Origin of the sequence: Agromyces sp. H17E-10 (assembly GCF_022919715.1) — a bacterium.
Taxonomy (GTDB): Bacteria; Actinomycetota; Actinomycetes; order Actinomycetales; family Microbacteriaceae; genus Agromyces.
The window spans coordinates 2443769-2556997 of sequence record NZ_CP095042.1 but is presented as its reverse complement, the minus strand read 5'-3'; the positions used below and the strand labels follow the sequence as shown (position 1 = coordinate 2556997).

The following is a 113229-nucleotide window of genomic DNA, read 5'->3' as shown; positions in this document are numbered from 1 at the left end:
CTACGCGTCGCTGCAGGTCGCGGTGCTCGCCATCTGGCCGTGGTGGAAGCCCATGAACTCGATCATCGCCGTGCAGCTGCACACCCGGTCGGATCTCGTGACGACGCTCACGGCCGAGGCGATCTCGGTCGTGCCCGGCACCGTCGTCGTCGACATCGACCGCGAGCGGGGACTGCTCTACCTGCACGCACTCGGCACCCGCACGCAGGCCGACATCGACAAGACGCGCCGTCAGGTACTCGGCACCGAGGAGCGGATCGTGCTCGCGATCGGCACCCACGAGCAGGCCGAGGTCGTGCGCGCCGAGCGACGCGCCCGGCGGACGGGCGTCGGCCACGAGGCATCCGGCTCTCATGATTCGAACGGAGGCACCCGATGACCTTCCTCACCCTCGTCTCGATCGCAGCCGGCGTGATGTTCGGCATCGGCGCGATCGCCGCCGTGGTGCGCATCATCAAGGGCCCGTCGATCCTCGACCGGGCGCTCGCGACCGACGTGCTGCTCGCGATCGCGATGTGCGCGCTCGGCGCGGAGATGGCGATCAACCGTCACACCGACACGCTCGTGGTGCTGCTGATCCTCGCGATGTTCGCGGTCGTCGGGTCGATCTCGATCGCCCGGTTCATGGCGAAGCAGGATGCCTCGTGAACGGCGTCGACCTGACCGTGGGGCTGCTCATCCTCGTGAGCGCCTTCCTCTCGATGGCGGCCGGCCTCGGCATCGTGCGGTTCCCCGACGTGCTCACCCGGCTGCACGCCGCGACCAAGCCGCAGGTGCTGGGCCTCGCGACCGTGCTGCTCGCGATCGCGCTGCGGGCGCCGACCTGGGGCGTCATCTCGACCGTCATCGTGATCATGACCTTCCAGCTGCTCACGCAACCGATGACCGCGCACATGCTCGGCCGCTCGGCCTACCGCACCGACCACGTGCGCCGCGACCTGCTCATCGAGGACGACCTCGGCCGCGACATCGCCGAGCACGAGGAGCACCCGGCGGGTTGAGACCGGACCGATAGCATCGGCGGATGACCGCGACGCCGACCGCACGAACGCAGCTCGACTTCGGCCCGCTCACGGAGCACGTCGATCAGGGCGCGGTGCGCGCGTACGAGTTCGACAACGGATTCCGGCCGACGAGCGGCCGGCCGCAGGCGCTCGGCGTCATCCTCGTGATCGTGCTCGGCGTGATCGCGGCGTTCATTCTCGCCCTGCCGCTCGCGCTCGTCGTGATGCTCGTGTCACCGCTGCTCGAGCAGGCCGGTGCCGACATGTCGTCCGACCGCGTGTTCCAGGTCGCGTTCTTCGGCGCCGCGGCGTTCGTGGCGTGCCTCGCCTGGTTCATCGCGCGTGCGCCGAACCGCGTCGGCGAGGCTCGCTACCGGGTGAGTCGATTCGCTGCAGCGAACGGGCTCGAGTTCGTCCCGCGGATCGTCGACCCCGCCTCGCCCGGCATGATCTTCGGGATCGGTACGGACCGCGTCGCGAGCGAAGTCGTCCGGCCCGCCGGCCCGCGGCCCGTCGAGGTCGGCAACTACCGCTACGTCGTGAAGTCCACGAAGACCCACGAGACGTTCTCGTGGTCGTACCTCGAGATCACGCTCGAACGCCCGTTGCCCCACATCGTGCTCGATGCGCAGCGCAACAACTCGAAGGTGCTCGGGTCGAACCTGCCGACCCCGCTCGCGACTGGGCAGCGACTGTCGCTCGAGGGCGACTTCGACCGGTACTTCGCCCTGTACTGCCCCGAGGGCTACGAGGCCGACGCGCTGTACCTGTTCACGCCCGACATCATGGCGCGGTTCATCGACACGATCGCCGAGTTCGACCTCGAGATCGTCGACGACCGGCTCTACCTGTACTCGAACGGCGCACGCCCGCTCTCGACCACGGACCAGGCGATGTGGGAGTGGGTCTTCGCGACCATCGACGTGCTGAACGCGAAGCTCGACCGCTGGGAGCGATGGCGCGACGAGCGGCTCGCCGAGCCGGGCGGAGCGGCCTCGGCTTCTGCCTCGACTGCCTCATCGGCCGCGGCGGTCGCGGTGCCGGCGATTCCCCGCGGCGTGGCGCCCCAGGGTCGACGCCTGAAGGGCCGCATCCCCGTGCTCGCCGTGCTGCCGATCGTCGTGATGGTCGGCATCTGGTTCGTCATCCCGCTGCTCGAGTCGCTCACGGGGCAGCGCTGACCACGTGGAGGAGCGCCGAGCTCAGCCGCGCCCGGTGAACACGGGCCTGCGCTTCTCCTGGAACGCGGCGAAGCCCTCGCGGTAGTCGGCCGTGTCGCAGAGCGCGGCCTGGGCACGGTTCTCCTCCGACATGGAGGCCCAGAGGCCGAGCCGGTCGTCGCGCAGCGACGCGACGAGCATCTTCGAGGCGACGAACGCCTGGGTCGCCCCGGTCGCGGCGGCTCGGGCCGCCGTGCGGGTGGCATCCAGCACCTCGTCAGCCGGGAAGGCGCGACTGAACAGCCCCGACGCGACCGCCTCGTCGCCGGTCATGAGCCGGCCCGTGACGATGAGGTCCATGGTCTTGTGGGCGCCGAGGCGTTCGACGAAGAGGGCGTGGCCGCCCGAGTCGAGGGTCGCGCCGAGGTTGGCGAACGGCGAGCCGATCTTCGCGGTGTCGGCGACGTAGACGATGTCGCTCGCGATGAGGAGGCCGAGCCCGACGCCGAGGCAGGCGCCGTGCGCGACGGCGAAGGTCGGCACGGGCAGCCCAGCCATCGTGTGCAGCAGCGGTTCGACGCGGCCGCCGAGGTAGCCGAGCACGTCGTCCTCACGCGGGTCGACGCCCGAGATGTCGCGGCCCGCGCAGAACGCGCGCCCCTCGCCGCGCAGCACGAGCGCGCGCAGGTCGCCGGCGTCGGCGAGCCGCTGCGCCTCGGCGTAGGCCGCGGCGAGCTCTCCGATGGCCCGCTCGTCGAGTGCGTTGAGCTTGTCGGGGGCGTTCAGCACGACTTCGCCGACCCGGGTCTCCTCGTCGACCGTGAACTCGATCACCTGGTTGCTCCTCTCGATGCACACCTGACCGCTCCATTGCGGGGGTGCTTTTCCGCAAGATTCCGCTCGCGATCGCGTGAGATGTTGCGGGAAAGCACCCCCGCAACGAGCTCACACGTCATAGTCGACCACGACGCGCTCGGACTTCGGGTGCGACTGGCACGTGAGGACGTATCCGCGCTCGAGCTCGTCGGGTTCGAGCGCGTAGTTCTCGGTCATGTTCACGCTGCCCTCGACCACCCGCGCACGGCACGTGCCGCACACGCCGCCCGCGCACGCGAACGGCACGTCGGGGCGCACGCGCAGCGCCGCGTTGAGGATCGACTCGTTCGCCGACACCGGGCTCTCGACCGTCGACGACTGGCCGTCGAGCGTGAACTCGATCGCGACCGTCTCCTCACCCTGCTGCACGACGACCGGTCGTCCGTGCCGCGGCTCGACCTGGTCGGCGTCGGTCGTGAACAGCTCGTAGCGCACGTGCCCGGTCGGCACGCCGCGCTCGGCGAGGGTGTCGCGGGCGAGCTGCACGAGTTCGAACGGCCCGCACAGGAACCACTCGTCGACCGTCTCGGGGCGGATCAGCACGTCGAGCATCGTGCCGAGCTTCTCGGCGTCGATGCGGCCTGACAGCAGGGGCGCGGTGCGCTGCTCGCGCGAGAGCACGTGGTGCAGCGCGAGGCGCGACGGATAGCGGTCCTTGAGCTCGGCCAGCTCCTCGAGGAACATCACGTCGAGCGTCGACCGGTTCGTGTAGACGAGTTCGAACTGGGATGTCGCGGAGCGGGCGAGCACGGCCTGCGCGAGCGCCATCAGCGGGGTGATGCCCGATCCCGCCGCGATGCCGACGACGTGCTTGCCGTCGAGCGCGTCGAGGGTCGAGGTGAACGTGCCCTGCGGGCTCATGACGTCGAGCGTGTCGCCCGCCCGCAGCTCGGAGTTCGCCCACGTCGAGAAGACGCCGCCGAGGTCGCGCTTGATCGCGACCGAGAGGCTGCCGCGCTCGGGCGGACGGCAGATGGAGTAGCTGCGCCGGCGCTCGTAGCCCTCGAGCTCCTTGCGGAGGGCGACGTACTGGCCGGGCAGGTACGTGTACTCGTCGGCGAGATCGTCGGGCACCGCGAACGTGACCTCGACCGAGTCGCTCGTGAGCGGACGCACTTCGGCGACCTCGAGCGAGTGGAAGCGGGCGCGACGGCGCTTGGGCACGTGCTCGCCGCCGACGGCCGACGCGAGGAACGCCTCGGCGACCTCGGCCGCAGCCGATTGAGGAGGCGCGCCAGCGCCGTCTCGAAATCCCGGCTGGTTTCGAGACGCTCGCTGCGCTCGCTCCTCAACCTGCTCAGAGGTGGAACCGAGGTTCTTCGCCGCCATCAGAGCACCTTGAAGTAGTCGAAGGGCTCGAGGCAGTCGCGGCACTCGTAGAGCGCCTTGCACGACGTCGAGCCGAAGCGGGCGAGTTCGCGGGTGTTGAGCGAGTCGCAGCGGGGGCATTTCACGGCGAGCTGCACGCGTACCGGCCCGGCATCGCGCGCCGCCGCCTTGCCGGTCGGCGCCTGGATGCCGTAGCGGCGCAGCTTCTCCTTGCCGGCGTCGCTCATCCAGTCGGTCGTCCACGCCGGCGCGAGCACGAGCTCGACGTCGACCCGGTCGTAGCCCGCGTGCGTGAGCGCGAGCAGCACGTCGTCGCGGATCGCGTCCATCGCGGGGCACCCGCTGTAGGTCGGGGTGATCTGCACGCGCACCGACCCGTCGTCGGCGACGTCGACCGCGCGCAGGACGCCGAGGTCTTCGATCGTGAGCACGGGGATCTCGGGGTCGGTCACCGTCGCGGCGACCGCCCAAGCGTGGTCTCGAGACGCGTCGCCGCTTCGCGTCGGCGCTCCTCGACCGGCAGTGGTCACCGCGGTCACCACGTCGCACCCCGATGCTGCCGGGCGAGCACCTGCATCTCGGCGAGCAGCGGCGCGAGCCGTTCGGTGTGCGAACCGCGGCGCCCGCCGCCCGAGGCGGTGTAGGCGGTGCGGCCCGTCGGCCGCTCGAGCTCCGCTTCGGTGAAGACGGCGTCGATCGCCGCCTCGAACGCGGGGCGCAGCGACGACGGCAGCACCGCGACGCCCTCGGCGGCGAGGCCCTCGATGAGCTCGTCGTCCTCGAACAGCTCGTCGACGTACGGCCAGGTCACGGTCACGCCGTCGATCATGCGCCGACGCGACTCCTCGGTGCCGCCGGCGAGACGCAGCGTCCACTGCACGGCGTGGTCGCGGTGGTAGTCGACCTCCTTCACGGCCTTCGCCGCGATCGCGGCGAGGGTCGGGTCGGTCGAGTCGGTGAGCGCGCCGTACAGTTCGAAGAGATAGAGGGATGCCACGAGCTGACGCGCGATCGTGCAGGCGAAGTCGCCGTTCGGCTGTTCGAAGAGCCACGCGTTGCGCCACTCTGGCTCGTCGCGCCAGTAGGCGAGGTCGTCTTCGCTGCGGCCCGTGGCGGTGCCGGCGTAGTGCAGCAGCGAGCGGGCGTGGCCGAGCAGGTCGAGGCCGATGTTGCCGAGTGCCACATCCTCTTCGAGCTCAGGCGCGCGGGTGATCCACATGCCGAGCTGCTGGGCGAGCACGAGGGCGTCGTCGCCGAGGCGCAGTGCATACTCGGCGACCTCGGGCGAGGCGACGCGGGCGGTGCCGTCGTCGGCCTGGCCGGCGAGCTCGTCGGCGAGCGCGAGCCGGTCGACGGTGACGTCGCCGTGTCCCTCCGGTGATCGAGTAGCCGACGCAGGAGGCGTATCGAGATCCGCACTCACAGGTGCTTCACCCCCTCGCTCTTCGTGTAGTAGACCGCGTGGCGGTAGTTCTTACCGGCGGGGCTCTCGAAGAAGGCACCCTTCGCGTCGGGGTCGCTCGTCGTGATCGCGACGGCCGGCACGACCCAGATCGACACGCCCTCGTTGCGGCGCGTGTAGAGGTCGCGCGCGTTGCGCACGGCCATGTCGGCGTCGGGTGCGTGCAGCGATCCGACGTGCACGTGGCTCAGGCCGCGGTTGGCGCGCACGAAGACCTCCCACAGGGGCCAGGCCTCGGCGCCGGTCTCACCGGGGGTCGACATCACGCCACTTCCTTCTGCTTCAGGGCCTGCTTGCGGGCGTACTCGGCGGCGGCCTCGCGCACCCAGGCGCCCTCCTCGTGGGCCTCGCGGCGCCGGCGGAGCCGCTCGGCGTTGGCGGGCCCGCGACCGGCGAGGACCTCGTTGAACTCGGTCCAGTCGATCTCGCTCATGTCGTACTCGCCCGTCTCCTCGTTGAAACGCAGGTTCGGGTCGGGCAGGGTGACGCCGAGCACCTCGGCCTGCGGCACGAGCATGCCGACGAAGCGCTGGCGCAGTTCGTCGTTCGAGAAGCGCTTGATGTTCCACGCCATCGACTGCGCCGAGTTCGGCGACTGATCGTCGGGCGGACCGAACATCTGCAGGCTCGGCCAGTACCAGCGGTCGACGGCGTCCTGCGCCATCTGCCGCTGCTCGGGCGTGCCCTGCATGAGCTCGAGCAGGATCTCGAACCCCTGCCGCTGGTGGAACGACTCCTCCTTGCAGATGCGCACCATCGCCCGGCCGTAGGGGCCGTACGAGGCGCGGCACAGCGGCACCTGGTTGCAGATCGCGGCGCCGTCGACGAGCCAGCCGATCGCGCCCATGTCGGCCCAGGTCGGGGTGGTGTAGTTGAAGATCGACGAGTACCGGGCACGCCCCTCGATGAGCTGCTGCATCATCTCCTCACGCCCGATGCCGAGCGTCTGCGCGGCCGAGTAGAGGTAGAGCCCGTGGCCTGCCTCGTCTTGCACCTTGGCCATCAGGATCGCCTTGCGCTTGAGGCTCGGCGCCCGCGTGATCCAGTTCGACTCGGGCTGCATGCCGATGATCTCGGAGTGCGCGTGCTGGCTGATCTGCCGGATGAGCGTCTTGCGGTACGCCTCGGGCATCCAGTCGCGGGGCTCGATGCGCGAGTCGGCGGCGATGATCGCGTCGAACGCGGCCTGGCCGTCGGCATCGGACGCCTCCCCCGTCACGGGGCGGAGGTCTGCTGGTGCGGTCATCGTCGACTCCTGGGTTGTGGCGGTCGGTGCCGGTCGCGACGCGTGCCGCGGCATCCCGATATTACCAACCGATCGTTCAGTTAGTATATATTCGAACTCGGCGCCCGACAATGACGCCCCACTCGATGAGGAGTACGAGATGACGGATGCCGCGACCGACGCCGACGGCCTCAATCGCGAGATGATGCGGCGCGACCGCGCCGCAGCGTGGCTCGGACTCGTGGTCGAACGCGACGATCCCGGCCACGCCGTCGTCAGCATGGTCGTTCGCGAGGAGATGACGAACGGCTTCGGCATCACCCACGGGGGCCTCGTCTTCGCCCTCGCCGACACCGCGTTCGCGATCTCGTGCAACGAAGACGACCGCGTCACCGTGGCGGCAGGCGCCGACATCACCTTCCTCAAGTCGACGCACGCGGGCCAGAAGCTCACGGCGACGGCCGTGCGACGTACCCGCTCGGGCCGGACCGGCCTCTACGACGTGTCGGTCGTCGACGAGCACGGCGAGCCGGTCGCCGAGTTCCGCGGCCGGTCGATCTCCACCAACCGCACCTTCTGACCTGCGGGCTCCGCAACCCTCCCCTGTGTCGAGACCCCAGCCCATCCCACTCCCAGGAGCCACCGTGTCGACGACGACCAACTCCCCCAGCACCCTCCCCTCCGTCTCGGGCCTGCGCCCGCCCGCGGCCGACGAGCTCGAGCCCGAGGAGCGGCTGAGCCGCGCCGAGATCGAGGCGCTCCAGCTCGAACGACTGCAGCAGACCGTCGCGCACGCCTACGAGCACGTCCCGCTCTACACGCGCAAGTTCGACGAGGCGGGCGTGCACCCCCGCGACATCCGTTCGCTCGCCGACGTCGCGAAGCTGCCGTTCACGACCAAGGCCGACCTGCGCGAGACTTACCCCTTCGGCATGTTCGCGGTGCCCATGTCGGAGGTCGCGCGCATCCACGCCTCGAGCGGCACGACCGGGCGTCCGACGGTCGTCGGCTACACGAAGGGCGACCTCGAGCGCTGGGGGTCGCTCGTCGCCCGGTCACTGCGGGCGAGCGGCATCCGCCCCGGAATGAAGGTGCACAACGCCTACGGCTACGGCCTGTTCACCGGCGGTCTCGGTGCCCACGCGGGCATCGAGGCGCTCGGCGCGACCGTCATCCCGATGTCTGGCGGGCAGACCGCCCGGCAGGTGCAGCTCATCATGGACTTCGAGCCCGACGCGATCCTCTGCACGCCGAGCTACCTCCTCACGATCGCCGACGCCATGGCCGAGCAGGGCATCGACCCGCGCTCGACGTCGCTCAAGGTCGCCGTGCTCGGCGCCGAGCCGTGGACGAACGAGATGCGCCGCGAGCTCGAGGAGCGGCTGGCGCTCGATGCGCTCGACATCTACGGCCTCAGCGAGGTCATGGGTCCCGGCGTCGGCAACGAGTGCCTCGAGACGAAGGACGGCCCGCACCTCTGGGAGGACCACTTCCTGCCCGAGATCATCGACGGCGACACGGGCGCGGTGCTGCCCGACGGCGAGATCGGCGAGCTCGTGTTCACGTCGCTCACGAAGGAGGCGTTCCCGGTCATCCGCTACCGCACGCGCGACCTCACCCGCCTGCTTCCCGGCACGGCACGGCCGGGGATGCGGCGCATGGAGAAGATCACGGGCCGCAACGACGACATGATCATCCTGCGCGGCGTGAACCTCTTCCCGACGCAGATCGAGGAGCTCGTGCTCGGCATCGAGCAGCTCACGCCGCACTTCATCCTCGAGCTCTCGAAGGAGGGGCGCATGGACGCGCTGAAGGTGCGCATCGAACGACACCCCGACCTCTCGGTCGAGACGTGCGAGGCCGCGGCCGCCGTGCTCGCGCAGCGCATCAAGGTGCACGTCGGCTCGACCGTGGTCGTGCAGCTCGAGGAGCCCGGAACGCTCCCGCGCAGCGAGGGCAAGTACAAGCGCGTGTACGACCTGCGCAACGGGTGAGGCTGACACCGGTGGTCGAGTAGGCGCGCCAGCGCCGTATCGAGACCCGACCTGAGAGACTTGGGGCGATGAGCGAGAACGGAAACCTGCGACGGGGCCGGCCCGGCTACGACCGGCAGGGCATCCTCGACGTCGCCGTCGCCGCGTTCAACGAGTTCGGCTACGACGCGACGTCGATGGGCGTGCTCGCCGAACGCCTCGGCCTGTCCAAGTCGGCGATCTACCACCACTTCGCGTCGAAGGACGAGATCCTCGACCAAGCCCTCGAAGCCGCGCTCGGCGGACTCGAGGGCGTCGTCGACGAGAGCGACGCCGAGGGCGGTCGCGCCGCCGACCGGCTCGACCGGGTGCTCCGCGGCGCCGTGCACGTGCTCGTCGACGAGCTGCCGTCGGTCACCCTGCTGCTGCGCGTGCGCGGCAACACCGAGGTGGAGCGCCGCGCGCTCGCCCGTCGTCGTGACTTCGACAAGCGCGTGACCGCGATCGTCGCCGAGGCCCAGTCCGAGGGCACCCTCCGCAGCGATATCGACGCGCGCGTCGTGTCGCGCCTCGCGTTCGGCATGATCAATTCGATCGTCGAGTGGTACCGCCCCGGCGGCCGCGAGAACGCCGACCGGCTCGCCGACGACGTCATCGCGATCGCGCTCGACGGTCTGCGCATGCCGACCGAGAATCGGGTCGAAGAGCTGCTGCGCTGACGAGCCGCCCAGCGGCTGGTTTGGCCTGGCTCCTGGTCAGGCCTGGCTCACGGCGCCGACGATCCAGATATCGCCGACGATGCAGTCCGCATTGGCCCACGAATGATCGGTCGCGCCGCCGCCCCCGCCGATCGCCAATTCTTCGCCCGACTTCGCGATGACGATCCCGTCGCCATCGACAACCTCATAAGACGTCAAGTCCCCGCGGACGGAGTATCCGTCCGGCCAAACCAGGCTTACTCTCCTGTCGCGGGTTTGCGCGAACACGCAACCCTCGTCGTCGGTCGCGAGGCTCCCGTTGAGGAGGGCCTCCATGCCGCTCGGCTCGGGGGTGTGATTGGTGACGATTCGAAGCTCCGCATCAGTCGATGTCGGGGTCGGCGTCGGATCCGGGCTGGAAGTGCAGGCGACGAGCGCCCCCGCACAGGCGATTGCGACACCCGTGCGACCCAGCTTCGTCGATTGCGCTGCCATCGCGGGTTGATTCTAGCGTCAAGCACGCGAGCCAGCCTGCGGTATGGGGGCTGTCACTGTCGCCCTACTGATCGCCTTGATCATCGGTGGATGCTCGGCATCGCGCCGGTTACCCGCCCGACTTGTCGGGGTCTTCGCGACCGCCTGGCATCGTCACGCGGTGACGCTGAGTGCCGAGTGCGCCGGCACCGCCGAGCGCTGGAACCACCCGCGACGGGCCCTGCGCCCGAGACGACGGGTCTGGTCGCCCGCCTCAGCCAGGCGCTCGGCGATCACGCGACGCCGCTCGAGCGTACGCGCGAGGCGCGCGTCGGCCTCGGCGGCGAGGTGCGGGAATGCGGTCTCCGAGACGTACATGGTGTCGACTCCTTCGGTCGACACTCAGCCTCCGCCCTGAGGTGGCGGCGCGGCATCCGGACATCGCCCTATTTCGGCTACGGGGCGGCCCTGAGGTGGCGCCCCGTACCCGCGGCTCAGTTCGCGACCGGCGCGGATGCCGCGGCGTCGGCCCGCTTCGAGGCCGTGATGCCCTTGCGCAGGGCGAGCATGAGCAGGATGAACCCAGCAGTGACGATGATGTGCCCGAGTCCGGCGATGCCGGCGATCGCGGCGTTCGACTCCTGACCGAGCACCGTGAGCGAGCCGTGCCAGACCATCATCGCGCTCGTGAGCAGCACGCCCGCGTTATACACCCAGAAGAACCAGCCGAACAGCGGGCTCGCGCTGAGGGTGAACACCTTCTCGAGCGCGAGCACGATGAGCATCACGAGCAGGCCGAGCGCGAGCAGGTGGGTGTGCGCGACGGACAACTGCGTGTACGTGCCCTCGACGAAGTCGTTGGCCTTCGTGAACTCGCGGTAGTACAGGCCGGCGCCGAGGCCGAGCACGAGGTACACGACGGCGGCGGTGAAGAGACGGTTCATGGATGTCGCTCCTTCGGTCGCGCCCAGGCAGGCGCGTTCGCATGCGCCCTGGTCGGCGCGTTCGCGCCCAGTCTGGCGCAGGTCGGCGTCGTGCCGCATCGTCCGAAGGTTCGAGCCCCTGCCCGGCGCACCACACCCGTTCGCGGGATCGCGCGGCGGGGCGAATCCGAGGATGCTGTGCACATGCGGCGACTTCGGCTCCCTCTCGCGAGTGCGATGGTCGTCGCGCTCGCGATCCCACTGCTGGCCGGGTGCACCCAGGGCCAGGCGACCTCGGGGGCTGCGGCGACGAACCCGCCTCCCGGTCAGACGTCGGACCCGGCTGCCGGCCGGGCTACCGGCACCGGGATCATGCCCGGCTACGAGGACGAGTCGGTGCTCGCGTTCACGCCGCTCGTCATCGACACGATCGGTCACGAGGTCGTGCCGGTCGAGGGATCGGACGGCCTCGACTGGATCGCGTACGAGCTCACCGTGCTCAACACCTCGCCGCGCGCCGCGACCCTGACGCAGCTCGAGACCCTCGAAGGCGACGAGCACGGCGCGGTCATCGAAAAGCGCGACCAGGCGCGGCTCGCTGCGAACACGATGATCGTCGGCGACTCGACGACGATCATGGGCGGCTCCTCGGTGATCCCGACCGGACGGACCGCCGTCATCGTGCTGCGCGACACGTACCCCTCGACCGACGAGGTGCCGAAGCGCATCGTCCATCGCCTCACCGCGACGTTCGCCCCCGCGACGCCCGAGGACGGCCGGCTCGCGCCGGTCTACCCCGACGAGGTCGCGCAGTTCGGCGGCGCCGTCGTCACGGGCGGCCGGCCGCCGCTCGTGATCGGTCCGCCGCTCGCCGGCGCGAACTGGGTCGCGACCAACGGGATCGAGACCGAGGCGCTGAACATGCACAGCAACGTCGTGATCCCCGTCGGCGGTCGGCTCAACGCCGCCGAGGAGTACGGCATCGACTTCCTCCGCATCGACCCCTCGATCCCGGCGACGCACGTCGGCGACCCGTCGGAGAATGCGAGCTACCTCGCGTTCGGCGAGCCGCTCCTCGCCGTCGCCGACGCGAAGGTCCTCAGCGTCGTGTCGGACCGACCCGACATCGCCCCGGGCGAGCTGCCGCAGCTGGATTCCGTCGACCAGGCCACCGGCAACGCGGTCGTCCTCGACCTGGGCGACGGTGTCTTCGCGCTCTACGCCCACATGGAGCAGGGCTCGGCGACGGTCGAGCCGGGCGACGACGTGCGGCGCGGCGACATCATCGGGCGGCTCGGCAACTCGGGCAACACGAGCCAGGCGCACCTGCACTTCCAGTTGCAGCGCGGCCCGCTGATGACGGCGGACAACGTGCCGTGGGTCGTCGACCGCTTCGTCGCCTCGGGCATGATCTCGCCCGACGGCGAGCGGATCGTCGACGCGCCCCGGCCCGGCGAGCGCGTCGACGAGTTCCCGATCGGGCGCAGCATCAGCGACTTCGCCGAGTTGGAGCGGTAGGCGCCGCGGCGCCGGCGACGGCGCGTGCCGCCTATGCCGGCTGCGACTCCTGCTTCGTCGCCCGCTCCTTCGCGACGAGCGTGAGCACGTCGTAGGTCGCCACGAGCTCGTCGTCCTGGTTCTTCAGCACCGCGTCCCAGCGCACCTCGCCGTACTCGTCGGTCTCGCGCGGCGAGATCTGCTTCGCCGTGAGCTCGACCCGGATCTCGTCGCCGGGCGACACGGGCGTGATGAAGCGCAAGTTCTCGAGGCCGTAGTTCGCGAGCACCGGGCCCGGCTCGGGGTCCACGAAGAGGCCCGCCGCCCACGACACGAGCAGGTAACCGTGCGCGACCCGACCGGGGAAGAACGGGTTCGCGGCCGCCGCCTCCTCGTCCATGTGCGCGTAGAACGTGTCGCCCGTGAAGTTCGCGAACGTCTCGATGTCGTCGAGGGTGACGACGCGCGGCGCCGACGCGACCTGGTCGCCGATGCGGAGCTCGGCGAGCGACTTGCGGAAGGGGTGCGGCTCGCCACTGGCCTGGTACGGCCGGGCGGAGGCGCCTTGGTGCCAGACGCCCGTGAGCGCGGTGAGCATCTCGGGCGAGCCCTGCACTGCGGTGCGCTGCATGTGGTGCAGCACGGCGCGGATGCCGCCGAGCTCCTCGCCGCCTCCGGCCCGACCCGGCCCGCCGTGCACGAGGTTGGGCAGCGGCGAGCCGTGCCCGGTCGAGGTCCGTGCGTCGTCGCGGTCGAGGAAGAGCACGCGCCCGTTGTACGCGGCGATGCCCGCCGCGAGCGCGACGGCGACCTCGGGGTCGTGGGTCGCGACGCTCGTGACGAGCGACCCGCCGCCCCTCGCGACGAGCGCGGCGGCCTCGTCGAGCGAGCCGTAGCCGACGATGGACGACACGGGGCCGAAGGCCTCGACCTCGTGCAGCGCTTCGGCCGAGGAATCAGCGAAGCGCAGCAGCACCGGTGAGACGAAGGCGCCGTCGGAGGCCTCGCCCTGCGAACCGTCGGCGAGGGTGACCGTCGGCGCGGCGGTCGAGCCGACGACGACCTCGCCGCCGGCGGCCTCGAGCCGGCCGACCTGGCGCAGCACCTCGTCGCGCTGCTCGAGCGAGGCGAGCGGGCCCATCGTGACGCCCTCGGCGCGCGGGTCGCCCACGACGACGCGCTCGGCGATGCGGGCGCGCACGGCGTCGATGACGGCGTCGACGGATGCCTCGGGCACGATCGCCCGGCGGATGGCGGTGCACTTCTGCCCGGCCTTCGTCGTCATCTCGACGACGAGCTGCTTCACGTACACGTCGAACTCGGGTGTGCCCGCGACGGCGTCGGTGCCGAGCACGCTCGCGTTGATCGAGTCGGTCTCGCTCGTGAACCGCACGCCGCCCGTCTGCACCGAGTCGTGCGCGCGCAGGCGCTCGGCCGTCGAGGCCGACCCGGTGAAGCCGACGAGGTCGCCGAGGCGCAGCTCGTCGAAGAGGGTCGGCACGCTGCCCGAGACGAGCTGCAGCGCCCCGTCGGGCAGGAGGCCCGACTCGACGAGGATGCGCACCATGTGCTCGGCGAGGTAGCCGGTGGGCGTGGCGGGCTTCACGACGGTCGGCATGCCGGCGAGGAACGCGGGCGCGAACTTCTCGAGGGACCCCCACACCGGGAAGTTGAAGGCGTTGATCTGCACGGCGACCCCGGGCAGGCGCGTGTAGATATGCCGCCCGAGGAATGAGCCGTCCTTCGAGAGCGGCTCGACCGCCCCGTCGACGTAGACCTTCGCGTTCGGCATCTCACGGCGGCCCTTGCCCGAGTAAGTGAAGAGCACGCCGATGCCGCCGTCGATGTCGACCCACGAGTCCTGCTTCGTCGCGCCCGTGCGGTTCGAGAGCTCGTACAGCTCGGCCTTGCGCTCGGTGAGCGCGAGGGCCATCTGCTTGAGCAGCACGGCCCGCTGGTGGAAGGTCAGCCCACCGAGGCTGGCCTGCCCGACGGTGCGCGCGTACTCGAGCGCGGCGCCGAGGTCGAGGCCCTCGGTCGACACCAGGGCGACGACCTCCCCGGTCGACGCGTCGCGCACCTCGGTCGCCCGCTCGGCGGCCTCAGGGGCGGGCGTCCACCACTCGCCGCGGACGTAGCTCGGCAGCATCTCGGTCGTCATCTGTCAGTCCCTCTCGGTGGTCGAGTAGCGAAGCGTGTCGAGACCCCTCACGAGGCATCCCATTCGTAGAAGCCCTGGCCCGTCTTGCGGCCGAGCTTGCCTTCGGCGACGAGGCGCCGCAGCAGGGCCGGCGGTTCGAATCGTTCGCCGAGCGTCTCGGCGAGGTACTCGGCGATGCCGAGCCGCACGTCGAGGCCGACGAGGTCGGTGAGCTTCAGCGGGCCAACGGGGTGCTTGTAGCCGAGCGTCATCGCGGCGTCGATGTCCGAGGCACTGGCGACGCCCGCCTCGAGCATGCGGATCGCCTCGAGCCCGAGCGCGACCCCGAGCCGCGACGACGCGAAGCCGGGCGCATCGGCGACGACGATCGGCGTCTTGCCGATCGCGCGCACCCAGTCGCGCGCGTCGTCGACGAGCGATGCCTCGGATGCCGCGCCCCGCACGATCTCGACGAGGGTCGATGCGGGCACGGGGTTGAAGAAGTGCATGCCGATGAAGCGGGCGGGCCGCGAGAGGAGGGCCGCGAGCTGGTCGATCGAGATCGACGACGTGTTCGAGGCGAGCGCAGCACCGGGGGCCAGCACGGCCTCGACCCTGGTGAGCGCATCGATCTTGAGCCCGAGGTCCTCGGGCACCGCCTCGACGACGAGTCCGCACTCCGCGAAGGCCTCGACCGACGTGCTCGTCGCGAAACGGCCGGCGTAGGCGGCGGCATCCTGGTCGGCGGTGCCGCGCGCGATCGAGGCGTCGACCGACTCGAGCACGCGCGACGAAGCGGCACCGGCGGCCTCGGCGTCGCGCTCGACGACCGTGACGCGCGAGCCCGCGAGCAGGAAGGCATGCGCGATGCCGGCGCCCATGCGTCCGCCGCCGAGCACGCCGACCGCAGACGGCGCTCCTGCACCCGTGGTCGAGGAGGCGCGCAGCGCCGAATCGAGACCAGCGTCGTTCACTTCGACCTCTTCTCCAGGAACTCGGTCATGCGCCGCATCTTCTCGGGGCTCTCGAACAGCACCGCCTGCTCGTCGAGGTCGACGGCGGGGTGCGCCGAACGCGGCGCACGGAACACGCGCTTGGTCGCCATCGTCGCGGCGCGGTCGTTGCGGGCGATGCGATCGGCGATCGCGTGCGCGGCGGGCAGCAGTTCGGCGGCGGGATGCACCGACGAGACGAGCCCGATCGACAGCGCCTCAGCGGCATCGATCGTGCGGCCGGTCAGCAGCAGCTCGGCCGCGCGGGCGTCGCCGACGATCTCCTTCAGTCGCCAGCTCGCGCCTGCCGCGGCGATGATGCCGAGCCCCGTCTCGGGATTGCCGATCTTCAGCGACGGCGTCGCGATGCGGATGTCGGCCGCGTACGCGAGCTCGGCGCCGCCGCCGAGGGCGTACCCGTCGAGTGCGGCGATGACGGGCATCGGCAGGTCGGCGATGCGGATGAAGGCGTTCGCGTTGATGCCGCGTTTCGCGTCGTGGGCGCGGCGGTCGCGCAGCTGCGCGATGTCGGCGCCCGAGGCGAAGACCCCGCCGGCGCCCGTGAGGATGAGGATGCGCGGGTCGGCCTCGAGCTCGGCGCAGAGCGCGTGCAGCGCGTCGATCGTCGCCTGGTCGATCGCGTTGCGCTTCTCGGGGCGGTCGAGCGTCGCGACGACGCGGTCGTCGAGCCGCTCGATGCGGAGCGTCTCACCGCCCGGGTTCGTCGTGTCGTCGCCCATCACACCCGCTCCACGATGAGGGCCGATCCCTGGCCGACGCCGACGCACATGGTCGCGAGGCCGTAGCGCGAGCCCTCGCGCTCCATGCGGCCGAGCAGGGTCACGACGAGTCGCGACCCGGAGGAGCCGAGCGGGTGCCCGAGGGCGATCGCGCCGCCGTCGGCATTGACGATCGCGTCGTCGAGGCCGAGCCGGCGGATGCACGCGATCGACTGCGTGGCGAACGCCTCGTTGAGCTCGATCGAGCCGATCTCGTCGAGGTCGATGCCCGCGCGCTCGAGCGCCTTCTCGGTCGCGGGCACGGGACCGAGCCCCATGATCTCGGGGGCGATGCCGGCGCTCGTGCCGACGACGATGCGCGCCCGCGGCGTGAGTCCGTAGCGCTCGACCGCGGCACCGCTCGCGACGACGATCGCTGAGGCGCCGTCGTTGAGCGAGCTCGAGTTGCCCGCCGTCACGACCTCACCGCCGGGTACGACCGGACGCAGCCGGGCGAGGGCCTCGAGGGTCGAGTCGGGGCGAGGCCCCTCGTCGACGAGCACGTCGCCGCGATGCGTCGGCACGCCGACGATCTCGGCCTCGAAGCGACCCGCGGCGATCGCCGCGGCTGCCCGCTGCTGCGAGCGCAGCGCGAACGCGTCGGCCTCGGCGCGCGTGATGCCGTCGACCCTGGCCACCTCTTCGGCGGTCTCGGGCATCGAGAACGTGGCCTTGTCGCGCGCGACGAGCTCGGGATTCGGGAAGCGCCAGCCGATCGACGTGTCGTACGCTGCGCCGGGCTTCGCCCACGCCGAGCTCGGCTTCTGCTGCACCCAGGGCGCGCGGGTCATCGACTCGACGCCGCCGGCGACGATGAGGTCGGCGTCGCCGGCCCGGATCGCCTGGGCCGCCATCGTGATGGCCGACATGCCCGACGCGCAGAGCCGGTTGACGGTGACGCCCGGCACCTCGTCGGGGAGCCCGGCGAGCAGCACGGCCATGCGGGCGACGTTGCGGTTGTCCTCCCCCGCCTGGTTCGCCGCGCCGAGGATGACCTCGTCGATCTCGCCCGCCTCGCCGGGCGCGAGGCCCGATCGGCGCACGGCCTCGCCGACGACGAGCGCCGCGAGGTCGTCGGGACGGACGGTCGCGAGGGCACCGCCGTAGCGGCCGACGGGCGTGCGCGCCCCTCCGACGAGATAGGCCTCGGCCATGCGCTCTCTCCTGACTGCGTCGTCCGATGGGGCACCGTGTGCACGGTATCGCCCGGCCGAATTCCTGACCGAGCGTTCGGGAAGTAATTATGGCATGTCGCGGGCCCCGCCGCGACTTCCGCATCATCGATCCGGCAGAGACGACGGATGCCCCGGGGTGACGCGCACCCCGGGGCATCCGTGCCGGTCGAACGATCAGTCGAGCAGGTCGACGTCCTTCGTCTCCTTCACGAGCGAGACGCCGATGAGCGAGATGACGGCGGCGATCGCGATGTAGACGCCGATCGTCCACGACTGGTGGAACTGGTTCATGAGCGCCTCGGCGATCATGGGGGCGAACGCACCGCCGAGGATCGCACCGAGCGCGTACCCGATCGAGACGCCCGAGTAGCGCACGTTGGCCGGGAACATCTCGGCGTAGAGCGCCGCCTGCGGCCCGTACGAGAGGCCGAGCCCGAACGTCATCACGAACAGCGCGACGAAATACCAGAGGATCTCACCGGTGTCGATGAGGAACCACATCGGCACGGCCCAGAGCGCGAGGAACACGTAGCCGACCTGGAAGGTGCGCACCCGGCCGAGCCGGTCGGAGATGCGGCCGCCCCAGAGCGTGAAGCCGAGCCAGCCGAAGGAGGCGAGCGTCGTCGCGAGCAGCACCGCGGGGCGGTCCATGCCGAGGGCCGTCACGGCGTAGGTCGCGAAGTAGGCGATGAGCAGATAGCCGGCCGCGTTGTTCGCGATGAAGATCACGGCGGTGAGCACGACCTGCTTCGTGTTCTTGCGGAACAGCTCGCGGAGCGGGGCCGAGGCCTCCTTGCGGCGGCGCAGCAGCTCCTCGAAGACGGGGCTCTCCTCGACGGCCTTGCGGATGACGTAGCCGACGATGATGAGCACGATCGAGAGCAGGAACGGGATGCGCCAACCCCACTCCATGAACGCCTCGGGCGACATCGAGCTCGTGAGCACCCAGAGCGTGAAGGTCGCGAGGATCATGCCGACCGGCACGCCGATCTGGGGGAACGCACCGAAGAACCCGCGCTTCGCGTTGGGCGCGTGCTCGACGGCCATGAGCGCCGCACCGCCCCACTCGCCGCCCGCCGAGAAGCCCTGCAGGATGCGGAGGAGGATGAGCAGGATCGGCGCCGCGATGCCGATCGCCGCGTACGTCGGCAGCACGCCGATGAGCGCGGTCGAGAGGCCCATCATGACGAGCGTGAAGACGAGCATCTTCTTGCGGCCGAGCTTGTCGCCGAGTCGGCCGGCGACGATCGCGCCGAGCGGGCGGAACAGGAACGAGATGCCGATCGTCGCGAACGAGAGCACCTGGGCGAGGCCCGGGTTCGACTCGGCGACGGGCGCGAGGAAGAGCGGCGCGAGCACGAGGCCGGCGGCCTGCGCGTAGATGAAGAAGTCGTACCACTCGATCGAGGTGCCGACGAGGGTGCCCGCGAGCACCTTCCGTTCTTCGGCGGTGATGCTGCGGGGCGGTGCGGGGTCGGTGACAGCAGTCGACATGCGAACTCCGTTGTTCTGTGGGGGCGGCCAGGTCGGCGGTCGGCACGGCCCGGGGAGGGACGGGGGCCGCGTCGTGCTCGATTTCCTGACCGATTGTTCGGTAGGGAATTGAGAGCGTATCGCATCGGGTCGGTCGCGCGGAAGAGCCCCACCGCATCGGCAGCTGTCGGCGGCATCAGGCAGGCTTGAGGGTATGACCGACCTGCGCCAGCCAGCCCTCGACGCCCTGCGCGACCTCGTCGGCCGCGACGACGCCGACTTCCACGACGGCCAGTTCGAGGCGATCGAGGCGCTCGTCGAGGGGCGGCGGCGCGCGCTCGTCGTGCAGCGCACCGGCTGGGGCAAGTCGGCCGTGTACTTCGTCTCGACGCTGCTGCAGCGGCGGGCCGGCGCCGGCCCGACCCTGCTCGTCTCCCCGCTGCTCGCCCTCATGCGCGACCAGATCGCCGCCGCCGAACGGGCCGGTGTGCGTGCCGTCGCGATCAATTCGACGAACGCGCACGAGTGGCGCGACGTCGAGCAGCAGCTCGCGGCCGACGAGGTCGACGTGCTGCTCGTCTCGCCCGAGCGGCTCAACAACCCGTCGTTCCGCGAGACGCAGCTGCCCGCCCTCGTCGACCGCATCGGCCTGCTCGTCGTCGACGAGGCGCACTGCATCAGCGACTGGGGGCACGACTTCCGGCCCGACTACCGGCGCCTGCGCGACCTCATCGCGCAGATGCCGGCCGACGTTCCCGTGCTCGCGACGACCGCGACCGCCAACAGCCGGGTCGTGGCCGACGTCGCCGAGCAGCTGGGCGCGACCACGGCGGCGCTCGGCGGCTCCGACGCGAGGGGCGGCGACGTCGATGACCGGGATGCCGCCGCAGACGTGCTCACGATCAGGGGGCCGCTCGCCCGGGCGTCGCTGCGCCTCGGCGTGCTGCGCCTGCCCGACTCGCCGAGCCGGCTCGCCTGGCTCCTGAACCACCTCGACGAGCTGCCGGGCTCGGGCATCATCTACACGCTCACGGTCGCCGCGGCGAACGACACCGCGCGCCTGCTGCGCGAGCACGGCCACGCCGTGCGCGCCTACACGGGCCAGACCGACCCCGACGAGCGTGCCGAGTCGGAGGGCATGCTGAAGCGCAACGAGGTCAAGGCGCTCATCGCGACGAGCGCGCTCGGCATGGGCTTCGACAAGCCCGACCTCGGCTTCGTGCTGCACCTCGGCGCCCCGTCGTCACCCGTCGCGTACTACCAGCAGGTCGGTCGAGCGGGCCGCGCGACCGAGTCGGCCGACGTGCTGCTCATGCCGGGCACCGAAGACCCCGACATCTGGCACTACTTCGCGACCGCGTCGATGCCCGACGAAGAACGGGCGAACCGGGTCATCTCGGCCCTCTCGCCCGAGCAGCCCACGTCGACGCCCGCGCTCGAGGCGATGGTCGACATCCGCCGAACGCCGCTCGAGCTGCTGCTCAAGGTGCTCGACGTCGACGGCGCGGTGCGCCGGGTGCAGGGCGGCTGGGTCGCGACCGGCGCGCCGTGGGTCTACGACGGCGACCGCTACCGTCGCATCGCGGCCGAGCGCAAGGCCGAGCAACAGCACATGATCGAGTACGAGACGACCGACGTCTGCCGCATGGAGTTCCTGCAGCGCTCGCTCGACGACGACACCGCGGCGCCGTGCGGCCGGTGCGACAACTGCGCGGGCGCCTGGTACCCGACGGCCGTCGGCGGCGAGGCATCCGCAGCGGCACGCGGTGCCCTCGACCGGGTCGGCGTGCCGATCGAGCCGCGCGCGCAGTGGCCGACCGGTGCCGATCGGCTCGGCGTGCCCGTGAAGGGCCGCATCGCGCCCGACGAGCGGGCCGCCGAGGGCCGGGCACTCGCCCGGCTCACCGACCTCGGCTGGGGCGGCACGCTGCGCGAGCTGTTCGCCGCGGGCGCGGCCGATGCACCGGTGCCTCCGCGCGTGCTCGACGGCTGCGTGCGCGTGCTCGCCGAGTGGGGCTGGGCCGAACGGCCGGTCGCCGTGATCGCGATGCCGTCGCGCTCGAAGCCGCAGCTCGTCGACTCGCTCGCCCGCGGCATCGCCGAGGTCGGGCGCCTCCCGTACCTCGGCGCGCTCGAACTCGTCGACGGCGGGCCGACCGGTCAGCCGGGCGGCAACAGCGCGTTCCGGCTCGCGGGCGTGTGGGGCCGCTTCTCGACCGCGGGGCTCGACGTGCCCGCCGGGCCCGTGCTGCTCGTCGACGACCAGGTCGACAGCCGCTGGAGCCTCACGGTCGCCGCCCGCGAACTCCGCAGGGCCGGGGCGACCGAGGTGCTGCCGTTCGCGCTCGCGGTGCGCGGGTAGCGGCGGTCAGCCGCCGACCGGCGCCTCAGTATCGGCCGGCGCCTCGCTGTCGGTCGGCTCGTCGCTCGGGGCGGGCGGCTCGGTCGGCGCGGGTGCCGGGGTCGACGGCGGTCCGAAGAGTCGCCATGATCCGGCCGCGCACTCGTAGAACTGCACGGTCGAGGTGTCGATGTAGACGTCGCCGTTCGCCGTGCAGGTGTCGTTCGCGGGAGCGCCGACACCGAGCAGCACCTGGGTACCCGGTGCGCCCGGCTCGCCCTGCGCGCCCGTGGCCCCGGTCGCTCCGGTCTCGCCCTGCGCGCCGGTCGCACCGGTTGCGCCGGTCGCTCCCTTCGCCCCGGTCAGGTTCTCGGCGGCCGACTCTCGGATGTTGCCGACGAGCGTCCACTCGCCGTCCTTGAAGAGGTAGACGTCGGAATCGGTGATGTCGATGTAGACGTCGCCCTCGTAGCCCTTGCCCGCTTCGGGTGCGCCGCTGCCGGCTCGCACCGCCGAGCCTGCGGGGAGGATCTCCTCGATCGCCTCCTCGTAGGCGGCCTCGTCGACCGTCGGGGTCGGCGTCGGGGCGGCCTCGGGCGTGCCGCCGCGGGCGACCCACGATCCGAGGAACGCGGCGACGAACGAGAGCACGACGATGATGACGCCGAACCAGATGAGCATCGTCCGGTTCACGGGCGGGGATGCCGCTGCCGCAGCTCCGGCAGGGGCATTGGTTCCGGCGGGCGACGGCGCAGCGGCCGGCTGACCGGACAGCGGAGCGGCCTGCGGGTTCTGCTCATCGGTCATGCGGGTGCGCCTCCCACCGCGCTCCCGCCCGAGCCCCGACGGCCGTGCCGGGGAGTCGCGTCGCGCTCATGCTAGCGGCGCGACCCCCTCGGCGTCAGGAAGCGGTCGTGTCGCCTGCCGTGTCGTCGAGGCGGCCGACGGCGACGAGCACCTCGTCGCCGAGTCGCACGTCCTCGAAGTCGACCTCGATCTCGGCGCGGCCGAGCATCTCGGCCATGCGGCGCTGGCGGTTGCGCGGGATGAGGGTGACTACGCGACCGACCTTGCCGGCGCGGCCGGTGCGGCCGGCGCGGTGCAGGTAGGTCTTGTACTCGTCGGGCGCGTCGGCCTGGATCACGAGGTCGATGTCGTCGACGTGGATGCCGCGGGCCGCGACGTCCGTCGCGACCAGCACATCGACCCGGCCGCTCGTGAGCTGCTGCAGGTTGCGCGTGCGCTTGGCCTGGTTGAGGTCGCCGTGGAGGGCGACGGCACGGATGCCGGCGTCCTCGAGGTGGTCGGTGAGATCCTCGGCGAAGGCGCGCGTGCGGCTGAAGACGAGGGTCTTGCCCTCGCGGTTCGCGAGCTCGGCGACGATGTCGCGCTTGTCGCGGTTGTCGATCACGAACACGCGGTGGTCGATCGTCGACGAGGCCTGGTCCTCACCGGCGACCTCGTGCACGGCCGGCTCGACGAGGAACTCGTCGACGAGCGCGGCCACGCCGGTGTCGAGGGTCGCCGAGAACAGCAGCTTCTGTCCGCCCGGCGCGGTGCGGCGGATGATGCGCTGCACGGGCTCGAGGAACCCGAGGTCGCACATGTGGTCGGCCTCGTCGAGCACGGTGATGACGACCTCGGAGAGGTCGAGGCGACCCTGCTCGATGAGGTCTTCGATACGACCGGGGGTGCCGATCACGATGTCGACGCCGCGCTGCAGCGCGCCGACCTGACGGCCCTGCGGGACGCCGCCGTAGATCTGCGTGGTGAAGAGGCCGACGCTCTGCGCGATCGGCTGCACGGTGCGGTCGATCTGCAGGGCGAGCTCACGGGTCGGCGCCAGGATCAGCGCTCGGGGCTTGCGGCCGAACTGGCGACGGCCTCCTGCCTTGCCCGATGCCGACCAGAGCTGCATGAGCCGCTCGACGGCGGGGGCGCCGAAGGCGATGGTCTTGCCCGAGCCGGTGCGGCCGCGACCGAGCACGTCGCGCCCTTCGAGCACGACGGGGATCGTCGCTGCCTGGATCGGGAACGGCGCGATGGCGCCGAGCTCCTCGAGGGTGCGCACGACGTTGCCGCCCAGGCCGAGGTCGGCGAAGGTCACGCCTTCGACGGCGTCGGCCGTGATGGCCTCGGCGGCGAGGCGCTCGAGCACGACGTCGTCGTTCGACGAGAAGCGAGGTGCGGAATCGCGGGCGGGGAAGAAGTTGGAGGGCCGGCGCTCGGAGTCGCGGAAGCCGGGACGGTCGAACTCGCGGCGCGGCGAACGGTCGTCGCGACGGGGCCGGTCGGCGCGGTCGGTGCGCTCAGTGCGCTCGTACGAGCGGGGCGCGCGGTCGTCGCGGTCGTAGCGGCGCGGCGCACGGTCGTCACGGTCGAACGAACGAGCCGGACGCTCGTCACGGTCGTACCGACGCGGCGCACGGTCGTCACGGTCGAACGAACGGGCCGGACGCTCGTCACGCTCGTACCGACGCGGCGCACGGTCGTCACGGTCGGAGCGGCGCGGCGCACGGTCGTCACGGTCGAACGAGCGGGCGGGGCGCTCCTCGCGGTACTGCGGACGTGCAGGGCGGTCGCCGTACTCGCGGCGGGGCGCACGGTCGTCGCGGTGGTCTCGAGACGCTCCGCTGCGCTCCGCTCCTCGACCAGCCGACGTGCCGGCACGGCCTTCGCGGTCGGCGCGGTGCGGGGTTCGGCCCGACGCGACGCGCTCGTCGCGCGTCCAGCGCTGCTTGGCGGGCGCCTCCTCCTCGGGGCGGTAGCCGCGGTGGCCGGGGCTGCGCGAACCGGCCTTCTGCGAGTTGCGGCCCTGTGCGCCGGCGGCGCCGTGCTTGCGGCCGGACTTGCCGCCCTTCGCGTACGACGGGTCGAAGTTCGCGGCCGGTCGGCCGCCCTTGGGCTTCTTGTTCTTGGGCATGGATGACACTTCCTGGGTTGTACGAGAGGTACATGGCAGCGCGGCTGCGAGCGCAGCACGCTGAGAACCCGGAACATCGTCGACCGGGGCCGTTCACATACGGTGACTATCCGAGACCGGACGTCTCGGAACCGGCCCTTCAGACTCACAAACCCATCCGCGCGAACGCGGTGTCCAGAACCGACCCGTCGAGACTACCGGAAACCGGCTGTGAAAGCCCCGTACAGGGTGGGAATCCCCCGCATCGACAGCGCGGCCGGTGGGCCGAAAGGAGGACTTTCCGCGGTTCGGGGCCACTGGCAGACTCGGCCGAAGGCCGCCCCCCGCGGCCGGTTCTGGAGGAATCTGTCCGATGAAGCACAAACAACTCCGTCTCACCCGCACGACCGCGCTCTTCGCGAGCGCGCTGCTCATTCCCGCCGCCGCCGTGGTCCCGGCCGCAGCCGCGGCAGCCCAGCCGCAGGCGAGCGCATTCGCCGCGGCATCCTCGACCGCCGACTGCTCGGCCGACCCGAACGCGCGCATCGAGTCCGTGCCCTCCCCCGAGGAAGCGCTCGGAACTCCGCTCGGCCTCGGCCAGGCGGACCCGGTCACCGTCGACCAGATCCAGCAGTACGTCGCCGACATCGATGCCGCGAGCGACCGGGTCGTCTCGGGCACCGTCGCCACGAGCAACGGCGGCGAGGAGATGCCCTACGCGATCGTGTCGACGTCGGCGAACGTCACGAAGCCGGCGCTCGACAAGATCGCCCGGCAGATCCGCGAACTGCGCGACCCGCGCGCGATCACCGACGCGAAGGCCGCGAAGTACGCCGACGACCTGCCGGCGATCGCCTGGATCGCGGGCAACGTGCACGGTGGCGAGAAGTCGGGCGCCGACGCCGCGCTCAAGACGCTCTACGAGCTCTCGTCGGGGCTCTCCTGCGACGTCGAAGACCGGCTCGACAACCTGATCACCGTCATCATGCCGACGCAGAACCCCGACGGGCGCAACGCGAACCGGCGCCAGAACGACTTCGGCTTCGACCTCAACCGCGACTGGTTCGCGCGCACCCAGGTCGAGACCGACGCGAAGCTCGAGCTCCTGCGCGCCTTCCCGCCGCAGGTGTTCATCGACGCGCACGAGATGGGCGGCAGGCAGTACTTCTTCCCGCCGAACGCCGACCCGATCCACCACGAGATCGCCGACCAGCCGGTCGACTGGATCAACCGCATCGGCGACGCGAACGCCGCGACGTTCACCGAGAACGTCAACGGCATCTGCACCGACACGGTCACGACCGAGTGCTACTTCAACTACCGCTCGTACGACATGTTCTACATGGGCTACGGCGACACCGTGCCCGCGACCGGGTTCGGCGCGGCGGGCATGACGTACGAGAAGGGCTCGGCCTCGGCGACCGAGGACCGGGTGCAGCAGCAGTTCCTCACCCAGTGGGCGACGACCGGCTGGGCCGCCGAGAACAAGCACGAGATCCTCTCGAGCTGGTACGACATCTGGAAGACCGCGCTCGCGGAGGGCGAGGCCGGCACGCTCGAACCGAACGAGGTCGTGCAGCCGACGAACACGGTGCAGTTCCCGGTGCCCGACCTGACGGTGCGCAGCTACTACCTGCTGCCCGACCGGCAGCTCGGCGACGTGCGCGAGCTCGTCGACCGGCTGCGCCGGATGGACGTCGAGGTCTACGAGGTGCAGAAGCCCCTCACACTCGACTCGGCCCGCCTCTTCGGTGGCCGCGACGCGACCGACGTGACCGTGCCCGCGGGTTCCTACTGGATCCCGATGGCGCAGCCCCAGAAGCACTGGATCCAGGCGACCCTCGGCGAGGACCCGTACGTGCCGTTCCCGTACTTCTACGACGTCTCGTCGTGGAGCAACCCGCTGCTGGCCGGCATGAACGCCCTCTCCACCGGTGAGGACGTGACGCCGAAGGCGAAGCGCGTCACCGACACCGCGGGCGGCATCGGGAGCTCGGCGAAGAAGGGCGAGTCGTACGCGTACCCCCTCGACTCGTCGAAGGCGGCCGACCTCACGTTCGCGCTGCTCGGCCAGGGCGTCGCGCTGCAGCGCACCGCCGACGGCACCGTCGTCGTGCCGACGTCGGCCATGCGCTCGGTCGACCTCGACCGGCTCGCGCGCTCGTCGGGCATCACCCTCGCGAACGTGCCGACGCCGGCGGATGCCTCGGCGCTGAGCCTGCCCGACGTCGGCCTGTTCGGCGGCACCGGGATCTCGCTCACGGCGGGCTCGCACGGCGAGACCCGGTTCGTGCTCGGCGAGCGCTGGGGCCTCGATCTCGCACCGGTGACGACGGCCGACATCAACGACAACACGGCGGCCTTCACCGACCGCGACGTGCTCGTCGTGCCCGACGGCTCGAACGCGACCGGCGGGCTCACCGCGACCGGCCAGGCGAACCTCAAGGCCTGGGTCGAAGACGGCGGCGTCTACCTCGGGTTCCGCAACGAGGGCACCCGCGTGGCGCGCTCGGCCGGACTCACGAGCACGACCGAGCGGGCGAAGCCGGCCGGCTATCAGGTGGTCGGCTCGCACTTCCGCGTCGACACCGACGACTCGAACGCGATCGGCCTCGGCCGCCCCGGTGAGGACTTCGCCTTCAACAACGGCGACCCGATCCTCGAGCCGTCGACGACGGGCGCCAACGTGGTGACCTACCCGACGGGCGACTCGTTCTGGACGAACGGGTACTCGGTCGGCGCCGACGCGCTCCGCGGCTCCGCCGCGGTCGTCGACGAGCCGATGGGCTCGGGCCACGCGGTGCTGTACGCGTTCAACCCGCTGTTCCGGGCGTACAACGACTCGGGCATGCAGCTCGTGGCGAACGCACTGCTCATGCCGTCGGGCGACACCGCGATCGCGGCATCCAGCCGGGCGACGGCCGACCGGGCGGCGGCGCAGGCGGCTCCGGTCGCGGCCGACCTCGGCGGCGAGTGGCGGCCGATCTCGATCACCGTGGCTCCGAAGGACGCGAAGCAGGTGGCCGCGCTCGTCGCGGAGTACACCGACGACGCGACGAAGGCGACCGCCGGGGGCAGCACGGTCTTCACGATCGCGAACCCCGATGGGCTGAGCGCCGACGAGCACCCGTTCCTGCGGGAGCTCGTGCAGCGCATCCACCAGCAGGGCGTCACGCCCGAGGCGATCGTCGGCTAGTCCGGCCCGCCTTCGCACCGACAGCGGCCCCGCGATCCTCGATCGCGGGGCCGCTGCGTCGTGCGATCAGGGCTTGCAGGCCCAGCGCCACTTCCCCTCGCTGAAGAGTGGGAACATCTCGCGTCCGAGGCAGGGGCCGCAGTCGTCCGGCATCGGGCCGAGGCCCGGGTACGACTCCTCCGAGGGCGCCGGCACGGGTGCCGGTTCCGCTGCGGGCGCGGGCGCGGGCGCGGCCGGCTCGGACGGCGAACCGGTCGACGCGTCGGCAGTCGAGTCGTTCGACCAGTCCTCGCTCGAGTCCTCCCAGGCCGCCTCCTCCGCAGCGATGCGTGCCGCCTCCTCGGCTGCCGCATGCTCCGCCGCGGCGCGGGCGGCCGCTTCCGCGGCGGCCTTCCGTGCTTCGGACAGGAGCTTCGACACGTTGCCGCCCTCGGTCTCGATCGACGCGATCTTCGCAACGAGGTCATCAGCGGTGGCGCGGTGGGCGGCGGCCGCGAGGAGGTCGGTGCGAGCATCGGCGAGCTTCACCAGCTGCTCGGCGGGAAGTTCGCCCGAGGCATCGTCGAGGATCGCCTTCGCCGCGTCGGCGGCGGAACCAGCGACCAACCCAGCGCCGGCATCGCGGTAGGCGGGGATGTCGGCATCGACGGAGCCGATACCGACACGGCCGCCGTTCTCCTGGATCGCGAGCTCGCGTGCTGCGAGCTCGGCCGCCTGGGCGGATTCCGCGTACGCGATGCCGCCGACCGTGGCGGCGAGGGCGAGGACGCCGGTCACGGCGAGGGCCCGGAACAGGGTTCCGCGGCGTGGGCCGGAGACCACGGGCTCGCGGCGGCCGGGGAACGGGTGCACGTCGTTCGGTGAGAGATTCTCGGACTGACGATCAAGCATGGGCAGCTCCTAGATTCATCCTGCGCAAGTCAGGCAGGTGGAAAAGTCCTTCAGCTCACGGACGGAGCGAACGTTCACCCGCGCGGGGGCGATGACCTCCGTACCGTCGAGCCATGCGGCGCCGATCTCCTCCTTGTCGATGTCGTAGGTGAAGCACGTTGTGCCCATTCTGGGGGCATACGCGCGGAAACGTGCGCGAAACGCGCACCGCCTACGCTCGGCGCATGCCCGCCGCACGACCCAGCTCCGTCGCATCCGCCTCGATCTCGATCTCGATCTCGATCGAGCCACCCCGGCAGCCCGAGGTCGAGCGCCTCCTCGAGGGCAGCACCGAGTACTCGCGGGGGCTGTACCCGCCCGAGGCGTGCTTCCTGCTCGACGTGTCGCAGCTCGAGCGCCCCGGGGTGCACCTGTACGTCGCGCGCGACGGCGACGGGGCGGCCGTCGGCATCGCGGCGCTCGTCGACGGCGGCGTCGATGGCGATGCGGATGCGCCGGGCGCGACACCGCCCGGCCGCACGAAGCGCGGCGAGCTCAAGCGCATGTTCGTCGACCCGGCCGGGCGCGGGCTCGGCGTCGCCGGTGCGCTGCTCGCGCGCATCGAGGCCGACGCGGCCGAGCGAGGCATCGACGAGATCGTGCTCGAGACCGGCCCGCGGCACCTGCCCGCGCTCGCGCTCTACGAGAAGCACGGCTACCGCCGCATCGAGCAGTTCGGCCCGTATGTGGGCGAGGAGTTCAGCGTCTGCCTGGCGAAGGAGCTCGCGCGGGGCTGAGGCCGCTCGGTGACCACCTGCGCGAGCGGGTCCGGCTCGAGGCGCGCAAGCGTTTCCAGATCGGGCCGAACGTGAGTTAGCATCACTCCACCCCTGAACCCGGAGCCCGGTGTGAACTCGACCCGACGCACAGGCGGCTCCGGCACCCGCCAGAAGCGGGTGGCCCTGGCCGCCGCGGCCGTAGCCGCCGCCATCGCGGGCGTCGTCGCGCTCTCGGGCTTCCACCAGGAGGTGCGCGCGATCGATCCGCCCGGGTCGGATGCCGCGAGCGAGGTCGTCGGCGACGAGATCATCGGCATCCGCACGTTCACGCCGCCGGCCGGGCTGCGGGTCGACGCCGACCTCGAGTACGGCGTGCGCGAGGACGGCACGCTGCTGACGCTCGACGTCTGCCGTCCGGCCGAGGTGACGAGCCCCTCGACGGACGCCTCGGCGACGGCCGACCCCGCCGCCCCGGAAACCACCGCCCTCCCCGCCGTCGTCTCGATCCACGGCGGCAGCTGGACCCGCGGCGACAAGGCCAACACCGACTGGCGCAACGTCTGCCTGTGGCTCGCGAGCGAGGGCTTCGTGGGCGTCTCGGTGAACTACCGGCTCGTGCCGGGCGCGGTGTTCCCGGCGGCGATCGACGACGTCGCACTGGCCGTCGAGTGGTTGCGCGACCCCGAACAGGCCGAGCGCTTCGGCATCGACCCCGGGCGCATCGGCGCCTTCGGCGGTTCGGCGGGTGGCAGCCTGGCGGCCCTCCTCGGCACGACGGGCGACGGCGCGCTCGACTCGGGGTCGCGCGTCGCCGCGGTCGTCGAGCTCTCGGGGCCGGTCGGGCTCGGTTCGGCCGCCCTCGACACCGACCGGGCGTCGGTCTGGTTGCGCGGCATCATCGCCGACTACCTCGGCTGCGAGCCCAACGCGCCCGACGCGCACTGTCCGCAGGCGATGGAGGCCTCGGCCGCGACGCACGTCGACCCGAGCGACCCGCCCATGTTCATCGGCCACTCCGAGCACGAGATCGTGCCGCTCGGGCAGTCGACGCGGCTCGCCGCAGTGCTCGAGGCCGCCGGTGTCCCCGTCGAGCTCGCCGTGGTACCGGGTGGCGAGCACTCGATCGGCATCCTCGACGAGCCCCTGCGCGAGCGCGTCGCGACATTCCTGCACGCGCGATTGGGCTGACGGACACGACGCGCAACCCCCTGCCCTGCGAGCACTCCGCGCCGTAGGCTCGGGGCCGATCGGAGGCCGCATGCCCGACTCCCCTGTGCGCTTCACCCGTGACGACTGGCGCGTCATCCTCACCCGAACGGTGCACGAGTACCGCATCAACCAGGTGCAGGACATCGCCGCCTCGCTCACCTTCTACGCCGTGCTCGCATCACTGCCCGCACTGCTCGCGGCGCTCGCCGCGATCGGCGTGTTCGGCAGCGCCGAGGCGGTCGTGGCTCTCGCGCTCCGGGTCGTGGAGGAGTCCGCGAGCGCGCAGACCGTCGACGCGGTGCGCGAGCCGCTCGGACAACTCCTCGATGCCTCGCACGCGGGTCTCGCGCTCGCGACCGGCCTGCTCGCTGCGCTGTGGGCGACGTCGGGGTACGTCGGCTCGCTCGGTCGCGGGCTCAACCGCATCTACCGGGTCGAGGAGGGGCGTCCGTTCTGGGCGATGCGACCGGCCATGCTCGCCGTCTCGGCCGCAGTGCTGCTGCTCGCGGCGATCGCGGTCGTCGGGCTCGTCATCACCGGCCCGATCGCGGCCGCCACGGCACGGGCGCTCGGGCTCGACGAGGGCGTCGCCTTCTGGTGGGACCTCGGAAAGGTGCCGCTGCTCGCGGCGATCGGCGTCGTCGCGATCGCGCTGCTGTGCTGGGCGGCACCCAACGTCCGGCGCCGGCACCTCCGCTGGTTCAGCGTGGGAGCGACCGGTGCCCTGCTGGCCTGGGTCGGGGTGAGCGCGCTGTTCGGGCTCTACGTGTTCGGGTTCGGCACCTACTCGCGCACCTACGGTGTGCTCGGCGGCGCGATCGCGTTCCTGTTGTGGGTGTGGCTGTCGAACCTCGCGCTCCTGTTCGGCGCGGTGCTCGACACCGAGGTCGAGCGGGCGCGCCAGCTGCGCGCCGGCATCATCGCCGAGGAGCAGGTGCAGCTGCCCCTCCGTGACGACCGGCTCATCGTGAAGAACCGCGAGGAGCGCCTCCACGACGTCCGGGCGTCGCGCCACCTGCGACTCGACTGACGGGCACACGGAACCCCTACCTGGGTACCGGGCCGAGACCGCTCCGCGGAGGGATGTGCCCGCCGATCGGCCATGACAGGCTGGCTGGCATCATGAACACCTCCTTGCCCGACCTGCCGCGCACCGCGCCCGTGACGCCCGGCGCCGAACGACGGCTCCGCGCGTGGTCGTGGGTCGCGGCATCCGCCCTCGCCGTGGTGCTGTTCGCGATCTCGGTGCCGCTGGCCGCCACGATCTACGGGATGCACGTGCTCGGCGCCTTCGCGACCGGCCTCGCCCTCGCGGGCGCGCTGCCGCTCGCCATGCGCTTTCCACGGGCGGCGGCGATCGTCGCCGTCGCCGGAATCTTCGCGTTCGCGCTGCTCTCGGCCGGGTCGGAGGGGGCCCCGTGGCCGTGGGCCGCGACGACGATCGTCGGCCAGACGGCGCTGCTGTTCCTGCTCGGCATGAACGGCATGAGCTGGCGCGGCATGTTCGTCGTGTGGCTCGCGGGCGTCGCTGTGACCGCACCGTTCGCCTTCGTCGACGCCGGTGCGCTCGCGAACGCGATCGCCGCCGCCGGCATCACCGCCGTCGGCCTTCCCGTCGCGCTCCTCGTCACCCAGCGGTGGGTGATCGCCCGCGAGCTGTTCCGCGAGCGCGCGGTCTCGGCCGCCGAGCAGGAGCGCCGTGTGCTCGTCGAGGAGCGCAACCGCATCGCCCGTGAACTGCACGACGTCGTCGCGCACGGGCTCTCGATCATCCATGTGCAGGCGACGAGCGCGCCGTACCGGGTCGATGGACTGAGCGACGCCGCGCGCGTCGAGTTCGCCGAGATCGCCGAGTCGGCCCGTACCGCGATGACCGAGATGCGGCAGTTGCTCGGCGTGCTGCGCAGCTCGGACGCGATCGTCGAGACGGCGCCGCAGCCGGGCCTCGACGAGCTGTCGTCGCTCGTCGCCTCGGTCGAACGGGCGGGCGTACCGGTGACGCTCGAGGTCGGCGACGGGCTGCCATCGAGCGGGCTCGCCGCGACCGCCGCGTTCCGCATCGTGCAGGAGGCGCTGAGCAACGTCGTGCGCCATGCGCCCGGCGCGCCGACCCACGTCTCGGTCGAGGTGCTGGCCGACGAGCTCGTCGTCGGCGTCGAGAACGACGCACCCCCGGCTGCGTCGGCTGGGCCGGATGCCGCGCCCGACGTCGACGCCGCGCCCGCCATGGATGCCGCGCCCGACGTGGAGGCGCGTGACGGCACCGGCCACGGGCTCGTCGGCATCGACGAGCGCGCGTCGCTCCTCGGCGGGCGCGCCGAGCACGGCCCTCGGCCGGGCGGCGGCTACCGTGTACTCGCGACCCTTCCGCTCGGGTCGGACGGAGGGCCGTGGTGACGATCTCGGTGCTGATCGCCGACGACCAGGCGATGGTGCGCGCCGGTTTCGCCGCGGTACTCGGTGCCCAGCCCGGCATCGACGTCGTGGGCCAGGCCGCCGACGGGCGGGAGGCGGTCACCCTCGCGCACGAACTGCGTCCCGACGTCGTCGTCATGGACGTGCGGATGCCGCAGCTGAACGGCATCGAGGCGACGCTCGCGCTGCAGACGTCCCCACGCAGCTCCGACTACGTGCCGAAGGTGCTCATGCTCACCACCTTCGACATCGACGAGTACGTCTACGACGCATTGCGAGCGGGCGCGAGCGGTTTCCTGCTGAAGGATGCGACTCCCGAAGAACTCGTCGCCGCGGTGCGCGTCGTCGCCGCGGGCGAGGCGCTGCTCGCCCCGAGCGTCACCCGCCGACTGATCGAGGACTTCGCGCGCTCGGGTCCGCCGCCGAAGCCGACCGGCAACCGGCTCGCCGCCCTGACCGAGCGCGAGCTCGAGGTGCTCACGCTCGTCGGCCGAGGCATGTCGAACTCCGAGATCGCGTCGGCGCTCTTCATCGCCGAGCAGACGGTCAAGACGCACGTCTCGAAGATCCTGCAGAAGCTCGGCCTGCGCGACCGGGTGCACGCCGTCGTGCTCGCGTACGACACGGGGCTCGTCACGCCCTCCGCGGGGTAAGCCGCCGAACACCGGGGCGGTCGTCGCGTTCGCGCGGCGGCCTCCCCTCGGCGTTCGCACGGCCGTCGACCGGGGTTTCCGTCGCGGCATCCCGGCCGTACCCGGGTAGGGGCGCACGACCGCTCTCGGGGGTGATGTCCCGGTAGCAACCGCGTTCGTAGCCTGCCGCCCATGACCGACACGCTCGAACGCCAGCCCGCGAGAGACACCCGCCCTGCGCGGGCGACCGGCCCCGCGGCATCCGCCCGCCGTGAGCCCGAGGCCCGCGACCGCACCGGCGTCCGCCGCGACGTGAGCATCGACGCGATCAGGGTCGTGCTGCTGGGCGCGGTGTTCGTGCTGCACGCGATGATGGTCGGCGTCAGCGCCGGCCCCCACGGCCCCGTGCTCGAGAACGCGCTCGAGCACCAGGCGTGGTTCGGTCCGGTCAGCTGGGTCGTGCAGATCATGCCCCTGTTCTTCGTCGTCGGCGGATTCTCGAGCCTCACGCACTGGCGGTCGATGCGGGCCCGCGGCGCGACCGCCGCCGAGTACGTGCGGGCGAGGATCGAGCGACTCGTCCGCCCCGGGATCGTGCTCGTCGCTGTCGTCGCCGGCTCGCTCGTCGCACTCTCGCTCGCGGGGCTGCCGGCCGAGCTCGTGGGCGTCGCGGGGTTCCGCATCGGGCAGCCGCTGTGGTTCCTCATGGTCTACCTCGCGATCTCGGCGCTCGTGCCGACGATGGTGCGAGCACACGAGCGCGCCCCCGTCCTCGCGCCGCTCGCGCTTGTCGCCGGCGTCGTCGCGGTCGACGTCGTGCGGCTCTCGACCGGGGTCGACGCGATCGGCTACCTCAACCTGCTGCTCGTCTGGCTGCTCGTGCAGCAGCTCGGATTCCACCTGGCCGACGGGGCGCTCGACCGGCTCTCGCGGCCGACGCTCGTGGGCATCGCGGGCGCATCGCTCGCCCTGCTCGCCGTGCTCACCGTGGTCGGCCCGTACCCGGTCGACATGCTCGTCAACCTCAACCCGCCGACGGTCTGCCTCGTCGTGCTCGGCGTCGCGCAGCTCGCGCTGTTCCAGCTCGTGCGTCCGCGCATCCGGGCGTGGGTCCTGCGCCGGGATGCCTCGGCTGCGATCTCGTTCGCCGGCGAGCGCGCCATGACCGTATACCTGTGGCACCTTCCAGTGCTCGTCGCGCTCGCGGGCGCCGCCCTCGTCGCGAATTCAGCGTTCGGGATGCCGCTGCCCGAGCCGCTCACCATCGAGTGGTGGGCGACCAGGCCGCTGTGGCTGGCCGCGGCCGCGGCGTGCGTCGTGCCCGTCGTGCTCGTGCTCGCGCGGTTCGAGCGGGTGGGCGCCGGACGGTCGAGCGTGGCCGGTCACGCGCCCGGCACCGGGGCGACCGCGATCGCGGCTGTGTGCGCCGTCGCCGGCGTGGCGGTGCTCCTCGTGGCGGGGTTCGGCCCGGTGCCCGCCGTCGTCTCGCTGCTGCTCCTCGGGTTCGCCCTGGCGCCGGCACGTGCTCGTGCTCGTGCTCGTGCTCGTGCTCGTGCTCGTGCAGCCAGGTGACACCCGTCGCGGAGCCCGCATCGCCGCGAGCCGGGGGCAGGGCCCCCGCCGCAGCGGGTGTGGTCAAGTGGTCATGTGGTCGTCGACGATGTGGTCATGTGGTCATGTGGTCGCGCCGCTGGGAGGAACCCACCGCCGCCGATGAGGCCACGAGACGGACGGCCGATGTCAGTTGACGCTGATGTCAGCCGACCTCAGCCGACGAGCATGACGCCGCCGAGCGCGATGCCCGCCACGACGAGCGTCGAGGCGCCCGCGAGCACGAACGGCTTCGCGCCGACCCGGCGGAACATGCTGAACCGCACGCCGATGCCGAGCGCGAACATCGCCGCCGCGAGCAGCACGGTCTGGGCGATGCCGGCACCCGCGACCACCTCGGGCGGCACGACGCCGAGCGAGCGGATCGCGACCATCACGACGAACCCGACGACGAAGAGGGGAACGAGCGGAGGCAGCTTGCCGCCACGGCTGCCCGCGGCATCCGCACCGGCCTTCGCGAGGGCACGGCGACGCTGCAGGCCGATCACCGCCATGACCGGCGCGAGCATGAGCACGCGCGCGAGCTTGACGACCACGGCGACGCCGAGCGCCGCACCGCCGAGGGTGCCGCCGATCGCGACGACCTGGGCGACCTCGTGCACCGAACCTCCCGCCCACAGGCCCGCCTCGACGGGCGTCAGGCCGATGAGTCCGGCGACGAAGGGCACGAGCGGGATCATGAGCGTGCCGAAGATGACGACGAGTGCGACGGCGGTGACGACCTCCTCCTCATCGGCGTCGACGACACCGTCGACCGCCGCGACCGCGGCAGCGCCGCAGATCGAGAACCCGCACGCGATGAGCAGGCGCTGCGTCGCCCCGATGCCGAGCCACCGGCCGATGAGCAGGGTCGCGGTGATGCCGCCGACGACGATCGCGATGACGACGACGACCATGCCGGGGCCGAGGGCGAGGATGTCGCCGACCACGAGCTGCAGGCCGAGCAGCACGATGCCGAGTCGCAGGAGCGGCTTGGCGGCGAACGCGATACCCGGCTCGAGGACGGCCGGCAGGCGAACGGTGTTGCGCACCACCACCCCGACGACGATCGCCGTGAGCAACGCGCTGAGCGTCGGCAGCACGAGGGTCACGGCCAGGGCGAGGCCGGCGACGGCCGCGCAGAGGGCGAGCCCCGGCGCGAGAGTCGCGACGCGGGCACCGAATCGGCGGCCGGCGCGTCGAACGCGGGCGGGCATCGGAGCGGTGCGCGGAGTGGGGGTGGGGCGGTACATCACCTCTACGCTCGCAGCCGGATCACGGCGCCGGTAGGCGCGATTCCGACATCGAGGCATATCATTCCGATATGCCGACCCGCTGGCCCGACCTCGCCGTGCTCGAACTGCTCGCGGCGATCGGCGAGCACGGCTCGCTCGGGGCGGCGGCGCGGGCGGTGGGAATGGCGCAGCCCAATGCGAGCCGCGCGATCGCGACGCTCGAACGCAACCTCGGGCTCTCGCTCGTCGAGCGGCATCCGCGCGGGTCGCGGCTCACGGCCGACGGCGTCGTGGTCGCCGAGCAGGCCGCCCGGCTCGTCGACGGGGCGGGCGAACTGCTCGCCACGAGCCGGGCGCTGCGCGAACGTCACGAGGCGCGGCTCGACATCGCCGCGAGCCTCACAGTCGCCGAGTACCTGCTGCCCGCGTGGATCGCGGGTCTGCGGCACGCACACCCCGATCTCGACGTTCGCGTGCGCGTCGAGAACTCGACCCAGGTGTTCGAGCTGCTCGCCGAGCGCACGATCGACCTCGGCTTCGTCGAGTCGCCGACCGTGCCGCGCGGGCTGCACAGCCGAACGGTCGCACGAGATCGGCTGGTCGTCGTCGTCGCGGCGTCGCATCCATGGACGAGACGCACGCATGTCACCCCCGACGAGCTCGCGGCGACGCCGCTCGTGAGCCGCGAGCCTGGCTCGGGCACGCGGTCGACCCTGGCCGAGGCCCTCGGCGCCGGCCGCGGCGGCGGGACCGCGCCCGAGTTCGCCGCGCCAGAGCTCGCCGCTCCGGCGATGGTGCTCTCGAGCAATGCGGCCGTGCTCATCTCGGCGGCGTCGGGCGCCGGCCCCGCCGTGCTCTCGGAGCTCGCGGTGCGACCGTGGATCGCCCGCGGCGAACTCGTCGAGGTGCCCGTCGAGGGGCTCGACCTGCGCCGACGGCTCCGAGCGGTGTGGCGCACGGGCGAACCGGTGTCGACGCCCGCCGCCGCACTGCTCGGCCAGCTCGCCCAGTGAGCGGCATCCGGTTCGCCCGCGCGCCGCGATCGGCCTACCGCACGTCGCGCCGGAGCGGCACCGCGACCGCGATCGCCGCGGCGATCGCGGCGTAGCCGAGCAGCACGAGCGCGCCGACCGCCGGCGGGATCGCGACGGGCATCGCGATCGGGAGCTGCTCGCCGATCGCATCGCTGAGGAAGGTGAAGTCGGTCAGCGCCGCCGTCGCCCCGCCGGGGAGGAACGGGTGGATGACGTTCACCCCGGGAATGAGCAGCAGCACGTGTTCGAGGAAGTAGAAGTAGCCGAGCACGATGCCGACGGCGAGCAGCTGGTGCCGCGCCAGCGCGCCGATCGCGACCCCGAGCACGGCGTACACCGCGGCGGCGACGGCGAGCTGCCCGAGCATCACGGCGAGCGCACCGGCGGGCACCCCGAGCGTGACGCCGCGGACGGCGGCACTCGCGACGAGCGCCCCGGCGGTGCCGACCCCAGCGACGACGCCGTAGGCGAGCCCGAGCCCGCCGAACACGAGCAGCTTCGCGACGAGCACCCGGCCGCGCCGGGGCACGGTCAGGAACGTCGTGCCGATCGTGCGATGGCGGTACTCGCCCGTGACGGCGATCGTGCCGATGAGCGCGGGCACGAAGAGCAGCAGCCCGCCCATGCCGACGACGAGGCCGACGCCCTCGGCACTCTCGATACCCGGCAGCGGCGGGGTCGAGTTGCCGGGCCCGGCGAGCGCGAGCAACGCCGTGAACCCGAGACCGCAGCCGAGGGCGACGAGCAGGGTGGCGACCGGCAGCCGGGTCGCGAGCAGTTTGGCGAGTTCGCCGCGAACGAGCGCGATCATGCGGGCACCTCCATGGTGTGGGCGAGGAACGCCGTCTCGAGGCTCGAGCCGGCGGTGGTGAAGTCGTCGAGCGGCCCCGACCAGGTGATGCGCCCCCGGTCGATGAGCACGAGGTCGTCGATGCCGTGCTGCAGTTCGGTCAGCACGTGGCTCGACAGCAGCACGGTGCCGCCGCGATCGGCGAACGCGCGGAGGAACTCGCGCAACCACACGATGCCGGCCGGATCGAGGCCGTTCGAGGGCTCGTCGAGGACGAGCACGGCGGGATCGCCGACGAGCGCGGTCGCGAGCGCGAGTCGCCGCCGCATGCCGGTCGAGTAGCCGCGGATGCGGCGGTCGAGGTACTCGGTGATTCCCGTCGTCGCGGCGACCGCTGCGACGCGGGCGAGCGGATGCCCGCCGAGTTCGGCGTACGCGCGCAGGTGACCGCGACCGGTCATCGACGGGTGCGCCCCGGCGTCGTCGAGCACGGCCCCGACGATGCCCGTCGGATCGTCGAGGTCGCGGTAGGCGACCCCGCCGATGCACGCTCGCCCCGCGTCGGGCCGGACGAGCCCGAGCAGCATGCCGAGCGTGGTCGACTTGCCGGCGCCGTTCGGCCCGAGGAAGCCGGTGACGCGACCCGGCTCGGCTCGGAAGCTCGCGTCACTGACGGCCTCGACCTCGCCGAAGCGCTTCGACAGACCGGCGACGTCGATCGCGGTGGGATTCATTCGGACACCCTTCGGTGGAATACTCGGACGGTGATCGAGAATGTTCACATCATGCGAATGTTCTCATCGTGAGAATATTCGAGGAGGGCACCCGTGCGCAAGCGTTCGCCGATCGCCGACGTCGTCATGCACCCGGTTCGGCTGCGGATCATCCAGCAACTGGGCAACGATCGGCGCGTCACGACCTCGGACCTGCGAAGCGCGCTGCCCGACATCGCGCAGGCGACGCTCTATCGGCACGTGGCGGCGCTCGTCGACGCCGGAGTCGTCGCCGTCGTCGAGGAGCGCCGCGTCCGAGGCGCTGTCGAGCGCACCTTCGCCCTCGGCGACCGAATGGCCCACGTCGACCACGACGAGCTGCGCGAGATGGGCGACCGCGAACTGCAGCAGTCGTTCCTCACCTTCCTCGCCCACCTGGGCGAGGACTTCGACCGCGCGTCGTCGACCCCGGAGTTCCGCGAGTTCGTCGGCTTCGGACAGGTCCGCCTGCACGTCGGAGACGGCGACCTCGCGCGAATCCAGGCAGGCCTCGGCGAGCTGCTCGCGCCCTACCTGACGCAGCCGGGCGACGACGAGCGGGCCGCCGGCGATGCGCGGCGCGCGGTCCTGTTGTCGACGGTGCTCATGCCCGACCCGACGGACTAGTCGTTCGCGTGCTCGGCCTCGTAGCTCGCCGAACCGGGTGCCCCGCCACGCATCGAGACGACCTCGCCGTCGAGCGAGAACGTGACCCACGCGTCGTAGTACTCGCCGTACACGGGCACGTCGACGCCGACGGGCGGCGGCCCGTCGTCGGAGGAGCCCGACCGTGAGACGTACACCCACTGGTCGCGGGTCGGGTCGACCTCGGGCAACCCGCTCAGCTCCTTCGCCCGGGCGATGAGCTCGGGCATCATCGAGGCGTCGAACGTCGTCGCGTCGAAGAGCTGCAGGTCGAGCACACCGGGCTCGGGCTGACTGCCCGCCGGGCCGTCGTCGGTGACGTCGCCGCGCAGCACCCCGTAGGAGTCGAGCGTCACGGCACCGGGCGCGCTCGGCGCGATCGCCGAGAGGCGGTCGCCCCAGAACGCGAGCTGCACGACCTGCGGCGAACCGAGCTCGGCGACGAGCGCGTCGACCGCCTGCGCCGCGTTGTCGCCGACGAACATGCCCGCCGCGGCCACCTCGGCCGCCTCAGCGGCTTCGGCGTCGGCGCGGGCCCGCTCGTCGGCGGCCATGCGGCCCTCCCACGAGTTCGCGTAGCGCACGTCGCCGATCGTGGTCTCGCCCGAGGCGATCGCCGAGATCGTCGGATACGCGGGGATGAGCGCGAGCGCGGCGCCCGCGAGCACCGCGACGACGTAGAACGCCGGGTGGATCCGTCGCAGCCCGCCCGCGGTCTTCGCCGTCGATGGGGCCGGCAGGTACGCCGGAGCGGTGCGGGTCTCGCGCACGCGCTCGTCGCTCTGCGCGAACCTGACCCACTCGTCGGGCGGATCCATCACGATCGAGACCGGCGACGGCGCGGCATCCTGCATCGCCACGACCACCACGCACTCGGGCTGCAGCCGCGGGATCTCGACGAGGTCGACGAGCCGCCGCGTGCGCACCTCGAACGGGCTGCCGAATCGCGGCACGACGACGAGGTCGAGGTCGCACACCGGCTGGTCGTTGATCGACGTGCCGGTGCGGCTGATGGCCCGCACGCGGGCGAGCGCGAGCCGCCCCTCCGACTCGGCCCGGGCGAGCTCCTCGCCCGTCGGCGCCGGGGCGAGCACCCCGCCGAGTCCCGCGCCCGCCATGCTGCGCAGGGCGAGCACGATCGGGGTCAGCACGCTGAACGCGATGACGCACGGCACGAACAACCCCACCCACGCGTCGTCGCCCGAGACGGCCCACGCCGTCGCGCTCGCGATCACGGCACCGAGCAGGCCGAAGCAGAGGAGTCGGATCACGCCTCAACGCTACCGGCGGGCGACTCGACGCCGTGAGACGCTGCGCGACGTTCAGTTCGCCCTTTGCCGGTACGATGACCCTCGCCCTCGTTCCGCCGGCTCGGCTGCGCACCGCCGTCCGCGGATCACGGGGCCGGGCCGTCGACGACGGGGGCGGGCCGTGTCGACGAATGACAGGTGGGGGTTCGGATGCTGCTCGCAGACGATGATCTGGGGATGCTGCTCCTGGAGAGCAAGACGACCGCACCGGTGTTCAACGGTGCGTTCGTCCGCCGGCCCGAGCTCGTCGACGCCCTCAGGGCACAGGGATCGCGCCTCGTCACGGTGACCGCCCCGGCCGGGTACGGCAAGTCGTCGTTCCTCGCCGAATGGCGCGAGGCCGAGGACCGCGCCACCGGCTGGCTCACGCTCCGCGTGGAGGACGACGACCCGGCCGCGGTCCTGCGCCTGCTCGCGCACGCGTGCGCGCCCTTCGCATCGGAGACGGACTCGGTCTTCAAGCAGATCGCGACCACGCACGACGGCGTGCTCGGTCGCATGGCACCGGCGCTGTCACTCGCGCTGTCGCGCTGCGAGCAGCCGTTCGTGCTCTTCGTCGACGACGTGCACGTGCTCGACGACGCCGGGTGCCTCGACGTGCTCGAGATCGCCCTCGCCGGGGTGCCGGCCGGGTCGCAGGTCGTGCTGGCCAGCCGGCGCCACCCCACCCGACTCGCCCGCGGGCGGGCGACGGCGTCGGCCGCGCAGATCGGTGCTGCCGAGCTGCGGATCGACCTCGACGGCGCGGCGAAGATCGCCGAGGAGGCGGGCGCGCTCGTCGCCCCCGACACGCTCGCCGACTGGGTCGAGCGGTGCGACGGCTGGGCGGCGGGGCTGCACATGTGCGCCCTCCTGTCGAAGGACCGGCCGTTCTCGGAGTTCAGCGACCAGGCGGTCCTCGCCGACTACCTCTACCAGGAGTGCATGCGCGACCTCCCCGAGGACACCCGTCGGTTCCTGCTCGAGAGCTCGATCCTCGGCGCGCACATCCCCGACCTCTGCGACGCGGTGCTCGAGCGCACCGACTCGGCACGGATCCTCCGCGACCTCGAAGCCCGCCAGCTCTTCGTCACCGCCGATCGCGAGCAGCGCGCCTACCGCCTGCACCCGCTGTTCCGCGAATACCTGGAGGGCGAGCTGCAGCTCGAGTTCGCCGCATCCGTGCCCACCCTGCACCGCAGGGCGGCGCAGTGGTTCGCCGAGCGGGGCCAGCTGCCGGCCGCCATCGAGCACGCGATCTCGGCGCGGGACTTCACGACCGCCACGATGCTCGTGACCGGTGCGGCGCTGCAGGCCTACGAGTCGGGCCAGAGCGGGGCGCTCGGGCGATGGGTCCGCGAGATCGGCGACGTCAACCTGCTCAAGAACGCGTCGGCGGTCGTGGTGATCACCTGGTTCGCCGTGCTCTCGAGCACGGACGACGACGCGCGCAAGTGGAGCACCCTGCTCGGCAGCGTGCCCGACGACGCCGAGGCCCCCGGCATGAACGTCGCGTCGGCGAAGGCGATGATCCGGGCCATCATGATGCAGGGCGGCGTCGAGCGCGCCCTCGCGGACGCCGAGTTCGCCGGCGAGGTCGAGCCGCTCGAGAGCCCCTGGCGCGACCCCGCCCTGCAGATCCTCGGCTCGACGCTCCTCCACGCCGGACAGGAGGAGCGCGGGCGGAAGGTGCTCACCGAGGCGATGCACCTCGCCGATGCCCGCGGCAACCCCGCGACGGTCGTGATCGGCGAGTCGGAGTTCGCGCTGCTCGCCATCGAGCGCGGCGACTGGGCGTCGGCCGAGGCGCACGTCGAGAAGGCGCTCGAGACGATCCGCACGGGCGGCATCGACGGCTACGTCATGGCCGCGTACGCGCACGCCGCCGCCGCGTGCGTCGAGTTCAACGCGGGCCGCCGGACGACGGGCGCGCAGTACCTCGCGAAGGCCATGTCCGAGCGGCAGCGCTGCGGCAGCGCGGTGCCCCTCCTCGGCATTCCGAGCCGTCTCCTCCTCGTCCGGGCGCAGCTTCGCGTCGGCGACTCCGACGCCGCTCGCCTGCTGCTCGACGAGATCCAGGAGATGCTGCCGCCGGGCCTGTCGCGCGGCGCCCTCGACGACCGCGTCGCGGCCGCCCGCGACCTGCTGCAGAAGCACACCCAGACGGCCGAGCTGCGCGCCCGATCGATCGCCCTCACCGCGGCCGAGCAGCGCCTCCTGCCCTACCTGCAGACGCACCTCACCCGTGCCGAGATCGCGCAGCGCCTCTACGTCTCGCCGAACACGGTCAGCACGCAGATGGCCGCGATCTTCCGCAAGCTCGGCGCGACGACCCGCTCGGAGGTCGTCGACCGCGCGTTCGAGCTCGACCTGCTGGGCGCCACGTCGGGCCCCCCAGCCCCGTAACGCCCAGAGGTACCGCCATGTCCGAACCCATCACCGTCTCGATCCGGCGCGAGGTCGACCCGTCGCGCATCTCGGAGGCGACCGCCTGGGTGCAGACCGGCGTCAACCTCGCCAACAAGTACCCGGGCTTCCTCGGCTCGGGCTGGGTGCGCGCGGGCGAGTCGTCGCAGGTCTGGCACATGCTCTACCGGTTCGCGAGCGAGGAGACGCTCGACGCCTGGGAGCGGTCGGCCGAACGCGAATGGTGGCTCTCGATGGGCGAGGGCTTCGTGCGCAACGAACGTTCGAAGCGCCGCACCGGCATCGAGGGCTGGTTCGACGACCCGGCCACCGGCTCGATTCCCGCGACGGATGCGACGGGCCACGTCGACCCCGAGGCATCCGTGCCGTTCGCCCCGCCGCGGTGGAAGCAGGCCGTCGCGATCTGGCTCGGGTTCTTCCCCGTGAACCTCGCGTTCTCGTACCTCGTGGCACCCGTGCCCGGCTTCGGCGAGCTGCCGATCTGGCTGCGGGTGCTCGCGACGACGCTCGTGCTCACGCCGATCATGACCTACTGGGTGCTGCCGTGGGTCACGCGCATGCTGCACCGCTGGCTGCACAAGCAGCCGTCGGTCGAGTAGCGCGTCCGGTCACCACGGCATCGGCTTCTCGGGCAGTCGCCGCGAGTCGTCGGGCAGGTGCGGCAGCTCGGCGCCACCGGCGCGGATGCACAGCCAGCGCAGCTGCTCGGTGCCGTCGGGCGCGCAGCGCCACGTGCGGGCGACGTCCTGGCCGACGCGCACGGCCGTGCCGGGGCCGACCTCGACGACCTCGTCGTCGAGCCCCATCTGCCCGCGCCCCGAGAGGAAGACATAGAGCTCCTCGATGCGCGCGTGCGTGTGCCAGTAGCCGGCCTCCTCGCCGGGCTCGAGCGCGTTCGCGGTGAGCCCGATGTACTGCATCTCGAGATCGTGGTCGACGACCCGGCGCCCGTCGCGCGAGCTGTCGGGGCGGAATCCGCCGTAGTGCGAGCGCCACTCGTCGAGCGCGCCGATCTCGAGTACCTCGTAAGCCGTCATACCCGCCACGCTACCGATGCCGAGCGCACGCCGAGTCGCCGAAAAGCGTCCTTCCCCGTCGATTTCCCGACACTTTCCGGCGACTCGCGAGCCGGTTCACCGCCGCGACTTCGAAACGACGCTCGTGGTGAGCGCGGTCAGGTTATCGACGGTGTCGATCTCGTCGACGACCGGCACCGCGGTGACGTCCGTCGTGACCGAGCCGGGCCTCGTGACGACTCGTACGTCGAGCTCGAGCGTTGCGACCGAGCCGGCCGCGAGGTCGACCTGACGGGTGCAGGTCACGACCTGGCGTGCGGTCGTGCAGCCCCACCCGACGCTCGCGAGGCCGATGAACCGGAGCCCCGGGTCGAGGGTCGTCCTGACGACGACGGGCGCCTCGGCCACGGCGTTGCCCGCGTTCTCCACGGCGACGGCGTACCGCGCCGTCTGCCCGGTGACGAGGCGGCCGACCGAGAGCCCGACCTCGAGATCGGGTCGCGGCTTCGGGGCGAGGACGAGGTCGAGCGCGACCGAGTCGGTGCCCCCGAGCGCGTCGGTGACGTGCAGCACGACCTCGGTCGTGCCCTCCATCGTCGTCGAGCCGGTGATCGCGCCGGTCGACGCGTCGAGCACGAGTCCGTCGGGCAGTCCGTCGGCCGACCAGCTGAACGGGGCGAGCCCGCCGCCGGCCTCGGCGAGCGCGTCGTACGGCAGCGTCGCGGTGCCGTCGGGCAGCCCGGTCGTGGTGATCGCCACGGCCGGGTGCACGGTGACCGAGAACGTCGCGTTCGCGGAGCCGAGCACGTTCGTCGCCGTCATCGGCGTCTCGGTCGTGCCCGCCCCGCTCGGCGTGCCGGTCACCTCGCCGGTCGAGGCGTCGAACGACAGGCCGTCGGGCAGCCCGCCGACCGAGACGGCGGGAGCGGGTACGCCCTCGGCACTCAGCGTGCGGCTGAAGGGCACGCCGACCTCGGCCGTGGCATCCGCGTCGTCGATCACCGGCACGCTGCCGTAGAGCACCGTCGCCGAGCCCAGCCCGGTGGCGGACCCGGAGGAGACCGCATAGGTGACCTCGCCGATCGCGTCGTTCGTGACCGAGACGCTCGCGACGCCCTCGGCGTCGGTCGTTGCGGTGTGCCCGCCCGGCGACACCGTGGCGGGCGCGCCGGCGATGGGCTCGCCGAGCTCGTCGAGCAGGGTGATCGACAGGTCGACCTGCGACCCGGCGAGCACGGTGCTCGACGCCGGCTCGACGGTCGCGCTCGTCGCGACGGGGAAGCGGATCGGCGTCACGCCGCTCACGGCCTCAGTGAAGTTCTGGTCGCCGAGGTACCGCACGGCGAGCGAGTTGACGAACTTCAGCTCGACATCGGTCAGGGTTGCGTTGCCGGCCGAGTCGACCGTGACGGGCGGCGCGAGCGGGGCGAGCGAGTTCCCCTCGAGGAACTGCACCGTGCCCGTCGGCACGCCTCGGGAGCCGTCGGACGCCTGCACCTTCGCGGTCAGCGTCACGGGCGTGTCGGGGCTGGGGTAGGTGGACCCCGAGGTCAGCGTCACGACCGGCGTCGCCTTCACGATCGCGAGATCGAGCGTCTGGCTCGTCGCGCCGACGAACTTCTCGTCGCCGTAGTACACGGCCGTCACTTCGTGGGTGCTTCCCGTCGCCATGCCGGTCGTCGGGAGCGCGATGGCCGGGGCGTAGGCGACATTGTCGCCCCACGTCCACGGGCACCCGCCGCCCGTGAAACACGGCTCGAGGTACTGCTGTGTGACTTGCACCGGGTCGCCGAGGGGACGCCCGTCGACGAAGAACTGCACCGCACCGGTGGGACTGGTGCACCCCAGCTCACCGGTCTGCTGGTTCCAGGTGCACTGCGTGCCCTGCGCCTTGAGCGGGCTGATCGCCGCCCACACCTTCCGAGTGCCGCCGTAGGGCACGTCTCCCGCCGGCCAGGTCTTCACCGTGACGGTCGTCTTCTGCGCCGCGAGCACGGGATAGGTCTCGGCGGTCGTGTTGCCCTGCGAGTCGGCCACCTCGAGGTAGACCTCCACATTGCCCGCGTATTGCGAAGAGGCCGACACCGCGGGTCCGATGTGCTGACCGCCGGCGACGATCCACCGGTAGGTGAAGGGCGGGGTGCCGAAGGTCGCCTCGGCCGTGGCGGACAGGGCGAACAGCTCGCCGGCGACCACCCGTGCCGGCACGACCGCGCTCACCTTCGGCCCCGCGGCACCCGCTGCGACGATGCGCGCCGAGACCTTCGCGCCGTCGGGCTGCACGTACCGAAGCGTGTCGGTCAGGCAGAGGGGGGTCCCTCCGGTGGCCGGGGCGGTCGTGCACCCGCCGACGTCCGCGCTGTCGAGCGAGGAGATCGCGAACATCGGCCGGTCGTCGACCACGACCCGCTCGGCGACCTTGCCCGCGCCCTCCCAGTCGCGGTAGTAGAGCCGGAGGGTCTGCAGCGTCGCTCCTGCCGTCGTCGGCGCGTCGACGTTCTCGGGGAGGCTGCCGTCGTACTTCGTCACGACGAACCAGCCGTTCCCCGAAGCCCTCGACTGCTCGTTGAGCGTGAACGCGTCCTGCGAGTCGAGGGGGTTCACCGTGTAGATCGCGTCGGCGAAGTCGCCCGAGGTCACACCGTCGACCTCGCTCGACACCCAGAAACTCGCGTCGGTCGCGACGGGGACCGCCGGGGCCGGGGCGTTCGCGCACGGGAACGCCGAGTAGGGGTTCCAGTCGTTCTCGAGCTGGCAGTCGACGTCGACGTCGATCCGCGTGGTGGAGAGGAACGTCGTGAGCAGCGCACCGACGCCGGACTCCTTCGCTGCCAGGGCGGCGAGGTCGGGCGGGGTCGCCTTCGCGTCGGCGAGCGACTTCTTGAGCGTGATCGGGATCTGCTGGTGCTCGTAGATCGTGTACGACTCGAGCGCGATCGTGATCAGGGCGGTGATGATCGTGCCGACGACGAACGCCACCCCGCCGGCGCGGACCACGCCCGCAGAGGCGCGAGCCGCCGTCGTCGCGAACTTGGGCGCCTGCTTGAGCCCTTCCGTGGTCGCCTTGAGACCTGCTCGGCCGGCGTACGGGAACACCTTGGCGAACAGGTTGGTCGAGCTCTCGGTCGCCGCCATGTACGCTCGCGCTGCCGCCGTGATCGCTCCGGTCGCCACCATGCCGGCGGCGAGACCGACGCCGACCGACGACTCCAGCGCGAGGTTCGGGAACACCGGGTCCTCCCACAGGTCCTCCTGCGAGAGGTAGCGCCCCCATTGCTCGAACTGCTCGACCGTCGGCCACGGCACGGGGCATCCGGTGGGCCCGAGCTGGCAGGCCACCGTGGTGCCGGTCGAGTCCTGGCACTGCGGCAGCAGGCTCGGGTCGTAGACGCCGCCGAACTCGCCGGTGCCCTCCTCGAGTGCTTTCGGCGGGTGGAAGTCGCAGTACCCGCCGCCGTCGGGCAGACGCGGGACGGGATCGAGCGAGATCGTCTCGAGCGTGAGGCCCGACCACTCGAGGTACTGGTCGAGCGCAGCCTGCGCCTGATCGACGAGCTGCTGCTGGTAGACCCCTTGGAACCACTCGTAGACGAGCGCCTCGCCCGCCGTCCGCTCGGCGGCGGGCTTCGAGATGATGCCCAGCAGGTTCATGAACTCCTGCGAACGCACGGCGTCGCGCGCCCACGCGCGCACCGCGTTCGCGTCGCCGTCGGGCAGCGAGTGGGTGTCGAGCACGTCCCGGATCGCCTGGTTCTCGAAGTCCTCGACGGCCTGGTAGTACTTCGTCGGCAGGTCGCGCAGGATGCCGCTCTCGGTGTTGGCGATGATCGGCGGCACCAGGTCACTGGCCTGCGGCGGCATCGCCGACGCGATCGAGGCGGGCGCGAGGCCGACGCCGGCGAGAAGGGCGACCGCCGCGACGATCGCGAGAAGACGACGCTTGGCATTCATGACCCAACGCAACTGCTCCGATCCGCTGTCCGGCAATCGGGCGTTTGCCCTATCTTTGGTTCGGGGGTGCTGAGGATGCCTCGACTGACCGGCGACGCCGCGGCGACGCTCTTCGTCACGACTGCGACCGCGAGCGGTCGCGCGTTCGACGCCGAGGCCGACGCCGCCGACATCGCCACGCTGTGCGAGCTGCTCGAGTGCTGGCCTCCCGCGATCGAGCTCGCCGCCCACCGCACGGTCGCACTGTCGCTGCCCGACCTCATCAGCGCCCTGCGCGACCGCCCGATGGCCGAGGTGCTCGACGTGCGCGGGCGAGCTCCCGGCCGCTCAACCGTCCACGCCAGCGTCGCCGACGCGCTCGCCGACCTGAGCGAGACCGAGCTCGGCCTCGCCGAGCGCCTGGCCGGCTTCGTCGACTGGTGCACGCTCGCCGAGCTCTCCGACGCCGTCCCCGCCGATTTCATCGGCGACCTCCCGGCACTCGTCGATCGTGACCTCGTCGACGTCGACCGGGCGGCGCCCGAGACCCTCTTCCGCCTGCGCCGACCGCACCGCGAGCTGCTCGAGGAACGCGGTGCCGGCGTCGGCGCGGCGCATCTCGGCGCGCTGCGCGCCTGCGCTCGCGATGCGACCTCCGCCCTCGCGATCGGTCTCGCCGACGACGCGTCCGCCGAGCACTGGCACGCGGTCCTCGCGCGTCGTGAGCGCGATCTCCGGGCGGCCGCCTGGCGACTCGCGGGCGACGACGCCGGTGCGGCGGCCGTGGCCGACTCGGCGACGGGCGCGGGCGAGTTGGCGCTCGCCCTGTCGATGCACGGTGCCGAGTACGGCGGTCTCAACGCCGACGGCGGACTGCTCGATCAGGTGGTCGCGGGCATGGACTGGGACGCGATCGGCGCCACAGGCGTTCCCGCGCGACTGCTGCTGCTCCTCGAGGCGTATCGCCTGCGTCGCCGCTTCGAGGCCGTCGATCCCGGAACCGACGCCGACGCGATCGCCGACGCCCTGCGCGCCCTCGTCGATGCCGCGACCGAGCTGGGCGATGTCGACGTCAGCCTCGAATGCCTGTCGCAGTCGGTCGGCTCGGCGAGGACGATCGGGCATTTCGACCAGGCCCGCGGGCACGCCGAGCAGGCGATCGCGCTCGCAACTCGAAACGGTCGTCCGATCGCACTCGCCCACTTCGAGCTTCTCGCCGCGATGATCGCCCACGTCGAGGGCCGCTACGACGAGGCGGGGCGGCTCGCCGCTCGCGCGTACAGCGTTGCGCGGCGCCACGACCTGCTGCTGCCGGCCGTCCAGTCGGCGCTCATGTTCCATCAGCTGCCGGCCGGCACCGCGCACGTCCCGGCGATCCGGCCCTCCGTGCAGGACATCGCGCTCCTCGTCGACCGGTTGCCGCGCCGTCGATCGCTGCTCGGCCCCGCCTACGGCGTCGCGGCGCAGTGCCTCCTCGAGCACGATCCGGCGACGGCTGCGCGGACCACCGCCGCGGGGATGCGCGCCGCCGTGGAGATCGGGCTGCCCGCGGGCCTCGGCATCGGCGTCATGACGACGGTCGTCATCGCGGCCGCGAGCGGCGAACCGCACCTCGCCGCCCGGCTGCACGGGGCGATCGCCGACCACGCCGAGCTCGTACGTCGCGCGATCATCGGTGCCAACCGCGCCCTCTACGACGCCACCATCGAACAGGTGCGCGCCGCGCTCGGCGACGAGGCGTTCGACCGCGCCTGCGGCGAAGGAGCGGCGTGGAGCTGGGCGCGCATCGCGAAGGAGTCCCTGGACTTCACCGACGCGACGGCGAATCCGCAGCCCCCCGAGCAGAGCGTGCTCACCCCTCGACAGCTCGAGATCCTCATGCTGCTCGCCGCCGGCATGAGCAACAAGGAGATCTCCGAGCGGCTCGTCGTCGCACCGAAGACGACGATGCACCACACCTCGAACATCTACCGCCGCCTCGGCGTACGCGGTCGCGGCGAGGCCGTCGCGTGGGGCCGCCGGTCCGGGCTCATCTGATCCGACGCGCCGCTGCAGCGGGCCGAAGGGCTCAGCGTACGGCGCCGATGCGGCGCGACAACTCCCCCGCGGCGGCACGGACGGCGCTCGTGATCTCGTCGGCCCGTGCCGCGGCATCCGAGTCGGCCCGATAGGTGACCGCGATCGCGGCCGCCGGCCAGCCGACGTGGTCGAGCACGGCCACGCCCACCGAGGCGAGGCCCTCGGTGACCTCGCCGTCCTCGCCGGCGAAACCGGCCTCGCGCACGCCGTGCAGCACCTGCTTGAGCAGCGAGTACCGCCACCGGCCGGATGCCTCGGGGTCGCCGCGCCACGCGAACGCGGCCCGGTCGGGGTAGAGCGCACGCAGCTGCGCGGGCGGCAGGGCGGCGAGCATCGCGCGGCCGGTCGCGGTGAGGTGCGCGGGCAGCCGCACGCCGACGTCGGTCACGAGCGACGGCCGCCGGGGGGCGCGCTCCTCGACGAGGTAGAGCACGTCGCGGCCGTGCAGCACGGCGAGGTGCCCGCTCTCGCCGATGCGGTCGACGAGCGAGGCGACGAGCGGACCGCCCAGCCGGGCGAGCGGCTGCTGCCGGCTGAACCCGCTCGAGAGCTCGAACGCCGCGATGCCGAGGCCGTAGCGCCGCTCCTCGGGCAGGTGCACGACGAAGCCGCGCTCCTGCATGACCGCGAGCAGGTGGTAGACGGTCGAACGGGGCAGTTCGAGCGCCTGCGCGATCGTCGCGGCCGGCACGGGCCCGCGCTGCCCGGCGAGATGGGCGAGGATCGCGAGGGTCTGGTCGGCGGCGGGCACCTTCGATGTCGTCATGCGCTGACCTCCTCGTCGGGAATCCGTTCCGCCAGCCTACGCCGGTCTGGCATCCCAGACACCAGGCCGATCGAGGGACTCCCGGCGGCGGCATCCACGTTGTGGAATATCAGGCATGACCAACGCGACTTCGACCCCCACCGCCGTCACCGTGGGCATCGCCGGCCTGAGCATCGACGACGTCGTCGCGGTCGCTCGCCACGGCGCGCCCGTCGTGCTCGACCCCGCCGCCCTCGACGAGGTCGCCGCGAGCCGCGAGATCATCGACGGCCTCGCCGCCGACCCGAACCCGCACTACGGCATCTCGACGGGCTTCGGCGCGCTCGCCACGACCTTCATCGCGGAGGACCGCCGCGCCCAGCTGCAGGCGAGCCTCGTGCGCTCGCACGCCGCCGGCTCGGGCGCCGAGGTCGAGCGCGAGGTCGTGCGCGCCCTCATGCTGCTGCGCCTCTCGACCCTCATGACCGGCCGCACGGGCGTGCGCCGTGAGACCGCCGAGACCTACGCCGCGATCCTCAACGCCGGCATCACCCCCGTCGTGCGCGAGTACGGCTCGCTCGGCTGCTCGGGCGACCTCGCACCGCTCGCCCACTGCGCGCTCGTCGCCATGGGCGAGGGCGACGTGCGCGACGCGACGGGCCAGGCGACGGATGCCGCCTCGGCGCTCGCGGCGGCCGGCATCACGCCCCTCCACCTGGGTGAGAAGGAGGGCCTCGCCCTCATCAACGGCACCGACGGCATGCTCGGCATGCTCGCGCTCGCGATCACCGACCTCCAGATGCTGCTCACGACCGCCGACATCTCGGCGTCGATGAGCGTCGAGGGCCTCATGGGAACCGACGCCGTGTTCGCGGCCGACCTGCAGGCGCTGCGTCCGCAGCGCGGCCAGGCGATCTCGGCGGGCAACTTCCGCAAGCTGCTCGCCGACTCGCCGATCATCCACTCGCACAAGGGCCCCGAAGACGGCCGGGTGCAGGACGCCTACTCGCTGCGCTGCGCGCCGATCGTGCACGGCGCCGCCCGCGACACGGTCGCCCACGCGATCTCCGTCGCCGAGGCCGAGCTCGCGAGCGCCGTCGACAACCCCGTGCTCACGAAGGACGGCCGGGTCGAGTCGAACGGCAACTTCCACGGCGCCCCGGTCGCCTACGTGCTCGACTTCCTCGCGATCGCGGCTGCCGACGTCGCATCCATGTCGGAGCGGCGCACCGACCGCTTCCTCGACCGGGCCCGCAACCAGGGCCTGCCGCCCTTCCTCGCGCACGAGGTCGGCGTCGACTCGGGCCTCATGATCGCGCAGTACACCGCCGCGGGCATCGTCTCCGAGATGAAGCGCCTCGCGGTGCCGTCGTCGGTCGACTCGATCCCCTCGTCGGCCATGCAGGAGGACCACGTGTCGATGGGCTGGGCCGCCGCCCGCAAGCTGCGCCGCGCCGTCGACGGCCTCTCGCGCGTGCTCGCCATCGAGGTGCTCACGGCCGCCCGCGGTCTCGCGCTTCGCGCCCCGCTCGAGCCCGGCGCCCCGACCGGTGCGGTCGTCGCACTCACCGAGTCGCTCGGCGCGGGCCCCGGTCCCGACCGCTTCCTGTCGCCCGAGATCGAGGCCGTCGCCGCCGCGGTCGCGAGCGGCCGCGTCGCGGCCGAGGCGGCGTCGGTCGCCGGTCGGCTCGACTGACCGGAGTCCCCGCCGACGCCGAAGGGCCGGCGTGGTCGCATCAGTTCCGGATGCGACCGCGCCGGCCCTTGTTCGTGCCGAGTCGGCCGTCGGCCGGGCGCGAAGTCTCCCCCGAAAAGGGCACGAAGCCTGTGAACAGACCTGTTGTGCCCTCACCGGGTCGATGCGAGACTGGGTTTCGTCGGCCCTGAACCGGCAAACCGAACGGAACCCTATGCCCCACCGCTTCGCCTCGAACCAGCACGACCCGCTCCGCCCGCAAAGACTGCGCCCGAGCGGGACGGCGATCGCGGCCGCCGCGGTGGCAGTGCTCATCGGTGTCGGGGGCATGACCCCGGCCCTCGCCGAAGAGGCGACACCGGTCGATGCGACGACGGCGACGTCCGAGACGACGACCACCACCGACGCGCCCGATGCTGCGGCCGCCGACGCGGCGAGCACGGCCGATGCATCCGCCACCGACTCGGGCACCACGAGCGACGCCGACGCCGCGGCCGAAGAGCCCGCGACGGAGCCGAGCCCTTCGCCCGACCCCAGCCCCTCGCCCGAGCCGAGCCCCTCGCCCGAGCCGACGCCCACCGAGACGCCGACCCCGACCGAGACGCCGACCCCGACGCCGACCCCCACGCCGACTCCGAAGCCCACGCCCACTCCCACCCCGACCGAGACGCCGAAGCCGACGCCGACCCCGACGCCGACCGACACTCCCGAGCCGACCGACAGCCCGAGCCCCTCGCCGAGCGAGACGCCCGGCACCGGCTCGGCACCGGCCACCCCCGCGACGACGCCGCGCGCACCCGTCGTGCTCATCGGCGATGGCCCGTTCGCCCGCATCGCGAGCCTCGGCTTCGACTCGAACGCCGGCAGCCTGCTGAAGGCCCGCGCCAAGCTCGACCGCGCACTCGCCGACCTGCGTGACGCGGAGGCCGCGCTTGACGCCGCGCGCTCGACCCGCGAGGTGGCTCGCGGCATCGCCGAACGCATGCAGACCCTCGCCGAGCAGGCGCGCGAGAAGGCCGACTCGGCCGCCGCCGTCTACGTCGCCGCGGCGAAGGGCGGCGACGCCTCGCTGAACTCCATCGGCGCCGCGTTCGGCTCGGGTCGCGACCTGCTCGCCGGCCTCGGCGGTGTCGCGCGCGTGACCGAGATCGCCGGCGACACCGACGAACTGCTGAAGATCACCGCCAAGCTCGACGCCGAGGCCGACGCCGCACAGCAGCGCGCCGACGACGCGTGGGCCGACGTCGACGCGATCGACATCGACGCCGCCGAGCGCAAGGTCGAGCAGGCCAAGGGCGCGGTCAGCGCCGCACGCGCGGGGCTCTCGGGCCTGAAGACACGCGTCGCGTCGACGAGCGTCGCGTTCCTCGAGACGCTTCCGACCGACTCCGGCCAGCTGAGCAACCAGGGCTGGTCGCTGCCGGTCTCGGGCAGCCACGTCACCGACGGCTTCGGTCCGCGGCCCGACAAGCCCCTGCCGGGCGTCAACGACTTCCACCGGGGCACCGACCTGGCCACGGGTTGCCGCACGCCGGTCTACGCGGCGACGGGCGGCACCGTCGTCGACGCCGGCCCGAACGGCAGCTACGGCAACTGGATCCTCATCGACCACGGCTCGGGCGTCTCCACCGGGTACGCCCACCTGATCGACGGCGGCATCCTCGTCAAGGCCGGCGAGAAGGTCGAGGCGGGCGAGCTCATCGGCGCCGTCGGATCGACCGGAGCCTCGACCGGCTGCCACCTGCACTTCGAGGTCCGCATCGGCGGCAGCGCGATCGACGCCATCCCGTTCATGGCCGCGCGCGGCATCGACCTGGGCTGACGCCGAGCGCTGCAGGCGGTGGGTTCGGGCGGTTTCTGCATCGGCATGCGCTGAGGCTCGAGCGCTGCAGCCGCGTCGGCTCGGCCGCGCACACCATCGGCCTGCGCTGACACGCGCGGCCGCGAGTCACGCCGTCAGACGATGAGTCCCGCGAGCCTGCCCGCGGCGACGGCCTCGTCTCGATTCGTGACCCCGAGCTTGCGATGGATCGACTTGATGTGGCTGCGTGCGGTGTTCGTCGACACGAACAGCTCCGACGCGATCTCCGAGGCGCTCAGCGAGCTCGGCAGCAGGGCGAGCACCTCGAGCTCTCGGCGGCTGAGGCCCTCCCGACCCGTCGACGGCGCGCGATCGGCGTTGGACCGCCGACGCAGTTCGCGGATGCGCACGGCGAGGGCGCCCGGGTCGGCGAGACCCGCGCAGAGTTCGTCCGCACGGTTGAGCGAGACGACCGCATCGTCGTGGCGCCCGAGTTGGAAATCGGCCCGGGCGAGCTCGAGCAGCAGGTGCGGGACGACGAGCACCGTGTCGCCCTGCTGGCGAGCGGTCTCGAGGGCGTTCGAGGCGGTCGCGTGCGCCGCGGCGGGGTCGCCCGACGCGGTGCGGTGCCGGGCGAGCGCCTGTTCGGCGGGCAGGTACACGGGGTCCTGCCCGAGCCCGAACGCGGTGCGCGCGTGCAGGGTCCGTTCGACCTGCGTGGCCGCCGCCGCCGGTTCACCGAGCTCGAAGAGGCACAACGCCCGGTACGCGGGTACGAGCACACGGAGCGGGCGAGCGAGCGGCGCCCCCTCGTCGAGGAGGGCGAGACGCTCGATCGCTTCGTCGCAACGGCCCTCGAGGTACAGCATCGTCGCCAGCCGCAGCTCGACGAGCGCCGCCAGCGGGCTCGAGTCGTCATATCGCGCGAGGAACCGTTCGCCCGCGCGACGGGCGGCGCCCACGTCGTCGTAACAGGCCATCGAGGTGACGAAGTCCTCGACGTCGTCCCACGTGCGGAACGCGTCGACCGCCCGGGTGCCCGCCGCCGAGCGACCGCGTGCGAGCGCCCGGTCGCGCCGCGCCGGGTCGCCGCCCGTCGCGGTGGCCCACGCCTCCCAGAACGCCAGGCGGGGGTCGCGGCTCAGGGCCGACTCGGGGATCCGGTCGAGCCAGCTCAGGCCGAGCGCCTGCCGTGGCACGATCGCGTTGGCCCGCACGTTCGAGAGGATGTCGGCGATGCTGTCGTAGTCCTCGGCCCCGAACAGGTGGTGCATCGTCACCGAGAGGTCGTTCTCGCGCTCGAAGGCGTCGACGGCACGGCGGTGCAGCGCCCGCCGCCGCACCGGATCCGCCCGCTCGAGTTCGATGGCGAGCCGGTCGCGCACGAGGTGGTGCAGGCGCCACCATCGGGCCTCGTCGTCGAGCGTGGCGATCAACCCGGTGCGGTCGGCCACCTCCATCGCGAGCGGCCAGGCCCGCGGATCCTGCACGACGAAATCAAGGGCCGCGGCGTCGAAGCGTTCGAAGACCGACAGGTCGCGCAGCAGCTCGTGGTCGGCGGGTGAACTGCCCGCGAGGCCTTCGTGCACGAGGGCGTCGAGACCGCCGTCGTCGGCACGCGATGCTCCGACGCGCGCGAGCGGCACGCCGCGGGCGAGCGCCGAGCCGACGAGTGAGACCGCGGCGGGCCATCCCCCGGTCAGGTGGTCGATGCGGGCGACCTCGGCGGCGGTCGGGTCGAGCCCGTAGGCCTCGCGCAGCAGGCGTTCGATGCGGTCGCCGTCGAGGCGCAACACATCGACGCCGAGTTCGAGCGCGCGGCCGCGCGCTCGCAGGCGTTCGAACGCCGGCAGCTCGAGCGAGGCCCGCGTGACCACCACGGTGTCGAGGTTCGCGGGTGCGCGGCCGAGGAACCAGTCGAGGCTCGCGACCGTGTCCTCCCTCGTGAGCAGGTGGGCGTCGTCGAGCACGAGCACCCAGTCGTCGGCCGAGTCCGCGAACGCGTCGAGCAGCGGAACGATCGTGTTCGCCCGGACTCCGCCGGCCGGCGCGGGCCCGACCGAGCGTCCGTCGTCGAGGCCCGCGCCCGCGGTGGCCGCGGCGATCGCCTCCCACAGGCCCGCCGGGTCGTCGTCGTCCTCGTCGAGGGTCACCCAGACGTGCCGCGCCGGCTTCGGGCCCGCCGCGACGTCGTCGAGCCAGTGCGCGACGGCGGTGGTCTTGCCGTAGCCCGCGGGCGCGCGGACGACGAGTACGTCCTGGCGCTCGAGGCGCAGCCGATCGAAGACCTCGGGCCGGGCGATGGCGTGCGACCCCGGCGTCGGCGGTCGGAACTTCGTGGCCGGGAACATCGCCTTTCATTCTGGCCGAGGGAATCACCCAGGTGAATTCCGGCGCCGCGTGCGTGCCGCATGCGTGGCCGACGGACGGGGTCCAATACCGTCGGAACGTGCCTGTCGACCAGGCGTGGATGCCGGGACCCGGGGGCCTCGGGCGACGACCGCGGCATGCGGTCCTGAGAGGAGTACGGCGATGGCCGATCTCGAGCACGCGAACGCGTGGCGGCGATTCTGGGAGCAGGGCGGCTGGTGGCGGTCGCTGCTCGTCGTCGTGGTTTACTACGCGCTGTACGCCGGGTTCTCGTTCGTGGTCGTCAGCCCCATCGCCGAGGCGGTCGGCGACGACCCGGTGGCCGTGCTCTGGGTCGACTACGTCTTGCCGATCGGGTTCGGCGGACTGCTGCTCGTGCTCTTCGCGTGGTCGCTCGGCTGGTTCGGCCAGCTGTTCGGTCGGCAGCCGATCCGCGGTCGCTGGTGGATGTGGATCGGCCTCGCCGTGCCGCTGCTCTTCGCGGTGCTGCACTTCGCCTCGATCGACTATGCGAAGGCGGGCTTCGCCGTCGTCATCTCCTGGCTCGTCGTCGGCCTCTGCATCGGCTTCGCCGAGGAGGTGCTCACCCGAGGCTTCGTGGTGAACCTCATGCGCAAGGCGGGCCACCACGAGTTCGCCGTCGCCGCCGTGTCGGCCGCGCTCTTCGCCGCGCTGCACCTCGGCAACCTGCTCACCGGGCAGGACCTGCTCTCGACGTTGTTCCAGGTGCCATACACGTTCGGCTTCGGTGTCTGCATGTACCTCACCCTGCGCGTCACCGGCCGCCTGATCTGGCCGATCCTGCTGCACGCGGCGACCGATCCGTCGACATTCATGACGGTCTCGTACCCGGTCGACGGTGCACTCCCGCACCTCGCCGGGCTGGGCAACATCGTCGTGACGATCACCGGCATCGTCCTGCTCATCTTCATTCGCGGCCGCGTCGAGCAGCCGGCCGTCGAGGGCCTCGTGCCCGCCCGCACGCCGGCCTGATCGGCCGACGCGCGTCACCCAGGTGCAACTGAGGGCCCGCCCGGGCTTCGGCCGGGGCGGGCGCCGTTCGCGTCCCCTGGCGGAGCAAGTCTGGGATACCGGACGCCCAGCACGCGGCATCCGTTGTCGCGGTGGCGCCCGTGCGCGACCATCGAATCATGACCGACGCAACGACCACCACGCGCACCGTCCGCGCGCCTCGCGGCACCGAGCTCTCCGCGAAGAGCTGGCAGACCGAGGCGCCGCTGCGCATGCTCATGAACAACCTCGACCCCGAGGTCGCCGAACACCCCGAGGACCTCGTCGTCTACGGCGGCACGGGCAAGGCCGCCCGCAACTGGGAGGCGTTCGACGCCATCACGAAGACCCTCGAGCGTCTCGAGGCCGACGAGACCCTGCTCGTGCAGTCGGGCAAGCCCGTCGGCGTGTTCCGCACCAACGTGTGGGCGCCCCGCGTGCTCATCGCCAACTCGAACCTCGTCGGAGACTGGGCGACGTGGCCCGAGTTCCGCCGCCTCGAGGCCGAGGGCCTCACCATGTACGGCCAGATGACCGCCGGCTCGTGGATCTACATCGGCTCGCAGGGCATCCTGCAGGGCACCTACGAGACCTTCGCCGCCGTGGGCGAGAAGCTCAAGCGCGAGGGCCGCGGCAGCGCACTGCCGGTCGCCGACGGCGCAGCGCCCGTTCGCGAGGGCGAGGGCCCCCTCGCCGGCACGCTCACGCTCACCGGCGGATGCGGCGGCATGGGCGGCGCCCAGCCCCTCGCCGTCACGCTCAACGACGGCGCCTGCCTCATCGTCGACGTCGACGAGACGCGCCTGCGCCGGCGCGCCGGCAAGCGCTACCTCGACGAGGTCGAGACCGACCTCGACACCGCGATCGCCAAGGTGCTGCAGGCCAAGGCGGAGCGTCGCGGCTGGTCGGTCGGCTACGTCGGCAACGCCGCCGAGGTGTTCCCCGAGATCCTGCGCCGCCACCGCGCCGGTGAGCTGACGGTCGACGTCGTCACCGACCAGACGAGCGCGCACGACCCGCTCGCCTACCTGCCCGAGGGCATCTCGGTCGCCGACTGGAAGCAGGCCGCGGCCGACGACCCCGAGGGCTTCACGCTCAAGGCGCAGCAGTCGATGGCGCACCAGGTGCAGGCCATGGTCGAGTTCCAGGATGCCGGCGCCGAGGTGTTCGACTACGGCAACTCGATCCGCGACGAGGCGCGCAAGGGCGGCTACGACCGCGCGTTCGAGTTCCCCGGTTTCGTGCCGGCGTACATCCGCCCGCTGTTCTGCGAGGGCCTCGGACCGTTCCGCTGGGTCGCGCTCTCGGGCGACCCCGAGGACATCCGCGTCACCGACGAGGCGATCAAGGAGCTGTTCCCCGAGAACGCCCACCTGCACAAGTGGCTCGACGCCGCACAGGAGCGCGTCGAGTTCGAGGGCCTGCCCGCCCGCATCTGCTGGCTCGGCTACGGCGAGCGTCACAAGGCCGGCCTGCTCTTCAACCGACTCGTCGCCGAGGGCATGGTCAAGGCGCCGATCGTGATCGGCCGCGACCACCTCGACTCGGGCTCGGTCGCCTCGCCGTACCGCGAGACCGAGGCCATGAAGGACGGCTCCGACGCGATCGCCGACTGGCCCCTGCTCAACGCGCTCACCGCGGCGTCGTCGGGCGCGACCTGGGTGTCGATCCACCACGGCGGCGGCGTCGGCATCGGCCGTTCGATCCACGCTGGCCAGGTCTCGGTCGCCGACGGCACCGAGCTCGCCGCGGCGAAGCTCACGGCGCTGCTCACGAACGACCCGGGCATGGGCGTGATCCGTCACGTCGACGCGGGCTACGAGCGGGCGATCGAGGTGGCGCGCGAGCGCGGCGTCGACGTGCCGATGCTCGAGGACTGAGCCCCCTCCGCCGCGTGGGCGATCTCGGCGCATCGCACCGCGATCGAACCGCCGAGATCGCCCACTCGGTTCACCAGACTCGAGAACACTCGACCCAGTACGAAGATCGAAAGGCGAACCGGATGCCTCGCGCGACCCTCATCACGAACATCGGCGAGCTCGTCACCAACGACGAGCAGCCCGGCCGCGAGGGCGGCCCGCTCGGCATCGTGCGCGACGCCGCCGTGCTCGTTCAGGACGGACTCGTGAGCTGGGTCGGCACCGCCGCCGAGGCATCCGCCCACACGCCCGAATCGGGCGCAGAGATCGTCGACGCCCACCACCGCGCGATGATCCCCGGCTTCGTCGACAGTCACACGCACCTCGTGTTCGGCGGCGACCGGGCCGAGGAGTTCGCGGCGCGCATGGCCGGTCGCCGCTACGAGGCCGGCGGCATCCGCTCGACGGTCGCCGCCACGCGCGCCGCGACCGACGACGAGCTCCGCGCCCGCCTCGCGGGCTTCGTCGCCGAGCTGCACGCCCAGGGCACGACGACCTTCGAGATCAAGTCGGGCTACGGCCTCAGCGTCGCCGACGAGGAGCGCCTCGTGCGCCTCGCCCGCGAGGTCACCGACGAGGTCACCTTCCTCGGCGCCCACGTCGTGCCGTTCGAGTTCCGCGAGGACCCGCGCTTCGACGGCGACCCCGTCGCCGCGGGCGACGCGTACGTCGACGTCGTCATCGGCGAGATGCTCGACGCCTGCGCCCCGTACTCACGCTGGGTCGACGCGTTCTGCGAGCGCGGCGCGTTCTCGCCCGAGCAGTCGCGCCGCGTGCTCGAGGCCGGCCGCGACGCGGGACTCGGCATCCGCGTGCACGGCAACCAGCTCGGCGAGGGCGGCGGCGTGCGCCTCGCGGTCGAGCTCGGGGCGGCCTCGGTCGACCACTGCACGTTCCTGAGCGATGAGGATGTCGCGGCACTGGCCGGCTCGGACACCGTCGCGACCCTTCTGCCCGGCGTCGAGTTCTCGACCCGGCAGCCGTACCCCGATGCGCGCAGACTCATCGAGGCCGGCGTCACGGTCGCCCTCGCGAGCGACTGCAACCCGGGGTCGTGCTTCACGAGCTCGCTGCCGTTCTGCATCGCCGTCGCGGTGCGCGACATGAACATGACCCCCGCCGAGGCGCTCTGGGCGTCGACCGCGGCGGGTGCCAAGGCGCTGCGCCGCACCGACGTCGGCGCCCTCCGACCCGGCATGCGCGCCGACCTCGTCGAGCTCGACGCGCCGAGCTACCTGCACCTCGCCTACCGGCCCGGCGTACCGCTCGTGCGCCGCGTCTGGGCTGCGGGCGCGCTGGTCGCCTGACCCGACGACCCTCGACTCGCGGCGGCTGAGCGGCGGGCCGCCTCAGTCCTTCGGGGTCGCGACCGAGACGAGCTCGCCCGTGCCCTCGACGAGCTCGGCCCAGTGATCGACGTTCACGCGGCACTCGACGACCGCGCAGGTCGGCAGCTCGACCCACTCGCCGGTGAGCTCGCCGACGGCGTCGCTCATGCCCGGGTTGTGGCCGACGAGCATCGCCGAGCCGAGGGCGTCGTCGAGCGTCGACGCGACCGCCAGGATGCCCGACCCGGTCGCACCGTAGAGGCGCGGCTCCTCGACGACGTGGTCGTCGCCGACGCCGAGCGTGCGCGCCAGGAGCCGCGCCGTGCTGCGCGCGCGCACCGCGGTGCTCGTCACGATGCGGTCGGGGCGCACACCCCGTTCGGCGAGCCGATGCCCCATCGCCGGGGCGTCGCGCAGGCCGCGTTCGTTGAGCGGACGGTCGTGGTCGTCGAGCAGCGGGTCACCCCAGTCCGACTTGGCGTGCCGCACGAGGTAGAGCGTCTTCATGCGTCGTCCCTCCCTGTCGTCGCGATCTCGATCGCTCCCATGCCGATGAAGTTCACGAACATCCGGCCGTCGCCGTCGACGAGGCTGAGCAGCACGGCACCGCAGTCGCGGCAGCGCGCGACGCTGCCGGCGCCGCTGCGATAGACGAGCATCGTCGCGAGCTCGGCGACGGCGCCGCAGCCGTTGCAGCGCGCACGCGCCCCCGTCGGGTCGAAGGCGAACACGTCGGCGAGTGGTCCCGCGAGCAGGTTGCCGTCGAAGTGCTGCATCAGGTACCTCCGTAGCGCTCGGTGCGGATGGCCGTCTGATGGTGCCCGAGCTCGATCAGCCAGCCGGCGACGCGTTCGACGAAGCCGGTCGACCCGCACACGTACACGACCGGGGCAGCGTCGGCCCCGATCACTCCGGCGGCGAGCCGTTCGCGCGTGATCCGGCCGACGGGCGCGTCGGTGCCGGCAGGGGCGCGGCGCGTGTAGACGAACTCGACCGCGAACGGGGCGGGCCCACGCGCCGCCGTCTCGAGCTCGTCCGCGAAGAAGACGTCGTCGGGCGTGCGCACCGAATACAGCAGGCGGAACGGCGTGGCATCCCCCGCCTCGGCGTGCGCCCGCGCGATCGCGACGAGGGGCACGACACCGGAACCGCCCGCGATGAGCTGCACCGGTCGCCCTGTGCCGCCGTCGGCCGGCGGCCGCCACACGAAGAACGCGCCCAGCGGGCCGTGCACCTCGAGCCGGTCGCCGGCACGGAGCTCGTCGACCAGGAACGGCGACACCTCGCCGTCGGGCAGCCGATCCACCGCGAGCACCACCCGCTCGCCGTCGCCCGACGAGGCGATCGAGTACGAGCGCGTCGCCGTGTACCCGTCGGGTGCGGTGAGTCGCACGTCGAGGTGCTGCCCGGCGAGATTGCCGGGCCAGCCGTCGACGTCGAGCGTGATGCGCGCGGCCGACGGGGTCTCGCGCCGCGTCTCGACGACCTCGGCGACGTGCCACCCGGTGCGGGGCGCCGCCTGCAGCTGCTGCACACCGCTCACCAGTAGCGCTCTTCCTTCCACGGGTCGCCGTGCAGGTGGTAGCCGTTCTGCTCCCAGAACCCCGGGTCGTCGGAGGGCTGCATCTCGAGCCCGCGCACCCATTTCGCGCTCTTCCAGAAGTAGAGGTGCGGCACGAGCAGTCGCGCCGGACCGCCGTGCTCGGGGTCGAGCGGTTCGCCGTCGAACTCGAACGCCACCCAGGCCTTGCCGTCGAGCAGCTCGTCGAGCGGCACGTTCGTCGTGTAGCCGCCGTAGCTGTGCGCCATCACGTAGTCGTAGTCCGTCTCGACGTCGGCGAACAACGTATCGAGCGAGACGCCGCGCCAGCTCGTGCCGAGCTTCGACCAGTGCGTGACGCAGTGGATGTCGGTCGTGACGTCCTCGATCTCGAGCCGCATGAACTCATCCCAGCTCCAACGGCGCTCGCCCGACTCGGTGCGGATCGTGAACTCCCAGTCGGCCGTGTCGACCTCGGGGGTCGGCCCGGCCGACAGCACCGGGAAGTCGTGCACGAGCGTCTGCCCCGGTGGGAGCCGCTCGTCGCGCTCGCGACTGCGACCGCTGAACCCTCTGGTGATGAACGACATCGCGCCTCCCCTCACGGGAGCGGCCGCCGCCGCGGCGGTCGCGTACAGGCTCAGCCTGTCACGCCGCCGCGCGCCGCGCTACGGCCGGGTCGAGCCGACGCGGGCGTCAGCGCGCCGCGACGCCCGCGAGGAACTCGAGCACGCAGAGCGCGGTCAGCCGCACGGTGCGTCCGTCGGGGGTGTCGACGCTCGCGTCGACCTCGGCGAGGTCGGCGCTCACGACGCGCGGGTCGCGGCCCGCGGCGCGCACGAGCGCGCGGAGCTCCCACGCCGCGAGTCCGCCGGGCATCGAGGCGGGGCATCCGGGAACGACCGACCGGTCGCACGCGTCGACGTCGATGTCGAAGTGCACCGGACCGCCGGCGGCACCGGCGATCTCGAGCGCCTCGGCCATGACGTCGGCCGGGCGGCGGCCGTGCAGCTCGTCGCGGTGGACCACCGTGATGCCGAGCTCGGCCGCTCGACGCGCGTAGACGGCGGAGTTCGCGAAGTCGGCGATGCCGATCTGCACGATGCGGCGCGGGTCGAGCCCGGCCTCGACGAGTCGGCGAACGGGCGAGCCGTTCGAGACGCCGTCGCGCAGGTCGTAGTGCGCGTCGATCGTGATGAGGCCGGCGGTGTCGAGCCGGTCGCCGTACGCGCCGAGCGCGGTCGCGACCGTCACCGAGTTGTCGCCGCCGATGGCCATGACGGTCTCGGCGCGCTCGAGCAGCTCGGCGACGCGGGCGCGCGTGCGCGCCTCTCCCTCGGGGCCGTCGGGCTCGACGATGTCGCCGGCGTCGACGACGACCTGCTCGCCGAGGTCGACCGTGTCGCGGCCCGGCTCGCGGGCGGTGCTCTGCCGATCAGGAACGAGCGCCGGGCTGTAGCGGCGCAGCGCCTGTCGAACGGCCGCGGGCGTCGTGTGCGCGTTGGTCGGTGAGAGCGACGTGCGCCAGGCGGGCACTCCGAGCAAGGCCAGTCGGGCGGATGCTCCGGGATCGAGCGACTCGGGCGCGGGCCAGTCGCCCGCGCGGGGCCAGAGGGGATCGTTCGAGAGTGCGACGTCGGCCATGCCCCCACGCTACGAGTCGCAGCCGCGTGCGCCCAGTCCCTCCGCCGCCTCCACGTCTGCGATCCCAGACGACACTGCTGGTTGAGGAGCGCCGACGCGAAGCGGCGACGCGTCTCGAAACCTCGTGAGCCGATCTCGAGACCGGGTCACCGGGTTTCGAGACGCGTGCTCCTTCGTCGCGCGCTCCTCAACCAGCGGAGGCGTCAGCCGACCGAGCGCAGCACCGCCACGAGTTCGCGCTCGCGTTCGGCGCTCAGTCCCGCCTTGCGCGGCCGGTCGAGCCCCTGTTCCCGCTCCCACTCGAGGAGGTCGGCGAGCGTCTGCTCGACCGGGCGCAGGTCGAGGCCCTCAGCGCGGGCCGCGGCGTTCGAGCGATCCTGGAAGGACTGCCAGTCGGCGTCGATGATCCAGAGCGGCAGCGACTCCTCGCCGGCCCACTCGGCCACGCCCTGCGCCTCGAGCCATTCGGGTGCGGCGATCACGACCTCACCGCGGTGTCCGCCGACCGCGCGCGACGCATCGAGGAAGGCCCCGAACGTCGACCGGTCGCCGACGGCGTTGAACGCGCCGGTGAGCCCTCGCTCGACCGAGTCGAGTGTCCAGGCGACGAGGTCGCGCACGTCGATGAACTGCGCTGCAGCGGCACGGATGTCAGGCACGAGCATCGGCTCGTCGTCGCGCGCGGCGCGGGCGACCCAGTAGGCGCTGCGGCCCGAGGCATCCCCAGGCCCGCCGATGAGGCCCGGCCGGATCACGAGCAACCGGTCGCCGACGGCGTCGCGGTACGCCTGCTCGATCGCCGACTTCGCCTCGCCGTAGGTCTCGGGCGTCGACTCGTCGGACTCGAGCGGCGGCATGAGCTCGGCAGTCTCCTCGGCGCCCGGCTCGTCGTGGTGCGCGTAGACGTTGCCCGACGAGACGAACGTCCAATGTCGTGCGTTCGCCGCGAGCGCCGTCGCCGCACGCCGGGCGAAGCCCGGTTGCCGGGTGACGTCGATCACGGCGTCCCATTCGGCGTCGCCGAGCGCGTCGTAGGCGTCGGAGCGTGATCGATCGCCGACGACGAGCCGGGCGCCGTCCGCAACCTCGCCGGCTTCGCCACGGGCGAGGCAGGTCACGTCGTGCCCGCGCCGGATCGCCTCGCGGGCGAGTTCGCGACCGAGCCACTGGGTACCGCCGAGGATCAGGATCTGCATTCCGCCATCACAGCAGAGCACCGGCCTCCGAGGCCATCGTGTTCGCCGAGCGCTGATGACATCGCCGGGCGGAATAGCGCCAAGCCGATCGAAGTTGACTCTTGCAGATACCCCCTAGGGGTATTAACCTGAGGGGACGATCACAGGAGGACGCGATGGGCGCCGGCCAGAACGAGACGCACACCGAACACGATACGCACGCCGGGCACGACGGCCACGCGGGGCACGGCCACGCGGGCCACCCCGGTCACGACCACGGGCAGCACGCCGGTCACGACATGCACGCCGGTCACGACATGCACGCCGGTCACGACATGCACGCCGGTCACGACGCCCACGCGGGTCACGAGACCCACGCCGGTCACGGCACGAGCACGACGGCCGAGTCGGTGCACGATGCGCACGCGGGTCACGACGCGCACGCCGGTCACGACGCCCACGCGGGTCACGACGCCCACGCGGGTCACGACGCCCACGCCGGGCACGACATGCACGCCGGCCACGGCGGCGGCCACGGCGATCACGTCGGCCAGTTCCGCCGGCTGTTCTGGATCATGCTCGTCATCGCGATCCCGACGATCGCCTTCAGCCCGATGTTCGCGTCGATCCTCGGCTACACGCTGCCCGACAACCCGATCATCCCGTGGATCTCTCCGATCCTCGGTACGGTCCTGTACTTCTGGGGCGGCAAGCCGTTCCTCACGGGTGCCTGGTCGGAGCTCAAGGCGCGCAAGCCCGGCATGATGCTGCTCATCGGCCTCGCGATCACGGTCGCGTACTTCGCGAGCCTCGCCGCGACGTTCGGCCTCGTGAGCCACCACCTCGACTTCTGGTGGGAGCTCGCCCTCCTCATCGTGATCATGCTGCTCGGCCACTGGATCGAGATGCGCTCGATCATGCAGGCCTCGAGCGCGCTCGACGCGCTCGCCGCACTGCTGCCCGACGAGGCCGAGCGCGTCGTCGAGGGTGCCGCGAACGGCGACGACCCCGAGGCATCCACGACGATCGAGAAGGTGGCCCCGAGCGAGCTGCAGGTGGGCGACCTCGTCATCGTGCGCCCCGGCGGCCGCGTGCCGGCCGACGGCGAGGTCGTCGACGGCACCGCCGCGATCGACGAGTCGATGATCACGGGCGAGTCGGTCACCGTGAGCCGTGGCCCCGGCGACCACGTCGTCGCGGGCACGGTCGCGACCGACACCGCGATCCGCGTGCGGGTCGGCGCGGTCGGCGACGACACCGCCCTCGCCGGCATCCAGCGCCTCGTCGCGCAGGCCCAGGCCTCGAGCTCGCACGCCCAGCGCCTCGCCGACCGCGCCGCCGGCTGGCTGTTCTGGTTCGCGCTCGGCGCCGCCGTCATCACCGCGATCGCCTGGACCCTGCTCGGCGACCCCGACGACGCCGTCGTCCGCACCATCACGGTGCTCGTGATCGCCTGCCCCCACGCCCTCGGCCTCGCCATCCCGCTGGTCGTGCAGATCGCGACCGAGCGTGCGGCCCGCGGCGGCGTGCTCGTGACCGACCGCCTCGCCCTGGAGACGATGCGCACGGTCGGCGCGGTGCTCTTCGACAAGACGGGCACCCTCACGAAGGGCGAGCCCGCCGTCACGGACGCCGCGGCCGCACCCGGCTTCGACCTCGACGCGGTCCTGGCCGATGCGGCCGCCGCCGAGGCCGACTCCGAGCACCCGCTCGCGAAGGCGATCGTCACCGAGGCCTCCCGCCGCGGACTCGCGCTGCGCGGGGCGACCGACTTCGAGGCGTCGGCCGCGATCGGCGTGCGCGCGAACGTCGGCGGCCGCACCGTGCAGGTCGGCGGCCCCGGGATGCTGCGCCAGGAGGGCCACGACGTGCTCGAGGCATCCGTGCCGTGGGCCGAATCAGGTGCGACCGTGCTGCACGTCGTGATCGACGGCACCGTGGCCGGGGCCATCGCCCTCGCCGACGAGATCCGCCCCGAGTCGCACGAGGCCGTCGAGGCGCTGCACGCACTCGGCGTTCAGGTCGTCATGATCACGGGCGACGCCGAGCCCGTGGCCCGCACCGTCGCAGCCGCGCTCGGCATCGACCGGGTCTACGCGGGTGTCCGCCCCGAGGACAAGTCGGCCAAGGTGCAGGAGCTCCAGGCCGAGGGCCTCAGCGTCGCGATGGTCGGCGACGGCGTGAACGACGCGCCGGCGCTCGCCCAGGCCGACGTCGGCATCGCGATCGGCGCCGGCACCGACGTGGCGATCGCGTCCGCGGGGGTGATCCTCGCCTCGAGCGACCCGCGCTCGGTGCTCTCGGTGATCGAGCTGTCGCGGGCGAGCTACCGCAAGATGAGCCAGAACCTCTGGTGGGCCGCCGGCTACAACCTCGTGTCGGTGCCGCTCGCGGCGGGCGTGCTCGCCCCGATCGGGTTCGTGATGCCGATGTCGCTCGGTGCGATCCTGATGAGCCTCTCGACCATCATCGTCGCGGCGAACGCACAGCTGCTGCGTCGTCTCGACCTCCGCCCCGAGGCGTCGACCCGCGCGGTGCTCGAGCGCTCGCGCTGAGCCGCCGCACGCCGCGCGCCCTGGTCCGGCCCGCCGCCCCGACTCCTCGGGGCGGTGGGCCGTTCGCCTGTGGAGGACTCGGCGGCGGGCCGCCCGCGTACGGAACGCTTGTGGAGAACTCCTTGACATCGCCCGGCGTGTCGACCGGCTTCGAGCGGCGTGTCGCTCGGTTCTTCCTACACTCCGGAGGCGGTCGGCTCCGGGCGCCGCCAGTTCGGCGGTCAGCACCTCACCAGGGCAGGCGAAGGGCGGTGACGGATGCCTCGGCGGCGACGCCGCCCGACGGCACGACGGCGATCGCGTCGGCGTCGGCGAGCCCGCGCATCATGCCCGTGCCGACGTGGGCCGCGGGCACGGCACGGCCATCGCGGACGACGACCGGCACGAGCCGCGTCGCACCGGCGGCGCCGCCGATCGGCACGCCGACGACGATCTCGCTCGTCGCCTCGGGGCGGCCGGTCCACGCGGCGAAGAGCGGCCCGCCTACCGCGAGCAGCCCGAGCACCGCGGCGAGCGGGTTGCCGGGCAGCCCGAGCACGAGGCGGTCGCCGGCGCGCGCGAGGAAGGTCGGCCCGCCCGGCCGGATCGCGACCGACGGCACGAGCCACTCGGTACCGGGCTCATCGTCGCGCTGCCTGCCGACGCCCGGCCGCTCGACACCCAGCCGTTCGACCGCGGCCCGCACGAAGTCGACGCCCGACCCGCCCGTACCGCCCGTCGTCACGACGAGTTCGGCGGCATCGGCGACGAGCGCCGCCTCGGTCGCGGTGACCTCGTCGGCGACGCGATGCACTCCGACGACCTCGAGACCCAGTTCGGTGAGCACCGCGGGCAGCACGACACTGAAGCTGTCGCGCACGCGACCCGGCGCCGGTACTCCCGACTCGACGACCTCGTCGCCGGTCAGCACGAGCGCCACCCGCGGACGTCGACGCACGCGCATCACGTCGGCGCCCGTCGCGGCCGCGAGGGCGATGCGCGGCGGGGTGAGCACGAGGCCGTCGCCGAGCACCACGTCGCCGGCCGCGGCCTCGGCCCCCGCATGTCGGAGGTGGCGCCGGCCCGCGACATCCTGGCGCCCCACCTCGCCGACCGCCTCGAGCACACCGTCGACGACGTGCCCGGCCTCCGACCTGAGCACCGCGTCGGTACCCGACGGCACGAGGCCACCGGTCACGATCACGACGGCCTCGCCGGGCCCGAGCCCGGGCGCCTCGGCGCCAGAATCCGACGCGGCGAGCGCGGTACCGTCGACGACGCGCCAAGGCCCGTCGCCGCGCACGGCCCAGCCGTCCATCGCCGACGAGGTGTAGTGCGGTAACGGGATCGGAGTGACCAGGTCGCCGGCGAGCACCCGCCCGGTCGCGGCGTGCACCGGCACCTCCTCGACGGGTGCGATGAATGCCGCCGCGGCGGCCGCGGCGCGGGCGGTCTCGAGGTCGACACGGCCGTGACCGCCGCACGCAGCGGTCGCCGCGCCGGGCCCCGAGCTGTCGGAGTGCCCGCCCGTGGAGGTGTCGCGTCTGGCGGAGCCGGTCACGACGACGCGAGCCGTCGCACGTGTTCGAGCGCCTCGCGCGCGGCGGCTTCTGGTTCGGCGCCCCGGCCCACGGCGAGGCCCGCGGCGTATCCCGCCAGATACGTGGTCACCGGAGCGGCAGGACGCACGATCGCGTGCGCCGCGACGCCCGCGACCCCGAGCACGGCGTTCACGTCGAGCGGCGCGTCGGGCACGCCGAGCTCGGCGCGCACCCGGTCGCCCCACTCCTCGATCGTGCGGTCGAGATCGTCGTCGTTCGCGGTCATGAGGTCTCCCCTCGAGTCGCGCCGACGGCACTCGCGTCGGCCCAGGTGTCCACGTCCATCGTGGCAGCCTTCGGCACCGCGAGGTCCGTGAATCTCAGCGGTGCGAGGAGGGCTCGCATCGACGCCCCGTCGAGCGGGCGGTGCGCCGCGAGCGCCTCGATCGCGCGGTCGAGCGCGTCGCGCCGCACGACGCAGAGCAGGTGCTGGGCACGACCGGAGTCGTCGACCGCGCGCACTCCAGCGGCGCGTGCACCACCGGCCGCACCGCCCGGGTCGGCACCACCGGCGCCGGCCGCCTCACCGGCCGCGAACTCCTCGACGAGCGCCGGCACCGCGTCGGCAGCGAACGGCAGGTCGCCCGCGAGCAGCAGCACGGCCGAGGCATCCCCAGTCAATGCCCGGACGCCGGCCGCGACGGCCGCCGCCGGACCGCCGAACGGCGGTTCCTCGCGCACGACCCTGATGCCGGCCGGCAATCGCGAACGCCCGGGCTCGCCGACCACGACGACCTCGCGCGCGACCGCGGCGCCTGCCGCGACCGCCCGCTCCAGCAGGGTGCGTCCGTCGACCACGAGGTCGCCCTTGACGATGCCGCCGAGCCGCGACGCGCGTCCGCCCATGAGCACCACGGCAGCGACGTCGATCATGCGTTCATGCTAGGCAGTCGACCGGGCGCTCGCCGCGGCATCCGGGCACCGACGGCATCTCGATGCGCGATGCCGGGCATCTGAATCGGTGGACGCCCGGCGCTTTGCGCGCGCGACCGATGCTGCTACCAAGGAGGGATGGGCAGGATCACCGCGAGGAAGCGCGTCGTACGCGTCACGGTCGGCGGGTCGTCGACGGTCAGCCGTCGCGACGACCTGCTCGCCGTCGAGGAACCCCTCGAGCTCCGGGTGGGCGGCTCGCCGCTCGCGGTGACGATGCGCACCCCCGGCCACGACGTCGACCTCGCGATCGGCTACCTCGTCTCCGAGGGGGTCGTCACGAGCGGGTCCGACGTCGCGGGTGCCATCCACTGCGCGAACGCCACGGCGAAACCGGGCGCCGAAGGCGCGAACACCTACAACGTGCTCGACGTGACGCTCGCGCCGGGCGTGACCCCGCCGAGCGCCGCGGTACAGCGCGACCTGCTCATGACGAGCGCGTGCGGCGTGTGCGGCAAGGCCAGCATCGACGCGGTGCGCACCCGCTCGGCGTTCGCCGTCGACGACGATCCGGTGCGCGTCGCCCCCGAGCTGCTCGTCGCCCTGCCCGGGCGGCTGCGCGCCGCGCAGGACGTGTTCGACAAGACCGGCGGGCTGCACGCGGCCGCCCTCTTCGACGGACGCACGGGCGAACTGCTCGTCGTGCGTGAAGACGTCGGCCGGCACAACGCCGTCGACAAGGTCATCGGCTGGGCCGCCCGCGAGGGTCTGCTGCCGCTGCGTGGCGTGGTGCTGCAGGTGTCGGGCCGGGCGAGCTTCGAGCTCGTGCAGAAGGCGTCGATGGCCGGCATCCCCGTGCTGTCCGCGGTGTCGGCACCGTCGTCGCTCGCGGTCGAGCTCGCGAACGAGGCCGGCCTCACCCTGCTCGGCTTCGTGCGCGACCCCTCGCTCGTCGCCTACTCGCGGCCCGACCGGCTGCTCGCGGCATCCGGTCCGCTCGATCGGGATGCCGCAGCCGACGCATCCCGCTCACTCGAACCGGATGCCGCAGCCGACGCATCGCGCCCGCACCCGACACGCCAGCCCGCAACCGCCCAGCCGAGGTGACCATGAACGATGAGCCGTCGACCGAGCCGTATCCCGACCTCGAGGTCGGGCCGAACGAGGACTCGGCGGTCGGCGTCGCGGGCATCATGCACGCCATGCTGCCCGCGCTCGACGACATGGGCATCGGCCGCACGGCGAAGCTGTCGCTCAAGATCAACCAGGACGGCGGCTTCGACTGCATGAGCTGCGCCTGGGCCGATCCGAGCGAGCACCGGCACACCCTCGAGTTCTGCGAGAACGGCATGAAGGCCGTCACCTGGGAGGCGACGCCGGTCACCGTGCCGACCTCGTTCTGGGCCGAGCACTCGCTGACGTCGCTGCTCGACAAGGGCGAGTACTGGCTCGGGCAGCAGGGCCGGCTCGTCGAGCCCGTCTACAAGCCGGCGGGCTCCGATCACTACGAGCCGATCTCGTGGGACGCCGCGTTCGCCCTCGTCGGCGAGCGGCTGCGCGCCCTCGAGAGCCCCGATCGCGCGGCGTTCTACACGAGCGGCCGGGTGTCGAACGAGGCCGCGTTCCTCTACCAGCTGTTCGTGCGGGCGCTCGGCACGAACAACCTGCCCGACTGCTCGAACATGTGCCACGAGTCATCCGGCACCGCCCTCACCGCGTCGATCGGCGTCGGGAAGGCGACCGTCGTCTACGACGACTTCGAGCAGGCCGACCTCATCATCGTGATGGGGCAGAACCCCGGCACGAACCACCCCCGCATGCTCGGCGCCCTCGAAGCCCAGAAGCGTCGTGGCGGCCGCATCGTCGCCGTGAACGTGCTGCCCGAGGCCGGACTCATCCGCTACAAGAACCCGCAGCGGCCGCGCGGCATCGTCGGCAAGGGCACGAAGCTCGCCGACCAGTTCATCCAGATCCGCTCGGGCGGCGACATGGCCCTGCTGCAGGCGGTGTCGAAGCGCGTGCTCGACGCCGAGGATGCCGCGCCCGGCACGGTGCTCGACCACGAGTTCCTCGCGGCGCACACCGAGGGGCTCGACGCGTTCCGCGCGCACCTGGCCGACCTCGACGAGGCCGAGGTCCTGCTGGCGACGGGCATCACGTCGCAGGAGATCGACGAGCTCGCCGACGCCTACCTCGCCGCCGACCGCGTCATCGTCACGTGGGCGATGGGACTCACCCAGCAGAAGAAGTCGGTCGACACGATCAAGGAGATCGTCAACCTGCTGCTGCTGCGCGGCAACATGGGCAAGCCGGGCGCGGGCGCCGCCCCGATCCGCGGGCACTCGAACGTGCAGGGCGACCGCACGATGGGCATCTGGGAGCAGATGCCCGAGCGGTTCCTCGCCGCGCTCGAGGCCGAGTTCGGTTTCCCGGTGCCGCGAGGTCACGGCCGCGACGCGATCAAGACCGTGCAGGGACTCCGCGACGGGTCGATCGAGGTCTTCATCGCCATGGCGGGCAACTTCGTCGCCGCCATCTCCGACACGGATGCCTCGGAGCAGGCGATGCGCAGGGCGAAGCTCACCGTGCAGGTGTCGACGAAGCTCAACCGCTCGCACGTCGTCACGGGCGAGGAGGCGCTCATCCTGCCCGTGCTCGGCCGCACCGAGATCGACCTGCAGGGCGGTGTGCCGCAGTTCGTCTCGGTCGAGGACACGGTGTGCTCGGTGCACGGCAGCCACGGCGCGATCCCACCGGTCGCGCCCGGCCTGCTCTCTGAGGTCGCGGTCGTCTGTCGCATGGCGGAGGCGACGCTCGGCGGTCGAGGAGCGAGCGCCGGCGAGCGTATCGAGACCCCCGACCCGCGAGCGTCGATCCCCTGGACCGACTTCGAGTGCGACTACGACCTCATCCGCGAGCGCATCTCGCGCGTCGTGCCCGGCTTCGAGCACTACAACGACGACGTGCGGCGCAAGAACGGCTTCGAACTGCCGATCTCACCGCGGGTGCGCCGCTTCGACACCCCGAGCGGCAAGGCGCAGATCACCGTCAACGAACTGGAACACCTCGAACGCCCGGCCGGACGCCTCATCCTGCAGACCCTGCGCTCGCACGACCAGTTCAACACGACGATCTACAGCCTCAACGACCGCTACCGCGGCATCAAGAAGGGCCGCGACGTCGTGTTCGTGCACCCCGACGACCTCGCCGAGCTCGGCCTCGCCGACGGACAGCGGGTCGACGTCGTGAGCGAGTGGCCCGGCCAGCCCGACCGCGTGCTGCGCGCTCAACGCCTCGTCGCGTATCCGACCGCGCGCGGCTGCGCGGCCGCCTACTACCCCGAGGCGAACGTGCTCGTGCCGCTCGAGAGTGCGGCCGACGGCAGCAATACGCCGGTCTCGAAGGCCGTCATCGTGCGCCTCGAGCCCGTCGCCGGCGCCTGAAGCGCGCGGCGAGCGCCCCGCCCGCGCTCGCCTGCCCGGCCCGCCCGGGGTGCAAACGTTTCGGGGGTGCTTTTCCGCAACTTCGGACCGCGAGCGGGCCCGCATCTTGCGGAAAAGCACCCCCGGAACGAATCGCGCGCGGGCGCGAGGAGTGCTGGCGCGCGGCTCAGCGCGCGACGACCTCGTAGCCGGCCTCCTCGACGGCGGCGGCGACCGCGGCGTCGGTGAGCGGCGCGGTGCTGCGCACGGTCACGGTCGAGACCCCGCCTGCGACGAGCGCGACCTCGACGGCCTCGACGCCCTCGATGCCGGCGAGCTCGGCGCTCACGTGGCTCACGCAGTTGCCGCAGGTCATGCCGGCGACGGCGTAGTCGGCGCTGACGAGCGAGGCATCGGAGGCGACAGCGCTCGTGGCCGACGACGTCGACGCATCGGGGATCGCGCAGCACGAGCACGAGGCATCCGCCCCGGCCTCACCGGTCAGCTGGAGCTCGGTGGCGCCCTCGGGCACGGTCATGGCGGCGTGGCTGTGGGTCATGTCGGTGTTCCCTTCTCGAAGTCGTTGAAACTATACCCCGGTGGGGTATCACTCGCAAGCGGCGAATCGCCTCTGCCAACATGAACGAAGGAATTCCGAAGATTCTCCGCCGCGATGTCGATCTCGTGCCACGCCCGTTCGACGCATGAGTGAGGCGGGCACTTCGGCCCCTCCTCGACACCGATCCGAACAAGGAGCACACCGTGAAGTACATGCTGATCATGCGATCGAACGACGCCGCCGTCGAGGCCTACGAGGAGATGGACTTCACCGAGGTCATCGCCGCCATGGGCGCCTACAACGAGTCGCTCATCAAGGCGGGCGTGCTGCTCGCCGGCGAGGGACTGACCGACGCGAAGGAGGGCTTCGTCGTCGACTTCGACTCGACTCCCCCGGTCGTGACCGACGGCCCCTACGGCGAGACGAAGGAGTTGTTCAACGGCTTCTGGATCATCCAGGCGTCGAGCCCCGAGGAGGCCGCGGAGTGGGCCAAGCGCTGCCCGCTCGGCCCGGGCTCGAAGCTCGAGGTGCGCCGCGTCACCGAGCTCGAGGACTTCCCGCAGGACAACGAGTGGATCCAGAAGGAGGCCGGCTGGCGCGCCGAGGCCGAGGGTCGGCTCGGCACCGCGAGTGAGTGACCGAGTCGTGAGCGACGCGGATGCCTCGGGCCCGGCCGGTTCGGCGAACGCCGACGCCGACCGGGCCCGGCGTGCCGTCGCGGCGGTCTGGCGCATCGAGTCGGCCCGAATCGTCGCGACCCTCGCGCGCTTCACGGGCGACGTCGGCCAGGCGGAGGACCTCGCCCAGGAGGCGCTCCTCGAAGCGCTGAAGCAGTGGCCCGACGAGGGCGTGCCGCGCAACCCCGGCGCATGGCTCACCGCGGTCGCGAAACGACGCGCGATCGACGGGTGGCGCCGGCGCGAGCGGCTCGACGAACGATACGCCGCCATGGCCCGCGACCTCGAGCAGCAGGGCGGCGAGGCATCCGACCAGTTCTGGGACCCCGACACGATCGACGACGACGTGCTGCGGCTCGTGTTCGTGTCGTGCCACCCCGTGCTCTCGCGCGAGGCGCAGATCGCGCTCACGCTGCGCATCGTCGGCGGCCTCTCGAGCGAGGAGATCGCGCGGGCGTTCCTCGTACCGACCGCGACCATCCAGCAGCGCATCGTGCGCGCGAAGAAGACGCTCTCGGCTGCGAACGTGCCGTTCGCGGTGCCCGAGCCCGACGAGTACCCCGAGCGGCTCGCCTCGGTGCTGCACGTGCTCTACCTGATCTTCAACGAGGGCTACCTGCCGGCCTCCGGCGACGAATGGCTGCGGCCCGACGTCTCGGCGGAGGCGCTGCGGCTCGCCCGCATCGTCGCCGGGCTCATGCCGCGCGAGCCCGAGGCGCAGTCGCTCGTCGCGCTCATGGAGTTCACCGCGGCCAGGTTCCCGGCGCGCACGGCGCGCGACGGCAGCGCCATTCCGCTCGACCGGCAGGACCGCTCGCGCTGGGATCGTGCGCAGATCGCCCGCGGCAGGGCGGCGCTCGATCGGGCCGACCGCATCGGGCGCGGCCGCGGGGCCTACGGCCTGCAGGCTGCGATCGCCGGATGCCACGCGGTCGCGCCCTCCGCCGACGAGACCGACTGGGCGCAGATCGTCGTGCTCTATGAGGCGCTCGGGCGCATCGCACCGTCGCCCGTGGTCGAGCTCAACCGCGCCGCCGCGATCGCGATGGCGACGGGCCCGGCGTCGGCCCTGCGCGTGGTCGACGAACTGGTCGCCAACGGCAAGCTCGCCGGCTACCCGGCGCTGCCGGCCGTTCGCGGCGAGCTGCTCGCCCGGCTCGGGCGCACGGGCGAGGCGCGCGGCGAGCTCGAGACCGCAGCACGGCTCACGGGCAACGCGCGCGAGCGCGAGGCGCTGCTCGCGAAGATCGCCAAGCTCGGCGACTGAGGCTCTCGGCGGGCGGCAGCGCCGAACCGGGCGGGCGACGCGCACCGGGAGCCACGCTGCCGCCCCACACCCACACACCGTCGCGTGCGGGCCTCGGAGCGATCCGATCGCTCCAGGGGGATGTGCCGGTTCCTCGTTCGAGCTGTTTCAGTTCCGCCTCATCGATGAGGCGGAACTGAAACAGCCGAAATCCAACCGTCGCCCGCTGGGATTCTCGCCGCCGGCTAGTCCGCCGACTCAGCCTGCGGCCGGGCCCCCGGCGTCAGCCACGTCGGCCGGGCCCACCGCGTCGGCCGCCTTCGCCGACACCTTCGCCGCCTTCTTCGCCCGGCGCCGTTCGCGCCCACCCTCGACGAGGTCGTAGAGCACCGGCAGCACGACGAGCGTGAGCACGGTCGACGAGAGCAGGCCGCCGATCACGACGATCGCGAGCGGCTGCGAGATGAAGCCGCCGTGGCCCGTGATGCCGAGCGCCATCGGGAGCAGCGCGAAGATCGTCGCGAGCGCCGTCATGAGGATCGGGCGCAGACGACGGGATGCTCCGTGCATGAGCGCATCGCGCACGTGCATGCCCCGGTCGCGGTACTGGTTCACGAGGTCGACGAGCACGATCGCGTTCGTCACGACGATGCCGACGAGCATGAGCACGCCGACGAGCGAGGCGACGCCGAGCGGCACGCCCGTGATCACCTGCAGCGCGATCGCACCGGTCGCCGCGAACGGCACGGAGACGAGCAGCAGCAGCGGCTGCAGGAGCGAGCGGAACGTCGCGACCATGACGATGTAGACGATGAGGATCGCCGCGAGCAGCGCGAGGCCGAGCTGCGAGAACGACTCCTGCTGGTCGGCGGTCACGCCGCCGATCGACGCGGTCGTGCCCTCGGGCAGGTCGACCGTGTTCACGGCGGCCTGCACCTGGCCCGACGCGGTGCCGAGGTCGTCGCCCGCGGGCGTCGCCGACACGGTCGCGCTGCGGAGCCCCTGCACGGTCGTGACCGATGCCGGCCCGTCGACCTGCTCGACCGTGGCGAGCGTGTCGAGACGCACGACGCCCGTCGGGGTCGGCACCTCGAGGGCCGAGAGCTCCTCGACGGTCGCCGGCGGGTTCTCGGTCGCGAGGTAGATCGTGAGCGTCTTCTCGTCGATGACGACCGACCCGGCGCTCTGCGGCTGCATGGCCGCCGAGACGAGGCCGCCGAGCGCGACCTCCGAGTAGCCGGCGGCTGCGGCGTCGTCGCGGTTCACCTCGACCGCGACGTAGGGACGCGACTCCGAGAGGTTCGACGTGACCTGCGACACGGAGTCGACGCCGTCGAGCTCGCCGATCACCGCGTCGGTCGCGGCCTGCAGGTCTTCGGCGTTCGAGGCGGTGATGTCGACCTCGATGTCGTTCGACGCACCGAATCCGCTCGACGCGGCGAGCGAAACCTCGCCGACCTCGTCGGGGTCGAGCCCGTCGAGCTCGTCGCGCACGTCGGCCTGCAGGGCGTCCTGGTCGGCCGAGTCGTCGGTGGTGACCGAGTAGGTCACGGTCGCACCGCCGCCGCCGAACGCCGCGGCGAGCGGGTTCGAGCCCGTGCCGATCGAGGTCTGCACGGTCTCGACGCCGTCGGTGTCGCGCAGTACCTGCTCGACGGGCTTCGAGGCGGTGTCGAGCGCGTCGAGGCTCGTACCGACCGGCAGCTCCTGCGAGACGCGGAACGTGTTCTGCCCCGACGAGCCGAGGAAGTTGGTCTTCATGAGCGGGAACATCGCGATGGTGCCCGCGAGCACGAGCACGGCGACGATGATCGTCACCACGCCGTGCTTGAGGGTCCACGAGATGATCGGCAGGTAGCCGCGCTGCAGGCGCGACGGGTGCTCGAGCTCGTCGACGGCGGGGTGGGCGACCGAGGGGGATGCCGCGGGGCCGGCGACCGCGGTGGCGGTGGCCGTCGCACTCGCAGCCGGACGCTGACCGGGCGCGACCGGCAGCCCGGTGGCGCCGCTCTCGTCGCGCAGCTCGGGCGCGAGCCAGACGTCGTCGACGAAGGCCGCTGCGGCCTCCTCGGCCTCGAGCTCGGTCTCGTCGGCCGCGAGTTCGGCGGGCGTCTCGTCGGCCTTCGCGGGCTTGTGCAGCTTCGCGGGCTTCAGGAACCAGTACGCGAGCACGGGAACGATGGTGAGCGACACGAGGAGCGACGCGAGCAGGGCGATGGTCACGGTGAGCGAGAACGGCCGGAAGAGCTCGCCCGTCACGCCCTCGACGAGTGCGATCGGCAGGAAGACGGCGACCGTGGTGATCGTCGACGCCGTGATGGCGCCGGCGACCTCGCGCACCGCGCGCACGATCGTCGTGGCCTTGTCGACGCCCTCGACGAGGTGTCGCTTGATGTTCTCGATGACGACGATCGAGTCGTCGACGACACGGCCGATCGCGATCGTGAGCGCCCCGAGGGTGAGGATGTTGAGCGTGTAGTCGGCGACCTGCAGGCCGATGAACGTGATGAGCACCGACGTCGGGATCGAGATCGCGGTGACGAGGGTCGCACGCACCGACATCAGGAAGATGAGGATGATGATCACCGCGAACGCGAGGCCGAGCAGGCCCTCGGTCGCGAGCGACTCGATCGACTGCTCGATGTAGGGCGCCTGGTCGAACACGACCGTGAACGTCGCGCCGGGGTTCGTCGTGTCGAGGGATGCCTCGAGGTCGGGCAGCAGCGCGGTGACCGCGTTCGACACCTCGACGGTGTTGGCGGCGGGCAGCTTGGTGACCGAGATGGTCAGTGCCGGCTCGCCGTTGACGCGCGAGATGCTCGTCACCGGGTTGTCGGTGAGCGCGACGGTGGCGACATCCTCGATCGTGACCTCGACGGGGGCCCGCGGGGCCGCACCGGCCGCCGCACCGTCGGTCGCGGTGCCGTCGCCGAAGCCCGAGTCGGGAGACGTCGTCTCGCCGTCGAAGCCCAGCTCCGCGTCATCCGGGACCTGCACCTCGGTGGCGCCGAGCACGGGCAGCGCCGCGATCTCGTCGACGCTGCCGATGCGGGTGCCGGTCTGTATGGCGAACGTCGAGTCGCCCTCGGTGATGGTGCCGGCGGGCACGAGCAGGCCGTTCTGGCTGAGCGCGTCGCGGATGGCCTGCTGCGTGATGCCGTAGCTCGCGAGCTTCTCGGGGTCGGGCGTGATCGTGACGCGCTGGCCGATCTCGCCGACGAGGGTCGCGTCGCGCACGCCGTCGACGTCGGTGATCTCGCCGAGGGTGGTGCGCTCGATCTCGTCGGAGAGGGCGCTCACGTCATCGGCGCCCGTGACCGCGATCTGCAGGACCGGGAAGTCGTCGAGCGAGAGCGCGATGACCTGCGGGTCGACGTCGGCCGGCAGTTGGTTCTGGATGCGGTTGACCGACGAGAGCAGCTTCTGCTCGGCGAACGCGAGGTCGGTGCCGTAGGTGAAGCTCGCCGTGACCCGGCTGAGCCCCGTCGAGCTCGTCGTCGACGTCGACTCGAGGCCCGTGATCCCCTGGATCGCCGTCTCGATCGGCGTCGAGACGTCGTTGTTGACGACGTCGGGCGAAGCGCCCGGATAGCTGGTGACGATCGACAACTGGGGGAACTCGATCGACGGCGCGAGCTCCTGCTTGAGGCTCGTGAGCGAGATGCCGCCGAAGATCGCGACCACGATCGTGACGAGCGCGATGAGGGCACGGTTCTTCATGCTGAGTGCAGCGAGCAGGTGCATTGCTCGATTCTCGCAGCAGGGCCGCCGGCGAATGTCACCGAGTGTCGAATTCCCGGTGAAGAAGGGTCGATTTACCCCCCGAACGGGGGTGGTTTCCGATGCCGGGTGATCGGTAAGGTGGCGCTCGACGTGAGGTGGTGAGCCATGGCCACAGCGGTTGCTGCACGGCACGTGCCGTGGCTTCGCTATGCGCTTCTGGCCGTCTTCCTGTCGGCCGCGTGGCTCGCGTTCTCGCTCTTCTCGAGCACGTCGAGCGCCTCGGCCGAGGAGTCGAAACCGGGCGGTCTGCTCGGCGGCGTGACCTCGCTCGTCGGCGGCGTGACCGCGACGACCGGCGCCGTCGGCGACACGCTCGGCGACGTCGTCGACACGGTCACCGCACCGGTGAACAAGCTCGTCGAGCCCGTCGTCGAGGTCGCCCCCGAGCCCGTCGGCGACGTGGTCGAGGCCGTCGTGCCGACCGTCGTCGACACGGTGACCGACACGACGAATGACTTGGTCAGCACCGGAAACGAGACCGTCGGCACGGTCGTCAACGACGTCACCGGAACGGTCTCGGGCATCGCCGGGGGCGGCACCGTCGGGTCGATCACGACCCCCGTGACCGGCGCCGTCGACGACCTCGTCGGCTCGCTGCCGATCGTGGGCGGCGTGCTCGGCGACGACACCGTCGGCGGCATCGTCGACCCGGTCGTCGGCGCCGTCGACGACACACTCGGCACGGTCGTCGGAACACCCGGCGAGCTGCCGACCGACGGCACCGGCGTGCTTCCCGAGATCCCCTCGATCCCCGTGCTTCCGGGCGACGGCGGTTCGGCCGGCCCCGGCACGCCGGGCGTCGACCCGGGCGACCCGGGAGTACCCGGCGGCGAGCAGCCCGGCACCCCCGCCCTCCCCGTGACGCCGAACACCGCGGTCGCCCCCGCCGTCGGGACGACGGCCGGCGGCAGCGGCTCCGGCGGGGCGACGGGCGCCGGCATCGCCGCGTGGTTCGCCGACGCCGTCGGCGGATCGGGCGCCGTCCTGCCCGCCGACGGCGGAGCCCCGCCCGGCGATCACGCGCCCGCGGCGACTCCTCCGGCCGGTGGTTCCGGCGGTGCCGGAGCGGGCTCGGGCGCCTCAGGGAGCGGATCCGGCGGAGCATCCGGTACCGCCGATGCGGCGTTCGCCGCCCTCGAACTCGACGCGCTCGCGTCGCTCGCACTCAACTCGGTCGACGACGAGCTGCCGTCGTCGCCGGTGTACGACACCGACTCCACCCCTGACTGACCGGGGATCGGTCCGCCCGCACGCGCCTGCGTGCCTACGCGGACACGATCATCGCTCCCTGCCCGGGAGCGACCTCACCCATCAGTCAGGAGGACTGGATCATGAAGAGAATTGCGCTGAGGGCGCTGTACGCGACCCTCTTCGCCGGGGGGCTCACGCTCCTCGGGGCCGGCGTCGCCCATGCGGAGACGAACGGCCACGACGGCATCGTGTCGGGAACCCAGGCCGGGATCTCGATCGACCTGCCCGTCACGATCGGCGGCAACGCCGTCTCGGTCATCGGCGACTCCTCGTCGTCGGATGCGACCACCGAGGTCGCCACGGCAGACGCCGAGCCCGCCGCAGTCACCTCGGGTGACGACGGCATCGGTTCGGGCAGCCAGGCGCTCATCGACGTCGACATCCCGGTGACCGTCGGCGGCAACGCCATCTCGGTCATCGGCGACTCCTCGTCGTCGGATGCGACCACCGAGGTCGCGACCGATGCTGCGTCGGGCGAGTCCGGCACGGCCGACGCGGGCAGCGCCGAGACCAGCGGCAGCGACTCGCTGCTCGGCGGAACCCAGGGCCTCATCGACGTCGACGTGCCGATCACCGTGAGCGGCAACGCCATCTCGGTCATCGGCGACTCCTCGTCGGAGGACGCCACGACCGCGGTCGTGGCCGATGTCGCGGGTTCGGGCGCCGGGTCGGACGAGGCGGTGACGTCGGGCGATGACAGCCTGCTCGGCGGCACGCAGATCCTCGGCGACATCGACGCCCCGATCACGGTCGGCGGCAACGCCATCTCGATCATCGGCGACTCCTCGTCGAGCGACGCCGTGACCGAGGTCGGCACGGGTGGCCCGGGTTCGGGCGCCGGGTCGGACGAGGCGGCGACGTCGGGCGATGACAGCCTGCTCGGCGGCACGCAGGTACTCGGCGACCTCGACCTGCCGATCACGGTCGGCGGCAACGCCGTCTCGGTCATCGGCGACTCGGTCTCGTCGGATGCGACGACCGCGGTGCTGACCGGTGGCGCCGGCGACGGCGACGCGTCGACCTCGGGCGACGACTCGATCCTCGGCGGCACGCAGGTGCTTCCGTCGCTCGAGGCGCCGATCACGATCGGCGGCAACGCGATCTCGGGCATCGGCGACTCCACGTCGACCGACGCCGAGACGGTCGTGCTGCCGGGAGCCGGGGGCGGCTCTGCGACGACGGGCGGTGACGGCAGCCTGCTCGGGGGAACACAGCTGCTGCCCGGCCTGTCACTGCCCATCACGATCGGCGGCAACGCGATCTCGGTCATCGGCGACAGCGAGACCGACGGCTCGACGACCATCGTCGACCCGACGGACCCGACGGACCCGACCGACCCGACCGATCCGACGGATCCCACGGACCCGACGGACCCGACGGACCCCACCGACCCGACCGATCCCACGGACCCGACCGATCCCACGGACCCGACGGACCCGACCGAGCCGACGAACCCCACCGACCCCGGTGACGGCTCGAACGGCGGCAACGGCGGAGGTTCCGACGACGGTTCGGACGGTTCCTCGGTCGCTGAGGGCGGCGACACGGTGATCGTGGCGGAGAGCTCGGACGGCTCGCTCGCCTCGACGGGCGCCGACGTCTCGGGCGCCGGCCTCGCGGCCCTCGCGCTCGTCGCCGGGCTCGTGCTCGTCGCGCTGCGCCGGTTCACACTGCGACGGTCGACCGGGCGTTCCGCGGGACGCCGGTAACGGCTCATCCCGGCGCCGCCCTGCCGGCGCCGGGGCCGACCGGCCCAGCGGGTCGTGCCGGTCGATCGACTCCGTGCCGTAGACCCGTGCGGCACGGCCTGGCCGCGCTCGTCCATGGCGTGGCCGGGGCGGGGTGGTGTGCGTTCGCAGTCGCGCACCACCCCGCACCTCTCATGGACGCACGAAGGGAAATCATCGGGGGAAATCGATGAAACGACGGCGGCCCGAGCCGTGAGGCCCGGGCCGCCGTCGCCCGCGCGACGCGGGTCGGGATGATGCGACTCAGAACACGTCGGTCGCGGCACCGAGGCGCAGGAACACGGTCTCGCCCGTGGCATCCTTCAGCCCGTCGTTGTCGGTGACGGCGTAGACCTGGCCGTCCGCGCCGATGGTGAGGCCCTCGAGCTTCTCCTGGGTCCAGCCGTTGCCGGCGCGGAGCGCGGGGAGCACGTCGACCGCGAGCGTCTTCTCGAGCACGGGCAGCGCACCGGGTGCGCCGACGCCGCTCACGCCCTGCACGCCGCCGACCTCGACCGTCGTGACGCGCTTGATCGCGGCCGCAGGCCCGTTGAGCTTGTCGCGCTCGATGACGGCGAGCGTGTCGCCGTCGACCGCGGTGATCTCCGAGAGGCCGAGCCAGTCGCCGGCGGTCGCGGTCTGCTCGAGTCGGTAGCCGAACCAGGTCCAGGTCTTCGTCGCGGTGTCGTAGCGGCCGATGCGGGTCACGCCCTCGCCGTCGATCGGGCCGGACGCGGCGGCGGGGTCGGTCCACAGCGGGCGCTGCAGCGCGGCCCAGACGATCTCGGCACCGGATGCATCGGTCGTCGCGGTCACGCCCTCGAAGCCCCACTTGCCGACGTGCGCGGCGATGTCCGCGGGCAGCGACATCGTCTCGACGATCGCACCGGCGGCATCGGTGCGGACGAGCGAGTTCGCCGCGCCCGTCGCGCCCTCGTTCGCGAGCCAGAACCCGCCCTGCGGGCGGGCGAAGACGCCCTCCACGTCGAGCGCCTGCGGGCTGCCGGCCTTCGTCACGACGAGCCGGTCGGTGATGCGGGCGGGCTCGGCAGAGACATCCACCGTGAAGATCGTCGAGGGGTTCAGCGCGTTGTCGCTCGCGGCATAGATCGCCGAGGCGTCGCCGGGCTTGGCCGAGAGCGCGCCGAGGGCGAGCCAGCCGATCGCTCGCCCGTTCGCGTCGTCGTCGCTCACGATCGACGGCTGCGCCGACGCCTCGTCGCCGAGTCGGTAGAGGTTGACGCTCGCGCGCACCGAGACCGAGGCGTCGTCGGTCTCGCTCGAGACGACGAGCAGGTCGCGCGACGGCACCGGCAGGATGCCCTCGGGCCCGTTCGTCGAGAACAGCGTCTGCACGAAGCGCGGCGAGGTCGGGTCGGCGAGGTCGTAGACGGCGACGAAGTTCGAGCGCTCGCTCGCGACGAACGCGTAGCGCGTGCCGCCGATCGTCGCGACCGCGAGGCCCTCGGGCTCGGGGCCCTTCTTGGCGGCGCGATCGTCGTTGTAGAGGCCGCGCGAGATCGCGAGCTGCTCGAACGAGTCGGCCGCGTCCCACACGACGTCGCCCGTGCGCACGTCGAACACCGACCAGCCGCGGGTGCCGCCCCGCAGGTCGCCCTCGTTCGCGGTCGCGACGTGGCGGTCGTCGACCCAGGCGATCGAGTCGGGCTCGCGCGGCACGTCGGTGATGGAGCCGGTCGCGTCGATCTTCTTGTCCTTCTTGACGTCGAAGCCCGATCCCGTCACGGTGCCGGCCGAGAACGCCCCGGTGACCCGGCGGTTGTTCACGTCGATGAGTGCGACGGCGTTGTTCTCCTGCAGGGTGACGGCGAGCTCGCCCGACGGCGAGAACGCGACGTACTCGGGCTCCGGGTCGGTCGGGGCGTAGACGCCCGCGGCAGCGAACGCGGCCGACGCCCACTTGTCGTCGAAGCGCACGGGCTGCGCCTTCCAGCTCGAGGGCTTCGCGGGCGTGAGCTTCACGGTCTGCACGAAGCCGCCGGGGGCCTGCGGTAGTCCGCCCTCGACGCCGTCGACCTCGAGCTCCTCGTCGCGCTGGTTCTCGATGGCGATCGCGGCGGTCTTGCGGTCGGGCGAGATCGCGATCGAGTCGGGCTGGCCGCCGAGGTCGATCGAGGCGAGGCGTGCGCGCGTGCCGAGGTCGAGCACGTCGAGCCGGCCGCGCGGGTTCGGGAAGTCGCCGCCGGTCTCGTCGATCACGACGAGCACGCGACCGCCGACGATCGCGACCGAGGTCGGCTGGTCGTCGGCGTGGCCGAGCTCGGCGAGCGCGACGGTGCCCGTGCCGACCGGGTGCTCGGGGTCGGTGATGTCGAGGAATCCGATGCGCTTGCCGAGCGCGTCGGTGTAGACGACGGTGCGGCCGTCCTCACTCACCGCGGAGATCTCGGCGACGGTGGCCGCCGCCGGGTCGACGCCCGCGGGCACGTTCTGGAAGACGGGGTAGGTCGCGGTGCGCGAGAACGCCGGACCGGTGGTCTCGGCACGGTCGGCGGCGGATGCGGTGGTGGCGCCGAGCGGTGCGGCGACGGCGGGCGCGGCGAGCGCGCAGCCGGCGATGACGGATGCCACGGCGAATGCGGCGAGGGAGAGCGGGCGTGCGGGCATGGGGGCTCCTGGGGTCGACGGTCGAAGTCGGGCCCAGACTCCCGCCGTCGGCTGTCGGCGTGGTGCCGCAGCGGTGACGCGTTCGTGTCCGGCGCGTGAACGCCCGGTGCGTGAACGGCCGGTGCGGCGACCGTGCGCCCAGCGTTACACGACCGCAGGCAGCAGGCCGGCTTCGGCGGGCGCGAGGCCCGGCATCGACTCCCACGCGCGGCGCAGCGCATGCACGGCCGCCTCGGTCTCGGCGACCGGCTGGCAGATCGGCAGCCGCAGGAACCGTTCGAACGCCCCGTCGATGCCGAACCGGGGTCCGGCGGCGATGAGCAGGCCCTGCGCCCTCGCGGCGAGCGCGAGCTGCGAGCTCACGGGTGCGCCGAGCCCGATCCAGACGGCGATGCCGCCGTCGACGTGGGGCACGTGCCAGTCGGGGAACTGCTCGGCGACGAGCGACTCGACCCGATCGCGGCCGGCCCGGAGCTCGGCGCGCCGCAGTTCGAGGATCTCGTCCATGCGCCCGATCAGTCGCGTCGCCATGAGCTGCTCGAGGATGGGGGTGCCGAGGTCGCCCGGCAGCCGAGCCGCGAGCAGCCGTCGGATGAGCGCCGGCTCGGCACGGATCCAGCCGATGCGAACCCCGCCCCACACCGTCTTGCCGAGCGAGCCGACGAGCACGGCCGTTCCCGCCGGCCCGTAGGCGGCGAGCGGCAGCGGCGAGTGGTTGCGGTCGATGTCGAGCTCGGCGGTCGTCTCGTCGGCGATCACGACGGTGCCCTGTCGGGCGGCGACGTCGAGCAGTCGGCGTCGTGCGTCGGCGTCGAGCGAGCGACCCGTCGGGTTCTGGAAGTCGGGCATGAGGTACGCCGTCGAGGGGTTCGTGCGGGCGAGGGCGCGCTCGAGCGCGTCGACGTCGTCGACGCGGTTCGCGACGTCGGCCTCCTCGTGCGGCGCGACGGGCACGGCGACGAGCCTCGCCCCGGCGAGCTGCAGCGCCTCGTACGCGTGCGGATACGTCGGCGCCTCGATCACCGCCCGGTCGCCACGACCGACGAGCACGCGCGACACCAGGGCGATCGCGTGCTGTGCCCCGATGGTCACCATGATCTGCTCGGGCGAGGTCGGCAGGCCGCGTGCGGCGTAGCGGTCGGCGATCGCCTGGCGCAGCACGGGCAGCCCGATGGGGTCGAACCCCGAGTCGCCGAGGTGCGCGGGCAGGTCGTCGACGGCCTCGCGCGCCACGTCGGCGAGCCAGGGCAGGGCGGGCGGCGCCGCCTTCGACAGGTCGAGATGGGTGGGGGCGGGCGGCACCGGCAGGACGGCCGGGGCGCCGGGAATGCGGGCGACGCTTCCCGATCCGCGGATGCTGCGCACGAAGCCCTGCTCGCGCAGGTGCCGGTAGGCCGCGGTCACCGTCGTGCGGCTCACGCCGAGTCGCTCGGCGAGTTCGCGTTCAGCGGGGAGTCGTGTGTCGACGCTCACCCGGCCGTCGAGCACGAGCAGTCGCACGCGCTCGGCGAGGGCGAGGTAGACGGCGCCGCGGGCACCGGCGCGCCACTCTCCGAGCAGGTTCTGCAGCGCACGGGCGCTCAGCGCGGCATCCGACATGCATGCCACTTTACGTTGATTGGCTATTTGAGCCAAGGCCAATCGTGGAATTGGATGGTGAGCATGGCTCGGCGCATCCCCCAACTCCTCATCGGACTCGTGCTCTACGGCATCGCCGACGCGATGATGATCCGTGCGGCGCTCGGCGTCGACCCGTGGACGGTGTTCGCGCAGGGCCTCTCGCACCTCACGGGCATCGGCATCGGCTGGCTCACGAACATCATCGGGGCGCTCGTGCTGCTGCTCTGGATCCCGCTGCGGCAGAAGCCTGGCGCCGGCACCGTGCTCAACATCCTGCTCATCGGGCCGAGCATCGAGCTCGGACTGTGGTTCATCCAGACGCCGCCCGAGCTGTGGCAGCGCATCCTGCTCTTCACCGGAGGGCTGCTGCTGCTCGCGGTCGCGAGCGGTCTCTACATCGGCAGCCGCTTCGGACCGGGTCCCCGCGACGGCCTCATGACCGGCATCCACGCCCGCACCGGCTGGCCGATCTGGGTCGGCCGCACGATCGTCGAGGTGACCGTGCTCGCGATCGGCTGGCTGCTCGGCGGCGACGTCGGCGTCGGCACCGTCGCGTTCGCGCTGCTCATCGGCCCGCTGTGCGGGTTCACCCTGCCGTTCTTCCGGGTGCCCGAGAAGCCGGCGCGGATGCCGCGAGCCGACGCCGACGACACCACGGGAACCGCCGCGACCCCCGTCGTCGCGGCGGCGGACTAGACGGCTGCGGCCTCCGAGGCCGGGACACCTCGGAGGCCGCAGCGACTCCAGTCGGTCGAGTAGCGAAGCGTATCGAGACCACATCGTGGACGTGGCCTCGATACGCGCTTCGCGCTCGGTTTCGATACGGCGCTGCGCGCCTACTCAACCCACCGCTCGACCGACCGTCAGAGCTCGCGCTCGGCGTACGCGCGGAGCGCGTCGCGCACGAACACCGCCCCCTGCTCGCCGCCGTAGTTGGCTGCGAAGCGCGAGTCGGCCACGTACATGTCGCCGAGGCCGAGCACGTACGCCTTGACGTCGCCGCCGGGCGCCGCCGCGGGCGTGCCCGGAACAGCGGTCAGCCACTCGACGTGGCGCTTCGCGAGCGCCTGCCCCTCGGGCCCGTCGGGCGCGACGCCCGACTCCGCCGCCGCGATCCAGTCGCGGCCGAGCTCGGCCACCCGGGCCTTCCACTCGCGCTGGCCGGCCTCGCCGAGACCTCGCCACCAGCGGTCGCCGTCGGCGTAGGCCTGCTTGCCCCAACGTTCCTCGACCTCGTCCTTGTACTGGGTGTGGTCGAATCCGTCGAACATCTCGTCTGCCATGAGTCGTTCACCTCCTTCCAATGCCTCGATGGTCTTCTCGACCGACGCGATCTGGCGCGTCAGCCGATCCTGTTCCTGCCGGAGCCAGCCCAGGTGCGCACCGAGCGCGTGCGCCTCGTCGGCGTCACCCTCGAGCACCTCGGCGATCGCCGGCAGTCCGAGCCCGAGCTCTCGCAGCAGCATGATGCGCTGCAGCCGCACGAGCGCACGCTCGTCGTAGTGGCGGTAGCCGTTGCCGGCCACGCGGCTCGGTGCGAGCAGGCCGATGTCGTCGTAATGCCGCAGGGTGCGGCTCGTCGTGCCGGCGAGCTTCGCGATCTCCTGGATCGACCAGTCCACGACGCCTCCTTCCGTTTCGCGTTCGGTACGTCGTCCACGTTAGAACTTGACGTAGCGTCAAGGTCAAGCCCGAACCCTTGAGTTTCTCGAAAACGCGATATATCGTGATACTCGAAAACGCGATATATCGCGATACCCCACGAATTTCAGAATCGGATGCCGCGGCATCCCGTTCGCACCCAGAAGGAGACCACGACATGACCATCGAGAAGTGGGTCATCACCCCGGGCGAGTCCCGGGTCATCGATCTCGAGCTCGTCCGCAAGCTCAAGGTCAGCCTCATCGGCGGCAAGGTCGACCTCATCGCCCACGACGAGCCCGGCGCCCGCGTCGAGGTCTCCAAGGTGAGCGGCAAGGACCTGCTCGTCACGATCGATGGCGACGCGCTCGAGGTCGACCACCCGCAGCTGCGCTGGGACAACTTCATCGACGCGTTCAAGGGCTGGGCCAACAACGCCAAGGCCGAGGTGTCGATCCTCGCGCCGCGCGACGTCGTGCTGAAGCTCGGCGTCGTCTCGGGCGACGCGCTCGTGGCGGGCTTCGACGGCGACGCGAAGCTCAGCACCGTGTCGGGCGAACTCGTCGTCGACGACCACGACGGCGACCTCGAGCTCTCGAGCGTGTCGGGCGAGCTCTCGGTCGGCAACCACACGGGCCGCATCACGGCCCACTCGGTGTCGGGCGACATCGTCGCGACGGGCACGATCACCGTGTTCAACGCCGACACCGTCGCGGGCGACATGATCGTCGACGCGTTCGGCACGCCGAGCCGCATCGACACGAACACCGTCTCGGGCGACCTCACCGTTCGCTTCGATCCCGGCGCCGGGGCGCGCTACCGCGTCAACACCGTCGGCGGCACCGTGCTGATCGACGACGTCACCATGAAGGGCGTGCTCGGCAAGGGCTTCGAGCGCGTGACCGGCGAGCTCGCGGGCCGCTGGCTCGACTTCGGCGCGAACAGCGTGTCGGGCTCGATCTCGATCATGCGGCGCGAACCCTCGGCCGGGGGCGCCTCTGGCGCGTCCGGCGCCGGCGCGGCCGACGACGGTGCGACCGACGCCGGTACCGGCGGGGATGCCTCGGCCAAGGCATCCCGCGACGAGGTCGGAGGCGCGGCGTGACTCCTCCGGTCTTCGCGCACGGCAGCCTGCGCCTCTACCTCCTCGCCCTCCTCGACGAGCAGCCGAGGCACGGGTACGAGTTGATCCAGGCGCTGTCCGACCGCTTCGGCGGCACGTACTCGCCGAGCGCCGGCACGATCTATCCCCGCCTCGCCAAGCTCGAGGAGGAGGGGCTCGTCACGAAGACGAGCGACGGCCGAAAGTCGGTCTACGAGATCACCGACGCCGGGCGCGCCGAGCTCGAGACACGCCGTCCCGAGCTCGACGCGATCGAAGACGAGGTCACCGACTCGGTCCGGCGGCTCGCCGACGGGGTGCGGGCCGAGGTGAACGAGGCGATGCGCTCGCTGCGCGCCGAGCTCGCGAGCGCCGCGCGCGACGCGAAGCGCTCCGCGAAGGATGCGGGCAAGGCGAGCGCCGAGAGTGCACGATCGGCGACGGTCGACGCCCAGGTCGACTCGCGCCGTGCGCTGCACGAGGCCGAGCTCGCGATCAACGAGTTCCGCCGCCAGGTGCGCACCGACCTGCGCACCCGCACGCAGCACGCGAACGTGCCGCCCGAGGCGGTGACCCTGCTGAAGGCCCGGCTCGCCCAGGTGCGCGCCGACGTGCAGGCCGTCCTCGGAGACTAGGCCGCCACCCACACCCCGCCGACCCCCTCCCCTCCTCCCTCCTCTCCCCCCTCCTCGGCTTCGCCCCCTCCCTCCCGCCCCTCCCTCCCGACCCCCACCGCATCGACTCGCCGAAAAGTGTTCTTCGTTCCGCCGTGAACGACACTTTTCGGCGAGTCGATGAGGCCGGGATGCGATGTCGGCGGGTGGTGCTTGCATGAACCCATGGACGTCGAAGTGCACCCGTGGTCCGAGGGCGACCTCGAACTGCTGCGGCGGGCGAACACGCCCGAGCTGATGGACTGGGTGGGCGGCGTCGAGACCGACGACCAGGTCGTCGCCCGGCACCACCGCTACCTCGCGCTCGCGCGCGACGGCACGGGGCAGCAGTTCCGCATCACGGTCCCCGGGCACCCCGAGGGCGTCGGCATGGTCGGCTACTGGCAGCACGAGTGGCACGGCGAGCCCGCGCTCGAGAGCGGGTGGTCGGTGGAGTCCGAGTACCGTGGGCAGGGCATCGCGCCGGCGGCCGTCGTGGCGATGCTCGAGTTCGCCAGGGCCGCCGGCGAGACCCTGCCCGTGCACGCGTACCCGAGCGTCGACAACCCCGCGTCGAACGCCGTCTGCCGCAAGGCGGGGTTCACCCTGCTCGGCGAGGAGGACTTCGAGGTGGGCGACGGGGTGCTCCGCACGAACGACTGGGTCGCGTATCTCGCCCCCGGCGGCGAGGCGTCGCGCTCGACCTGACGGCGCCGCGCCCGCACGACCGGCACCGACCGCCGTTCGACCCGGCGTAGCCTGCAGTGGTGCGCGCGTCTCCACTCATCACCGTCGGCGCGGTCGCCGTCGGCGGCCTCGTCGGAACCGGCTTGCGCCTCGCCTTCGATCTCGCGTTCGCGGCCGCGCCCGACGAGTTCCCGGTCGAGACGCTCGTCATCAACCTCGCCGGCGCGTTCGTGCTCGGCTGGCTCGTCGGCGGCCTCTGGACTCGGCCGGCGACGCCCACCTGGCTGAAGGCGGGGCTCGGCTCGGGCGTGCTCGGCTCGTTCACGACCCTGTCCGCCGTCATGGCCGCGGTCGTCGTGCTGACGGGCGAGGGCGAGATCTGGATCGGCGTCGGCTACCTCGCCGCATCGGTCGTCGGCGGACTCGGCTTCGCCGCTCTCGGGCTCGAGCTCGGCTCGCACCTGGCGCACCGACCGATGCCGCACGAGATCACCGACGCCGGAGAGACCCTGTGAGCGACATGCTCAGCCCGGCCGTGATCGCGGCGGTGCTCGTCGCGGGCGCGATCGGCGCGGTGCTTCGCTACGCCCTCTCCCGAGCCCTGCCCGTGCGGCCGGGGCACCTCCCGGGCGGCATCCTCATCGTCAACGTCGTCGGCTCGGGTGTCGCCGGCGCGCTCATCGGCCTCGCCGAGCGCGCCGCCCTCGACGGCGATCTGCGGCTCATCCTCGTGACCGGGTTCTGCGGGGGTCTCACGACCTTCAGCACGTGGAGCGTCGAGACGATCGAGCTCCTCGGCGGCGGCCGGTGGCGCGCCGCGACGCTCAACGTGATCGTCACGCTCGTGCTCGGCCTGGCCGCGGCGGCGGGCATGTACCTCGTCTTCCGCTGAGCGGCGACGGATGCCGCGACCGGGGCCCGGTCGCGGCATCCGCGTCGTTCAGACGAGCGTCTCGCCCACGTACCCGTCGGCTGCGCACCCGGGCGGCACGGCGAAGACCGCCGAGCCGATGGGCGTCGTCCACTCGTTGAGCAGGTCGAGCTCGTCGAGCCGGCGCTGGATCGGCACGAACTGGCGGTCGACGTCGGCCTGGTAGGAGGCGAACAGCAGTCCGGCGTCGGAGATCGATCCGTCGCCCGGCGACTCGTCGTAGTTGTACCCGCGGCGGAAGATCCGCTCCCCCGGCACGTCGCTGCGCGAGCGACGCAGGTGGGAGAAGTCGGCGATCACGGGGAAGCCGACCGGGGTGAGCGCCTCGAAGTCGGGCTCGTCGTGCTCGCGCGAACCCGTGAGCGGCGCACCGCTGCCGAGACGTCGGCCGACGGCCGCCTCACGGCCCGGCCGGTCGACCCGGTCCCACCCGTCGAGGTCCATCGCGATGCGTCGCAGTACGAGCGACGTGCCGCCCGTCATCCACTCGGGCGCGCCGGCCGACCAGACGAGCTCGTCGAAGTCGGCCGTGCCGGGCACGGGATTGACGGTGCCGTCGAGCTGCCCGAACAGGTTGCGCATCGTCGAACCGGATGCATCGGCGCCCGCCGCGCGCCGGAAACCGTGCTGCGACCAGCGCACGGTCGCGAACGACCGTGCGTCCTTCAGCAGCATGCGGGCCGCGTGCGCGAGCGTGACCGGGTCGTCCGACCCCACGTGCAGCAGCAGGTCGCCGCCGTTCCACTCGGGCCGCAGCCGGTCGATGCCGAACGGCGGCAGCGGGCGGAGCCACGCGGGCGCGATGCCGCCCGCACGTTCGACGAGGCCCGGGCCGAAGCCGAACGTGACGGTCAGCCTCGCGGGGGCGAGGGCGAGCTCGGGCTCGGTGTCGGCGAGCGGCGCGGTGCCCTGGGTGATCCTGGCCGCGTCGTCGCTCAGCACCCGCAGCATGCGCCGGAGCGCCGCGGCGTCGACCTCGGGGCGCAGATCGAGCGCGATGAAGCGGGCATGCGCCTGCGGCGGGGTCTCGATACCGGCCTGGTGCGTGCCGTGGAACGGCACGACGGCATCGCCGACGGCGGTCGCGTCGGTCGGTCGGGCACGATCGGCGCCCGTGTCACCGCCGCGGGCGAGCGCTCCCGCGACGGCCTGCGCGCCCAGCATCGCCGCCGCACCGGCTCCGGCCGCGGCGGCACCCCCGACGAGGAGGTGCCGCCGCGAGAACCCGGAGCCGCCGGGTCCGGCGGTCATCAGTGCGACCCGTGACCGTCGTCGTACTGCTCGTTCGCGCCCGTGTAGTCCTTGACCGGTGCCGTGACGTCGAGCGTCGAGCCGTCGTCGAACTCGAGGGTCACGGTGACCTCGTCACCGGCGAGCAGCGGCCCGTCGAGGCCCATGAGCATGACGTGGTTCGCGCCCGGCTCGAGGGCGAGCGCGTCGCCCGCGGCGATCGCGAACCCGCCCTCCTTCTCGCGCATCCGCATGGCTCCGTCGGACTCGACCGTCTCATGCAGTTCGGCGCTCGCCGCGGCGTCGGTCGTCGCGCCGACGAGCACGACGTCGCGCGAGCCGTCGTTGACGACCTGGCCGAACAAGCCGGTCATGCCGCCGTCGACGGCCTTGACCCAGGCGTCGTCGACGACGACGGAGGCCGCAGCCTCGGCCGACGGCGTCGCGACGTCCGACCCGACGGCACCGGACGAGCCGGACGCGCCGCTCGCGGCGCATCCGGACAGGAGGAGCAGTGCCGCCAGCACCGTTCCGAGGGCAGGGGTGATCACGGTGGTACGCATGTCGATCGCTCCCGCGCCGCTCAGGCGTCGGTGCCGGTGCCGGTGCCGGTGCCGCCCGCGGAGCCCGTGCCGTCACCGGCGCCCGGGCCGGCGCTCCTGCGGCGCGTGTTCAGGATGATCGCGACGACGAGCGCGATGATGCCGAGCCCGCCCACGACGAAGCCGGCGACGGCCCACCCGTCGGGGCCGGATGCCGCGCTGTCATCGGCGTCGGCGTGGTCGCCCTCGTCGCCGTGGTCGCCGTGGTCGGCGTCCGCGTCGTCGCTCGCGGCGGCGGCGTGCGGGGGCTCCTCGGTCCAGGTGCCGGTCGCGTCGGCGCCCACGCCGAAGTCGATCGTGCCCTCGATCGGGTGTCCGTCGCTCGAGACCGCACGCCAGCGCACCTGGTACTCGCCCTCGAGGTCGCTCGGCAGGGTCGCGGTGACCTTCGGGCCGTCGATGACCGGCTCGCCGACCTCGACGTCCTCGCCGTGATGGTCGACGACCTCGATCGCCGTGCCGACCTCGATGATGTCGTTCGAGAAGTCCAGCTCGACCGCGGCGGGCGCCGCCTCGAGCACCTGGCCGTTCTCGGGGCTCGACGCGATGAGCTCGTCATGCGCGAAGGCGGCGGTGCCGCCCGACAGGGCGAGTGCGCCGGCGAAGGCCAGCGCGGTCGCGGCGACGACGGTGACGCGAAGGCGGCTGCGACCGGGCGCGGCCGCGGCGGTGGAAACGGTGGAAGCGTTGTTCATTCGGGAGTCCTTCTCCTCATGCTCCGGACGACCTGCGCGATCGCGCGATCGCGGGCGCGCGGCATCCGGAGTCTTCGTCGGTGTCCGCCCGGAGGCGGAGGGTTCAAGCGAAGGCGGGAAGGAGCGGCGGGCCGCGATACCGGAGGGCGGCGAACCGCAGCCGGGACCGCAGCACGGGCGGTGCGACGGCCGAGCGGTCGAGCCGGTACGGCGCCGCGACCGCGACGGGTTCGCCGGCGCGCCCCGTGAGCACGAGCACGAAGCGCCTGGTCGCCGAGGCGAGCGCCGACCAGGCCGTGCGCTCGACCGCGAGCAGGTACACGATCGTCGCGACCGCGGCGAGCGCGTGCCCGACGAGCATCGCGCCGTCGTGACCTGCGTGCGCGACGGTCGACCCGGTGCCGGCGGTCTCGACGAACGCCATCGTCGCGTGGTGTCCGGCGCCGTTCGCGACGAACTGCCCCGACGAGGGACCGGCGCCGACGCCGAAGAGCAGGTGGAACGCACCCTGGCTCGCGACGACCGCGAGGGCGGTGCGCACGGGCGAGTTGCGTCGACCGACGAACGCGACCGAGGTGGCCAGCGCGACGATCGCGGCGAGCACGAGCCCCACGGAACCCGGCGCCTCGCCGCCCGCGACCCCGTGCGAGAACGCGGCGAGGAAGAGCGCCACCGAGGCCGTCGCGGCGCCGCGCGCGAGCTGCGTCGCACGATTCACGTCGGGGCCTCCGGAGTGGTCTGAGGAAAAGCGCCTCAACTGTAGCAAGTCCGGCTTGACTTGCGCTGCGGCAGGTGTAGTGTCATCCGCCGTGACGAATGACGCAGGCGAACCGCCCGCAGAACTGAAGTCGCCGAAGCACTGGATCATCGGCGACCCTCTTCCCACGGAGAAGCTCGAGGGGCAGCTGCTCCCCAAGCGCATCGCGCTGCCCGTGTTCGCGAGCGACGCGCTGTCGTCCGTCGCGTACGCGCCGCAGGAGCTCCTCATGGTGCTCACGGTCGGCGGACTCGCCTTCCTCGCGTTCGCGCCGTGGGTCGCCGCGGTCGTCGTGCTGCTCATGGCCACGGTCGCGCTGAGCTACCGCCAGCTGATCCGCGCGTACCCGTCGGGCGGCGGCGACTACGAGGTGGCGCACAAGAACCTCGGCGAGAAGGCCGGCCTGGTCGTGGCCTCGGCGCTCCTCGTCGACTACGTGATGACGGTCGTCGTGTCGGTCGCCTCGGGCGTCGACAACATCATCTCCGCGATCCCCGCGCTGAACCCCTGGCGGGTCGAGCTCGCGGTCGTGTTCGTCATCATCCTCGCGGCGATCAACCTCCGCGGCGTGAGCGAGTCGGGCAAGGCCTTCGCCGTGCCGACCTACTTCTTCGCGGCGAGCGTGCTGCTGCTCGTGGGCACCGGCCTCGTGCAGATCGCGATGGGCAACCCGCCGGTCGCCGAGTCGTCGCAGTACGCCGTGCAGGCCGAGGACCTCACGCAGGCCGCCGTCATCCTGCTGCTGCTGCGGTCGTTCGCGAGCGGCTGTTCGGCCCTCACCGGGGTCGAGGCGGTCGCGAACGGCGTGCCCGCGTTCCGGGCCCCCAAGGTCCGCAATGCGCAGAAGACCCTCTCGCTCATGGTCGGCCTCGCGATCGTCATGTTCATCGGCCTCACCACGCTCGCCCTCGTCTCGGGCGTGCACTACGCCGAGAACCCGTGCGACCTCGAGGGCTGGGCGAACTGCGAGACCGCCCCGCAGCCGAGCCTCATCGCCCAGATCGCGGCCGCCGTGTTCGGCAACGACTCGATCCTCTTCTACGTCGTGCAGGCCGCCGCCGCCCTCGTGCTGCTGCTCGCGGCGAACACCGCGTTCAACGGGTTCCCGCTGCTCGGCTCGGTGCTCGCCCGCGACGGCTATGCACCGAAGTCGCTCTCGACGCGCGGCGACCGCCTCATCTACTCGAACGGCGTCATCATCCTCGGCCTCGCGGCGGCGATCATCCTGATCGCGTTCCAGGCGAACCTGACGCTCCTCATCCAGCTCTACATCATCGGCGTGTTCGTCTCGTTCACGCTCGGGCAGTCGGGCATGGTGCGGCACTGGATCCGCCTGTTGCGCAGCGGCAGCGACCGCACGACGGTCGCGCGGTCGAAGGCCGGCGGCGGCGCCTCGGCTGCGGCATCCTCGACGAAGCAGCCGAAGGCCGCCCGGCCGGGCCCGACCGACGACGACCACCGGCCGATGAGCCGCGGCGCGATCATCCGCTCCCTGTGCATCAACACGTTCGGCGCCACCCTCACCGCGGTCGTGCTCGTCGTCGTCACGATCACGAAGTTCACCCACGGCGCGTGGATGGTCTTCCTCATGATGCCGATCCTGTTCATCCTCATGATGGGCGTGCACCGCTACTACCGCGACGTCGAGAAGGAGGTCGAGGTCGACCCGACCACGACGTTCGGCGCCTCGGGCGACCACGCGATCGTGCTCGTCGGCCGCATGCAGAAGCCCACCCTGAAGGCCCTCGACTACGCAATCGCGGCGAAGCACGACTCGCTCGAGGCGGTGCACGTCTCGCTCGACGAGGGGCAGACGAAGCAGCTCAAGAAGGACTGGGTGAAGATGAACATCCACGTCAAGCTGCGCATCCTGCAGTCGCCGTACCGCGACCTCAGCTACCCGCTGATCCAGTACATCAAGCAGCACCGCGAGGAGCACGGCTCCGAGGTCATCACCGTGTACATGCCGCAGTACATCGTGGGCCACTGGTGGGAGAACATCCTGCACAACCACAAGGCCCGCCGCATCCGGCAGAAGCTCATGCTCGTGCACGGCGTCACCGTCGCACTGGTGCCGTGGCTGCTCGACTCCTCCGACCTGATCTACGGCCGCCGGTCGCGACCGCTGCCCGGCCAGGACCGGCGCGGCGAGCCGGTGCGCCCACCGCGCCGCGCGACCGCCGACGCCGGGGCGAAGCAGCCCCGCTAAACTCCCCGTCATGGCGACAGGTCGTACGGATGTCCCGGTGGAGGTGTTCCTCGACGGGGTGACGCATCGCGTGCGACGCCGCGACGCGGCGACGTTGCTCGCGCTCATGGAGCGGGTGACGGGCGAGACCGCGTACATGTGGGGCCCGTCGATCGTCGGCTTCGGCGAGTACCACTACCGGTACGACTCGGGTCGTGAAGGGGATGCCCCGGCCGCGGCCTTCTCGCCGCGCAAGACCGCCATGACGGTGTACCTGACGCCCGGCTTCGCCGAGCACTCCCCGCTGCTCGAGCGGCTCGGCCCGCACACCACCGGGGTGGGATGCCTCTACCTGAAGGACCTCGACGACGTCGACCTCGACGTGCTCGAAGCGCTCGTACGCGAGTCGTACGACGCGGTCACAGCATCGCCATGATCTGGCGGGCGATCATGCGGCCGGCGCGGTTCGCGCCGATCGTCGACGCCTGCGGGCCGTAGCCCGCGAGGAACACGCGGGGGTCGCTCCACGCGGCGCCCTGGCCGACCGTGACGCCGCCGGCCTTCTCGCGCAGCTTGAGCTGGGCGAGGTGGCGCAGCTCGGGCCGGAACCCCGTCGCCCAGATGATGGCGTCGGCCCGTGCCGAGCCCTGCTGCTCGCCGTCCCACACGACGCGGTCGCCCTCGATGCGGTCGAACATCGGCCGCGCGACGAGCAGCCCGCGCTCGATGCCCGCGGCGATGCGCCGGCTCTTCGGCACGCCCGTGCCGCTCACGATCGAGGGCAGTGCCCGGCCCGAGCGTGCCGCCTCGTCCTGCATGGCGACGGCGGCCGAGGCGCCCTCGAGGTCGAGCTCCTGCCGGTCGATCCAGTCGATCGGCCGACGCGAGACCCAGGTCAGACCGGCTGCGACGTCCTCGAGTTCGAGCATGAAGCCGATCGCGCTCGTGCCGCCGCCGACGACGACGACGTGCTGGTCGCGGAAGTCCTCGGCGTCGGTGAAGTCGGAGGTGTGCACGTGGCGGCCGGCGAACTCGCCCATGCCGGGGTAGAACGGCACGAACGGCGAACCCCACGTACCGGTCGCGTTGACGAGGAACTGCGTCGCGAGCTCGTGCTGCGGCACGGCGGGCGCGGTCTTCGCCTCGAACGTCTTGCGTCGGCGGCCGAAGAGTCCTCGCACCTTGAGCTCCTCGATGGGCTGCGGGCTCAGGTCCTCGTAGCGCACGAGCAGGTCGGCCCCGTCGTTCGAGACGGAGCGCACGTTCATCGGGCGGCGCACCTGCAGGTCGTAGTGCTGCTCGAAGCGGCCGTAATAGTCGGCGACGACGTCCTTCGCGGGTGCCGTGCGGTCGGCCGTGTCGAAGCTGAGGCCGAGATCGGCCATGCCGGGCAGGTCGTTCACCTTGTGCGCGGTGCCGAGCTTGAGCGACGACCAGCGGTGCTGCCACGCGCCTCCGGGCCCCGGCGCACGGTCGAGCATCACGAAGTCCTGCCCCGCGGCGAGCTCGAAGCGTCGCAGGTAGTACGCGACCGAGAGCCCGGCCTGACCGGCGCCGATCACGACCACCTTCACGCGTTCGGGGCTCGTCGTCACCTGACAATCTCAGCACGTCTTGCTGAGTGCTCGCAGCACGTCGGCCGAGAGCGCGGGCACGCTGTGGAGACCGGCGATCGGGGCGTTCGGCGGTGCTAAACTGGCGGCTGGACGAATTTCTCAAGTGAGCGCCGGGTGAAGACCATCCCACCCGGCCAGATGTCGTAAGGGGGTCACGCATGGGGCGCGGCCGTCAGAAAGCCAAGCACACCAAGGTCGCACGGGAGCTGAAGTACTTCAGCCCGAACACCGACTACAACGCGCTTGAGCGCGAGCTCACCAGCTCGCAGCATGACGAGTACAGCGATGAGGCGTCGAAGTGGGCGGAGTACGCCGACGACGACGACGACAAGTACGCTGACGACGACACCTACGCCGACGACGAGCAGCGCGAACAGCGCGCCTGATCGCTGCTCCGTCGCACTCGTCGCCGTAGCCTCCAGCGAGACTCCGTCGCTCCCGCCGAGCGGGTCCCGACGATCGTCGGCGTGCGCGGCCTCAGGCCGAGCGCACGACGATCGTCGGCGTGCGCGGCCTCAGGCCGAGCGCACCCACTCGGCGGTCGTCTCGACGAAGCGCTCGAGGTCGTCGAGGGAGTTCGACGGCGTGATCGCCCGCAGCACGAGCTCGTCGGGCGCTCCGTCGTAGGCGGCGACCGCCGCCGCGTCGCCGATCGTCGCCTCCATCGCACCGAAGCCGAGCCGGGCGAAGTTCGCGGCGTACGCGGGGAACGACTCGTAGCTCGCGGCCTCGCGTTCGAGCACCGGGCGCGCGGCTGCGTCGACCGTGGTGCGGGTGTAGAGGATGCCGCGGACCTCGCGACCCTTCGCCGCCTCGTGCAGCTCGTCGGTCGTCGTGGCCGCCGCGGCGGGCGTCAGCCAGTTGAAGAGCGCGCCGTCGCCGTGCTCGGCGGCGAGCCGTCGCATCCGCGGGCCGAGCGCACCCACGATGAGCTGCGCCCGGGTCGCGTCGCGCAGGGCGGCGAGGCCCTCCGCGACGAGCCCGAGCGGCTTGGCGGCGCGACCCGAACCGATGCCGAGCGCGAGCCGCTCCGCGGGGATGCCGTCGAGGTCGAGCGACTCGGCCGGTCGGCGGTCGAGCGGGATGACGCCCGTCGCGAGCCCGATGCGCTCGGTCACCGCGGCCGCCGTGCGCAGCCCGTCGAGCGAGTCGCCGCCCGGCAAGTCGTTGATCCACAGCGCGTGGAAGCCGAGCCGTTCGATGCGTGGCGCGAGCGCCCGCACGGTGTCGAGCGGGGTGAGGCTCGTGATGCCGATCGAGACGGGCGTGCGCATGCGGGCCCCGCCGCTCAGCTCGCGTAGCCGCCGACGAGCCGCACCGCGCCGCCGTCGACGCCCTTCGCGCCCTGCTCCCAGGCATCTGCTCCCTGAGCCTGTCGAAGGGGCACCTCGCCGAAGCCGACCGTGCCGGTCTGCCAGGCCGGCAGGCCGAGGCGGTCGAGTTCGGCGATCACGGATGCCGCGGCGTCGGCCGCGACGACGGCGAAGAAGCCGATGCCGAGGTTCCAGGTGCCCTCGGTCGACTCGAGGCTCGTGCCGGCGAGGTCGTTGAGCACGCGGAAGACGGGTGCCGGCGACCACGTCGACCGGTCGACCTCGGCGTACGAGCCGCGCGGCAGCACACGGGCCAGGTTCGCGGCGATGCCGCCGCCCGTGACGTGCGAGAGCGAGTGCACGGCGTCGCCGTGCGGCCCGGCGAGCAGTTCGACGAGCTGGCCCGAGTAGAGGCGCGTCGGCTCGAGGAGCGCCTCGCCCCACGTCGTGCCGAGCTCTGCCGAGGCATCCGTGTACCCGATGCCGGCGCCCGAGAGGATGTGGCGGACGAGCGAGAAGCCGTTGGAGTGCAGGCCGCTCGAGGCGATCGCGACGACCGCGTCGCCGTCGCGGACCTTCTCGGCGCCGAGCGCCCGGTCGGCCTCGACGACGCCGACCGCGGCGCCGGCGACATCGTAGTCGTCGGCGCCCATGAGACCGGGGTGCTCGGCCGTCTCGCCGCCGACGAGCGCGGTCCCCGTCTCGGCGCACGCGCGGGCGATGCCCGTGACGATCGACGCGATGCGCTCGGGCACGACCTTGCCGCAGGCGATGTAGTCGGTCATGAACAGCGGCTTCGCGCCGACCACGACGATGTCGTCGACGACCATGCCCACCAGGTCTTGCCCGATGGTGTCGTGCTTGTCGAGCGCCTGCGCGATCGCGATCTTCGTGCCGACGCCGTCGGTCGACGTCGCGAGCAGCGGGCGGGTGTAGTCCTTCGCGAACGACAGGTCGTAGAGGCCGGCGAAGCCGCCGACGCCGCCGAGCACGTTGGGCCCGTGGGTCTTGGCGACCGCCTCCTTCATGAGTTCGACGGCGAGGTCGCCGGCTGCGGTGTCGACTCCGGCAGCGGCGTAGGACGAATTCGCGCTCACCCCACAAGGGTACCGGCCGCGTCAGCCTCGAATGTCGGGCCGCGCGCGTAGAATTCGGGTATGCAGCCTGGGGCGGCACCGTCGTGGGTGATCCGTGAGAATGCGAGTCGCCCGGTACTGCTCGCGCTCTATCTGCGCGAGGTGCTCGCCATCTCCTCCCCCGTCGAACTGCCGCGGCTGCGCGACGTCGGCCCGGTGGGCGAACGACTCGAGATCGACGAGCACGACCTGCTCGAGCGGCAGTGGCGCGCGTGGTGGGCGATGACGGTCGAGCCCGAGGCGCATCCGTCGCCCGTGCCGCTCGAACTCGTCGAGGCGTTCGACACCGAGGTCGCGCTGCCCGTCTCGGGTGCCGAGGTCCTCGCGCGGGCGATCGTGCCGCACGCGGAGGCGGCGCGCGCGTGGGCCGAGTGGGCGCACGATACGTACCGCAGCGCCTCGGCCGCACGGCGCGGCGACTCGTACCGGGCGTACGCCGGAACCATCGCCGAGCACGAGCGCGAGGTCGGCCGGCGGGCGCACTCGTTCGAGCTCAACGTCGAGGTGCTGCCGCTCTCGGGCAGCGGGGTCTGGTGGATCGGCGCGATGACGATCGCGGTGACCGACTCGCTGCGGTCCGACGCGTCGGCGTTCGACGACGCGATCCACCCGATCATCGCCGAACTCGCGTAGGCGGGCTGAGCAGGCGCGAAGCGCCGTCTCGGAACCGGCGGTGCGATTCGGTTTCGAGACGCTCCTTCGTCGCTCCTCAACCTGCCATGCCATCGCCGCGCTCGCGTGAGGGGTTTCGAGACGCTCGCTGCGCTCGCTCCTCGACCCGCCATGCGTGACAGACTCGAGCGCATGAGCATCTGGTTCGGCGAGCCCTCACTCGAGTGGGCGAACTCCCGCAGCGGCGGCACCGCGATCAACGCGCTCGGCATCGAGATGACCGAGCTCACCGACGACTCGATCAAGGGCCGCATGCCGGTCGACGGGCGCACGCGCCAGCCGGGCGGGGTGCTGCACGGCGGAGCATCCGTCGCCCTCGCAGAGACCCTCGCGAGCTGGGGCGCGAGCATGACCGTCGACTCTGCGAAGTTCTACTGCGTCGGCATGGAGATCAACGCGAACCACGTTCGGCCCGTCGCCGAGGGCTGGGTCTACGGCGAGGCGCGCCCGCTCACGCGCGGTCGCACGACGCAGGTGTGGGACATCCGCATCACGCAGGAGGACGGCAAGCTCGTGTGCGTCTCGCGGTGCACCATGGCCGTGCTGCCGAAGCCCTCGGAGTACTGAGGTCGCTCCCCCGCGGGCTCGAGACCGGGTGAGGATGCTCCGGGAGGGAGCCGCCGCGACTGTTCAGCCGCGCGGCCCGAGCGCGGTGCGAGCCGCCTCGATCGAGGCGATCACCGCGGCGATGGCGTGCTCGAACCGATGCTCGGGCGGCGCTCCGTAGCCGACGACCATCGTCGGCGGCCGGGACTCGGCGGTCGCGCCGTCGGCCGCGTACGACGCGAGCCCGCCGTAGCGCAGCCCGAGGTCCGCGGCCTCGCGTACGACCTCGGCCTCCGCGATGCCCGGCGGCAGTTCGAGCAGGCAGTGCAGGCCGGCCTCGAGACCCGCGATGCGCGCGTCGGGCAGCCGCTCGGCGACGAGCCGTTCGAGCAGCTCGCGTCGGGCCCGGTAGCGCAGGCGCGCCCCGCGTACCGCACGGTCGTAGTCGCCCGCCCCGATGAAGGCGGCGAGCGCGAGCTGCGAGATCGCGTCGGTCGCCGCGCCGCTCAGCCGGCGCTGCTCGAGCACGGCGTCGCGCAGGCCCGCCGGCACGACCCCCCAGCCGATGCCGAGCCCAGGGGCGAGGGCCTTGCTCGCGGTGCCGCCGTAGACCGTGTGCTCGGGCGCGAGCGACTGGAACGCGCCGATGGCCCGGCCGTCGAAGCGGAACTCGCCGTCGTAGTCGTCCTCGATCACGATCGCGCCGTTCGCACGCGCCCAGTCGCCGAGCGCCGAGCGGCGAGGCGCCGAGAGCGGCACTCCCGTCGGGAACTGGTGCGCAGGCGTCACGAGCACGGCGTCGACGCCGGCCGTCTCGAGCCGGTCGACGACCATGCCGTCGCGGTCGAGCTCGACCGGCACGGGCTCGAGGCCGGCGGCGGCGAGCACCTCGCGGTGCGAGGCGTGGCCGTAGGCCTCGACGGCGATGCGCCGCCGGCCCGTCGCGGCGAGGGCGCGGGCGACGGTCGACAGCAGTTCGCCGAACCCGTGGGTGACGACGAGGTCGTCTGAGCCGGCGACGACACCGCGGGTGCGAGCGAGGTACCCGGCGAGCGCGGTGCGCAGCTCGACCGTGCCCTCGAGCGCGCCGTACGCGAACGAGGTGCCGGGCGCCTCGGCGAGCGATCGCGCGACGGCCCGGCTCCACGCCGAGCGGGCGAAGCCCGACGCATCGGGCAGCCCGCCCCGCAGGTCGAGGTCGAACCGGGTCGAACGGTCGATGCGTGCGCCGGGCACCGGAGTCGGGATGTCGCGCACCCACGTGCCCGAACCGACGCGCGCCTCGAGACGGCCTTCGCCGACGAGCCTGGCGTACACCTCGGCGACGCTGTTGCGCGCCAGGCCGAGGTCGTGCGCGAGCGTGCGGGTCGGCGGGAGCCGGGTACCCGGTGCCAGCCGCCCGTCGGTCACCGCGGCGCGGAGCGCCTCCTCGAGCGAGGCGGCCTTGCGCCGCGGGTCGAGGGCGAGGTGGAGATCCAATCCTGAATTGGCCCAGTCGTGCGCCATGGGATTGGACGTTACCAGCCCGGCCGCCGCTCCGTAGCGTGGGATCCATGACCACGACGACCATCGACTCCACCGCATCCGCCGTTCCCGTCGCCCCGACCCGCCGCCTCGACCTCGACGGCGTCGCGCCCGCCTTCGTCCGCGCCGTCAGCGCGCTCGACGACGCCGCCGAGGCCGAGGCCGACCGGGCCGGCATCGAGAAGGTCCTGCGCGAGCTCGTGCGGCTGCGCGCCTCGCAGCTCAACGGCTGCTCGTACTGCGTCGACCTGCACTCGCGCGACGCGCTCGACGCGGGCGAGCTCGTGCAGCGCCTCTACGCCGTCGCCGTCTGGCGCGAGTCGAACTTCTTCACCGCCCGCGAGCGGGCGGCGTTCGCGCTCGTCGACGATGTCACCCGGTTGTCGGAGACCCATGTCCCCGACGAGACCTGGGCCGTGGCATCCGCGGCCTTCACCGACGACGAAGTGGCCGCGCTGCTCGCCCTCGTCGTGTCGGTCAACGCCTGGAACGAGCTCGCCGTCTCCACGCGCGGATGGCGACCCAAGCTGCGCATCTGAGCAGGCGCCCGCACACGGCGGGCTCACCCGCGCAGTATGGGAGAATCGACGAGGCCGGTTCCGGCCGTTCACCACACCCCCACGAGGAGCCATCGCTCGCATGTGCGGCATCGTCGGCATCGTCTCCACCGAGCCCGTCAACCAGCAGATCTACGACAGCCTGCTGCTCCTGCAGCACCGCGGCCAGGACTCGACGGGCATCGCGACCGCCGACGGCCCCGTGTTCCACATGGCGAAGGCGCGGGGGCAGGTGCGCGAGGCGTTCCGCACCCGCGACATGCGCTCGCTCATCGGCAACATGGGCCTCGGCCACGTGCGCTACACGACGAAGGGCGCCGCCGAGCGCGAGGAGGAGGCGCAGCCGTTCTACGTGAACGCGCCGTACGGCATCATCCTCGTGCACAACGGCAACCTCACGAACACGCGCGAGCTGTCGGGCGACCTGTTCTCGATCGACCGCCGCCACGTGAACTCGACGAGCGACACCGAGATGCTGCTCAACGTGCTCGCGACCGAGCTGCAGGGCCAGATCAAGGGGCTCGAGCTCGACCCCGACCAGGTCTTCGAGGCCGTCTCGCAGGTGCATGAGCGGGTCGAGGGCTCGTACGCGGTCATCTCGATGATCGCGGGCTACGGGCTGCTCGCGTTCCGCGACCCGTTCGGCATCCGCCCCCTCATCCTCGGCAAGCGCGTCACCGAGGCCGGCCGCGACGAGTGGATCGTCGCGAGCGAGTCGCTCGTGCTCGAGAACGGCGACTACGAGATCGTGCGCGACGTCGAGCCGGGTGAGGCGATCTTCATCACGCTCGACGGCGAGATGATCTCGCGCCAGTGCGCGAAGAACCCCGTGCTCGTGCCGTGCTCGTTCGAGTACGTGTACCTCGCCCGTCCCGACTCGGTCATGAACGGCATCTCGGTGTACGAGTCGCGCCTGCGCATGGGTGATCGCCTCGCCGACACCGTCGCGACGCACATGCCGCTCGGCGACGTCGACGTCGTCATGCCGATCCCCGACTCGTCGCGCCCGTCGGCGATGCAGGTCGCGCAGAAGCTCGGCATCGAGTACCGCGAGGGCTTCTACAAGAACCGCTACGTCGGCCGCACGTTCATCATGCCCGGCCAGTCCGAGCGCAAGCGGTCGGTACGCCAGAAGCTCAACGCGATGGGCACGGAGTTCCGCGGCAAGAACATCCTCATCGTCGACGACTCGATCGTGCGCGGCACGACGTCGCAGCAGATCGTGCAGATGGCCCGCGACGCGGGTGCCAACAAGGTGACGTTCGCCTCGGCCGCGCCGCCCGTGCGCTACCCGCACGTGTACGGCATCAACATGCCGAGCCGTCAGGAGCTCATCGCGCACGGCCGCAAGATCCCCGAGATCGCGGCCGAGCTCGGCGCCGACCACATGATCTACCAGGAGGTCGCCGACCTGCAGGCGGCGATCACCGAGGGCACGTCGATCGACCGTCTCGACCTGTCGTGCTTCACGGGCGAGTACGTCACCGGCACCGTGACCGACGAGTACCTGGGCTGGGTCGAGCGCACGCAGCTCAGCTGACCGTCCGATCCGTCGTCGACGGCGGGTCGGATGCCTCGAGCGAGCGCCGTCCGGCGCGGGTCGCCTTCCGACGGTCGACGTTCGACGTACGGCTCAGCCGTCGACGCGGTGCGTCTCGTCGTGCTCGGCGACGGCGCGCGTCGTGCGGCGCGACATCGCGCGGTCGACGATGAGGGCGACGAGCGCCCCGAGCGCCACGCCGAACGCGACGCCCCCGAGCAGCAGGAAGCCGAACACCTGGCCCTGGTCGTAGGTGAAGTCGTTCTGCACCCGCTCGGCGACCTGCGCCTCGGTCGGGGCGAAGGCGAACGACAGCACGAACGCGACGAGCGCGCCGAGGACGGCGCCCGCGATCATCCAGATGCCGTAGCGGGGCGAACGCCGCACGACGACCTCGTCGCGGGTCGCCGCGGTCTCGTACCGCGGCGTCCCCTGCTCGGAGGCCTCGGGCTGCGGTTCGGGCTGCTGGGTGTCGCTCACCCTTCCATTGTCCCCCACCCGCCGGTTGAGGAGCGCCCGACGGAGTCGGACGCGTCTCGAAACCTGCGAGGCCGGGATCAGACGACCGGCAGGAGCCCCTCGAGATCGGCCCGCTGCCCCGACGCGTGCACCGTGCCCGACTGACGTGCGTCGGCCCAGGAGCGAACGCCCGTCGCGAGCGCGAGCCAGGTCGCCGCATCCGTCTCGATGACGTTCGGCGGGGTGCCGCGGGTGTGCTTGGGGCCCTCGACGCACTGCACGGCCGCGAACGGCGGCACCCGCACCTCGAGCGTCGCACCGGGCGCCTGCTCGGCGAGCAGCTGCAGCGAGTACCGCACCGCGAGCGCGAGGGTCGAGCGGTCGACCGAGGCGCTCGCCTCCCCGACGTCCGTGCCGTGCTGCCGGGCGATCTCGGCGATCGCCCCGATCGCCGCCCGGCCGATGTCGTCGCCGATCCTCGCTCGTGCCATGGTCGTCATTCTCCCATCCGGGCCGTCGGGTCACCCGGGCCACCTCGAGTGCGCACCGTCGCCGCGTCAGTCATCGCGGCCCACGCGGCCCCGCGCCTGGTTCGTCGCCGCGTGGGCCCCGCGTCAGTCGTCGCGCGAGCGGCGGCCAGTCGGCGAGACGCCCATGAGCGTGAGCACGAGCACCATCACGGCACCCGCGAAGATCGCGATGTCGGCGACGTTGCCGATGAACCAGTCGCCGTAGCCGATGAAGTCGACGACGTGCCCGCGTCCGAATCCGGGCGCCCGAAAGAGGCGATCGCCGAGATGGGTGAGCGCGCCGCCCAGCAGCAGTCCGAGCGCGATCGCCCAGCCCACCGAGCGCACGCGCCACGCGAACCACGCGAGGGCGATGGCGCCGAGACCCGCGACGATCGCGAAGATCCACGTGTACTCGGTGCCGATCGAGAACGCGGCGCCCGGGTTGTAGACGAGCACGAAGCGGATGAGGTCGCCGATGACGGGGATCGTCGTGCCGTCGCCGAGCTCGGCCTCGGCCCACCACTTGCTGGCCTGGTCGGCGATCACGACGACGACCGCGACGACGAGCGCCCACCAGAACAGGCGGCGGCCGGATGCCCCGTGGTCGCGCACCCCGTCGGGGTTCGCGTCGGCCGGCTGGGGGTCGGATGGCGTCGGCTCTGCACTCACCCGCACATTCTCGCAGCACGTCGCACCCATGGCACCGCGCAACGGAACGGAGCTCGACGGCGCAGCGCGGTAGCCTGAACCGGTGAAGATCCTCGTCCTCGGTTCGGGCGCGCGCGAGCACGCCATCGTCCTCGCGCTGCTCGATGAGGAGGCCGGCCACGAGATCACCGCCGCCCCCGGCAACGCCGGCATCGCGGCCTCGCCGACCTCGTCGGCCCGCGGCAGCGTCACGACCGTCGCCCTCGACGCGACCGACGCGGCGCTCGTCACCGACTACGCCGCCGACAACGGCATCGAGCTCGTCGTCATCGGCCCCGAGGCGCCGCTCGTCGCCGGCGTCGCCGACGCGCTGCGGGCCCGCGGCATCCCCGTCTTCGGCCCCGGCAAGCAGGCCGCCGCGCTCGAGGGCTCGAAGACCTTCGCGAAGCGCATCATGGAGGCGGCGGACGTGCCGACCGGGCGCGCGACGCTCGCCACCACCCTCGACGAGGTCGCCGCGACGCTCGACGAGTTCGGTGCCCCGTTCGTCGTGAAGGCCGACGGTCTCGCGGCAGGCAAGGGCGTGCTCGTGACCGACGACCGCGACGCCGCGCTCGCCCACGCCGTGCACTACCTGCAGCAGGGCCCCGTGCTCGTCGAGGAGTTCCTCGACGGGCAGGAGGTGTCGCTCTTCCTGCTCTCCGACGGCGAGCACGTGCTGCCGCTGTCGCCCGCGCAGGACTACAAGCGCCTGCGCGACGGCGACCAGGGACCGAACACGGGCGGCATGGGCGCGTACTCGCCACTGCCGTGGCTCGGCGACGCGGTCGACGGCCGCGGCGGGCGGTTCGGCAGCGAGCAGGCGTTCGTCGACGAGGTCATCGAGACCATCGCGCTGCCCACGGTGCGGCAGCTCGCCGCCGAGCAGACCCCGTTCGTCGGGCTGCTGTACGCGGGGCTGATCCTCACCTCGCGCGGCATCCGCGTCATCGAGTTCAACGCGCGCTTCGGCGACCCCGAGACGCAGGTCGTGCTGCCGCGGCTCGAGACCCCGCTCTCGGGCCTGCTGCTGGCGGCCGCGACCGGCGGGCTCGGCTCGCTCGAACGCCCGGTGTTCCGCGACCGGGCCGCCGTCACCGTCGTGCTCGCGAGCGAGGGCTACCCCGAGTCTCCCGAGACCGGCCGGGTCATCGAGGGGCTCGAGGCCGCGGCATCCGTGCCGGGTGTGCACCTCGCCCACGCCGCGACCGCCGTGGGCGCCCTGCCCGACGACGCCCAGCCCGGCGAGGAGGCGCCGCTCATCGCGACCGGCGGCCGCGTGCTCAACGTGGTCGCGCTCGGCGACGGCTTCGCCGACGCCCGGCGGCGCGCGTACGAGGCGCTCGGCCAGGTGCGCCTCGAGGGCGGGCAGTACCGCACCGACATCGCGGCGCGCGTCGCCGAATAGTCCGAAGCGAGGAACAGCATGACCGACATCGGCGAACTCCCCGGCTGGACCCACGTCTACTCGGGCAAGGTGCGCGACCTGTACGTGCCGACCAAGCTCATGACCGACGACGACAGCTGGACGGGCGACCCGCTCGCGACCTCGCCCGTCGTACTGGTCGTCGCGAGCGACCGGGTGAGCGCGTTCGACCACCTGCTCGAACCACCGATCCCGGGCAAGGGCGCCATGCTCACGGCGCTCACGCACTGGTGGTTCGACGAGCTGCCCGAGGTGCCGAACCATCTCGCGCATCCGCTGGACGACCGGCTCGAGGCGCTCGAGCTGCCCGAGGTGCCCGACGCCGTGGCCGACCGGGCGACGCTGTGCCGCACGCTCGACATGTTCCCGATCGAGTGCGTCGTACGCGGGTACCTCACGGGCTCGGGCTACAAGGAGTACGTCGAGACGGGTGCGATCGGCGGCTTCCCGCTGCCCGCGGGCCTCGGCGACGGCGACCGGCTGCCCGAGCCGATCTACACCCCGGCGTGGAAGGCCCCGATGGGCCAGCACGACGAGAACATCTCGTACGAGCGCACGGTCGAGCTCGTCGGCGACGTCGTCGCGGCGCAGCTGCGCGAGCTCTCGCTCGAGGTCTTCGCCAGCGCGTCGAAGAAGGCGGAGGAGCGCGGGCTCATCCTCGCCGACACGAAGTTCGAGTTCGGCGCCGATCGCGCCACCGGCATCGTGACCCTCGCCGACGAGGTGCTCACGAGCGATTCGAGCCGGTACTGGGATGCCGCGGCCTATGCCACGGGCACGACGCCGGCGGAGCGCATGGCGAGCTTCGACAAGCAGATCGTGCGCAACTGGCTCGCGGCGAACTGGGACCAGCAGGGACGCCCGCCCGTGCTGCCCGACGAGATCGTCGAGCAGACCGCCGACCGCTACCGTGAACTGCTCGACCGACTGCGAGGCTGATGGACCTCGACGACCTGCGCCGGCTCCGTCGCGCACGCGACACGATGGACCGCGACTACGAGCAGCCGCTCGACGTCGAGGCCCTCGCGAAGGTCGCGCTCATGTCGTCGGGGCACTTCTCGCGCAGCTTCCGCGAGGCGTACGGCGAGACGCCGTACAGCTACCTCATGACCCGGCGCATCGAGCGCGCGAAGGCGCTGCTGCGCCGCGGCGACCTCAGCGTCACCGAGGTGTGCTTCGCGGTGGGCTGTACGTCGCTCGGCTCGTTCAGCACCCGCTTCACCGAGCTCGTCGGCGAGACCCCGAGCGCCTACCGCAACCGGTCGCACGACGTCGCCGCACCGATCCCGGCGTGCATCGTGAAGATCCGCACGCGACCCGTCAGGAATGGAGAAGCGGGCCAGGCCTCACGTGGGTAGCGTCGGGGTCATGGACATCTCACTCTCCCAGTGCTTCATCGCGGTCGACGACCACGAGACCGCGATCCCGTTCTACCGCGACGTGCTCGGCCTCGAGGTGCGCAACGACATCTCGTACGAGGGCATGCGGTGGGTCACCGTCGGTTCGCCGGCGCAGCCCGACGTCAACATCGTGCTCGAGCCGCCGATCGCCGACCCCAACGCCACCCAGTCCGACAAGGATGCCGCGGCGCAACTCCTCGCGAAGGGCCTGCTGCGCGGCGTGAACTTCACGACGCCCGATGTGGATGCGACGTTCGAGTCGATCCGCGCCGCCGGGGCCGAGGTGCTGCAGGAGCCAATGGACCAGTTCTACGGCGTGCGCGACTGCGCGTTCCGCGACCCGTCGGGCAACATGCTGCGTTTCAGCCAGCCGGCGGCCTGACGTCGGTCGAGTAGGCGCGCAGCGCCGTATCGAGACCACGGAGTCGATGGCCTCGATACGCGCTCCGCGCTACTCGACCGGCTGGTCGCGCAGCCCGAGCTGCGCCACGACCTCGGCGACGCGCGCCCGCTGTTCCTCGTCGAGCCCCAGGATCGGGCGCGGCAGGCACCGGTCGGACGTGAGCCCGAGCTGCTCGGCGATCGCGGCGACGACCCGCAGGCTGCCGCCGAACTCGGCGAACAGCTTCCACAGCGGCGTGAGTCGCGCCGACTCCGCATCCGCCTCGTCGGTGCGCCCGGCCTGCGCCGCGCGGGTGATCCGCAACGCGGGCCCCGGCAACGTTCCGGCGATGACCGAGTACCAGGCGTCGCATCCCGAATTCAGGGCCGTCGCCGCGTAGGCGTCACCCGAGATGCCGATGGTCACGTGCGACGGCACGACCGCACGGATCGCCGCGACCCGTTCGGCCATCGCGTCCGCGTCGAGCGGCATGCCGGGGATCTTGATCGACGCGACGCCCGGCAGCTCGGCGAGGCGCGCGTACAGCTCGGTCGTGAAGGTGAAGTGCGTCGTGCCCGGGTTGTCGTAGACGATCACGGGCAGGTCGGTGCTCGACGTGACCTCGCGGAACAGTCCGACCACGTCGTCGTGCGTGAGCGGCTGGTACGTCATGGGCGCGAGCAGCAGTCCCCGCGCGCCGGCCGCCTCGGCGTTGCGCACGTTCGCGAGCACGTCCGAGGTGCGAAGCGCACCGACGCCGACGATGACGGGGGTGTCCCCCGCGTGCTCGACCGCGAGCTTCGCGACGCGGGCCCGCTCGTCGGTCGAGAGGTAGGCGTACGACCCGGTCGAGCCGAGCGCGGTGATCGTGTCGACTCCCGCGTCGGCGAGGCGCGCGACGAGCCCCGCGAAGGCGCGTTCGTCGACGACGTCGGCAGCGAGCGGCGTGAGCGGAAACGCGCTGAGTCCGGTGAACATGCTCTCAGCCATGCGACTTCGCCCCCGCCGGTACGTGCTCGAGCCCGAGCGCGGGGTTGCCGTAGACCGTCTGCACTTCCGAGATGACCACCCGGTACTCGCCGAGCCACTCGCCGTTGCGGCCCTTCGCGATGCGGTGGGTGTCCATGCCCACGAGTTCGCGCAGCGCCTCCATGCTCGACCAGTAGTACACCTCGGCGTGCAGCCCGGTCTCGTCGTTATGCCACTCCTCCTCGCCGAGGAAGCCCGGAATGGCGCGGGCACGCTCGGCGATCTCGTCGTTGAGGCGATGGAATGCGTCATCCAGTTCGCCGACCTCGAAGATGAAGGTCGAGCTGAACTTCGGGGTGATACTCATACGCGTTCCTCCAGGGGTGCGAGATCGGGGTCGTCGGTCGATCGGTTGCGGATGCCGCCGCGCTGGGCTCCGGCCCCGGCGAGCACCACGAGCACGATGCCCGCGACCTGCGCGATCGACGGCACCTGGTGCAGCACGAGCAGCCCGAGCACGACGCCGAAGGCGGGTTCGAGTGC

The 113229-nt window shown here is 72.1% G+C and carries 104 protein-coding genes (2 of these 104 only partly in view); 50 read left to right on the top strand and 54 right to left on the bottom strand.

The genetic code is table 11. The features are described from left to right. The 4 genes in view from MUN74_RS11605 to MUN74_RS11590 are tightly spaced (at most 23 nt apart) and all read left to right on the top strand, a layout consistent with a single transcriptional unit that may run on beyond the window. A protein-coding gene (locus tag MUN74_RS11605; protein WP_244852299.1) for a Na+/H+ antiporter subunit E crosses the window boundary here: on the top strand, positions 1–379 show its 3' portion. It extends 245 nt beyond the left edge of the window; only the last 379 of its 624 coding nucleotides appear in the window; its start codon lies off the left edge, out of view; its stop codon occupies positions 377–379. Further along, complete coding sequence (locus tag MUN74_RS11600; RefSeq protein WP_244852297.1) at positions 376–648, top strand: MrpF/PhaF family protein; 273 nt, start codon at positions 376–378, stop codon at positions 646–648. Before MUN74_RS11605 ends, MUN74_RS11600 begins: the two co-directional genes overlap by 4 nt. Next, entirely contained in the window at positions 645–1001 is a 357-nt protein-coding gene (gene mnhG / locus MUN74_RS11595; protein WP_244852295.1) for a monovalent cation/H(+) antiporter subunit G, read from the top strand. Before MUN74_RS11600 ends, mnhG begins: the two co-directional genes overlap by 4 nt. A gap of 23 nt (positions 1002–1024) precedes the next feature. Further along, positions 1025–2185 carry a hypothetical protein gene (locus tag MUN74_RS11590; protein ID WP_244852294.1) on the top strand — a complete coding sequence of 387 codons (1161 nt, stop codon included), beginning with the start codon at positions 1025–1027 and terminating at the stop codon, positions 2183–2185. Positions 2186–2206: 21 nt separating this feature from the next. Here MUN74_RS11590 and MUN74_RS11585 read toward each other — a convergent pair whose 3' ends face one another. The 6 genes from MUN74_RS11585 to paaA all read right to left on the bottom strand — a co-directional run bounded on the left by MUN74_RS11585 (position 2207) and on the right by paaA (position 7077). Then, the gene (locus tag MUN74_RS11585) at positions 2207–2998 is read right to left on the bottom strand and encodes an enoyl-CoA hydratase/isomerase family protein (RefSeq protein ID WP_244852293.1); all 792 of its coding nucleotides are present in this window, start codon (positions 2996–2998) and stop codon (positions 2207–2209) included. Between the two features lie 111 nt (positions 2999–3109). Next, positions 3110–4369 (bottom strand): 1,2-phenylacetyl-CoA epoxidase subunit PaaE, encoded by a 1260-nt coding sequence (gene paaE, locus MUN74_RS11580; RefSeq protein WP_244852292.1) that lies wholly within the window; start codon positions 4367–4369, stop codon positions 3110–3112. Then, entirely contained in the window at positions 4369–4899 is a 531-nt protein-coding gene (gene paaD, locus MUN74_RS11575) for a 1,2-phenylacetyl-CoA epoxidase subunit PaaD (RefSeq protein ID WP_244852291.1), read from the bottom strand. Before paaD ends, paaE begins: the two co-directional genes overlap by 1 nt. A 5-nt stretch (positions 4900–4904) precedes the next feature. Next, positions 4905–5792, bottom strand: a complete 888-nt coding sequence (gene paaC, locus MUN74_RS11570; RefSeq protein WP_244852290.1) for a 1,2-phenylacetyl-CoA epoxidase subunit PaaC — start codon at positions 5790–5792, stop codon at positions 4905–4907. Further along, positions 5789–6094 carry a 1,2-phenylacetyl-CoA epoxidase subunit PaaB gene (gene paaB, locus MUN74_RS11565; RefSeq protein ID WP_244852289.1) on the bottom strand — a complete coding sequence of 102 codons (306 nt, stop codon included), beginning with the start codon at positions 6092–6094 and terminating at the stop codon, positions 5789–5791. Before paaB ends, paaC begins: the two co-directional genes overlap by 4 nt. Continuing rightward, positions 6094–7077 carry a 1,2-phenylacetyl-CoA epoxidase subunit PaaA gene (gene paaA, locus MUN74_RS11560; RefSeq protein WP_244852288.1) on the bottom strand — a complete coding sequence of 328 codons (984 nt, stop codon included), beginning with the start codon at positions 7075–7077 and terminating at the stop codon, positions 6094–6096. Before paaA ends, paaB begins: the two co-directional genes overlap by 1 nt. A 16-nt stretch (positions 7078–7093) precedes the next feature. Here paaA and paaI point away from each other — a divergent pair, with 16 nt between their 5' ends. The 3 genes from paaI (at position 7094) to MUN74_RS11545 (ending at position 9748) form a co-directional block, all read left to right on the top strand. Beyond that, a complete protein-coding gene (paaI, locus tag MUN74_RS11555; protein ID WP_244852286.1) occupies positions 7094–7636 on the top strand; it encodes a hydroxyphenylacetyl-CoA thioesterase PaaI in 543 nt (180 codons plus the stop codon). A gap of 112 nt (positions 7637–7748) precedes the next feature. Next, positions 7749–9050 carry a phenylacetate--CoA ligase PaaK gene (gene paaK / locus MUN74_RS11550; RefSeq protein WP_244856435.1) on the top strand — a complete coding sequence of 434 codons (1302 nt, stop codon included), beginning with the start codon at positions 7749–7751 and terminating at the stop codon, positions 9048–9050. Positions 9051–9118: 68 nt separating this feature from the next. Beyond that, a complete protein-coding gene (locus MUN74_RS11545; RefSeq protein ID WP_244852284.1) occupies positions 9119–9748 on the top strand; it encodes a TetR/AcrR family transcriptional regulator in 630 nt (209 codons plus the stop codon). 36 nt (positions 9749–9784) lie between these two features. Here the strand turns inward: MUN74_RS11545 and MUN74_RS11540 are convergent, their stop codons facing one another. The 3 genes from MUN74_RS11540 to MUN74_RS11530 form a co-directional block, all read right to left on the bottom strand. After that, positions 9785–10222, bottom strand: a complete 438-nt coding sequence (locus MUN74_RS11540; RefSeq protein ID WP_244852282.1) for a hypothetical protein — start codon at positions 10220–10222, stop codon at positions 9785–9787. 153 nt (positions 10223–10375) lie between these two features. Then, on the bottom strand, positions 10376–10603 hold the full coding sequence (locus tag MUN74_RS11535) for a hypothetical protein (RefSeq protein ID WP_244852280.1): 228 nt from the start codon (positions 10601–10603) through the stop codon (positions 10376–10378). A 92-nt stretch (positions 10604–10695) separates the two neighbouring features. Beyond that, entirely contained in the window at positions 10696–11145 is a 450-nt protein-coding gene (locus tag MUN74_RS11530) for a DUF2871 domain-containing protein (protein WP_244852278.1), read from the bottom strand. 183 nt (positions 11146–11328) lie between these two features. Between MUN74_RS11530 and MUN74_RS11525 the strand changes: the two genes are divergently transcribed. Then, positions 11329–12642: a M23 family metallopeptidase gene (locus tag MUN74_RS11525; protein ID WP_244852276.1), complete on the top strand. Its 1314-nt coding sequence runs from the start codon at positions 11329–11331 to the stop codon at positions 12640–12642. Positions 12643–12673: 31 nt separating this feature from the next. On the opposite strand, the gene paaZ is transcribed toward MUN74_RS11525, so the two are convergent. The 5 genes from paaZ to MUN74_RS11500 all read right to left on the bottom strand — a co-directional run bounded on the left by paaZ (position 12674) and on the right by MUN74_RS11500 (position 19201). Further along, positions 12674–14782, bottom strand: coding sequence for a phenylacetic acid degradation bifunctional protein PaaZ (paaZ, locus tag MUN74_RS11520; protein ID WP_244852274.1), 2109 nt, complete (start codon positions 14780–14782; stop codon positions 12674–12676). A 47-nt stretch (positions 14783–14829) separates the two neighbouring features. Beyond that, positions 14830–15642 (bottom strand): 3-hydroxyacyl-CoA dehydrogenase family protein, encoded by an 813-nt coding sequence (locus MUN74_RS11515; protein ID WP_244856434.1) that lies wholly within the window; start codon positions 15640–15642, stop codon positions 14830–14832. A gap of 89 nt (positions 15643–15731) precedes the next feature. Then, positions 15732–16493, bottom strand: coding sequence for an enoyl-CoA hydratase/isomerase family protein (locus tag MUN74_RS11510; RefSeq protein WP_244852273.1), 762 nt, complete (start codon positions 16491–16493; stop codon positions 15732–15734). Beyond that, positions 16493–17686: a thiolase family protein gene (locus tag MUN74_RS11505; protein ID WP_244852271.1), complete on the bottom strand. Its 1194-nt coding sequence runs from the start codon at positions 17684–17686 to the stop codon at positions 16493–16495. Before MUN74_RS11505 ends, MUN74_RS11510 begins: the two co-directional genes overlap by 1 nt. A gap of 195 nt (positions 17687–17881) precedes the next feature. Further along, on the bottom strand, positions 17882–19201 hold the full coding sequence (locus MUN74_RS11500) for an MFS transporter (RefSeq protein ID WP_244852270.1): 1320 nt from the start codon (positions 19199–19201) through the stop codon (positions 17882–17884). 193 nt (positions 19202–19394) lie between these two features. Here MUN74_RS11500 and MUN74_RS11495 point away from each other — a divergent pair, with 193 nt between their 5' ends. Continuing rightward, a complete protein-coding gene (locus tag MUN74_RS11495; RefSeq protein WP_244852268.1) occupies positions 19395–21542 on the top strand; it encodes a RecQ family ATP-dependent DNA helicase in 2148 nt (715 codons plus the stop codon). 6 nt (positions 21543–21548) lie between these two features. On the opposite strand, the gene MUN74_RS11490 is transcribed toward MUN74_RS11495, so the two are convergent. Together MUN74_RS11490 and MUN74_RS11485 are read right to left on the bottom strand one after the other, a co-directional pair. After that, entirely contained in the window at positions 21549–22328 is a 780-nt protein-coding gene (locus tag MUN74_RS11490) for a hypothetical protein (RefSeq protein ID WP_244856523.1), read from the bottom strand. Positions 22329–22422: 94 nt separating this feature from the next. After that, entirely contained in the window at positions 22423–24444 is a 2022-nt protein-coding gene (locus MUN74_RS11485) for a DEAD/DEAH box helicase (protein WP_244852266.1), read from the bottom strand. 352 nt (positions 24445–24796) lie between these two features. On the opposite strand from MUN74_RS11485, the gene MUN74_RS11480 reads away from it, so the two are divergent. Next, a complete protein-coding gene (locus MUN74_RS11480; protein WP_244852265.1) occupies positions 24797–27619 on the top strand; it encodes a M14 family zinc carboxypeptidase in 2823 nt (940 codons plus the stop codon). Between the two features lie 66 nt (positions 27620–27685). Here the strand turns inward: MUN74_RS11480 and MUN74_RS11475 are convergent, their stop codons facing one another. Next, positions 27686–28510: a hypothetical protein gene (locus tag MUN74_RS11475; RefSeq protein ID WP_244852263.1), complete on the bottom strand. Its 825-nt coding sequence runs from the start codon at positions 28508–28510 to the stop codon at positions 27686–27688. 224 nt (positions 28511–28734) lie between these two features. Here MUN74_RS11475 and MUN74_RS11470 point away from each other — a divergent pair, with 224 nt between their 5' ends. The 6 genes from MUN74_RS11470 (at position 28735) to MUN74_RS11445 (ending at position 35096) form a co-directional block, all read left to right on the top strand. After that, a complete protein-coding gene (locus tag MUN74_RS11470) occupies positions 28735–29286 on the top strand; it encodes a GNAT family N-acetyltransferase (protein WP_244852261.1) in 552 nt (183 codons plus the stop codon). 111 nt (positions 29287–29397) lie between these two features. Then, positions 29398–30456 carry an alpha/beta hydrolase gene (locus tag MUN74_RS11465; protein ID WP_244852259.1) on the top strand — a complete coding sequence of 353 codons (1059 nt, stop codon included), beginning with the start codon at positions 29398–29400 and terminating at the stop codon, positions 30454–30456. 70 nt (positions 30457–30526) lie between these two features. Continuing rightward, complete coding sequence (locus MUN74_RS11460) at positions 30527–31507, top strand: YihY/virulence factor BrkB family protein (protein ID WP_244852257.1); 981 nt, start codon at positions 30527–30529, stop codon at positions 31505–31507. A 92-nt stretch (positions 31508–31599) separates the two neighbouring features. Continuing rightward, positions 31600–32874, top strand: coding sequence for a sensor histidine kinase (locus tag MUN74_RS11455; RefSeq protein ID WP_244852256.1), 1275 nt, complete (start codon positions 31600–31602; stop codon positions 32872–32874). Continuing rightward, complete coding sequence (locus MUN74_RS11450; RefSeq protein ID WP_244852254.1) at positions 32871–33545, top strand: response regulator; 675 nt, start codon at positions 32871–32873, stop codon at positions 33543–33545. The genes MUN74_RS11455 and MUN74_RS11450 overlap by 4 nt, the downstream gene beginning before the upstream one ends. A 171-nt stretch (positions 33546–33716) precedes the next feature. Then, the gene (locus tag MUN74_RS11445; RefSeq protein WP_305038245.1) at positions 33717–35096 is read left to right on the top strand and encodes an acyltransferase family protein; all 1380 of its coding nucleotides are present in this window, start codon (positions 33717–33719) and stop codon (positions 35094–35096) included. A gap of 194 nt (positions 35097–35290) precedes the next feature. On the opposite strand, the gene MUN74_RS11440 is transcribed toward MUN74_RS11445, so the two are convergent. Beyond that, complete coding sequence (locus tag MUN74_RS11440; protein ID WP_244852253.1) at positions 35291–36367, bottom strand: YeiH family protein; 1077 nt, start codon at positions 36365–36367, stop codon at positions 35291–35293. Between the two features lie 71 nt (positions 36368–36438). Between MUN74_RS11440 and MUN74_RS11435 the strand changes: the two genes are divergently transcribed. Then, positions 36439–37362, top strand: a complete 924-nt coding sequence (locus MUN74_RS11435; protein WP_244852251.1) for a LysR family transcriptional regulator — start codon at positions 36439–36441, stop codon at positions 37360–37362. Positions 37363–37396: 34 nt separating this feature from the next. Here the strand turns inward: MUN74_RS11435 and MUN74_RS11430 are convergent, their stop codons facing one another. Beyond that, positions 37397–38194, bottom strand: a complete 798-nt coding sequence (locus tag MUN74_RS11430) for an ABC transporter permease (RefSeq protein WP_244852249.1) — start codon at positions 38192–38194, stop codon at positions 37397–37399. Next, positions 38191–38907 (bottom strand): ABC transporter ATP-binding protein, encoded by a 717-nt coding sequence (locus MUN74_RS11425; RefSeq protein ID WP_244852247.1) that lies wholly within the window; start codon positions 38905–38907, stop codon positions 38191–38193. Before MUN74_RS11425 ends, MUN74_RS11430 begins: the two co-directional genes overlap by 4 nt. Positions 38908–39000: 93 nt before the next feature. Between MUN74_RS11425 and MUN74_RS11420 the strand changes: the two genes are divergently transcribed. Then, a complete protein-coding gene (locus MUN74_RS11420) occupies positions 39001–39552 on the top strand; it encodes a helix-turn-helix domain-containing protein (protein ID WP_244852245.1) in 552 nt (183 codons plus the stop codon). Here MUN74_RS11420 and MUN74_RS11415 read toward each other — a convergent pair. After that, on the bottom strand, positions 39549–40841 hold the full coding sequence (locus MUN74_RS11415; protein ID WP_244852243.1) for a hypothetical protein: 1293 nt from the start codon (positions 40839–40841) through the stop codon (positions 39549–39551). The two genes, MUN74_RS11420 and MUN74_RS11415, sit on opposite strands and share 4 nt — an antisense overlap. 216 nt (positions 40842–41057) lie before the next feature. Here MUN74_RS11415 and MUN74_RS11410 point away from each other — a divergent pair, with 216 nt between their 5' ends. Further along, complete coding sequence (locus MUN74_RS11410) at positions 41058–43265, top strand: helix-turn-helix transcriptional regulator (RefSeq protein ID WP_244852242.1); 2208 nt, start codon at positions 41058–41060, stop codon at positions 43263–43265. Positions 43266–43282: 17 nt separating this feature from the next. Continuing rightward, positions 43283–43885, top strand: coding sequence for an antibiotic biosynthesis monooxygenase (locus MUN74_RS11405; RefSeq protein ID WP_244852241.1), 603 nt, complete (start codon positions 43283–43285; stop codon positions 43883–43885). Positions 43886–43894: 9 nt separating this feature from the next. On the opposite strand, the gene MUN74_RS11400 is transcribed toward MUN74_RS11405, so the two are convergent. Together MUN74_RS11400 and MUN74_RS11395 are read right to left on the bottom strand one after the other, a co-directional pair. Then, the gene (locus tag MUN74_RS11400; protein WP_244852239.1) at positions 43895–44323 is read right to left on the bottom strand and encodes a cupin domain-containing protein; all 429 of its coding nucleotides are present in this window, start codon (positions 44321–44323) and stop codon (positions 43895–43897) included. Positions 44324–44419: 96 nt separating this feature from the next. Next, on the bottom strand, positions 44420–48253 hold the full coding sequence (locus MUN74_RS11395; RefSeq protein ID WP_244852237.1) for a putative Ig domain-containing protein: 3834 nt from the start codon (positions 48251–48253) through the stop codon (positions 44420–44422). A gap of 75 nt (positions 48254–48328) precedes the next feature. Here MUN74_RS11395 and MUN74_RS11390 point away from each other — a divergent pair, with 75 nt between their 5' ends. Then, positions 48329–50269 (top strand): LuxR C-terminal-related transcriptional regulator, encoded by a 1941-nt coding sequence (locus tag MUN74_RS11390; protein ID WP_244852235.1) that lies wholly within the window; start codon positions 48329–48331, stop codon positions 50267–50269. A gap of 31 nt (positions 50270–50300) precedes the next feature. Here MUN74_RS11390 and MUN74_RS11385 read toward each other — a convergent pair whose 3' ends face one another. Then, entirely contained in the window at positions 50301–51077 is a 777-nt protein-coding gene (locus tag MUN74_RS11385; protein ID WP_244852233.1) for an IclR family transcriptional regulator, read from the bottom strand. Positions 51078–51192: 115 nt separating this feature from the next. On the opposite strand from MUN74_RS11385, the gene hutH reads away from it, so the two are divergent. Continuing rightward, positions 51193–52752, top strand: a complete 1560-nt coding sequence (gene hutH / locus MUN74_RS11380; protein WP_244852231.1) for a histidine ammonia-lyase — start codon at positions 51193–51195, stop codon at positions 52750–52752. 214 nt (positions 52753–52966) lie between these two features. Beyond that, positions 52967–54574 (top strand): M23 family metallopeptidase, encoded by a 1608-nt coding sequence (locus MUN74_RS11375; protein WP_244852229.1) that lies wholly within the window; start codon positions 52967–52969, stop codon positions 54572–54574. 134 nt (positions 54575–54708) lie between these two features. Here the strand turns inward: MUN74_RS11375 and MUN74_RS11370 are convergent, their stop codons facing one another. Beyond that, positions 54709–56904 carry a LuxR C-terminal-related transcriptional regulator gene (locus MUN74_RS11370; RefSeq protein ID WP_244852228.1) on the bottom strand — a complete coding sequence of 732 codons (2196 nt, stop codon included), beginning with the start codon at positions 56902–56904 and terminating at the stop codon, positions 54709–54711. Positions 56905–57085: 181 nt separating this feature from the next. Between MUN74_RS11370 and MUN74_RS11365 the strand changes: the two genes are divergently transcribed. From MUN74_RS11365 to hutI, 3 genes are all read left to right on the top strand, one after another. Next, the gene (locus MUN74_RS11365) at positions 57086–57916 is read left to right on the top strand and encodes a CPBP family glutamic-type intramembrane protease (protein WP_244852226.1); all 831 of its coding nucleotides are present in this window, start codon (positions 57086–57088) and stop codon (positions 57914–57916) included. 158 nt (positions 57917–58074) lie between these two features. Then, a complete protein-coding gene (locus MUN74_RS11360) occupies positions 58075–59814 on the top strand; it encodes a urocanate hydratase (protein WP_244852224.1) in 1740 nt (579 codons plus the stop codon). Positions 59815–59936: 122 nt separating this feature from the next. Beyond that, positions 59937–61160, top strand: coding sequence for an imidazolonepropionase (hutI, locus tag MUN74_RS11355; RefSeq protein ID WP_244852222.1), 1224 nt, complete (start codon positions 59937–59939; stop codon positions 61158–61160). Positions 61161–61202: 42 nt separating this feature from the next. Here hutI and MUN74_RS11350 read toward each other — a convergent pair whose 3' ends face one another. The 7 genes from MUN74_RS11350 to MUN74_RS11320 all read right to left on the bottom strand — a co-directional run bounded on the left by MUN74_RS11350 (position 61203) and on the right by MUN74_RS11320 (position 66076). Then, complete coding sequence (locus MUN74_RS11350; protein ID WP_244852220.1) at positions 61203–61688, bottom strand: SixA phosphatase family protein; 486 nt, start codon at positions 61686–61688, stop codon at positions 61203–61205. Beyond that, positions 61685–61957, bottom strand: a complete 273-nt coding sequence (locus tag MUN74_RS11345; protein WP_244852219.1) for a DUF6510 family protein — start codon at positions 61955–61957, stop codon at positions 61685–61687. The genes MUN74_RS11350 and MUN74_RS11345 overlap by 4 nt, the downstream gene beginning before the upstream one ends. Next, the gene (locus tag MUN74_RS11340) at positions 61957–62724 is read right to left on the bottom strand and encodes a ferredoxin reductase (protein ID WP_244852217.1); all 768 of its coding nucleotides are present in this window, start codon (positions 62722–62724) and stop codon (positions 61957–61959) included. The genes MUN74_RS11345 and MUN74_RS11340 overlap by 1 nt, the downstream gene beginning before the upstream one ends. Next, positions 62721–63311, bottom strand: coding sequence for a sulfite oxidase-like oxidoreductase (locus tag MUN74_RS11335; protein WP_244852216.1), 591 nt, complete (start codon positions 63309–63311; stop codon positions 62721–62723). The genes MUN74_RS11340 and MUN74_RS11335 overlap by 4 nt, the downstream gene beginning before the upstream one ends. A 106-nt stretch (positions 63312–63417) precedes the next feature. Further along, positions 63418–64365 (bottom strand): arginase family protein, encoded by a 948-nt coding sequence (locus MUN74_RS11330; RefSeq protein WP_244852215.1) that lies wholly within the window; start codon positions 64363–64365, stop codon positions 63418–63420. 203 nt (positions 64366–64568) lie between these two features. After that, a complete protein-coding gene (locus tag MUN74_RS11325) occupies positions 64569–65561 on the bottom strand; it encodes an NAD-dependent epimerase/dehydratase family protein (RefSeq protein WP_244852214.1) in 993 nt (330 codons plus the stop codon). A gap of 140 nt (positions 65562–65701) precedes the next feature. Continuing rightward, on the bottom strand, positions 65702–66076 hold the full coding sequence (locus MUN74_RS11320) for a hypothetical protein (RefSeq protein WP_244852213.1): 375 nt from the start codon (positions 66074–66076) through the stop codon (positions 65702–65704). Here MUN74_RS11320 and MUN74_RS11315 point away from each other — a divergent pair. Next, the gene (locus tag MUN74_RS11315) at positions 66050–68095 is read left to right on the top strand and encodes a heavy metal translocating P-type ATPase (protein ID WP_244852212.1); all 2046 of its coding nucleotides are present in this window, start codon (positions 66050–66052) and stop codon (positions 68093–68095) included. The genes MUN74_RS11320 and MUN74_RS11315 overlap by 27 nt on opposite strands. A 229-nt stretch (positions 68096–68324) precedes the next feature. On the opposite strand, the gene MUN74_RS11310 is transcribed toward MUN74_RS11315, so the two are convergent. Genes MUN74_RS11310 through MUN74_RS11300 form a run of 3 tightly spaced genes read right to left on the bottom strand, consistent with a single transcriptional unit; the run spans position 68325 to position 70548 of the window. Beyond that, a complete protein-coding gene (locus MUN74_RS11310) occupies positions 68325–69635 on the bottom strand; it encodes a molybdopterin-binding protein (protein WP_244852211.1) in 1311 nt (436 codons plus the stop codon). Continuing rightward, positions 69632–69901, bottom strand: coding sequence for a DUF6457 domain-containing protein (locus MUN74_RS11305; RefSeq protein ID WP_244852210.1), 270 nt, complete (start codon positions 69899–69901; stop codon positions 69632–69634). The genes MUN74_RS11310 and MUN74_RS11305 overlap by 4 nt, the downstream gene beginning before the upstream one ends. Further along, positions 69898–70548 carry an NTP transferase domain-containing protein gene (locus MUN74_RS11300; RefSeq protein ID WP_244852208.1) on the bottom strand — a complete coding sequence of 217 codons (651 nt, stop codon included), beginning with the start codon at positions 70546–70548 and terminating at the stop codon, positions 69898–69900. Before MUN74_RS11300 ends, MUN74_RS11305 begins: the two co-directional genes overlap by 4 nt. 138 nt (positions 70549–70686) lie before the next feature. Here MUN74_RS11300 and fdhD point away from each other — a divergent pair, with 138 nt between their 5' ends. Next, a complete protein-coding gene (gene fdhD, locus MUN74_RS11295) occupies positions 70687–71655 on the top strand; it encodes a formate dehydrogenase accessory sulfurtransferase FdhD (RefSeq protein ID WP_244852206.1) in 969 nt (322 codons plus the stop codon). Between the two features lie 2 nt (positions 71656–71657). Further along, positions 71658–73991: an FdhF/YdeP family oxidoreductase gene (locus MUN74_RS11290; protein WP_244852204.1), complete on the top strand. Its 2334-nt coding sequence runs from the start codon at positions 71658–71660 to the stop codon at positions 73989–73991. 166 nt (positions 73992–74157) lie between these two features. On the opposite strand, the gene MUN74_RS11285 is transcribed toward MUN74_RS11290, so the two are convergent. Beyond that, positions 74158–74529 carry a heavy-metal-associated domain-containing protein gene (locus tag MUN74_RS11285; RefSeq protein ID WP_244852202.1) on the bottom strand — a complete coding sequence of 124 codons (372 nt, stop codon included), beginning with the start codon at positions 74527–74529 and terminating at the stop codon, positions 74158–74160. 203 nt (positions 74530–74732) lie between these two features. Here MUN74_RS11285 and MUN74_RS11280 point away from each other — a divergent pair, with 203 nt between their 5' ends. After that, positions 74733–75167: a YciI family protein gene (locus tag MUN74_RS11280; protein WP_244852200.1), complete on the top strand. Its 435-nt coding sequence runs from the start codon at positions 74733–74735 to the stop codon at positions 75165–75167. A gap of 7 nt (positions 75168–75174) precedes the next feature. Next, the gene (locus MUN74_RS11275; RefSeq protein ID WP_370647382.1) at positions 75175–76473 is read left to right on the top strand and encodes an RNA polymerase sigma factor; all 1299 of its coding nucleotides are present in this window, start codon (positions 75175–75177) and stop codon (positions 76471–76473) included. A gap of 237 nt (positions 76474–76710) precedes the next feature. On the opposite strand, the gene MUN74_RS11270 is transcribed toward MUN74_RS11275, so the two are convergent. After that, positions 76711–80196, bottom strand: coding sequence for an efflux RND transporter permease subunit (locus MUN74_RS11270; protein ID WP_244852198.1), 3486 nt, complete (start codon positions 80194–80196; stop codon positions 76711–76713). Positions 80197–80340: 144 nt separating this feature from the next. Here MUN74_RS11270 and MUN74_RS11265 point away from each other — a divergent pair, with 144 nt between their 5' ends. Together MUN74_RS11265 and MUN74_RS19260 are read left to right on the top strand one after the other, a co-directional pair. Next, on the top strand, positions 80341–81465 hold the full coding sequence (locus MUN74_RS11265; RefSeq protein ID WP_244852197.1) for a hypothetical protein: 1125 nt from the start codon (positions 80341–80343) through the stop codon (positions 81463–81465). A 101-nt stretch (positions 81466–81566) separates the two neighbouring features. Further along, positions 81567–83195: a chaplin family protein gene (locus tag MUN74_RS19260; RefSeq protein WP_305038244.1), complete on the top strand. Its 1629-nt coding sequence runs from the start codon at positions 81567–81569 to the stop codon at positions 83193–83195. 282 nt (positions 83196–83477) lie between these two features. On the opposite strand, the gene MUN74_RS11255 is transcribed toward MUN74_RS19260, so the two are convergent. After that, complete coding sequence (locus tag MUN74_RS11255) at positions 83478–85841, bottom strand: esterase-like activity of phytase family protein (RefSeq protein ID WP_244852195.1); 2364 nt, start codon at positions 85839–85841, stop codon at positions 83478–83480. A gap of 144 nt (positions 85842–85985) precedes the next feature. Then, positions 85986–87440, bottom strand: coding sequence for a MocR-like transcription factor YczR (yczR, locus tag MUN74_RS11250; protein WP_244852193.1), 1455 nt, complete (start codon positions 87438–87440; stop codon positions 85986–85988). Between the two features lie 63 nt (positions 87441–87503). On the opposite strand from yczR, the gene yczE reads away from it, so the two are divergent. Beyond that, complete coding sequence (yczE, locus tag MUN74_RS11245; protein ID WP_244852191.1) at positions 87504–88157, top strand: membrane protein YczE; 654 nt, start codon at positions 87504–87506, stop codon at positions 88155–88157. 167 nt (positions 88158–88324) lie between these two features. Here yczE and MUN74_RS11240 read toward each other — a convergent pair whose 3' ends face one another. After that, positions 88325–89083: a MerR family transcriptional regulator gene (locus tag MUN74_RS11240; RefSeq protein ID WP_244852189.1), complete on the bottom strand. Its 759-nt coding sequence runs from the start codon at positions 89081–89083 to the stop codon at positions 88325–88327. Between the two features lie 197 nt (positions 89084–89280). Between MUN74_RS11240 and MUN74_RS11235 the strand changes: the two genes are divergently transcribed. From MUN74_RS11235 to crcB, 5 genes are all read left to right on the top strand, one after another. Further along, positions 89281–90207 carry a DUF4097 family beta strand repeat-containing protein gene (locus MUN74_RS11235; protein ID WP_244852187.1) on the top strand — a complete coding sequence of 309 codons (927 nt, stop codon included), beginning with the start codon at positions 89281–89283 and terminating at the stop codon, positions 90205–90207. Beyond that, the gene (locus MUN74_RS11230) at positions 90204–90839 is read left to right on the top strand and encodes a PadR family transcriptional regulator (RefSeq protein WP_244852185.1); all 636 of its coding nucleotides are present in this window, start codon (positions 90204–90206) and stop codon (positions 90837–90839) included. Before MUN74_RS11235 ends, MUN74_RS11230 begins: the two co-directional genes overlap by 4 nt. Before the next feature lie 204 nt (positions 90840–91043). Continuing rightward, a complete protein-coding gene (locus MUN74_RS11225; RefSeq protein WP_244852183.1) occupies positions 91044–91565 on the top strand; it encodes a GNAT family N-acetyltransferase in 522 nt (173 codons plus the stop codon). A gap of 59 nt (positions 91566–91624) precedes the next feature. Then, positions 91625–92059, top strand: coding sequence for a fluoride efflux transporter FluC (locus tag MUN74_RS11220; RefSeq protein WP_244852181.1), 435 nt, complete (start codon positions 91625–91627; stop codon positions 92057–92059). A gap of 5 nt (positions 92060–92064) precedes the next feature. Further along, positions 92065–92436 (top strand): fluoride efflux transporter CrcB, encoded by a 372-nt coding sequence (crcB, locus tag MUN74_RS11215; protein ID WP_244856432.1) that lies wholly within the window; start codon positions 92065–92067, stop codon positions 92434–92436. A 48-nt stretch (positions 92437–92484) separates the two neighbouring features. Here the strand turns inward: crcB and MUN74_RS11210 are convergent, their stop codons facing one another. The 4 genes from MUN74_RS11210 to MUN74_RS11195 form a co-directional block, all read right to left on the bottom strand. Further along, complete coding sequence (locus MUN74_RS11210) at positions 92485–93726, bottom strand: Dyp-type peroxidase (RefSeq protein ID WP_244852180.1); 1242 nt, start codon at positions 93724–93726, stop codon at positions 92485–92487. Then, positions 93726–94268 carry a copper chaperone PCu(A)C gene (locus MUN74_RS11205; protein WP_244852178.1) on the bottom strand — a complete coding sequence of 181 codons (543 nt, stop codon included), beginning with the start codon at positions 94266–94268 and terminating at the stop codon, positions 93726–93728. Before MUN74_RS11205 ends, MUN74_RS11210 begins: the two co-directional genes overlap by 1 nt. Before the next feature lie 20 nt (positions 94269–94288). Further along, a complete protein-coding gene (locus MUN74_RS11200; RefSeq protein WP_244852177.1) occupies positions 94289–95002 on the bottom strand; it encodes a copper resistance CopC family protein in 714 nt (237 codons plus the stop codon). A 103-nt stretch (positions 95003–95105) separates the two neighbouring features. Beyond that, positions 95106–95720, bottom strand: a complete 615-nt coding sequence (locus tag MUN74_RS11195) for a hypothetical protein (RefSeq protein ID WP_244852175.1) — start codon at positions 95718–95720, stop codon at positions 95106–95108. A 91-nt stretch (positions 95721–95811) separates the two neighbouring features. Between MUN74_RS11195 and MUN74_RS11190 the strand changes: the two genes are divergently transcribed. Beyond that, entirely contained in the window at positions 95812–97968 is a 2157-nt protein-coding gene (locus tag MUN74_RS11190) for an APC family permease (protein WP_244852173.1), read from the top strand. A 10-nt stretch (positions 97969–97978) separates the two neighbouring features. Then, entirely contained in the window at positions 97979–98383 is a 405-nt protein-coding gene (locus tag MUN74_RS11185; protein WP_244852171.1) for a DUF1801 domain-containing protein, read from the top strand. Here the strand turns inward: MUN74_RS11185 and MUN74_RS11180 are convergent. Then, complete coding sequence (locus tag MUN74_RS11180; RefSeq protein WP_244852170.1) at positions 98367–99542, bottom strand: NAD(P)-binding domain-containing protein; 1176 nt, start codon at positions 99540–99542, stop codon at positions 98367–98369. The genes MUN74_RS11185 and MUN74_RS11180 overlap by 17 nt on opposite strands. A 179-nt stretch (positions 99543–99721) precedes the next feature. Here MUN74_RS11180 and MUN74_RS11175 point away from each other — a divergent pair, with 179 nt between their 5' ends. Further along, complete coding sequence (locus MUN74_RS11175; RefSeq protein ID WP_244852168.1) at positions 99722–99949, top strand: DUF3073 domain-containing protein; 228 nt, start codon at positions 99722–99724, stop codon at positions 99947–99949. 129 nt (positions 99950–100078) lie between these two features. Here the strand turns inward: MUN74_RS11175 and MUN74_RS11170 are convergent, their stop codons facing one another. After that, positions 100079–100837 carry an LLM class flavin-dependent oxidoreductase gene (locus MUN74_RS11170; protein WP_244852166.1) on the bottom strand — a complete coding sequence of 253 codons (759 nt, stop codon included), beginning with the start codon at positions 100835–100837 and terminating at the stop codon, positions 100079–100081. 14 nt (positions 100838–100851) lie between these two features. After that, a complete protein-coding gene (gene purM, locus MUN74_RS11165) occupies positions 100852–101973 on the bottom strand; it encodes a phosphoribosylformylglycinamidine cyclo-ligase (RefSeq protein ID WP_244852164.1) in 1122 nt (373 codons plus the stop codon). A gap of 60 nt (positions 101974–102033) precedes the next feature. Here purM and MUN74_RS11160 point away from each other — a divergent pair, with 60 nt between their 5' ends. Then, positions 102034–102645 (top strand): zinc-binding alcohol dehydrogenase, encoded by a 612-nt coding sequence (locus MUN74_RS11160; protein ID WP_244852162.1) that lies wholly within the window; start codon positions 102034–102036, stop codon positions 102643–102645. A 171-nt stretch (positions 102646–102816) separates the two neighbouring features. Further along, complete coding sequence (locus MUN74_RS11155; protein ID WP_244852160.1) at positions 102817–103251, top strand: PaaI family thioesterase; 435 nt, start codon at positions 102817–102819, stop codon at positions 103249–103251. A 63-nt stretch (positions 103252–103314) separates the two neighbouring features. Here the strand turns inward: MUN74_RS11155 and pdxR are convergent, their stop codons facing one another. Next, the gene (pdxR, locus tag MUN74_RS11150) at positions 103315–104709 is read right to left on the bottom strand and encodes a MocR-like pyridoxine biosynthesis transcription factor PdxR (protein ID WP_244852159.1); all 1395 of its coding nucleotides are present in this window, start codon (positions 104707–104709) and stop codon (positions 103315–103317) included. Positions 104710–104783: 74 nt separating this feature from the next. On the opposite strand from pdxR, the gene MUN74_RS11145 reads away from it, so the two are divergent. Both MUN74_RS11145 and purF read left to right on the top strand, forming a co-directional pair. Beyond that, positions 104784–105293: a carboxymuconolactone decarboxylase family protein gene (locus tag MUN74_RS11145; protein WP_244852157.1), complete on the top strand. Its 510-nt coding sequence runs from the start codon at positions 104784–104786 to the stop codon at positions 105291–105293. 100 nt (positions 105294–105393) lie between these two features. After that, positions 105394–106851 carry an amidophosphoribosyltransferase gene (gene purF / locus MUN74_RS11140; protein ID WP_244852155.1) on the top strand — a complete coding sequence of 486 codons (1458 nt, stop codon included), beginning with the start codon at positions 105394–105396 and terminating at the stop codon, positions 106849–106851. 93 nt (positions 106852–106944) lie between these two features. Here the strand turns inward: purF and MUN74_RS11135 are convergent, their stop codons facing one another. The 3 genes from MUN74_RS11135 to MUN74_RS11125 form a co-directional block, all read right to left on the bottom strand. After that, on the bottom strand, positions 106945–107331 hold the full coding sequence (locus MUN74_RS11135) for a hypothetical protein (protein ID WP_244852153.1): 387 nt from the start codon (positions 107329–107331) through the stop codon (positions 106945–106947). Between the two features lie 77 nt (positions 107332–107408). Next, on the bottom strand, positions 107409–107801 hold the full coding sequence (locus tag MUN74_RS11130) for a sterol carrier family protein (RefSeq protein WP_244852151.1): 393 nt from the start codon (positions 107799–107801) through the stop codon (positions 107409–107411). Between the two features lie 123 nt (positions 107802–107924). Then, on the bottom strand, positions 107925–108491 hold the full coding sequence (locus MUN74_RS11125) for a signal peptidase II (protein WP_244852150.1): 567 nt from the start codon (positions 108489–108491) through the stop codon (positions 107925–107927). Between the two features lie 82 nt (positions 108492–108573). On the opposite strand from MUN74_RS11125, the gene purD reads away from it, so the two are divergent. From purD to MUN74_RS11105, 4 genes are read left to right on the top strand one after another with little or no spacing between them, the layout of a single operon-like run. Next, on the top strand, positions 108574–109917 hold the full coding sequence (gene purD, locus MUN74_RS11120; protein ID WP_244852148.1) for a phosphoribosylamine--glycine ligase: 1344 nt from the start codon (positions 108574–108576) through the stop codon (positions 109915–109917). A gap of 18 nt (positions 109918–109935) precedes the next feature. Beyond that, complete coding sequence (locus tag MUN74_RS11115) at positions 109936–110874, top strand: phosphoribosylaminoimidazolesuccinocarboxamide synthase (RefSeq protein ID WP_244852146.1); 939 nt, start codon at positions 109936–109938, stop codon at positions 110872–110874. Then, positions 110874–111293, top strand: coding sequence for a helix-turn-helix transcriptional regulator (locus tag MUN74_RS11110; RefSeq protein ID WP_244852145.1), 420 nt, complete (start codon positions 110874–110876; stop codon positions 111291–111293). The genes MUN74_RS11115 and MUN74_RS11110 overlap by 1 nt, the downstream gene beginning before the upstream one ends. A 10-nt stretch (positions 111294–111303) precedes the next feature. Continuing rightward, positions 111304–111717 (top strand): VOC family protein, encoded by a 414-nt coding sequence (locus MUN74_RS11105; RefSeq protein ID WP_244852143.1) that lies wholly within the window; start codon positions 111304–111306, stop codon positions 111715–111717. A 69-nt stretch (positions 111718–111786) separates the two neighbouring features. Here MUN74_RS11105 and MUN74_RS11100 read toward each other — a convergent pair whose 3' ends face one another. The 3 genes in view from MUN74_RS11100 to MUN74_RS11090 are tightly spaced (at most 4 nt apart) and all read right to left on the bottom strand, a layout consistent with a single transcriptional unit that may run on beyond the window. Further along, entirely contained in the window at positions 111787–112695 is a 909-nt protein-coding gene (locus MUN74_RS11100; protein WP_244856431.1) for a dihydrodipicolinate synthase family protein, read from the bottom strand. Between the two features lie 4 nt (positions 112696–112699). After that, on the bottom strand, positions 112700–113053 hold the full coding sequence (locus MUN74_RS11095; RefSeq protein WP_244852141.1) for an antibiotic biosynthesis monooxygenase family protein: 354 nt from the start codon (positions 113051–113053) through the stop codon (positions 112700–112702). After that, on the bottom strand, positions 113050–113229 hold the final stretch of the coding sequence (locus MUN74_RS11090; protein ID WP_244852139.1) for an EamA family transporter. The gene runs 726 nt beyond the window's last position; the window shows 180 of its 906 coding nt (coding positions 727–906); the start codon falls outside the window, past its right edge — the gene reads right to left on this strand; its stop codon occupies positions 113050–113052. Before MUN74_RS11090 ends, MUN74_RS11095 begins: the two co-directional genes overlap by 4 nt.

Coding starts and splice junctions, on each gene's coding strand:
- MUN74_RS11270 (WP_244852198.1), bottom strand. CDS start 80,196: ATGCACCTGCTCGCTGCACTCAGCATGAAGAACCGTGCCCTCATCGCG.
- MUN74_RS11600 (WP_244852297.1), top strand. CDS start 376: ATGACCTTCCTCACCCTCGTCTCGATCGCAGCCGGCGTGATGTTCGGC.
- MUN74_RS11405 (WP_244852241.1), top strand. CDS start 43,283: ATGTCCGAACCCATCACCGTCTCGATCCGGCGCGAGGTCGACCCGTCG.
- MUN74_RS11495 (WP_244852268.1), top strand. CDS start 19,395: ATGACCGACCTGCGCCAGCCAGCCCTCGACGCCCTGCGCGACCTCGTC.
- MUN74_RS11480 (WP_244852265.1), top strand. CDS start 24,797: ATGAAGCACAAACAACTCCGTCTCACCCGCACGACCGCGCTCTTCGCG.
- MUN74_RS11205 (WP_244852178.1), bottom strand. CDS start 94,268: ATGCGTACCACCGTGATCACCCCTGCCCTCGGAACGGTGCTGGCGGCA.
- MUN74_RS11145 (WP_244852157.1), top strand. CDS start 104,784: ATGACCACGACGACCATCGACTCCACCGCATCCGCCGTTCCCGTCGCC.
- MUN74_RS11430 (WP_244852249.1), bottom strand. CDS start 38,194: ATGATCGCGCTCGTTCGCGGCGAACTCGCCAAACTGCTCGCGACCCGG.
- MUN74_RS11395 (WP_244852237.1), bottom strand. CDS start 48,253: ATGAATGCCAAGCGTCGTCTTCTCGCGATCGTCGCGGCGGTCGCCCTT.
- paaA (WP_244852288.1), bottom strand. CDS start 7,077: ATGACCGCACCAGCAGACCTCCGCCCCGTGACGGGGGAGGCGTCCGAT.
- MUN74_RS11265 (WP_244852197.1), top strand. CDS start 80,341: ATGGCCACAGCGGTTGCTGCACGGCACGTGCCGTGGCTTCGCTATGCG.
- MUN74_RS11435 (WP_244852251.1), top strand. CDS start 36,439: ATGCCGACCCGCTGGCCCGACCTCGCCGTGCTCGAACTGCTCGCGGCG.
- fdhD (WP_244852206.1), top strand. CDS start 70,687: ATGGGCAGGATCACCGCGAGGAAGCGCGTCGTACGCGTCACGGTCGGC.
- MUN74_RS11510 (WP_244852273.1), bottom strand. CDS start 16,493: ATGGGCGACGACACGACGAACCCGGGCGGTGAGACGCTCCGCATCGAG.
- MUN74_RS11185 (WP_244852171.1), top strand. CDS start 97,979: ATGGCGACAGGTCGTACGGATGTCCCGGTGGAGGTGTTCCTCGACGGG.
- MUN74_RS11515 (WP_244856434.1), bottom strand. CDS start 15,642: ATGGGCGCCGGCATCGCGCATGCCTTCCTGCTCGCGGGCTCGCGCGTC.
- MUN74_RS11115 (WP_244852146.1), top strand. CDS start 109,936: ATGACCGACATCGGCGAACTCCCCGGCTGGACCCACGTCTACTCGGGC.
- crcB (WP_244856432.1), top strand. CDS start 92,065: ATGCTCAGCCCGGCCGTGATCGCGGCGGTGCTCGTCGCGGGCGCGATC.
- paaZ (WP_244852274.1), bottom strand. CDS start 14,782: ATGACGACCGAGATGCTGCCGAGCTACGTCCGCGGCGAGTGGTGGACG.
- MUN74_RS11300 (WP_244852208.1), bottom strand. CDS start 70,548: ATGATCGACGTCGCTGCCGTGGTGCTCATGGGCGGACGCGCGTCGCGG.
- MUN74_RS11155 (WP_244852160.1), top strand. CDS start 102,817: ATGAGCATCTGGTTCGGCGAGCCCTCACTCGAGTGGGCGAACTCCCGC.
- paaB (WP_244852289.1), bottom strand. CDS start 6,094: ATGTCGACCCCCGGTGAGACCGGCGCCGAGGCCTGGCCCCTGTGGGAG.
- MUN74_RS11225 (WP_244852183.1), top strand. CDS start 91,044: ATGGACGTCGAAGTGCACCCGTGGTCCGAGGGCGACCTCGAACTGCTG.
- MUN74_RS11235 (WP_244852187.1), top strand. CDS start 89,281: ATGACCATCGAGAAGTGGGTCATCACCCCGGGCGAGTCCCGGGTCATC.
- MUN74_RS11360 (WP_244852224.1), top strand. CDS start 58,075: ATGACCGACGCAACGACCACCACGCGCACCGTCCGCGCGCCTCGCGGC.
- MUN74_RS11410 (WP_244852242.1), top strand. CDS start 41,058: ATGCTGCTCCTGGAGAGCAAGACGACCGCACCGGTGTTCAACGGTGCG.
- MUN74_RS11540 (WP_244852282.1), bottom strand. CDS start 10,222: ATGGCAGCGCAATCGACGAAGCTGGGTCGCACGGGTGTCGCAATCGCC.
- MUN74_RS11335 (WP_244852216.1), bottom strand. CDS start 63,311: ATGTCGTTCATCACCAGAGGGTTCAGCGGTCGCAGTCGCGAGCGCGAC.
- MUN74_RS11325 (WP_244852214.1), bottom strand. CDS start 65,561: ATGCAGATCCTGATCCTCGGCGGTACCCAGTGGCTCGGTCGCGAACTC.
- hutH (WP_244852231.1), top strand. CDS start 51,193: ATGACCAACGCGACTTCGACCCCCACCGCCGTCACCGTGGGCATCGCC.
- MUN74_RS11505 (WP_244852271.1), bottom strand. CDS start 17,686: ATGGCCGAGGCCTATCTCGTCGGAGGGGCGCGCACGCCCGTCGGCCGC.
- MUN74_RS11290 (WP_244852204.1), top strand. CDS start 71,658: ATGAACGATGAGCCGTCGACCGAGCCGTATCCCGACCTCGAGGTCGGG.
- MUN74_RS11445 (WP_305038245.1), top strand. CDS start 33,717: ATGACCGACACGCTCGAACGCCAGCCCGCGAGAGACACCCGCCCTGCG.
- MUN74_RS11315 (WP_244852212.1), top strand. CDS start 66,050: ATGCACGCCGGCCACGGCGGCGGCCACGGCGATCACGTCGGCCAGTTC.
- MUN74_RS11500 (WP_244852270.1), bottom strand. CDS start 19,201: ATGTCGACTGCTGTCACCGACCCCGCACCGCCCCGCAGCATCACCGCC.
- MUN74_RS11350 (WP_244852220.1), bottom strand. CDS start 61,688: ATGAAGACGCTCTACCTCGTGCGGCACGCCAAGTCGGACTGGGGTGAC.
- MUN74_RS11175 (WP_244852168.1), top strand. CDS start 99,722: ATGGGGCGCGGCCGTCAGAAAGCCAAGCACACCAAGGTCGCACGGGAG.
- MUN74_RS11170 (WP_244852166.1), bottom strand. CDS start 100,837: ATGCGCACGCCCGTCTCGATCGGCATCACGAGCCTCACCCCGCTCGAC.
- MUN74_RS11375 (WP_244852229.1), top strand. CDS start 52,967: ATGCCCCACCGCTTCGCCTCGAACCAGCACGACCCGCTCCGCCCGCAA.
- MUN74_RS11390 (WP_244852235.1), top strand. CDS start 48,329: ATGCCTCGACTGACCGGCGACGCCGCGGCGACGCTCTTCGTCACGACT.
- MUN74_RS11525 (WP_244852276.1), top strand. CDS start 11,329: ATGCGGCGACTTCGGCTCCCTCTCGCGAGTGCGATGGTCGTCGCGCTC.
- MUN74_RS11285 (WP_244852202.1), bottom strand. CDS start 74,529: ATGACCCACAGCCACGCCGCCATGACCGTGCCCGAGGGCGCCACCGAG.
- yczR (WP_244852193.1), bottom strand. CDS start 87,440: ATGTCGGATGCCGCGCTGAGCGCCCGTGCGCTGCAGAACCTGCTCGGA.
- MUN74_RS11440 (WP_244852253.1), bottom strand. CDS start 36,367: ATGTACCGCCCCACCCCCACTCCGCGCACCGCTCCGATGCCCGCCCGC.
- MUN74_RS11475 (WP_244852263.1), bottom strand. CDS start 28,510: ATGCTTGATCGTCAGTCCGAGAATCTCTCACCGAACGACGTGCACCCG.
- MUN74_RS11455 (WP_244852256.1), top strand. CDS start 31,600: ATGAACACCTCCTTGCCCGACCTGCCGCGCACCGCGCCCGTGACGCCC.
- MUN74_RS11460 (WP_244852257.1), top strand. CDS start 30,527: ATGCCCGACTCCCCTGTGCGCTTCACCCGTGACGACTGGCGCGTCATC.
- MUN74_RS11110 (WP_244852145.1), top strand. CDS start 110,874: ATGGACCTCGACGACCTGCGCCGGCTCCGTCGCGCACGCGACACGATG.
- MUN74_RS11470 (WP_244852261.1), top strand. CDS start 28,735: ATGCCCGCCGCACGACCCAGCTCCGTCGCATCCGCCTCGATCTCGATC.
- MUN74_RS11370 (WP_244852228.1), bottom strand. CDS start 56,904: ATGTTCCCGGCCACGAAGTTCCGACCGCCGACGCCGGGGTCGCACGCC.
- paaE (WP_244852292.1), bottom strand. CDS start 4,369: ATGGCGGCGAAGAACCTCGGTTCCACCTCTGAGCAGGTTGAGGAGCGA.
- MUN74_RS11105 (WP_244852143.1), top strand. CDS start 111,304: ATGGACATCTCACTCTCCCAGTGCTTCATCGCGGTCGACGACCACGAG.
- purF (WP_244852155.1), top strand. CDS start 105,394: ATGTGCGGCATCGTCGGCATCGTCTCCACCGAGCCCGTCAACCAGCAG.
- MUN74_RS11130 (WP_244852151.1), bottom strand. CDS start 107,801: ATGGCACGAGCGAGGATCGGCGACGACATCGGCCGGGCGGCGATCGGG.
- MUN74_RS11590 (WP_244852294.1), top strand. CDS start 1,025: ATGACCGCGACGCCGACCGCACGAACGCAGCTCGACTTCGGCCCGCTC.
- MUN74_RS11485 (WP_244852266.1), bottom strand. CDS start 24,444: ATGCCCAAGAACAAGAAGCCCAAGGGCGGCCGACCGGCCGCGAACTTC.
- yczE (WP_244852191.1), top strand. CDS start 87,504: ATGGCTCGGCGCATCCCCCAACTCCTCATCGGACTCGTGCTCTACGGC.
- MUN74_RS11530 (WP_244852278.1), bottom strand. CDS start 11,145: ATGAACCGTCTCTTCACCGCCGCCGTCGTGTACCTCGTGCTCGGCCTC.
- MUN74_RS11255 (WP_244852195.1), bottom strand. CDS start 85,841: ATGCCCGCACGCCCGCTCTCCCTCGCCGCATTCGCCGTGGCATCCGTC.
- MUN74_RS11385 (WP_244852233.1), bottom strand. CDS start 51,077: ATGACGACATCGAAGGTGCCCGCCGCCGACCAGACCCTCGCGATCCTC.
- MUN74_RS11100 (WP_244856431.1), bottom strand. CDS start 112,695: ATGTTCACCGGACTCAGCGCGTTTCCGCTCACGCCGCTCGCTGCCGAC.
- MUN74_RS11490 (WP_244856523.1), bottom strand. CDS start 22,328: ATGACCGATGAGCAGAACCCGCAGGCCGCTCCGCTGTCCGGTCAGCCG.
- MUN74_RS11365 (WP_244852226.1), top strand. CDS start 57,086: ATGGCCGATCTCGAGCACGCGAACGCGTGGCGGCGATTCTGGGAGCAG.
- MUN74_RS11210 (WP_244852180.1), bottom strand. CDS start 93,726: ATGACCGCCGGACCCGGCGGCTCCGGGTTCTCGCGGCGGCACCTCCTC.
- MUN74_RS11330 (WP_244852215.1), bottom strand. CDS start 64,365: ATGGCCGACGTCGCACTCTCGAACGATCCCCTCTGGCCCCGCGCGGGC.
- hutI (WP_244852222.1), top strand. CDS start 59,937: ATGCCTCGCGCGACCCTCATCACGAACATCGGCGAGCTCGTCACCAAC.
- MUN74_RS11345 (WP_244852219.1), bottom strand. CDS start 61,957: ATGCAGCACTTCGACGGCAACCTGCTCGCGGGACCACTCGCCGACGTG.
- MUN74_RS11160 (WP_244852162.1), top strand. CDS start 102,034: ATGCAGCCTGGGGCGGCACCGTCGTGGGTGATCCGTGAGAATGCGAGT.
- MUN74_RS11545 (WP_244852284.1), top strand. CDS start 9,119: ATGAGCGAGAACGGAAACCTGCGACGGGGCCGGCCCGGCTACGACCGG.
- MUN74_RS11400 (WP_244852239.1), bottom strand. CDS start 44,323: ATGACGGCTTACGAGGTACTCGAGATCGGCGCGCTCGACGAGTGGCGC.
- MUN74_RS11305 (WP_244852210.1), bottom strand. CDS start 69,901: ATGACCGCGAACGACGACGATCTCGACCGCACGATCGAGGAGTGGGGC.
- MUN74_RS11425 (WP_244852247.1), bottom strand. CDS start 38,907: ATGAATCCCACCGCGATCGACGTCGCCGGTCTGTCGAAGCGCTTCGGC.
- MUN74_RS19260 (WP_305038244.1), top strand. CDS start 81,567: ATGAAGAGAATTGCGCTGAGGGCGCTGTACGCGACCCTCTTCGCCGGG.
- MUN74_RS11095 (WP_244852141.1), bottom strand. CDS start 113,053: ATGAGTATCACCCCGAAGTTCAGCTCGACCTTCATCTTCGAGGTCGGC.
- MUN74_RS11200 (WP_244852177.1), bottom strand. CDS start 95,002: ATGAACAACGCTTCCACCGTTTCCACCGCCGCGGCCGCGCCCGGTCGC.